91 protein-coding genes, 1 tRNA gene and 1 riboswitch are annotated in these 100,049 nt (G+C 41.3%); of the genes, 57 read left to right on the forward strand and 35 right to left on the reverse strand.

Annotated features, from left to right (window positions below; all coding sequences use genetic code 11):
- Positions 1 to 345: 345 nt before the first annotated feature.
- Both AAEZ22_RS07655 and AAEZ22_RS07660 read left to right on the forward strand, forming a co-directional pair.
- A complete protein-coding gene (locus AAEZ22_RS07655; protein ID WP_011326851.1) occupies positions 346 to 960 on the forward strand; it encodes a trimeric intracellular cation channel family protein in 615 nt (204 codons plus the stop codon).
- Positions 961 to 993: 33 nt separating this feature from the next.
- Positions 994 to 2,505 (forward strand): YifB family Mg chelatase-like AAA ATPase, encoded by a 1,512-nt coding sequence (locus AAEZ22_RS07660; RefSeq protein WP_089367560.1) that lies wholly within the window; start codon positions 994 to 996, stop codon positions 2,503 to 2,505.
- On the opposite strand, the gene AAEZ22_RS07665 is transcribed toward AAEZ22_RS07660, so the two are convergent.
- Together AAEZ22_RS07665 and AAEZ22_RS07670 are read right to left on the reverse strand one after the other, a co-directional pair.
- Complete coding sequence (locus AAEZ22_RS07665; protein ID WP_086993704.1) at positions 2,502 to 3,221, reverse strand: response regulator transcription factor; 720 nt, start codon at positions 3,219 to 3,221, stop codon at positions 2,502 to 2,504. The genes AAEZ22_RS07660 and AAEZ22_RS07665 overlap by 4 nt on opposite strands.
- A 229-nt stretch (positions 3,222 to 3,450) precedes the next feature.
- Positions 3,451 to 5,952, reverse strand: a complete 2,502-nt coding sequence (locus AAEZ22_RS07670) for an alpha/beta hydrolase family protein (RefSeq protein WP_352296752.1) — start codon at positions 5,950 to 5,952, stop codon at positions 3,451 to 3,453.
- 84 nt (positions 5,953 to 6,036) lie between these two features.
- Here AAEZ22_RS07670 and AAEZ22_RS07675 point away from each other — a divergent pair, with 84 nt between their 5' ends.
- Positions 6,037 to 7,113 (forward strand): hemolysin family protein, encoded by a 1,077-nt coding sequence (locus tag AAEZ22_RS07675; RefSeq protein WP_011326855.1) that lies wholly within the window; start codon positions 6,037 to 6,039, stop codon positions 7,111 to 7,113.
- Positions 7,114 to 7,126: 13 nt separating this feature from the next.
- Here AAEZ22_RS07675 and AAEZ22_RS07680 read toward each other — a convergent pair whose 3' ends face one another.
- Entirely contained in the window at positions 7,127 to 8,356 is a 1,230-nt protein-coding gene (locus AAEZ22_RS07680; RefSeq protein ID WP_192532638.1) for an EAL domain-containing response regulator, read from the reverse strand.
- A 176-nt stretch (positions 8,357 to 8,532) separates the two neighbouring features.
- Here AAEZ22_RS07680 and AAEZ22_RS07685 point away from each other — a divergent pair, with 176 nt between their 5' ends.
- The gene (locus AAEZ22_RS07685; RefSeq protein WP_011326857.1) at positions 8,533 to 9,549 is read left to right on the forward strand and encodes a metalloprotease; all 1,017 of its coding nucleotides are present in this window, start codon (positions 8,533 to 8,535) and stop codon (positions 9,547 to 9,549) included.
- 58 nt (positions 9,550 to 9,607) lie between these two features.
- Here AAEZ22_RS07685 and AAEZ22_RS07690 read toward each other — a convergent pair whose 3' ends face one another.
- A complete protein-coding gene (locus AAEZ22_RS07690; RefSeq protein ID WP_011326858.1) occupies positions 9,608 to 10,918 on the reverse strand; it encodes a short-chain fatty acid transporter in 1,311 nt (436 codons plus the stop codon).
- A 179-nt stretch (positions 10,919 to 11,097) separates the two neighbouring features.
- Here AAEZ22_RS07690 and AAEZ22_RS07695 point away from each other — a divergent pair, with 179 nt between their 5' ends.
- Both AAEZ22_RS07695 and AAEZ22_RS07700 read left to right on the forward strand, forming a co-directional pair.
- A complete protein-coding gene (locus AAEZ22_RS07695; RefSeq protein WP_011326859.1) occupies positions 11,098 to 12,168 on the forward strand; it encodes a potassium channel family protein in 1,071 nt (356 codons plus the stop codon).
- A complete protein-coding gene (locus AAEZ22_RS07700; protein WP_011326860.1) occupies positions 12,165 to 12,368 on the forward strand; it encodes a PLDc N-terminal domain-containing protein in 204 nt (67 codons plus the stop codon). Before AAEZ22_RS07695 ends, AAEZ22_RS07700 begins: the two co-directional genes overlap by 4 nt.
- Before the next feature lie 80 nt (positions 12,369 to 12,448).
- Here the strand turns inward: AAEZ22_RS07700 and AAEZ22_RS07705 are convergent, their stop codons facing one another.
- Both AAEZ22_RS07705 and AAEZ22_RS07710 read right to left on the reverse strand, forming a co-directional pair.
- Positions 12,449 to 13,480: a hypothetical protein gene (locus AAEZ22_RS07705; RefSeq protein WP_011326861.1), complete on the reverse strand. Its 1,032-nt coding sequence runs from the start codon at positions 13,478 to 13,480 to the stop codon at positions 12,449 to 12,451.
- A 186-nt stretch (positions 13,481 to 13,666) separates the two neighbouring features.
- Positions 13,667 to 14,128, reverse strand: a complete 462-nt coding sequence (locus tag AAEZ22_RS07710) for an EVE domain-containing protein (RefSeq protein WP_182684122.1) — start codon at positions 14,126 to 14,128, stop codon at positions 13,667 to 13,669.
- A 76-nt stretch (positions 14,129 to 14,204) separates the two neighbouring features.
- Here AAEZ22_RS07710 and tesB point away from each other — a divergent pair, with 76 nt between their 5' ends.
- Positions 14,205 to 15,062 carry an acyl-CoA thioesterase II gene (tesB, locus tag AAEZ22_RS07715; RefSeq protein ID WP_011326863.1) on the forward strand — a complete coding sequence of 286 codons (858 nt, stop codon included), beginning with the start codon at positions 14,205 to 14,207 and terminating at the stop codon, positions 15,060 to 15,062.
- 103 nt (positions 15,063 to 15,165) lie between these two features.
- Here the strand turns inward: tesB and plsB are convergent, their stop codons facing one another.
- Positions 15,166 to 17,604: a glycerol-3-phosphate 1-O-acyltransferase PlsB gene (gene plsB / locus AAEZ22_RS07720; protein ID WP_011326864.1), complete on the reverse strand. Its 2,439-nt coding sequence runs from the start codon at positions 17,602 to 17,604 to the stop codon at positions 15,166 to 15,168.
- 438 nt (positions 17,605 to 18,042) lie between these two features.
- On the opposite strand from plsB, the gene rpsJ reads away from it, so the two are divergent.
- From rpsJ to AAEZ22_RS07795, 15 genes are all read left to right on the forward strand, one after another.
- A complete protein-coding gene (rpsJ, locus tag AAEZ22_RS07725; protein WP_002957900.1) occupies positions 18,043 to 18,354 on the forward strand; it encodes a 30S ribosomal protein S10 in 312 nt (103 codons plus the stop codon).
- A 27-nt stretch (positions 18,355 to 18,381) separates the two neighbouring features.
- Positions 18,382 to 19,017 (forward strand): 50S ribosomal protein L3, encoded by a 636-nt coding sequence (gene rplC / locus AAEZ22_RS07730; RefSeq protein ID WP_011326865.1) that lies wholly within the window; start codon positions 18,382 to 18,384, stop codon positions 19,015 to 19,017.
- Between the two features lie 17 nt (positions 19,018 to 19,034).
- Positions 19,035 to 19,640 (forward strand): 50S ribosomal protein L4, encoded by a 606-nt coding sequence (gene rplD / locus AAEZ22_RS07735; protein WP_002957897.1) that lies wholly within the window; start codon positions 19,035 to 19,037, stop codon positions 19,638 to 19,640.
- On the forward strand, positions 19,637 to 19,939 hold the full coding sequence (rplW, locus tag AAEZ22_RS07740) for a 50S ribosomal protein L23 (protein WP_011326866.1): 303 nt from the start codon (positions 19,637 to 19,639) through the stop codon (positions 19,937 to 19,939). The genes rplD and rplW overlap by 4 nt, the downstream gene beginning before the upstream one ends.
- A gap of 15 nt (positions 19,940 to 19,954) precedes the next feature.
- Positions 19,955 to 20,779, forward strand: a complete 825-nt coding sequence (rplB, locus tag AAEZ22_RS07745) for a 50S ribosomal protein L2 (protein WP_011326867.1) — start codon at positions 19,955 to 19,957, stop codon at positions 20,777 to 20,779.
- Positions 20,780 to 20,795: 16 nt separating this feature from the next.
- Positions 20,796 to 21,074 carry a 30S ribosomal protein S19 gene (gene rpsS, locus AAEZ22_RS07750; RefSeq protein ID WP_010376377.1) on the forward strand — a complete coding sequence of 93 codons (279 nt, stop codon included), beginning with the start codon at positions 20,796 to 20,798 and terminating at the stop codon, positions 21,072 to 21,074.
- Between the two features lie 13 nt (positions 21,075 to 21,087).
- A complete protein-coding gene (gene rplV / locus AAEZ22_RS07755; protein ID WP_002957892.1) occupies positions 21,088 to 21,420 on the forward strand; it encodes a 50S ribosomal protein L22 in 333 nt (110 codons plus the stop codon).
- Between the two features lie 12 nt (positions 21,421 to 21,432).
- Entirely contained in the window at positions 21,433 to 22,134 is a 702-nt protein-coding gene (gene rpsC / locus AAEZ22_RS07760; RefSeq protein ID WP_011326869.1) for a 30S ribosomal protein S3, read from the forward strand.
- A gap of 12 nt (positions 22,135 to 22,146) precedes the next feature.
- On the forward strand, positions 22,147 to 22,560 hold the full coding sequence (rplP, locus tag AAEZ22_RS07765) for a 50S ribosomal protein L16 (protein ID WP_011326870.1): 414 nt from the start codon (positions 22,147 to 22,149) through the stop codon (positions 22,558 to 22,560).
- Positions 22,560 to 22,751, forward strand: coding sequence for a 50S ribosomal protein L29 (gene rpmC, locus AAEZ22_RS07770; protein WP_011326871.1), 192 nt, complete (start codon positions 22,560 to 22,562; stop codon positions 22,749 to 22,751). The genes rplP and rpmC overlap by 1 nt, the downstream gene beginning before the upstream one ends.
- Positions 22,751 to 23,008 (forward strand): 30S ribosomal protein S17, encoded by a 258-nt coding sequence (gene rpsQ, locus AAEZ22_RS07775; RefSeq protein ID WP_011326872.1) that lies wholly within the window; start codon positions 22,751 to 22,753, stop codon positions 23,006 to 23,008. The genes rpmC and rpsQ overlap by 1 nt, the downstream gene beginning before the upstream one ends.
- Before the next feature lie 421 nt (positions 23,009 to 23,429).
- A complete protein-coding gene (locus tag AAEZ22_RS07780) occupies positions 23,430 to 25,244 on the forward strand; it encodes an assimilatory sulfite reductase (NADPH) flavoprotein subunit (protein ID WP_011326873.1) in 1,815 nt (604 codons plus the stop codon).
- Positions 25,245 to 25,292: 48 nt separating this feature from the next.
- On the forward strand, positions 25,293 to 26,990 hold the full coding sequence (gene cysI, locus AAEZ22_RS07785) for an assimilatory sulfite reductase (NADPH) hemoprotein subunit (RefSeq protein WP_011326874.1): 1,698 nt from the start codon (positions 25,293 to 25,295) through the stop codon (positions 26,988 to 26,990).
- Positions 26,991 to 27,033: 43 nt separating this feature from the next.
- A complete protein-coding gene (locus AAEZ22_RS07790; protein ID WP_058372320.1) occupies positions 27,034 to 27,774 on the forward strand; it encodes a phosphoadenylyl-sulfate reductase in 741 nt (246 codons plus the stop codon).
- 136 nt (positions 27,775 to 27,910) lie between these two features.
- On the forward strand, positions 27,911 to 28,414 hold the full coding sequence (locus AAEZ22_RS07795; RefSeq protein WP_193038947.1) for a DUF4124 domain-containing protein: 504 nt from the start codon (positions 27,911 to 27,913) through the stop codon (positions 28,412 to 28,414).
- Positions 28,415 to 28,421: 7 nt separating this feature from the next.
- Here the strand turns inward: AAEZ22_RS07795 and AAEZ22_RS07800 are convergent, their stop codons facing one another.
- The 9 genes from AAEZ22_RS07800 to glnA form a co-directional block, all read right to left on the reverse strand.
- On the reverse strand, positions 28,422 to 28,673 hold the full coding sequence (locus AAEZ22_RS07800) for a hypothetical protein (RefSeq protein ID WP_352296759.1): 252 nt from the start codon (positions 28,671 to 28,673) through the stop codon (positions 28,422 to 28,424).
- A gap of 141 nt (positions 28,674 to 28,814) precedes the next feature.
- The gene (acnA, locus tag AAEZ22_RS07805) at positions 28,815 to 31,559 is read right to left on the reverse strand and encodes an aconitate hydratase AcnA (protein WP_193038945.1); all 2,745 of its coding nucleotides are present in this window, start codon (positions 31,557 to 31,559) and stop codon (positions 28,815 to 28,817) included.
- Between the two features lie 186 nt (positions 31,560 to 31,745).
- The gene (locus tag AAEZ22_RS07810) at positions 31,746 to 32,180 is read right to left on the reverse strand and encodes a hypothetical protein (protein WP_011326879.1); all 435 of its coding nucleotides are present in this window, start codon (positions 32,178 to 32,180) and stop codon (positions 31,746 to 31,748) included.
- Between the two features lie 107 nt (positions 32,181 to 32,287).
- A complete protein-coding gene (locus AAEZ22_RS07815) occupies positions 32,288 to 32,671 on the reverse strand; it encodes an RNA-binding S4 domain-containing protein (RefSeq protein WP_011326880.1) in 384 nt (127 codons plus the stop codon).
- A 79-nt stretch (positions 32,672 to 32,750) separates the two neighbouring features.
- Complete coding sequence (locus AAEZ22_RS07820) at positions 32,751 to 33,209, reverse strand: Crp/Fnr family transcriptional regulator (protein ID WP_011326881.1); 459 nt, start codon at positions 33,207 to 33,209, stop codon at positions 32,751 to 32,753.
- Positions 33,210 to 33,238: 29 nt separating this feature from the next.
- Positions 33,239 to 34,624 carry a nitrogen regulation protein NR(I) gene (gene ntrC / locus AAEZ22_RS07825; protein ID WP_011326882.1) on the reverse strand — a complete coding sequence of 462 codons (1,386 nt, stop codon included), beginning with the start codon at positions 34,622 to 34,624 and terminating at the stop codon, positions 33,239 to 33,241.
- A 15-nt stretch (positions 34,625 to 34,639) separates the two neighbouring features.
- A complete protein-coding gene (gene glnL / locus AAEZ22_RS07830; RefSeq protein WP_011326883.1) occupies positions 34,640 to 35,710 on the reverse strand; it encodes a nitrogen regulation protein NR(II) in 1,071 nt (356 codons plus the stop codon).
- 92 nt (positions 35,711 to 35,802) lie between these two features.
- Positions 35,803 to 36,324, reverse strand: coding sequence for a DUF4124 domain-containing protein (locus AAEZ22_RS07835; protein ID WP_352296763.1), 522 nt, complete (start codon positions 36,322 to 36,324; stop codon positions 35,803 to 35,805).
- A 115-nt stretch (positions 36,325 to 36,439) separates the two neighbouring features.
- The gene (gene glnA, locus AAEZ22_RS07840; RefSeq protein ID WP_086993786.1) at positions 36,440 to 37,846 is read right to left on the reverse strand and encodes a glutamate--ammonia ligase; all 1,407 of its coding nucleotides are present in this window, start codon (positions 37,844 to 37,846) and stop codon (positions 36,440 to 36,442) included.
- A gap of 509 nt (positions 37,847 to 38,355) precedes the next feature.
- On the opposite strand from glnA, the gene typA reads away from it, so the two are divergent.
- A complete protein-coding gene (typA, locus tag AAEZ22_RS07845) occupies positions 38,356 to 40,179 on the forward strand; it encodes a translational GTPase TypA (RefSeq protein WP_011326886.1) in 1,824 nt (607 codons plus the stop codon).
- Between the two features lie 333 nt (positions 40,180 to 40,512).
- Here the strand turns inward: typA and AAEZ22_RS07850 are convergent, their stop codons facing one another.
- Entirely contained in the window at positions 40,513 to 41,592 is a 1,080-nt protein-coding gene (locus AAEZ22_RS07850) for an MBL fold metallo-hydrolase (RefSeq protein ID WP_352296766.1), read from the reverse strand.
- 92 nt (positions 41,593 to 41,684) lie between these two features.
- Positions 41,685 to 42,341, reverse strand: a complete 657-nt coding sequence (locus tag AAEZ22_RS07855) for a DUF2959 domain-containing protein (RefSeq protein WP_011326888.1) — start codon at positions 42,339 to 42,341, stop codon at positions 41,685 to 41,687.
- A gap of 87 nt (positions 42,342 to 42,428) precedes the next feature.
- On the opposite strand from AAEZ22_RS07855, the gene AAEZ22_RS07860 reads away from it, so the two are divergent.
- Positions 42,429 to 43,331 carry a virulence factor BrkB family protein gene (locus AAEZ22_RS07860; protein WP_352296793.1) on the forward strand — a complete coding sequence of 301 codons (903 nt, stop codon included), beginning with the start codon at positions 42,429 to 42,431 and terminating at the stop codon, positions 43,329 to 43,331.
- Between the two features lies 1 nt (position 43,332).
- Positions 43,333 to 43,770 carry a D-aminoacyl-tRNA deacylase gene (gene dtd, locus AAEZ22_RS07865; protein ID WP_352296769.1) on the forward strand — a complete coding sequence of 146 codons (438 nt, stop codon included), beginning with the start codon at positions 43,333 to 43,335 and terminating at the stop codon, positions 43,768 to 43,770.
- On the opposite strand, the gene AAEZ22_RS07870 is transcribed toward dtd, so the two are convergent.
- A complete protein-coding gene (locus tag AAEZ22_RS07870) occupies positions 43,754 to 44,482 on the reverse strand; it encodes a spermidine synthase (protein ID WP_182684119.1) in 729 nt (242 codons plus the stop codon). The genes dtd and AAEZ22_RS07870 overlap by 17 nt on opposite strands.
- Positions 44,483 to 44,644: 162 nt before the next feature.
- Between AAEZ22_RS07870 and AAEZ22_RS07875 the strand changes: the two genes are divergently transcribed.
- Positions 44,645 to 45,538 (forward strand): bifunctional GNAT family N-acetyltransferase/hotdog fold thioesterase, encoded by an 894-nt coding sequence (locus AAEZ22_RS07875; protein WP_011326892.1) that lies wholly within the window; start codon positions 44,645 to 44,647, stop codon positions 45,536 to 45,538.
- Positions 45,539 to 45,626: 88 nt separating this feature from the next.
- On the opposite strand, the gene AAEZ22_RS07880 is transcribed toward AAEZ22_RS07875, so the two are convergent.
- The 5 genes from AAEZ22_RS07880 to dapA form a co-directional block, all read right to left on the reverse strand.
- Complete coding sequence (locus AAEZ22_RS07880; RefSeq protein ID WP_182677316.1) at positions 45,627 to 46,661, reverse strand: phospholipase A; 1,035 nt, start codon at positions 46,659 to 46,661, stop codon at positions 45,627 to 45,629.
- Between the two features lie 194 nt (positions 46,662 to 46,855).
- Positions 46,856 to 47,974: a succinylglutamate desuccinylase/aspartoacylase family protein gene (locus tag AAEZ22_RS07885; protein WP_182677318.1), complete on the reverse strand. Its 1,119-nt coding sequence runs from the start codon at positions 47,972 to 47,974 to the stop codon at positions 46,856 to 46,858.
- A gap of 63 nt (positions 47,975 to 48,037) precedes the next feature.
- Positions 48,038 to 49,243, reverse strand: a complete 1,206-nt coding sequence (locus AAEZ22_RS07890; RefSeq protein WP_182677320.1) for a PLP-dependent decarboxylase — start codon at positions 49,241 to 49,243, stop codon at positions 48,038 to 48,040.
- Positions 49,243 to 49,983 (reverse strand): 2,3,4,5-tetrahydropyridine-2,6-dicarboxylate N-succinyltransferase, encoded by a 741-nt coding sequence (locus tag AAEZ22_RS07895; protein WP_011326897.1) that lies wholly within the window; start codon positions 49,981 to 49,983, stop codon positions 49,243 to 49,245. The genes AAEZ22_RS07890 and AAEZ22_RS07895 overlap by 1 nt, the downstream gene beginning before the upstream one ends.
- 15 nt (positions 49,984 to 49,998) lie before the next feature.
- Entirely contained in the window at positions 49,999 to 50,883 is an 885-nt protein-coding gene (gene dapA / locus AAEZ22_RS07900; protein ID WP_011326898.1) for a 4-hydroxy-tetrahydrodipicolinate synthase, read from the reverse strand.
- A gap of 152 nt (positions 50,884 to 51,035) precedes the next feature.
- Positions 51,036 to 51,233, reverse strand: a riboswitch (Lysine riboswitch).
- Between the two features lie 203 nt (positions 51,234 to 51,436).
- On the opposite strand from dapA, the gene AAEZ22_RS07905 reads away from it, so the two are divergent.
- From AAEZ22_RS07905 to AAEZ22_RS07930, 6 genes are all read left to right on the forward strand, one after another.
- Positions 51,437 to 52,135, forward strand: a complete 699-nt coding sequence (locus AAEZ22_RS07905; protein ID WP_011326899.1) for a DNA-3-methyladenine glycosylase I — start codon at positions 51,437 to 51,439, stop codon at positions 52,133 to 52,135.
- A gap of 9 nt (positions 52,136 to 52,144) precedes the next feature.
- On the forward strand, positions 52,145 to 53,554 hold the full coding sequence (locus tag AAEZ22_RS07910) for a protein adenylyltransferase SelO (RefSeq protein ID WP_352296774.1): 1,410 nt from the start codon (positions 52,145 to 52,147) through the stop codon (positions 53,552 to 53,554).
- A 331-nt stretch (positions 53,555 to 53,885) separates the two neighbouring features.
- Positions 53,886 to 54,950 carry an OmpA family protein gene (locus tag AAEZ22_RS07915; protein WP_011326901.1) on the forward strand — a complete coding sequence of 355 codons (1,065 nt, stop codon included), beginning with the start codon at positions 53,886 to 53,888 and terminating at the stop codon, positions 54,948 to 54,950.
- A 296-nt stretch (positions 54,951 to 55,246) separates the two neighbouring features.
- Entirely contained in the window at positions 55,247 to 57,844 is a 2,598-nt protein-coding gene (acnB, locus tag AAEZ22_RS07920) for a bifunctional aconitate hydratase 2/2-methylisocitrate dehydratase (RefSeq protein ID WP_011326902.1), read from the forward strand.
- Between the two features lie 199 nt (positions 57,845 to 58,043).
- A complete protein-coding gene (locus tag AAEZ22_RS07925) occupies positions 58,044 to 58,676 on the forward strand; it encodes a 2OG-Fe dioxygenase family protein (RefSeq protein ID WP_011326903.1) in 633 nt (210 codons plus the stop codon).
- A gap of 9 nt (positions 58,677 to 58,685) precedes the next feature.
- Positions 58,686 to 59,921, forward strand: a complete 1,236-nt coding sequence (locus tag AAEZ22_RS07930) for a cysteine desulfurase-like protein (protein WP_089367584.1) — start codon at positions 58,686 to 58,688, stop codon at positions 59,919 to 59,921.
- 19 nt (positions 59,922 to 59,940) lie between these two features.
- Here AAEZ22_RS07930 and AAEZ22_RS07935 read toward each other — a convergent pair whose 3' ends face one another.
- On the reverse strand, positions 59,941 to 60,645 hold the full coding sequence (locus AAEZ22_RS07935; protein WP_011326905.1) for a 2OG-Fe(II) oxygenase: 705 nt from the start codon (positions 60,643 to 60,645) through the stop codon (positions 59,941 to 59,943).
- 33 nt (positions 60,646 to 60,678) lie between these two features.
- On the opposite strand from AAEZ22_RS07935, the gene AAEZ22_RS07940 reads away from it, so the two are divergent.
- Positions 60,679 to 61,077: an acyl-CoA thioesterase gene (locus AAEZ22_RS07940; RefSeq protein WP_011326906.1), complete on the forward strand. Its 399-nt coding sequence runs from the start codon at positions 60,679 to 60,681 to the stop codon at positions 61,075 to 61,077.
- Positions 61,078 to 61,089: 12 nt separating this feature from the next.
- On the opposite strand, the gene glpD is transcribed toward AAEZ22_RS07940, so the two are convergent.
- The 3 genes from glpD to AAEZ22_RS07955 all read right to left on the reverse strand — a co-directional run bounded on the left by glpD (position 61,090) and on the right by AAEZ22_RS07955 (position 64,604).
- On the reverse strand, positions 61,090 to 62,595 hold the full coding sequence (gene glpD / locus AAEZ22_RS07945; protein WP_197108628.1) for a glycerol-3-phosphate dehydrogenase: 1,506 nt from the start codon (positions 62,593 to 62,595) through the stop codon (positions 61,090 to 61,092).
- Positions 62,596 to 62,653: 58 nt separating this feature from the next.
- Positions 62,654 to 64,159, reverse strand: a complete 1,506-nt coding sequence (glpK, locus tag AAEZ22_RS07950) for a glycerol kinase GlpK (protein WP_352296778.1) — start codon at positions 64,157 to 64,159, stop codon at positions 62,654 to 62,656.
- A 202-nt stretch (positions 64,160 to 64,361) separates the two neighbouring features.
- Positions 64,362 to 64,604, reverse strand: coding sequence for an HP1242/YdcH family protein (locus tag AAEZ22_RS07955; protein WP_011326909.1), 243 nt, complete (start codon positions 64,602 to 64,604; stop codon positions 64,362 to 64,364).
- A gap of 271 nt (positions 64,605 to 64,875) precedes the next feature.
- Here AAEZ22_RS07955 and AAEZ22_RS07960 point away from each other — a divergent pair, with 271 nt between their 5' ends.
- From AAEZ22_RS07960 to speD, 8 genes are all read left to right on the forward strand, one after another.
- Entirely contained in the window at positions 64,876 to 65,457 is a 582-nt protein-coding gene (locus AAEZ22_RS07960) for an anthranilate synthase component II (protein WP_208834390.1), read from the forward strand.
- Positions 65,458 to 65,502: 45 nt separating this feature from the next.
- Positions 65,503 to 66,663 (forward strand): HDOD domain-containing protein, encoded by a 1,161-nt coding sequence (locus AAEZ22_RS07965; protein ID WP_011326911.1) that lies wholly within the window; start codon positions 65,503 to 65,505, stop codon positions 66,661 to 66,663.
- Between the two features lie 368 nt (positions 66,664 to 67,031).
- On the forward strand, positions 67,032 to 68,237 hold the full coding sequence (locus AAEZ22_RS07970) for an aspartate aminotransferase family protein (protein ID WP_352296781.1): 1,206 nt from the start codon (positions 67,032 to 67,034) through the stop codon (positions 68,235 to 68,237).
- An 87-nt stretch (positions 68,238 to 68,324) separates the two neighbouring features.
- Positions 68,325 to 69,341 carry an arginine N-succinyltransferase gene (gene astA, locus AAEZ22_RS07975; RefSeq protein WP_011326913.1) on the forward strand — a complete coding sequence of 339 codons (1,017 nt, stop codon included), beginning with the start codon at positions 68,325 to 68,327 and terminating at the stop codon, positions 69,339 to 69,341.
- 16 nt (positions 69,342 to 69,357) lie between these two features.
- Positions 69,358 to 70,827: a succinylglutamate-semialdehyde dehydrogenase gene (gene astD, locus AAEZ22_RS07980; RefSeq protein WP_011326914.1), complete on the forward strand. Its 1,470-nt coding sequence runs from the start codon at positions 69,358 to 69,360 to the stop codon at positions 70,825 to 70,827.
- A gap of 128 nt (positions 70,828 to 70,955) precedes the next feature.
- Positions 70,956 to 71,294, forward strand: coding sequence for a DUF3802 family protein (locus AAEZ22_RS07985; protein ID WP_011326915.1), 339 nt, complete (start codon positions 70,956 to 70,958; stop codon positions 71,292 to 71,294).
- Positions 71,295 to 71,463: 169 nt separating this feature from the next.
- Positions 71,464 to 71,877 (forward strand): OsmC family protein, encoded by a 414-nt coding sequence (locus AAEZ22_RS07990; protein ID WP_011326916.1) that lies wholly within the window; start codon positions 71,464 to 71,466, stop codon positions 71,875 to 71,877.
- Positions 71,878 to 71,964: 87 nt separating this feature from the next.
- The gene (speD, locus tag AAEZ22_RS07995) at positions 71,965 to 72,777 is read left to right on the forward strand and encodes an adenosylmethionine decarboxylase (protein WP_011326917.1); all 813 of its coding nucleotides are present in this window, start codon (positions 71,965 to 71,967) and stop codon (positions 72,775 to 72,777) included.
- A gap of 93 nt (positions 72,778 to 72,870) precedes the next feature.
- Here speD and AAEZ22_RS08000 read toward each other — a convergent pair whose 3' ends face one another.
- The gene (locus tag AAEZ22_RS08000; RefSeq protein ID WP_011326918.1) at positions 72,871 to 74,130 is read right to left on the reverse strand and encodes an aromatic amino acid transport family protein; all 1,260 of its coding nucleotides are present in this window, start codon (positions 74,128 to 74,130) and stop codon (positions 72,871 to 72,873) included.
- 331 nt (positions 74,131 to 74,461) lie between these two features.
- Here AAEZ22_RS08000 and AAEZ22_RS08005 point away from each other — a divergent pair, with 331 nt between their 5' ends.
- On the forward strand, positions 74,462 to 74,968 hold the full coding sequence (locus AAEZ22_RS08005; RefSeq protein WP_179808025.1) for a GNAT family N-acetyltransferase: 507 nt from the start codon (positions 74,462 to 74,464) through the stop codon (positions 74,966 to 74,968).
- A gap of 143 nt (positions 74,969 to 75,111) precedes the next feature.
- Here AAEZ22_RS08005 and cysQ read toward each other — a convergent pair whose 3' ends face one another.
- From cysQ to cysG, 6 genes are read right to left on the reverse strand one after another with little or no spacing between them, the layout of a single operon-like run.
- Positions 75,112 to 75,882: a 3'(2'),5'-bisphosphate nucleotidase CysQ gene (gene cysQ, locus AAEZ22_RS08010; protein ID WP_086995166.1), complete on the reverse strand. Its 771-nt coding sequence runs from the start codon at positions 75,880 to 75,882 to the stop codon at positions 75,112 to 75,114.
- Between the two features lie 10 nt (positions 75,883 to 75,892).
- A complete protein-coding gene (cysC, locus tag AAEZ22_RS08015) occupies positions 75,893 to 76,486 on the reverse strand; it encodes an adenylyl-sulfate kinase (RefSeq protein WP_011326927.1) in 594 nt (197 codons plus the stop codon).
- A gap of 34 nt (positions 76,487 to 76,520) precedes the next feature.
- Positions 76,521 to 78,245, reverse strand: a complete 1,725-nt coding sequence (locus tag AAEZ22_RS08020; protein WP_086995169.1) for an SLC13 family permease — start codon at positions 78,243 to 78,245, stop codon at positions 76,521 to 76,523.
- Between the two features lie 30 nt (positions 78,246 to 78,275).
- Complete coding sequence (cysN, locus tag AAEZ22_RS08025; protein WP_011326929.1) at positions 78,276 to 79,700, reverse strand: sulfate adenylyltransferase subunit CysN; 1,425 nt, start codon at positions 79,698 to 79,700, stop codon at positions 78,276 to 78,278.
- A complete protein-coding gene (cysD, locus tag AAEZ22_RS08030) occupies positions 79,700 to 80,599 on the reverse strand; it encodes a sulfate adenylyltransferase subunit CysD (protein WP_011326930.1) in 900 nt (299 codons plus the stop codon). The genes cysN and cysD overlap by 1 nt, the downstream gene beginning before the upstream one ends.
- Before the next feature lie 55 nt (positions 80,600 to 80,654).
- Positions 80,655 to 82,076, reverse strand: a complete 1,422-nt coding sequence (cysG, locus tag AAEZ22_RS08035) for a siroheme synthase CysG (protein WP_182677334.1) — start codon at positions 82,074 to 82,076, stop codon at positions 80,655 to 80,657.
- A 267-nt stretch (positions 82,077 to 82,343) separates the two neighbouring features.
- Between cysG and deoC the strand changes: the two genes are divergently transcribed.
- The 15 genes from deoC to AAEZ22_RS08110 all read left to right on the forward strand — a co-directional run.
- Positions 82,344 to 83,090: a deoxyribose-phosphate aldolase gene (gene deoC / locus AAEZ22_RS08040; protein WP_011326932.1), complete on the forward strand. Its 747-nt coding sequence runs from the start codon at positions 82,344 to 82,346 to the stop codon at positions 83,088 to 83,090.
- Positions 83,080 to 83,580: a hypothetical protein gene (locus AAEZ22_RS08045; RefSeq protein ID WP_089367604.1), complete on the forward strand. Its 501-nt coding sequence runs from the start codon at positions 83,080 to 83,082 to the stop codon at positions 83,578 to 83,580. Before deoC ends, AAEZ22_RS08045 begins: the two co-directional genes overlap by 11 nt.
- Before the next feature lie 175 nt (positions 83,581 to 83,755).
- Positions 83,756 to 83,832 (forward strand) — tRNA-Trp (locus tag AAEZ22_RS08050).
- 132 nt (positions 83,833 to 83,964) lie between these two features.
- On the forward strand, positions 83,965 to 84,342 hold the full coding sequence (gene secE / locus AAEZ22_RS08055) for a preprotein translocase subunit SecE (protein ID WP_086995177.1): 378 nt from the start codon (positions 83,965 to 83,967) through the stop codon (positions 84,340 to 84,342).
- Positions 84,343 to 84,346: 4 nt separating this feature from the next.
- The gene (gene nusG, locus AAEZ22_RS08060; protein ID WP_002958878.1) at positions 84,347 to 84,910 is read left to right on the forward strand and encodes a transcription termination/antitermination protein NusG; all 564 of its coding nucleotides are present in this window, start codon (positions 84,347 to 84,349) and stop codon (positions 84,908 to 84,910) included.
- Between the two features lie 210 nt (positions 84,911 to 85,120).
- On the forward strand, positions 85,121 to 85,549 hold the full coding sequence (rplK, locus tag AAEZ22_RS08065; RefSeq protein ID WP_058372361.1) for a 50S ribosomal protein L11: 429 nt from the start codon (positions 85,121 to 85,123) through the stop codon (positions 85,547 to 85,549).
- A gap of 4 nt (positions 85,550 to 85,553) precedes the next feature.
- On the forward strand, positions 85,554 to 86,258 hold the full coding sequence (gene rplA, locus AAEZ22_RS08070) for a 50S ribosomal protein L1 (protein ID WP_011326937.1): 705 nt from the start codon (positions 85,554 to 85,556) through the stop codon (positions 86,256 to 86,258).
- 322 nt (positions 86,259 to 86,580) lie between these two features.
- Entirely contained in the window at positions 86,581 to 87,075 is a 495-nt protein-coding gene (gene rplJ, locus AAEZ22_RS08075) for a 50S ribosomal protein L10 (RefSeq protein ID WP_011326938.1), read from the forward strand.
- A 74-nt stretch (positions 87,076 to 87,149) separates the two neighbouring features.
- Positions 87,150 to 87,512 (forward strand): 50S ribosomal protein L7/L12, encoded by a 363-nt coding sequence (rplL, locus tag AAEZ22_RS08080; protein WP_011326939.1) that lies wholly within the window; start codon positions 87,150 to 87,152, stop codon positions 87,510 to 87,512.
- A 270-nt stretch (positions 87,513 to 87,782) separates the two neighbouring features.
- The gene (gene rpoB, locus AAEZ22_RS08085) at positions 87,783 to 91,808 is read left to right on the forward strand and encodes a DNA-directed RNA polymerase subunit beta (protein ID WP_086995185.1); all 4,026 of its coding nucleotides are present in this window, start codon (positions 87,783 to 87,785) and stop codon (positions 91,806 to 91,808) included.
- Positions 91,809 to 91,912: 104 nt separating this feature from the next.
- Positions 91,913 to 96,085 (forward strand): DNA-directed RNA polymerase subunit beta', encoded by a 4,173-nt coding sequence (rpoC, locus tag AAEZ22_RS08090; protein WP_352296788.1) that lies wholly within the window; start codon positions 91,913 to 91,915, stop codon positions 96,083 to 96,085.
- Between the two features lie 193 nt (positions 96,086 to 96,278).
- On the forward strand, positions 96,279 to 96,653 hold the full coding sequence (gene rpsL, locus AAEZ22_RS08095) for a 30S ribosomal protein S12 (protein ID WP_008165517.1): 375 nt from the start codon (positions 96,279 to 96,281) through the stop codon (positions 96,651 to 96,653).
- Between the two features lie 98 nt (positions 96,654 to 96,751).
- Positions 96,752 to 97,222, forward strand: a complete 471-nt coding sequence (rpsG, locus tag AAEZ22_RS08100; RefSeq protein ID WP_011326942.1) for a 30S ribosomal protein S7 — start codon at positions 96,752 to 96,754, stop codon at positions 97,220 to 97,222.
- A 27-nt stretch (positions 97,223 to 97,249) separates the two neighbouring features.
- The gene (fusA, locus tag AAEZ22_RS08105; protein WP_011326943.1) at positions 97,250 to 99,364 is read left to right on the forward strand and encodes an elongation factor G; all 2,115 of its coding nucleotides are present in this window, start codon (positions 97,250 to 97,252) and stop codon (positions 99,362 to 99,364) included.
- Between the two features lie 62 nt (positions 99,365 to 99,426).
- A partial coding sequence (locus tag AAEZ22_RS08110; protein ID WP_352296791.1) for a GTP-binding protein occupies positions 99,427 to 100,049 on the forward strand: 623 nt, incomplete at its 3' end.

Here is a 100,049-nt window from a genome sequence, read left to right on the forward strand (position 1 = left end):
GGTCGTCGTCACTGCGTGATGCGTTCGCTCTTCATAAACCCTGGCTCCCGCAACCACTGAAATAAATAAGAATAAACAGACACTCTTAAAGAGTGTTTTTTTATGTCTAAAGTTTGGCGAATGACTTACAACCCAAAAGCCGTCGCTTTACTGTTTACCACGTTCAATTGGCTAATCAGGAAGGAGTAATAAACGGCTATAAAGGTTAATTTAACTCATAGGGTTTATAGACTAGTTTTGAATATAAAAGGAACTTAGTAGCTTAATTAGTGCTAAAAGTAGTTATTTTTTTAAACTTAGCGTAGCTTATGTAGCAATAACGTAAATATTTTAGCAAGAGTAGGCATGACAGAACTTTACCACTGGTTTGATTTAATAGGTGTTGCAGTATTTGCCATATCGGGCACCTTGGTAGCGTATGAAAAGAAGATGGATGGCTTTGGTGTTGTTGTACTTGCTACCGTAACTGCTATCGGCGGAGGAACTGTTCGCGATGTGATATTAAATGTTCCGGTATTTTGGCTGCACGACCAAAGTTATTTTGCTGCAATTTTAGCTGCAATACTACTAACAACGCGACTAATAAATAAGCAAAGAACCATACCCCACTATAACTTACAAATTGCCGATGCGTTTGGTTTAGCTTTTTTTGCCGTGATGGGCACACAAAAAGCATTGCTTGCCGGTATGCCAGATATGACAGCAGTGATTATGGGGGTTATTACTGGATGTTTTGGTGGCCTAATTCGTGATGTACTTGCCCGAGAGATCCCCATGCTGTTAAAGGGCGAGCTTTATGCAACCACCTGTATAGCAGGGGGAATAGTGTACACCTTGTGTATTAACTTTTCGCTTATCGTTGAAGTTGCGATGATTTTGAGTATGTTGATGACTCTATTACTGCGTTTTGCAGCCATAAAATGGGGTATTGTATTACACGTTTTTAAATATCCCGACTAAACTAAAGCTAAAGGGTATTTATTAGGATAGGGAATGTCGTTAGCTCGCATATATTCTCGTGCTCAGGTGGGCATAAATGCCCCCGAAGTGATTGTTGAGGTGCATTTAGGTAATGGTTTGCCTGCTTTTCATATTGTCGGTTTGCCCGAGGCTTCGGTTAAAGAATCTAAAGACAGAGTGCGTAGCGCACTTGAAAATTCTAAGTTTGGTTTTCCCGATCAACGTATTACTGTTAATTTAGCCCCTGCCGATTTACCAAAAGACGGTGGCCGATTCGATCTTGCTATTGCTGTAGGTATTTTAGTCGCCTCAGGGCAAATAGTGTGCTCTGACATTCATAAATATGAATTTTATGGGGAGCTGGCACTTAACGGTGAGATACGTGGCGTAAATGCTATTTTGCCCTCGGTGCTTGCTGCTAAAGAGCAGGACCGTTGCTGTTTTTTACCACTGGCAAATGATAGCTTAGCCAGTTTAGTTAACGGGGTTAAACGCAAAGCCGTAAGCTCTATTGCAGAAGTGTGGGGCGATTTACTTAATCAGCAACCACTGCCGTTAAATATACAATACCCAGATTGCACGCAAGCTCCTGATTTTTTGCTTGATTTAAGTGATGTGAAAGGCCAGCCTGGGGCAAAGCGAGTACTCGAAATTGCCGCTGCAGGAGGCCATAACTTACTATTTTTAGGACCCCCTGGTACGGGTAAGTCAATGCTGGCTCAACGTATGGCAACCATTATGCCAACCATGTCAGATGATGAAGCAATTGCTACTGCGGCGCTTTATTCTATTATTGGCCAGTCGATTGATTTAACTAATTGGCGACAACGGCCATTTCGCAATCCTCACCATACCTGCTCTGCCGTTGCATTAGTCGGTGGCTCGTCAAACCCTAAACCGGGTGAAATTTCATTGGCGCATAATGGCGTGCTTTTTTTAGATGAGTTGCCAGAGTTCGAACGTAAAGTGCTCGATTCGCTGCGTGAACCTATGGAAACTGGTACTGTCACTATTTCGCGTGCGGCAAGGCAAATGGAGTTTCCGGCGCAGTTTCAGCTTATTACGGCGCTAAACCCCAGCCCTACAGGTTGCCATAATGATAAGCGGGCAACGCCTGATCAAGTAATGCGTTATTTGTCGCGTGTTTCGGGGCCGTTTATTGACCGTATTGACTTACAAATTGAATTACCAAGGCTAACGAGTGTTGAGTTACAAAGTAGCAAACCCGAAGAAACCAGTGCAGTAGTAAGAGCGCGAGTAGAGGCTGCTTATTATTTGCAGCTAAAACGCCAAGGTAAAGTGAATGCGCGGTTAAACAATAAAGAAATGAGTATACATTGTGATCTCGCTTCCACTGAGTTGCAGTTTTTAGCCAGAGCGAGTGAAAAACTGGCATTATCGCCACGCTCATACCATAGAATAATTAAAGTAGCGCGTACTATTAGTGATTTAAAAGGGGCGGAGCGTATTAGCTTAAATGAGCTAAAAGAAGCACTTAACTACCGCGCCTTTGAGCGCTTACTAGCGCAATTAACTAAGTACTAAATAGAGAGCATATAACCTTTGCCGCGTACGGTAACAATGCGCTTTTGATCTTTTTCATCATTTAATTTTTTACGCAAACGGCCAATTAACACATCAACAGTACGATCGTTTGGGCTCCAATCAGGCTGGCCTATTTCTTCAGATATTTTTTCGCGAGAAGTTGCTTTACCTGCGTTACCAATTAAACAAATAAGTACTTTATGTTCCGCTTCGGTTAAGCGCGATTCAGCACCTGTAGCTGTAATTAGTGTGCGGTTGTCGGGGTGTAATTTAAAGTCGGCATATTCTATAAACTCTTCGCCGTTGTCATCGTTTTTATCATTTTCTGAATTTAAGTGTGCAATGCGTTTATATAAAGCACGCATGCGCAGCTCTAGTTCAAGTAAGTCTACGGGTTTGCATATGTAGTCGTCTGCGCCTTGGGCAAGGCCAGCAATGCGATCGGCCTGTGAATCACGGCTCGATAATAAAATTACGCCAATATCGGTAAGGGTATTTAGCTCTTTTGCAAGTTGTAAGCCGTCGCGCTTTGGTAAAACAATATCAATAATGGCTAATGAAAAAGCACCGCGCAAATTAACTCGCGACCTTATAGTGCTCAGTGCATCGGCGCCAGTAGGGTCAACTTCTATTGTAAACTCGGTATTTGTAAAATGATTTTGGATGCGTTTAACGAGTAATTCGTCGTCCTCAACCAATAAAACATGAATAGTCATAATACTTTATTGTTAATGCTTATAGTTTTCTATGGTAGCACCATTAAGTAAAGGCTGAGAAGGGCGTTTATTGTTTTTAAGTAAGCTAATGTTTCAAAAGTAGTTAATAAGTTTACAGTTTAGAAAATTTAGCACCTTTAGGGTTTTATTAAAGGTGCTATTTAGCCTGCTGTACTCAGAATAAATATCTTAATCTCAGTTCACTTAATTATTAAAAACAATTTAGCGACTAGTCGTTAGGGTAAAGATAATCCCACCATTGTGGCTCATTTTTAAGTTTTTTATCAAAATAAGCTAGCATGGTATTCCACCAATCAAAACGTTTGTCGCGGGCAATAATTTGATGGTTCGCACCTTTGTATTCTATTAACTCTACATCTTTATTAAGTAATTTAAGTGCAGTGTACATAGTTAAGCTTTCGCCAACGGGTACGTTAGTATCACTGTCACCATGAATGAGTAGCATAGGCGTGGTTACTTTATCGGCATTAAATACCGGGCTATGTTTACTATAAAGCTCGGGGTTATTCCACGGAAAGCTGTTTTTAGACGCTTCGCCAGAATATAAGTAGCCCCACCATCCTTCACCCCAGTAAGATGTGAGGTTAGAAATACCAGCATGAGAAATCGATGCGCTAAATAAGTCGGTTTTAGTTGCTAAATGCATAGTCATAAAGCCACCGTAAGAGGCACCTAAATTGCCTACCTTTTCGCTATCTACATAGTTGTATTTATTTAAAAATGCCTGCGTGCCTGCAATTATATCGTCGCTGGTGTAGTTGCCCCACGCATTAACGTGCTGCGCCGAAAACTTTTGCCCAAAGCCGGTAGCGCCTGTTGGCTGTATTACATAAACCACATATCCGTTTGCCGCCCATAAATTAAACGGATAACGTCCAGTAAAGCCTCGTGTCACTGGCGATGTGCCGCCATAGTAATAAACCAGCGCTGGGTGTTTTTTAGTTTTATCAAGGTTATTTGGGATATAAACACGCCCTGAAATTTCAACGCCATTTTTATTAGTGAAATTAAATTCTTCGAGAGTTGGAATTTGTGTATTTGCATAGCTAAGTGGCTTTGAATCCCAGATTATTTTAGCGGTGTTTTTACTTATATTAAATCGCTTTAATTGTTGTGGACTAGAAGCCGTGGTGCCACTGAGTAATATTTCAATGTTGCGCTCGTGTGAGTAGCTAAACTGCTCAACAATATCTAAACCGGTATTTAATTTTTTAAAGCGCTGCTTACTTAAATCAAATAGGTAGAGCGGTTGGGTGTCGTGCTCAGTAACCTTTAGCAATGCGTCGCCATTGTTTAATACACTCAGGCTTCCTATTGCCGGATCAAACTGTTTACTGAGTGCTTTAACGTTTTTTCCGCCGTCTGTAAGTAGGTAAAGTTGACCGTCGTAGTTATTCGCTAGCATTTCTTTTGGCAATGCTCTACCTGCCCCATTTTTAAAGTCGGGACCTGCAACAACATACACATCTTTATTGGCGTATTTGGCCTGATTAAAAGTTTTAAATTTACCCAAAGAAGTAAGCTTATTTGATTTTAAATCAAGCTCTACTAGTTCTGTTTCTGGATGAGTTGACGCTTGCATAGCGACTACAGGGCGGCTCATTAATAGTTTGCCGCGCTTATTGTTAAAGTCTTCAAAGCTATGCGAAAGCGGCCCTTGGCTGAGTGTTTTTATTAAACCACTTTGCGTATCAAGCATATAAACTTGGCTTACTGAACGTGCGTATGACCAGCGATCTTGTAACCCTTTATAATGCTTCGTGAGTTTGTCATTACCCTTGTCAGATGCAGGGTTAGACCAACTAAATATTACACTGTGCTCGTTATAAAAGGTAAAACCGCTAGCGCCTTCTAAGCGAGTAGAGAGGGTTTTTACTGATAAATTTTTACGGTTAAGTTGTTTTAATTCACCATTTAGTAAATACATTAAAAAGCGGTTGTCTGGGCTCCAAATAAGGTTGCTTGGTTGTTCTGCCTCAAAGCGATACAGTGTTTGATTGTCGGTGTTTTTAAGTTCAGTTACATTGTTTGCTTGATTTAGTGTTTTATCATTAAAGCGGCGCGTTGTCGTAATATAGTGCTCTGAGTTTGGCGCTAATGATAAGCCGCTAATAGTGGGAGCATCAAATAATTGTTTTGCCGATAAACGCTTAGTTTGTGAAGTATTAAGGGTAATATTATCGCTCGGTGTTTTTGGTGCAAAGTCGAGTATTACATCGTGCCAATTTGCAACTTGTTGCGCAACAATAATAGCAGTATGACTACCATTATTTAAGGCGAGTTTGTAGCTGCTGTTGTCTGCCTTTTGCAATTCGCCATTTATAAACAATTGCCCTTGTTCAATGCCTTTTAAGGTTAACGTACCTTGGCTAAAACGCGTGGTTTCTATATTAAACTTAAGTGCCTGTAAGCCGCCTAAAGTGAGTGCATTTATTTTATTAAATGGCTGCCAGCTGTGTTTTTTGTCAAACACCGAAAAGTTAGCTACGGGGAGTTGTAGCTGGGGTAATAAGTTACTAATTATGCTATCGCTTTGGGCCGTTTGAAAAGGCTTTAATTGCATGTTTTCAGCCAGTGGACCAATAAATTGAATTTTAGATTTATCAAGCGGCGCTGCAAACGCGGCAAAACTTAAGCTGCTAAGAGTAAAAAGGGCAAAGGAGTGTTTGAATAGTTTATTGCTATGACGCCAAAGTGCGTTAAGTTTCATTATTATACCTATTATTATTGAGTCTTTGGCCAAATATAGCATGTATTGTTATCATGCCCATATATTCAACTAAGCGGAGAGCAAATGACATTACTGATAGTTTATATGGTCGTTGCCATTGTTATTTCATTTTTATGCTCAGTAATGGAAGCCGTGCTGTTAAGCATTTCACCTAGTTATGTTGCATTACTGCGTAAAAAGCAGCCTGTATTAGCTAAGCAGCTCGAAAAACTAAAAAATAATATTGATCAGCCATTAGCGGCTATTTTAACGCTTAATACGGTGGCGCATACCGCCGGAGCCGCTGGAGTTGGCGCGCAAGCAGCTATTGTATTTTCGGATGCAGCAGTAGGGGTTGCCTCTGCAGTGATGACTTTATTTGTGCTGGTGTTTTCTGAAATCATACCTAAAACGTTAGGGGCAAACTATTGGCGAGTACTTACCCCAAGTGTGACTTACGGTTTACGTTTTTTAGTTATATTGCTTAAACCTTTTGTATGGCTTGCACAAAAGCTGACAAATTTAATGGGACCAAAGCATGACCAAGCCTATTATATTCGCCAAGAAATAGAAGCCATGGCCGATATAGGCACTGAGTCGGGGGCGCTGCACCAAGATGAGTCTGAAATAATTCGTAACTTATTACATTTTAGACATGCCAAATTATGCGATTTGATGACCCCACGTACAGTTATTTTTAAAGTTCATAAAGACTTAACCGTAAACGAATACTTGAACCTGCATGGTTCGTCGTCGTTTTCTCGCATATTGGTGTTTGATAAAGACACTGACGATATTATCGGCTTTGTGCATAAAAACGATATTATGTTGGCATGTCATCGCTTAGGTAGCGATTACAAAATTAGTAAACTAGTAAAGCCAATCTATACGGTTCCTAGTTCGCAAAATGCGTCGTCGTTGTTACAAACCTTATTAACAGACCGCACGCATATTTGTTTAGTGGTTGATGAGTATGGCGACGTACAGGGTATTGTTACGCTTGAGGACATGATTGAAGCACTAATGGGTTTAGAAATTGTAGATGAGCGTGATCAGTCCACTAATATGCGTGCGGTTGCGAAGCAGCGTTGGCATAAACGTTTGGCAAATAGTAAAAACTTAGTCACTGAAGAGGATAAACACCCTAGAGGAGACAACTAAAGAGGTCTCCTTATTAGCTTGGGGGTTTATAGTTAATGGTATTTCCTGTCACTTTAATCCAATATTGTGCCCAGTCTATAAATTCACTCTTAGATTTAGGACGACTAAATAAAAATCCCTGTATTGCTAAGCGAGTTTTGTAATGCCTTAAATAAGCAAGCTCTTCGGGGCGCTCAACCCCTTCTGCTACTAGTTCTAAATGCTCTTGATTGGTAATGTCGATGAGGGAGCTTACAACAACTTGAGAAAACTGATCTGTTTCTATATTACTAATAAGTGTGCGGTCTATTTTTATTTCGGTAAAGGGCAAGTTTTTAAGCTGGCTCATGTTAGTAAAGCCAACGCCAAAATCGTCAAGCGATAAACCAAAACCATGCATTCTTAAGCGGTTTAATGTTTCTAATTGGCTTAGGCTTGAAAGCGCATGTTGTTCGGTTATCTCAATAATAATATCACTAGGTTTAAGCTGGTTAAGTTTTAATATAAGTAATAGCTTATTTGGGCAGCTAAGATCGTTTAACTGCATGGGAGATAAGTTAAATGCCAGTTTTAAATTTTGTCCTAGCTGTTCTTTTATATTTTCGAAATCACTGGTGGCTTTTTCAAAGAGCGCAAATGTAATTTCATTAATTAGATCATGTTGCTCAGCAAGGCTAATAAAACGAGCTGGTAAAATTATACTACCGTCGGTATTTGACACAATACGCGCTAATACTTCAGCACTTTTTATTTTACTGGTATTAATACATATTTTAGGTTGATAAAACGGCGTTATTTCGTCATTTTTTAATGCGTTAATAAGCTCTGTTTTTGAAATAGCAGGTTCTTTTATTAAAGTGTGGCTATTTAAATAGGCAACTTTATTTAACAAGGAGCCTACTTGAGTTAATTGTACGGGCTTAGAAATATTACCGATAAGGTGAGCATTATGCTGCTTGGCTAAGTTGGCAGCTAAACTAATTACCTTATGCTCCATTTCAGAAATAATAATAATGGCGCCTTGGTAATTTAGCTCTCCTAAATGGCGTATTAGCTCCATGCCATCCATTTCAGGCATGTTTAAATCGGTAAAAATGGCATCAAAATAGTTTATGTCACGTTTAACTTTTTCTAGCGCTTTTGTAGCACTTAGGCAAGTGGTTATGGTATCTGACATATCTAACTCAGCGAGGATTGCTTCCATTACAATTAAAATAGCTTTTGAGTCATCAACGACCAGAATATTAGGCACTACTTTTTTCACTGTTATCCCTTTCAATGCATAGTGTGTATTACTATAAAAGTAGTAGATTCTCATGTGTTTGTCATTCTTTTAATGTGTATATTAGCCGGCTAATAAAAAGTTGTTATTAATCATGCTCGCTCGTGTTTTTTAGCTGAGTCGGTATACTAGCGCTATTGTTTTAAACGGTTTTAATTATGATAAGAATAGAACTTAAGTTAGCCGATCAGCCTTTTACACTAATGGTTTCTGGGCAAAAAGTTGTGCAGATATTTCATAGTCAACAAGCGATTACTTTTGATAACCCCCGCGACAACTATTATCAATTTACTTTTGATAACAAACTAATAGGTATTGATAGCTCATTGGTAAATGAGCAGAGTATTTCGTTGTTTGTAAACGATGAGTTTGCTACGCAACTTGCTTTACCTGCAGCTACTGGTGGTGAAACTAAAAAAGGCTGGCTTGGATTGGCCGCCCTTGGTTTTAAGCTATTTAAAAGTGCCAAAGTAATTAAGGTAGTGTTAGCGGGAGCGTCAGTTGCCGGTTATGCCTGGTTATTCAGTATTGAGTTTGCACTTATGCTTATTGCTTGCTTAGTGGTGCATGAATACGGCCATGTGCGTGCCATGCAATATTTTGGCATTAAAACCAAAGGCATTTATTTAATTCCGTTTGTAGGCGGGCTTGCAGTAAGTGATGATAAAATTACCACGCGTTGGCAAGATGTAGTGATTTCTTTAATGGGCCCCGCGTTTGGGCTTATAACGTCAGTATTAAGTTTAGTGTTGTACTACGCTACCGAAATGGAAATATTTGCTGGTGTTGCTGTGCTTAGCGCTTTACTTAACTTATTTAATTTACTGCCTATCTTACCGCTTGATGGTGGCCATGTATTAAAAAGTATTAGCTTTTCTATGCGCTCATGGGTCGGTTTAAGTGTGTGTTTATTGGGAGTGCTGTTTGGTTTATGGCTAAGTTACACCTTTGGTTTAATGTTGTTGGTGTTCTTTTTGTTTATTGGTGCGCTGGAAATTGTATTTGAATGGCGCGGCAGGCACACTTCACATTTAATGCCACTTGATAAGTATGGCCAAGGTTTTTCAGCGGTGATGTATGCGCTGGTGGTTGCCGGGCATATAGCCGTAATGATGCATTTTGCAGACTCAGAAAACCCCATTTTAAGCTTGCCAATGAAAATATTATCGAGCTAATCGTATTTAAAAGCAGGGCTGTAATTGCAGTCCTGCTTAATACATTATTTTTATACAGTTAATAAAAGCTCAACATTAAGGATATAAATACCCCAGTTACAAATAGCTGCACTACGCAAAAGCCCATAATGTCTTTGGCTTTTAGGCCTGCTATAGCAAGTACAGGTAATGCCCAAAAAGGTTGAATTAAGTTAGTCCACGCATCGCCCCAGGCTACTGCCATTGCAACTCGTGAGATGTCGGCGCCAAGCGCTTGCGCTGCGGGTATTACAATTGGCGCTTGTACCGCCCATTGTCCGCCGCCCGAAGGCACAAACATATTAACCAACCCGGCACTTATAAAACTAAAAAATGGCAAACTGTCTGCATCTGCTATGGCAATAAAACCGCTTGATATTTGCTGTGCTAGGCCACTATCAACCATTACCGCCATAATGCCGGCATAAAACGGAAATTGAATAACAATACCTGCGCCACTAGGAATTGCCTGCTGTAAGCTATTGAGTAAGTTATGCGGTGTTTGATGTAAGGTTATAGCTAAAAACAAAAACAACGCAATTACGCTATTTAAGTTTAAGCCGCCACCGGCAACTAAAAAGTAATAACCTAAATAAATTAACCCCAGTAAGCCAATTGTAATACCAAGCAACTTACTTTGCTCTAAGTGTTGGGCTGGCCTGGTAATATTAATTATTGCAGGGGAGGTACTTTTTAATAGTGCGGGGTCTATGTAAACACTTTCCTCGGCGCTTGGTAGCATGTAACGGTTAACTAGCGGCATAATAATAAATAACCCTACTAGTATGGCAATATTAAAGCCCGCAAATAGCGTTTGCTCAGTGCTAATAATCCCCATGCTTGATTGCAAAAAGTGCCCTTCGGTGGCTATCGTCAGTGGAATTGAGCCTGCTAACCCGCCATGCCACACTACAAAACCTGAGTAGGCGCTGGCAACTAATAAGCGGTAATCAACTCGGGTGTGTTTAGCAATGGCTTTGGCAAATAACGCGCCAATAACTAAGCCAAACCCCCAGTTAAGCCAACTAGCGAGTAGTGAAATAAGCGTTACTAATATAATTGCTTTTGGTGCAGTGTTAGCAAAGGTGGCGAGCTTTTCTAGTAACTTACTAATAGGTGGAGTGCTTGCCAACATATAGCCGGTAATTAACACCAGCAGCATTTGCATTGCAAAGCTAAGTAAGTTCCAAAAACCATCGCCCCACGCTTGCAGTACCTCAATACCGGTTGTTGGAGTAAACACGCTAGCGATAACTAAGGTAATAACACTTAGCAGTATTACAAATATAAAGGGATCAGGCAGGTAGCGCTCAACGAGCTTGGTAAAGGGAGTGGCTATTTTATTAAGCATAACTAGGGCTGTTGTTAGTATTATTTGCAGGGTAATTAATCACGAAAAACATTAATTGGCAAACCGCATTTAGTCTTATGGGCGTTATGTTTAAATGAGAATAGTGAAAATATTGCTTAAACCAATAGCATAAAGTAACGTGTTGTTTATAGATAATTTACTAACTAAGACTTTGTATTATGCCGGTGATATTTAAAAGGCTAGTGTTACTTGTACGGGCTCATATAGATCAGTTGAGTTGGCAAGCAGTGGCACTGGCTATTTTGACTCATATGCTTTTAACATGGGGATTGTTATATATAGCAAATGAGCAAGCACTCACCTCCCTAACAACCTTTTTTTATTATTACACGGTAACCACTTCAACCGTAGGGTATGGCGATTTTAGCCCAACCACAGATTTAGGGCGTTGGGTGGTGGCTTTAATACAAATACCTTTTGGTTTAGCTTTATTTGGCGTTCTGTTAGGCAAAACAGGGCAAACAATAACTTACTTAATTAGGCGCGCTATGACTGGTGATAAAAACTTTGCTCACAGTAGCAACCATATTATTATTTTTGGTTGGCACGATACCCGTACTAAAAAAATGATTGATTACATTCTGGCCGACACTAAACGTACCGAACGGCGTATTTTACTTGCAGTAACTGAGCAAATGGAGCACCCATTTTTAAGTAACGAAAGTGTCGACTTTGTGCGGTTAAGTAGCTTTACCGATTTAGAGGAGCTAAAACGTGTAGCTATAAGCTACGCCGATAAAGTGATTATTGACGGCCAAGACGACGATCAAACCTTTACTACCGCATTGCGCATTAGCCGTTTAGTTAAAGATGATTGCCATATAAGCGCGCATTTTTTAGATGAAACAAAAGTAGATATGCTATTAGAGCATTGCCAAAATGTAGAATGCAGCAGTGTTAAATCGGCAGAAATACTCGTACGTTCAATGCAAGATCCAGGTTCGAGCCGAGTGCACGAAGAGCTACTATCAATTTTACATGGCGATACGCAGTTTAGCTTAGCCATTCCAGAGCAAAGCAAAGAGATGGAGTTTGGTACTTTGTTTCATCATTTTAAACATCAGCATGATGCTATTTTACTTGGTGTGGCACACAATTTAAGTGCACAAAATATGGATTTAAATCCGCCACTTGATTATAAAATTAACGCCGGCGACATTTTGCACTACATAGCAGTAGAGCGAGTATTAAGTCGTGAGGTTGACTGGCCGGCTTTGGCAAAAGCATGAACGAAGTTATATTTTTAATCATTCTTTTAATTGCCTATATTTTACCTGTGGTTATTGTACTCAATAGTAAGCGTACTCAAGGCCACGAAAAAAATGCTTGGTTAATTGGCATTGTATTTTTTTCGTGGTTAGGGCTTATTATGTATTTAGCCATAGTGCCTAAACATGGGCGTAAAAAAAGGCAAAATAAAAAGCCTTAAATATAAGGCTTTTTGGCAATAGGAAGTAGTTGCCGCAGTGGTATTAATAGTATTGCAGGCCGCTAGTTTAAATTTTAGTACTATTCAAGCTCTTTCAGTTTGTGCTTCACAAGAGGGTCGTTTGGCGCTAATTGCTTGGCGACTTCGAGTAATTGGATGGCATCATCGGGGTGCTGCTCTTGATGTTTAAGCGCTACATCAATAAGTGGCTGAATATCAATGCTAGCTTGATGCTCCTGTACGTGAGCTGTTTTTTCGTCTATCAAAATATTATGTGCAGTACTTAGTAATTCTAGGCGATGCGCCGATTTTTTATTCGCTTTATTGAGCCTTTTGTAATAGTCCTCTTTAAAGCGTAAGGTTTTAGTTTGCAGGCGAAACTGCGCAATATCAATTTGTTGATGGCGCATAAAGTCCACAGCTACTTGCTTATAAAAACCAAACTTGTTTAAGTAAGTGGCGTGAGTGCCGTGACCCATACCAAATACCCGTAAATGGTTAAGTTGCTTATAGCGCTTGGCATGTAGTCGATCAATACGATTAGTGGGGTCGTAAATAATATAGCCTTGGGCGTTGCCTAAATCTAAATCGGCATAACTGCCTTCCCAATCATATTGCTGAGCTATATCTGTGCTAGAGCGGTCGTCCCATGGCACTAAGCTTTTGTTTTTAGTGCTAACGGGGTGAAAAAGCAATACCTGATCCAGCTTTAATAATTTTGCAAAAGCACCAACCGCAAAGCCGCCACGGCTTAAGCCATAACCTAATCGAGTCTTAAAAGATGTAAGCAGTGGGGATAATTGTTCCAGAAAAAAAATTAAATTGCGGTTACGAAACCAATTACTTTTCCCTAGGTGCTGAAAGGCAATCACATTTACGTTTTGTTTTTGTGCTAGGTGATAACCCCAGGGCGCGAAGTCTGCGTGAAGGTCTTGTTCCTGCACATCAGTACCAGCAGGCGAAAAGGTAAATAGTAGAGGCTTATTAATATCAATAAAGTCGTACTTAACATATACATCGCCAAGTAAATCCCCCCCAGACATTGGCAGTTTGGCTTGCTGCTCATCACACGAAAGGGTTAACCACTCATCTAACCAATACAGTAACTTCATTTTTCCTCCACAAAAACAAGCGGCGAATTATAGCAAATTACCATAGATAAGAAAAACAAACGTACTTTTGTATTAGTGTCAGAGAGTTATACCTGTTGCATAGAGGATTGCTTTACTTATAAATTAGCCGGTAACTAAATTTACCGATTTTTAAATAACTAGGCTCAGGTTAAATAGTAAAATATTTTACTCCTCAGCCATGTGGGTGATTATTTGCCAATCACTTTTGGTTACGGGCATTATTGACAATCGCCCGCCTTTTTTAAGCGCTATGTCGGTGATGCGAGGGTTAGCTTTTATTTCTTTTAAGCTAACCAGAGAGTCTAAATGAGATTGATAAGTTACTTCTACTACTACCCAGCGAGGATTGTCGCTGGTGGCTTTAGCATCATAATAATCACTACTTAAATCAAACTGAGTTGGATCTGGGTAAGCTGCTTTTGTTACTACAGCAATACCTACTACGCCTACGAGCTTGCAGCTAGAATGGTAAATCATTACGAGGTCACCTACTTTTACCTCGTCGCGCATAAAGTTACGTGCTTGGTAATTACGTACCCCTTCCCAAAGTGTGGTTTGATTTTGTGCATTTTTAAGATCGTCAATCGAAAATGCATCGGGTTCAGTTTTAAATAGCCAATACGCCATATCAGGACTCGTAGAATGATTTACATCCCTCTATTGTATAGTATCATTTGGGTATTAGAGAATTGAGGAAGTAATAATGAGCCAAGTATTAGATGATTTATTGTCGTTGTTAACACTTGAAGAAATTGAGCAAGGTTTGTATCGAGGGCAAAGCCAAGATTTAGGTTTTGGTGCTGTATTTGGCGGCCAAGTTATGGGCCAAGCGCTATCTGCTGCAAAAGAAACGCTACCAGAGGGGCGTATTGTACATTCACTCCACTCTTACTTTTTACGCCCAGGCGATGCCACTAAGCCTATTGTGTATGATGTAGAAGCTATTCGCGATGGTAAAAGCTTTAGCACTCGTCGGGTTAGTGCTATTCAGTACGGTAAGCCTATTTTTTACATGACAGCGTCTTTTCAAGGAGCTGAAGAAGGATTATCGCATCAGGCGACTATGCCTGACGTACCTTTACCCGAAGAGCTGCGTTCATCGTTAGAGTTTTATAAAGAAAACGCCGAGCAAATACCCGCAGCTATACGCAATCAATTTATTAGTGAAATGCCAATAGAAATACGTCCGGTGACCTTTCATAACCCATTTAAACCTGAAGCAATGGAGCCAGTTAAGCACATTTGGTTTAAAGCTAACGGTGAAATGCCAGACGATCAACGTATTCATAATTACTTATTAGCGTACGCGTCTGATTTTGAATTTTTACCAACTGCTTTGCAGCCGCATGGTGTGTCTTTTATGCAACCTAATATGCAAGTTGCCACGATTGACCATGCAATGTGGTTTCATCGACCATTTAGAATGGATGATTGGATTTTATACTCAGTTGACAGCCCAAGTGCAAGTTCTGGTCGAGGGTTAGTAAGAGGGCAATTTTTTGACCGCCAAGGCAACTTAATTGCCTCAACAATGCAAGAAGGGGTTATGCGTCAGCGCTAACTTACGCACTAGTAACAAAGGGTAGTAGGTGCCATATAAATTGTACGGCACCTACATTTAAACAAGTAAGTAAGCGGCGTAGCACTCACTCAAAACTAAGGCTTTATTTACACTGACCTTGTACTATATCGCTAATTGACTGCCAAACACGTGCTGGCAATAATGCTTTAAGATGCATATAAGTTTCACATAATTGCACGCTGCCTATTAAGCCCGCATCACCATCGGTAATTAAAGACTGTGCGCGTAAATTATCAATAAAGCTGACCAGCACCTTTTTATCAAAAAACTCTGGGGTTTTAATCCCATGCAAAGTACCTAAACGTTGTGCTAGCACTTGGCTTTCTCGCTCTAACTCTGCTTTTTCAATGCCGTTGCTAGTTTGTATAAAGCCAATCACAATGGCATAACGCTGCAACGTAAAGTTTAGTGCTTTACCTAACATATCCAATTTAGCCAAACAGTCGTTGGTATTGGTTATATGAATGTTATCGCCATCAAGTTCTATTAAGTTTTGATCTACAAAATTAGCTAAAATACGCGTAATGTAGTCCTCATCTAGCTCTCGTAAATACCATTCTTTAGCAAATAGCGGATAAAACGCAGCAACTAGCTGCTGACATTTTGAAACTGTTGTGGTTTTTTCTCTAAACAAATGCAGTGCAATTAAACTTGGTACGGCAAAAAGATGTAAAATATTATTACGATAATAATTAAAGAGTGTTTTTTCTTTATCGTTAATCGCGATAATTTCGCCAAATTCATCACTTATCACATCAAACTTATTAAGCTTTAATGCATGCGTTAACAGTTGCTCTGGTGTTTCCTCTGGAGCTGTTACTTTATTACTGTAGCTGGCATCGCGTTGTAAGCGTAAGTAAAAATCAAGTTGCGCTAAAAGTTTTGGCTTACTCAGTGCGTGCTTGTCGTTTACCAGTAAAATCATCGCTAATAAATTAACCGCATTAAGTGCCGCTGCATTGTTAATTTTAACCATAACTTGGTCGGCTAGGTTTGCCACTTGTGGGCCTAACCATTGTGGTTTTTGTACATCGGTAGGGTGTATGTCGTCACGCCAATTGGGTTGGTTGTCGTTTAAGTATTGGTTTATGGAAATAGGGTCACCAAAGTTTAAATAACCTCGACCATAGTTTTTAAGATTTTTAATCGCTTTAAAAATTCCAAAGATAGACTCACCTTTTTTATCATTTCCAGCGAGTTCTTTAAGGTACGTGTTAATTTCCATAACGTGCTCGTAACCAATATATACCGGCACAATAGAAATAGGGCGGTCAATACCACGCAGCATAGCTTGCATGGTCATTGCTAACATACCCGTTTTAGGTGGTAACAAACGCCCGGTGCGGCTACGCCCGCCCTCGGTATAAAATTTAACAGAATAACCTTTAATAAATAACTGGCTTAAATATTCTTTAAATACTGCAGAGTAGAGCTTATTACCGGCAAATGAACGGCGAATAAAAAACGCACCCGAGCGGCGAAAGATCCCGCCTGCCGGAAAAAAGTTAAGGTTAATACCCGCGGCTATATGTGGTGGTACTAAACCTTGATGATAAATAGCATAAGTAAGTAGTAAGTAATCCATATGGCTGCGATGGCACGGCATATAAATAATTTCGTGGCCTTTATTAGTCAGCTCATGAATTTGCTCTGTGTATTTTATATCTATACCGTTATATAGCTTATTCCACAGCCAAGTTAAAAAGCGCTCAGCTACGCGTATCATTGCCTCTGAATAGTTAGCCGCTATTTCATTAAGTAACTTAACCGCATTTTGACGTGCTTGCGCTTGGCTAATATTTTTAGCTTTTGCTTCGTCTTGTATGGCTTTTTTTATTGTTGGAGAGGCTAATAATGAGTTAAATAGCTGCTCGCGCGATGGCATTTTAGGGCCTGTTGCGGCAAGTTTTTGGCGGCGAAAGTGCACGCGGGCTACTCTTAATAGTTTTTGTGGAAGCTCGTTAACGTCCGCTTTTTCGTCTACTAAAAGTGATAAATCGAGTGGTTGGCTAAAGCGGATAAAGTTATCTCGGCCAGAAAACAACACCACAAATAACTTTCTAAACCAACTTGGTGTTAATGAGTGTGTTATGAGCGTGCTAAGTCCGGGCTTTTCTTTGCCGGGCGCTCGGCCCCATAAAATAGTAACAGGAATAACCTGTACATCTTTTTGACCACTACTTAATAAGTGATCAATAATTTGTTTGCCTTGCGCTAGTGCATTAGTTGGCTTTGCTATGTCACCAATTAATGGAGGTGGGTTTTCAATCCCTATAAAGCGGTCTAAGCGTTGTGTGCCTAATACTTGTTGTTCTCTAGGATCGGGTAATCCATGGCGTTTACATACCCGAGCAAGCGCCGCTAAGTCAAAGCGAGAGTTTAGGCGCACAATATAAAAGGTAGGGTTTTTAGAGTTTAATTCATATTGTTCAGTCGGCTTTTCTGGCAGTACCTTACTTCTTACAAGTAAGCGGCTTACTCCAGCTGATAAAACATTTAAGCAATAATTTACAATACGCATCGACTCACCATATAGAGAGTAATTACCCATATAATTTGGGTATATAAAAGCAAAATTGGCGCATATGATAACATAAGATCTAAAAAAGCCTTTAATTTGCGTTGCCGATTAGTCAGTACGTTATGGCTTAATATATATGCATTACACTTGATTGTAGCTGCTCTATAATAGGTTGCAGTATATTTGAGCAACCAGCAGGCTGTAATTATTTACTAATTAGCTGTTGCATTTATCACCAATGTAATTATAATACGCAGGCTTTCAAAATTCCCAAGGGAACTTGGAAGGATAAATTAAGCTAGGATTTCTAGCTAATAAACAGGAGTTCCGATTTGGAACTCAACGTAGATATAATCTAACAACCGACATCTTAATATTTAAGATTGTTTCGGTCGTTTTTTTATGCTCTTTTAAATGCTCTTTATATTGAGGTTAAGAATGTCAAATCAACGCATTCGTATTCGCCTAAAAGCTTTTGACCACCGTTTGATTGACCAATCAACGGCGGAAATCGTGGAAACTGCGAAACGCACTGGCGCACAAGTACGTGGACCAATTCCACTACCTACACGCTTTGAACGTTTTACTGTACTAACATCACCGCACGTTAATAAAGACGCGCGTGATCAGTACGAGATCCGCACCCATAAACGTCTGATCGACATCGTTGAACCAACTGACAAGACTGTTGACGCTCTTATGCGTTTAGATCTTGCTGCTGGTGTAGATGTTCAAATCAGCCTGGGTTAATCGGAAGATTAGAGAGGTTTTAGGAAAATGGCATTAGGTCTAGTCGGTCGTAAAGTGGGTATGACACGAATCTTCACTGAAGATGGTGTATCTATCCCTGTGACAGTTATTGAAGCGACACCTAACCGCATTGCTCAGATTAAATCTGAAGCAACAGACGGTTATAACGCGCTTCAAGTAACCGCAGGCACTAAAAAAGCAAGTCGTGTAAACAAAGCTTCAGCGGGTCATTTCGCTAAAGCTGGTGTTGAAGCGGGTCGCGGTCTGTGGGAATTCCGCCTAAATGGTGGTGAAGGCGATTTTGAAGTAGGCGCTGAGCTTACTGTTGAATTATTCAACGAAATCAACAAGGTTGACGTAACCGGTACTTCTAAAGGTAAAGGTTTCCAAGGTGGTGTTAAGCGCTGGAATTTCAGCATGCAAGACGCTACACATGGTAACTCTCTATCTCACCGTGCTCCTGGTTCAATCGGTCAAAACCAATCACCTGGTAAGGTGTTTAAAGGTAAGAAAATGGCCGGTCATATGGGTGCTGAGCGTGTAACGACTCAAAACTTAGAACTAGTTCGCGTTGACGCTGAGCGTAATTTGCTTTTAGTTAAAGGTGCAGTACCTGGCGCTATCGGCGGTGACGTTATCGTTAAACCAGCTGTTAAAGCATAAGTCCTGGAGATTTAGTGATGGAATTAGCAATTAAAGACGCTTCTGGCGGTCTTGAAGTTTCTGAAGCTACTTTTGGACGTGAGTTTAACGAAGCATTAGTACATCAAGTAGTTGTTGCATACGCAGCAGGTGCTCGTCAAGGTACTCGTGCTCAGAAGACACGTTCTGAAGTAAGCGGTGGTGGTAAAAAGCCATGGGCTCAAAAAGGTACTGGCCGAGCACGTGCTGGTACGATTCGTAGCCCAATTTGGCGTTCAGGTGGCGTTAGCTTTGCAGCTAAACCACAGGATCATAGCCAAAAAGTAAACCGTAAAATGTACCGCGGTGCGATTAAAAGCATCTTATCTGAATTAGTTCGTCAAGAGCGTTTAATCGTTGTTGAAAGTTTTGCTCTAGCAGCACCAAAAACTAAAGAACTAGTTGCTAAGCTTAAAGAACTTGAGCTTAAAGATGTTCTTATCGTGACTGAAGAAGTAGATGAAAATCTTTTCTTATCGGCACGTAACCTTTATAAGGTTGACACGCGTGATGTAGCTGGTATCGATCCTGTAAGCTTAATTGCTTTCGACAAGGTACTTATTACAGCCGCTGCTGTTAAGCAACTTGAGGAGGCGCTAGCATGATTCGCGAAGAACGTCTTTTAAAAGTGATCGTTGCTCCACATATCTCTGAAAAAAGCACTATTGCTGCTGAAGAAAACAATACTATTGTTTTTAAAGTAGCAAAAGATTCAACTAAAGCTGAAGTTAAAGCAGCAGTTGAGAAGCTTTTTGAAGTAGAAGTAACGGGTGTTCGCACACTTAACGTTAAGGGTAAAACAAAACGTACTGGCGCACGTTTCGGTCGTCGTAACGACTGGAAAAAAGCTTACGTTACTCTTAAAGAAGGTAGCGAGCTAGACTTTGTCGGCGGCGCCGAGTAATAAGGGGATAGAATTATGGCACTTCAAAAGTGTAAGCCTACTTCTGCGGGCCGTCGTCACTTAGTTAAAGTGGTTAACTCTGATTTACATAAGGGTAAGCCGTACGCACCACTATTAGAGAAAAACTCTAAATCAGGTGGTCGTAATAACAATGGTCGTATTACGGTTCGTCATATCGGTGGTGGTCATAAGCAACATTACCGTTTAATCGATTTTAAACGTACTAAAGATGGCATTCCAGCCACTGTTGAACGTTTAGAATACGATCCAAATCGTAGCGCAAACATCGCTCTTGTATTATATGCAGACGGTGAGCGTCGTTACATTATCGCACCAAAAGGCTTAAAAGCTGGCGATGCAATCCAGTCTGGTGTTGATGCACCAATCAAACCTGGTAATGCATTACCAATGCGTAATATGCCTGTAGGTTCGACTGTTCACAACGTAGAATTAAAACCAGGTAAAGGTGCTCAAATCGCACGTTCTGCTGGTGCATACGTTCAAATCCTTGCTCGTGATGGTCAGTATGTAACATTACGTCTTCGTTCAGGCGAAGTACGTAAAGTTGAAGCTGATTGTCGTGCGACTCTAGGTGAAGTAGGCAATGCTGAGCATATGCTTCGTTCACTTGGTAAAGCAGGTGCAAATCGCTGGCGTGGTATCCGTCCGACAGTTCGTGGTGTTGCCATGAACCCGGTAGATCACCCACACGGTGGTGGTGAAGGTCGTACATCTGGTGGTCGTCATCCTGTGTCTCCATGGGGTAAGCCGACTAAAGGTGCTAAGACACGTAAGAACAAGCGTACTGATAAGTTTATCGTACGTCGTCGTACTAAATAATAGTTGAGGAATAGCCATGCCACGTTCTCTCAAGAAGGGTCCTTTTATAGACCTACACTTGCTGAAGAAGGTAGAGAAAGCGTTGGAAAGCGGAGACAAGAAGCCAATTAAAACTTGGAGCCGTCGTTCAATGATCATACCTAACATGATCGGATTGACCATCGCTGTCCATAATGGTCGTCAGCACGTTCCTGTGTTTATCACAGACGAAATGATCGGTCACAAACTAGGTGAATTTGCACCAACTCGCACTTACCGTGGCCATGCTGCGGATAAGAAAGCGAAGAAACGATAAGAGGGGAAGATAAATGCAAGCATTAGCTAAACATAAATTCGCCTCTGGTTCGGCGCAAAAAGCACGTCTAGTTGCAGATCAGATCCGCGGACTACCGGTTGATCGCGCACTAGAAATCCTGGCGTACAGCCCGAAAAAAGCGGCTGTATTAGTAAAGAAAGTACTTGAGTCTGCTATTGCTAACGCAGAGCATAACGAAGGTGCTGACATTGATGAGCTTCGTATAACAACGATCTTTGTGGACGATGGTCCTACAATGAAACGTATTATGCCACGTGCTAAAGGACGCGCAGACCGCATCCTTAAGCGTACAAGCCATATCACTGTTATGGTTTCAGATAGCTAGGAGATATAAGTAATGGGACAAAAAGTTCATCCTACTGGTATTCGCCTAGGTATATCTAAACCTTGGGTTTCTACCTGGTACGCGAGTTCAAAAGATTTCTCTGCACAGCTTTTTGGCGATCACAAAGTACGTACATTCCTTACAAAGGAATTGAAAACGGCTTCTGTGTCTAAAATCGTTATTGAGCGTCCAGCAAAATCAATCCGCGTAACAATCCACACGGCTCGTCCGGGTGTTGTTATCGGTAAAAAAGGCGAAGACGTAGAAAAATTACGTCAAGCGGTAACTAAAATCGCTGGTGTACCTGCTCAGATTAATATTTCTGAAGTACGTAAACCAGAACTAGATGCACAACTAGTAGCAGACGGCATTGCCTCTCAACTAGAACGTCGTGTTATGTTCCGTCGCGCTATGAAGCGTTCGGTACAAAATGCAATGCGCATCGGTTCTAAAGGGATTAAAGTTGAAGTTAGCGGTCGTCTTGGCGGCGCAGAAATCGCACGTACAGAGTGGTATCGTGAAGGTCGTGTACCTCTACATACTCTTCGTGCTGATATCGACTACGCAACTTCTGAGGCCTTAACCACTTATGGTATCATTGGTGTTAAAGTTTGGATCTTCAAAGGCGAAGTTATTGGTGGTTTACCACTAGTACAAGAGCAAGAGAAGCCAGCTAAACGCGCACCAAAGAAAGCCAAAAAAAGTGCTAAGTAGAGGTAGCGAGTAATGTTACAGCCAAAACGTACAAAATTCCGTAAAACGCACAAAGGTCGCAACCGTGGTCTAGCGCAAAACGGTAACAAAGTAAGCTTCGGTACTTTCGGTTTGAAAGCTACTGGCCGTGGCCGCATGACTGCTCGTCAAATCGAAGCAGCTCGTCGTGCCATGACGCGTCACGTGAAACGTCAAGGTAAAATCTGGATCCGTGTTTTCCCAGACAAGCCAATCACGAACAAACCGCTTGAAGTTCGTATGGGTAAAGGTAAAGGTTCTGTTGAGTATTGGGTTGCTGAAATTCAGCCTGGTAAAGTACTTTACGAAATGGAAGGTGTTTCAGAAGAGCTTGCTCGTGAAGCGTTTGACCTTGCTGCTCGTAAATTGCCATTCAAAACAACTTTCGTAACTCGGACGGTAATGTGATGAAAGCTAGCGAACTAAAAGATAAAAGCGTAGAAGAGCTTAATACTGAACTTCTAGGACTTCTTCGTGAGCAATTTAATATGCGCATGCAAGCAAGCACTGGTCAGTTAGCTCAGACACACACGCTAAGAACAGTACGCCGCGATATCGCGCGTGTAAAAACAGTTATTAACCAGAAGGCAGGTCAATAATGAGCGATAAAATTCGTACTCTTCAAGGCCGTGTAATTAGCGACAAGATGGAAAAATCTTTCACTATTGCTATCGCACGTTATGTGAAGCACCCAATTTATGGGAAATTCATTCGACGCACGACTAAGCTACACGTACATGACGAAAATAATGAAGTTCAGGCTGGTGACGTAGTTACTATCCGTGAATGTGCTCCAATTTCTAAGAGTAAATCTTGGACATTCGTAGCAGTTATTGAACGTCCAAAACAAGCTTAATTTTTAATTAAGTCTGTTTTATAAAAAGCCCCGGCATTTATTTGCTGGGGCTTTTTGTTTTTACGAAGCTGCGAGTTTGAGCTGCAAGCAATCAGCAACTCAGAGTTAATTTAGCGCTCTTTTATGATTGTGGTATTTATACATAACAACAATATTTATCTACTCAATAAAGCTCAGGCACAAATAGCCCCTTTTATCCTTCGAAAATACATTTCTTAATCTGTTTTTAACTATATTTACTAAAGTTAATAACTAAATAGAATATCAAAGTTGATTCTGTTCTTTTTTTAACTCTGCATTGCCCGCTATCCTACAAGCTCAGTAAACCTCAACAGATAGTCTCTGGGTGAGGTAAAACTCATTTTGAACGACGTATAACAGTACGTTGTGTTTAACTTTTAGGGTTACGGGGAATTGATTCATGTTGCTAGGTCAACTAAACGCTGCGGCAAGTCCGCTATCGCAAGAGCAAGTACAAAAGCTGCAAGGTTTAGTGGCTGAGCTTAATCCAATTCAACAAGCATGGGTTAGTGGTTATCTTGCTGCAAATGCTAATACGGCGGCTTTAGGCGGTGCTGTGGGAGCAGCTCCAAGTGCTGGTGAGGCAGTTGCATTAACTATTTTATATGGCTCGCAAACAGGTAATGCAAAAGGTGTAGCTGCTAAGTTAAAAGCACAAGCAGAGTCACGCGGTTTAGCCGTAAAGCTAGTGAGCATGGCCGATTACAAACCAACTGCACTAAAAAAAGAAAAGTTTATAACTGTGGTTGTTGCAACTTACGGCGAAGGTGAACCACCAGAAGATGCAGAGGCTTTACACGAATTTTTAACCACTAAAAAAGCGCCTAAGTTAGATGGGGTGAAGGTAGCCGTGATTGGCTTGGGGGATTCGAGCTATGAATTTTTTTGCCAAACAGCAAAAGACTTTGAGCAGCGGTTAAATACACTCGGCGCAGAAACAATTTATCAACGCGCCGATTTAGATGTAGATTACGAAGACGAAGCGACAACTTGGATCACTGGCGCATTGGATGCCTTTGAACCGGATTTAAAAGCACAGCAAGGTAGTTCAGGTGGTCAAGTTATTGCAATGCCGTTTGCTGGGTCAACTACTGTGGCAAGCCAATATACTAAGCAAAACCCGTTTGCCGCAGAACTAGGTTTAGTGCAAAAAATTACAGGTCGCGATTCAACTAAAGATGTCCGCCACGTAGAAATTTCGCTTGAAGGCTCAGACATTAGTTATATACCAGGTGATTCATTAGGTGTGTATTTTTTAAATGACGAAGCCCGTGTTGATGAGTTGCTTACACACACGCAAATTGATGCAGCTAGTTTAGTAAAAGTTGCAGATGAACAGCTAAGTATTCGCGATGCACTGATTGAAAAACTTGAATTAACGCAGTCGTACCCTGGCTTTGTGGAAAAATATGCAATAGCGACAGGCACACCACAACTATTAAAATTGGTTGAAGATAAAGCGGCAATGCATCAATACATTGAGCCGCGCCAAATATTTGATGTAGTTGCACAAAACCCCGCTAAGCTCGACGCGCAAACACTCGTCGATTGCCTGCGTAAATTACAAGCACGTTTATATTCAATTGCCTCTAGCCAAAGCGAGGTTGAAGACGAGGTACATTTAACCGTAGCATTAGTTGAGTTTGATGCCTTTGGTCGTGAGCATTTAGGCGGTTGTTCGGGCTATTTAGCGCGCCGTGCTGAGGAAGGCTGTAAAGTTAAGGTATTTAGTGAGCATAACGATAATTTTCGTTTACCAACGAATGATGAAACACCAATCATTATGGTTGGCCCTGGTACGGGAATAGCACCGTTTCGAGCCTTTTTACAAGAGCGTGATGCGCGTGGCGCATCAGGTAAAAACTGGCTGTTTTTTGGCAATCCACATTTTACTCAAGACTTTTTATACCAAGTTGAAATTCAAGGTTACTTAAAGTCGGGTTTACTAAGCAAAGTAGATGTTGCATTTAGCCGCGATCAAGCCGAAAAAGTGTATGTGCAAGACAAGTTGCGTAGTAACAGCAAAGCTATTTTTGAGTGGCTTGAAGCTGGCGCACATTTTTATGTGTGTGGCGACGCTAACAATATGGCAAAAGATGTGCACCAAACATTACTCGAAATTATTAAAGAAAATACCGGCAAGAGCGATGAAGATGCTCAGCAGTATTTAAAAGATTTACGCAGCGCAAACCGCTATCAGAAAGACGTTTACTAAAATTAAATATTTAAAGCAGCCGTCACTGTCACTAATTTAGGATTAAACATGAGCGAACAAGATAAAAACGTAAAGCTTTCTGATAACGAGCGCATGAAACGAGAAAGTAATTTTTTACGTGGCACTATAGCAACAGATTTAAAAGATGAGATCACCGGTGGTTTTACCGCTGATAACTTCCAGTTAATTCGGTTTCACGGTATGTACCAGCAAGATGACCGCGATATTCGTGGTGAGCGCGCTAAGCAAAAGCTTGAACCATTACACAACGTAATGTTACGTGCGCGTATGCCTGGCGGTATTATTAAGCCTGAGCAATGGTTAGCCATAGATAAATTTGCAGAAGAAAAAACCAGCTATGGCAGTATCCGTTTAACTACGCGTCAAACGTTTCAGTTTCATGGTGTATTAAAGCCTAATATTAAAGGCATGCATCAATTACTGGATAGCGTTGGAATTGACTCTATTGCTACCGCAGGCGATGTTAATCGAAATGTGTTGTGTACTACTAATCCGGTTGAGTCAGAGCTGCATCAAGAAGCGTATGAATGGGCTGCAAAAATTTCAGAGCACCTATTACCAAAAACCAAGGCTTACGCCGAAATTTGGCTTAATGGTGAAAAAGCAGAAACCACAGAAGAGCCAATTTTAGGTTCTAATTACTTACCGCGTAAGTTTAAAACAACGGTAACAATTCCGCCGAATAATGAAGTGGATGTGCACGCCAATGATTTAAACTTTGTAGCTATTGCCGAAAATGGTAAATTAATTGGCTTTAACGTACTTGTCGGTGGTGGCCTTGCCATGACACATGGCGATACAGCAACCTACCCACGTAAAGCAGACGACTTTGGTTTTATTCCACTAGAACATACGTTAAAAATTGCCGAGCATGTGGTGTCGGTACAGCGCGATTGGGGTAATCGTTCAAATCGCAAAAATGCTAAAACAAAATACACATTAGATCGAGTAGGCGTTGATGTATTTAAAGCGGAAGTAGAGAAACGTGCGGGTGTTGAGTTTGCTTCAAGTCGTCCTTATAAATTTACTCACCGAGGCGATCGTATAGGTTGGGTTGAAGGTATAGATGGCAAACATCACTTAACATTATTTATTCAAAGTGGGCGTATTTTAGATTATCCAGACAAACCACTAAAAACAGGCTGTCGTAAAATAGCAGAAGTTCACCAAGGTGACATGCGCATGACGGCAAACCAAAACTTAATTATTGCTGGTGTAGCTGCAAATCAAAAAGCCGTGATTGAAGAAATTGCCCGTAACCATGGTTTAATTGACGATAAAGACACCGAACAACGTAAAAATTCTATGGCGTGTGTGGCACTGCCAACATGCCCATTAGCTATGGCTGAAGCTGAGCGTTATTTACCTAGTTTGGTTGAAAAAATAGAAGCACTGTTAGCCAAGCATGGTGTGCCGAATGACAGTATTATTATGCGCGTTGTGGGTTGCCCCAATGGCTGTGGGCGTGCCATGTTAGCCGAAGCGGGATTGGTTGGGAAAGGTCCGGGTAAATATAATGTGTATCTAGGCGGTAACCTTGAAGGCACACGTATTCCTAAATTATATTTAGAAAATGTGGGTGAAGACGTGTATTTAGCTGCTTTTGATGAATTAATTGGTCAATGGGTTAATGAGCGTAATGACGGTGAATGCTTTGGTGATTTTGTGATCCGCAAAGGCATTGTTGCTGAAGTTAAAGTATCAGTTACCGATTTTCACGCATAATAATAAGCCAGTGCAACACACTGGCTAAGGTTTGGAATTTGCCATGAGTGAATTTAAAAACATTTTACAGTTAGATAAACAAAGCCAAACTAGCATGCTAGCAGACGCCAATGGCATACTGAAAAACATGAGCGCCGAGCAGCGCGTGCAATGGGCACTTGAAAACTTACCTGAGACACATTTTTTATCATCGAGTTTTGGTATTCAAGCCGCCGTAATGTTGCACTTAATAACATCACAACAGCCAGATATTCCGGTGGTATTAACAGATACAGGTTATTTGTTTCCACAAACGTATCAATTTATTGAGCAAATGACGGCACGTTTATCACTCAATTTAAAAGTGTACAAATCAGAGCTTAGCCCTGCTTGGCAAGAAGCTAAATTTGGCAAGCTATGGGAGCAAGGAGAGGCCGGAATTAAGCAGTACAATCAGCTTAATAAAGTTGAGCCGATGACTCGCGCCTTAAAAGAAATTAATGCTGGTACGTGGTTTAGTGGCCTGCGTCGCGACCAAGCATCAAGCCGTGCTGATAAGCAAGTAATTGAAATTAGCCGTGGTACAGTAAAAGTTTACCCAATTATTGAGTGGACAAACCGCGATGTATATCAGTATTTAACTAAGCATAACTTGCCGTACCATCCTCTTTGGGAAGAAGGCTATGTCTCTATGGGAGACATACATACTACACGTAAGCTAGAGCCCGGTATGACCGAAGAGGAAACTCGCTTTTTTGGTTTAAACCGAGAGTGTGGTTTGCACATTGATGGTGATGGTATTTAATATTATTGATTATCTCGCTCAATATTTAATAAAACGCAGCCTTGGCTGCGTTTTTTACTTACACAAAAGGATTGCCTGATTGATTGCTTTTTATTAAACTTGGCCGAATAAAGGATTAATTTTAAGCAGGAAGGCTATGAAATACTTTACCTATTTAGCAGTGTCAGTAATGATTATTGCTGTTATTTCTCTATTTTATTTAAAAAAGCCAAACGGAGAAACATGGCTTAGTACATCTGTTGTGATCAACGAATCTCAGCAAATTAAAGATAAAATAATCTCGTTTACCAGCAATACGTTTGAGCAAGCCGTTAGTAGCGTGTCGAACACACCCTCAACAACCCGCAGTAAAATATTTAAGTGGCAAGATCGGCAAGGCCAATGGCATTTTTCAGATACGCCTCACCCTAATGGTAAAAGTGTTGAAGTAAAACTAGACCCTAAAGATATTAACGTGGTGGTTGCCCAAGATACGGCTATTTTATCGGGTAGTTCTAAATCCTCAGCAATAAGCAGCACTTCAGTTACACCTACAGTTTATGATCCAGTATCAATTAAAAAGGTGTTTGATGACGCTGAAAAAGCCAAACAAAAATTAGAGCAACGTACTAAACAATTAAATGATTTAAACGGTTTTTAATTATTCATTATTTGTGTTTATGGCTATGCGCTTTTAAATAACGTTTTTCTGCTTCCATAAGTAAAATAGTTAAATAAATTTTAGTGGGTAACGATAATAATACGCCAATAGCAATGCAAGCTGCCGCTGTAATTATGCCGCTAATACCATGCTGGCGAGTAAAGTAGCTTGATACAATTAACGCATGACCTGTCACAATTAGGCATAACCCAAGTACAATTGATATTTTAAGTAGCCTAATCATTATAATTTGTGACATAACGCCCTCACTAACAGTCATACTAGTGTAGAGTGTTTTTAAAGCATTACCTTGATTTATCGCAACTGACGCGCATAAAAAAGCCTAACAAAATTGTTAGGCTATGATTAAATTTTAGGCGTAAGTTTAAGCTGCTATTAGTTAATCGAGCATATTACGAAGTACATACTGTAAAATGCCACCGTGTTTGTAGTAATCCCACTCTTTTGGCGTATCAATACGTACATCGGCACTAAAGCTTACTTTTTTACCTTCACTATTAGTTGCAATAACGCTTACTTCCTTGGTTTTATCAAGCAAGCCTTCAATATCAAACTGCTCTTGGCCGGTTAAACCTAGCGACTCATGGCTTTCGCCATCTTTAAACTGTAGCGGTAAAACTCCCATACCAATAAGGTTAGAGCGATGAATACGCTCATAGCTTTGTGCTATTACAGCTTTAACACCTAAAAGTAGCGAGCCTTTAGCCGCCCAGTCGCGAGATGAGCCGGTACCATATTCTTTACCAGCTAAAATAACCAATGGCGTATCGTTCTTTTGATATTCCATGGCTGCATCATAAATACTGGCAAGCTCATCATCAGGTTGCGTGCGGGTAACACCGCCTTCAGTACCAGGTGCAAGGAGGTTTTTAAGCCTAATATTAGCAAATGTACCGCGCATCATTACTTCGTGGTTACCACGACGCGAACCATAGGAGTTAAACTGCGCTTGTCCTACTTTGTTATCTTGTAAATATAACCCTGCTGGTGAGTCTGCTTTAATCGCACCGGCTGGCGAAATATGATCCGTAGTAACCGAGTCACCTAGTTTTGCTAAACAACGTGCGCCGGTAATGGTTGGAATACCCGGAGGCTCAATACTCATACCATCAAAAAAGGGTGCTTTTTTAATATAAGTTGATGCATCATCCCAATCGTAAAGTTTACCATCAGGTATTTGAATTTTTTGCCAACGGCTATCGCCTTCGTATACGTTAGCATAACTTTTTTCGAACATTTCTCTGGTTACCGTTTCCTTAACTAAATCGCTTACTTCTTTAACACTTGGCCAAATGTTTTTAAGGTAAATATCGTTACCGTTAGCATCTTGTGCCAGTGGTTCGTTATATACGTCAATATCGGTTCTGCCCGCAATGGCGTAAGCTACAACAAGCGGAGGAGAAGCTAAAAAGTTCATTTTTACATCTTGGTGAATACGCCCTTCAAAGTTACGGTTACCCGATAAAATTGAGCTCACAACCAGTTTGTGCTTTTGAATAGCATCTGAAATTTCAGGAGCTAGTGGGCCTGAGTTACCAATACACGTGGTACAACCATAGCCAACTAAGTTAAAGCCTAGGCTTTCTAAATCGTCCATTAGCCCTGCTTTTTCTAAGTAGTCAGTAACGACCTTAGAGCCAGGAGCAAGCGATGTTTTAACCCAAGGTTTTACATTAATCCCTAATTGCTTGGCTTTTTTAGCAACTAAACCAGCCGCTAAAATAACACTGGGGTTAGAGGTATTTGTACAACTAGTAATTGCGGCAATAACACAGGCACCATCGTTTAGTTCAAACTCTTGGCCCTTAAAGTTTACTTTGGCTGCCCCTATAAACGGTGCTTCATTACTTGACTCGTCAGGGTTAGTTGCAGGGCCTTCGCTTTCGATACGTGCTTGCTGTGTATCACTGCTGCTAATTTTTGCTAAACGCTCTTCTTGAAACTCTTTTAAATGTTGGCTAATTGCTTCACCCGCTTTATCAAGTGATATTCTATCCTGTGGGCGTTTAGGGCCAGCAAGGCTTGGTACTACGTCATCTAATATCAGTTCAAGTTTATCGGTGTAATTAGCTTCATCGCCATCGTTACGCCATAAGCCTTGATGCTTAGCATAATCTTCAATAAGTTTAAGCTGTTTCTCATCGCGGTTGGTTAAACGCAGATAGTTAATGGTTTCGTCATCAATCGGGAAAATACCACATGTAGCACCATATTCTGGCGCCATGTTGGCAATTGTTGCTCTATCGGCAAGTGGTAAGTCGGCAAGGCCATCACCATAAAACTCTACAAATTTACCTACGACACCATGGTTACGTAGCATTTCGGTAACGGTAAGTACTAAGTCGGTAGCTGTGGTGCCCTCTGGTAAACGGCCGTTTAATTTAACCCCTACAACCTGAGGTATTAATAAGCTAATAGGTTGGCCAAGCATAGCGGCTTCGGCTTCAATGCCGCCTACGCCCCAGCCAAGTACGCCTAAGCCGTTAATCATAGTGGTGTGCGAATCGGTACCCACTAAGGTGTCTGGGTACGCGTACTTTTGGCCATTACGTTCATCATTAAAAACAACGCGCGCTAAATACTCTAAATTTACTTGGTGCACAATACCGGTTGCTGGAGGGACAACTTTTAAGTTATCGAAGGCAGTTTGGCCCCAACGTAAAAATTCATAACGCTCTTTATTACGGTCATATTCAAGCTTGGCGTTTAAGTCAAACGCACCCTCGTTACCATAGCCATCTACTTGCACAGAGTGGTCAATAACAAGTTCAGCAGGAGAAAGCGGGTTAATTTTTGCAGGATCGCCGCCTAGTTTTTCCATTGCGTCGCGCATTGCCGCTAAATCGACAATGGCAGGTACACCGGTAAAGTCTTGCATCACAACACGGGCAGGCGTAAACGCTACTTCAGCAGAGGGTTTAGCTTGAGGGTCCCAATCTAATAGGGCTTGAATGTCTTGTTCTTTAATGTTTTCGCCGTCTTCGTTACGAAGTAGGTTTTCGAGTAGTATTTTTAAAGAAAAAGGTAAGCGTTTGGCTTTGTCGCCAAGGCCTTTAAGAGAGTGAATATGAAACTGCTCACCATTAACGGTAAGTTGCTGCTGGGTTTTGAAACTATTATTCATTATTTGCCCCTTTTGTTATTAGATAAGTGTTGTGTAGAGTGACCTTTTATAGTTTGTGAATTGCAAAGTGTATACCAAGATAAAAAACAGTGTTTAAAGCGTGATTTTTAAACAGCCATTACAATAGAGATGATGCTGAAAGTTTTTAATTCAAGGGAGCCTGCTAGACTTACCCAAAAGATATTTTTAATTTGCATACAACCAGCCTTGCTGTTTGCCTTTAAAGCTAACGCAAAGTAGCAATATGGCAATTACTACCACAAACAGTGGCATAAATACCGCACTAGATCCCATTATTTCAACGCTGTTAATAACAATAAAATTGTAATACTGTTGGATTAAAATAGCCATTAACGACACGGTAAATACGGGCAGTGCAAATGACTTTTTAGCGAGCAATAAAGCACTGCCAAGCGTGCCGCCAAAGACTGCAATAGCAAATGCAATGGTTGACCAAACGGGAATGTTAGAATATGCAGCTTGCTGATCTATAGGCATTTTGCTAATTACTTCAGGTGTCATCAGCATTTGTAGTGCGAAGGCAATAACGCCGCATAAGTTCCATATAAGCGCTACCCATGCGAGTGGTTTTAACCACTTAGGAGGGGGGTGTGCAAGCATTTAATTACCTTACTTTTTTTATAGTTAGTGAGGTAATTAAAGATCAAAAAAGCCAACTATACAAGCTGGCTGGTTTTATAAATAAAAAATCAAAAAAAGACTATAATTTAACCGAATGAAATAGGGCGACGACCGGTTTTTTCATCTACTTTAGGTTTTTTAGTACGCTTACGTTTATTTTTTGCAGGCTGACTCGCTGGCTGCGGTGCTGCTTGGCTTGGCTCAGATTGCGGCTGCTCGGCAGGTCGCTCTACCGGTGTTGCATCTTCGGTTAATGCAAGTTGAAAAAGCTCACCATCAAATTCTAGTATGTCGCCACTGTATAGTTTTTTCCGTTTAATTGTACAAATTTCATGGTTAACACCCACATAACCTTCAGCAATTAAGTTTTTTGCTTGGCCGCCGCCTTCTACTAAATTTAGTACTTTTAATAATTTACACAGCTCAATCGGCTCTTCTTCTAATTCAATTTCTATATATTCTTCGTTCATGTTTGCTCTCGGTGGGGTAACGCATTAACGCTAGTATAAAGTGAAGTCACTATTTTTGCATCAAAGTGCGTATACAAATCTAACCATGGTTTTCTATGTGTTCGCTCAACTTGGCAATACGTAAGCTCATACCTTCAATTATTCTATCTTTAATTTTTTCGCGTATTACATTGGGTAAGCGAGTAAGGGCATCAGAGGTAATAGCAAGCACAATTGCATCCGTTTTAGCACGTGCGCTAATGCTGCGTGCGCGGTTATTAATAAAAGCGCCTTCACCAATAAACTCCCCAGGACGTATAGTACCGAGCTCTAATAAATGGTTGTGCTTAAACACTATTAATGCACCGCTAAGCACTATAAATAAGCGCTTATCGTTGTCGTGCTGTTTAAATAAAAATGAATTTTCGCGCACTAAATATAATAAACCAAACGACTCTAAAAGTATTTGGCGCTCGTTAAGGCTAAATTCTTTAAAAAATCCTAAACGGTTGATAATTTCCATCTGTTTAAATAGCGGAATGTTCTCTATTAACTTCATTAATTACCTAAGAGTTATTACGCGCAAAACTAATTAATGTTGCGCTCTTTTAATTTACGGGTCAATGTATTGCGTCCCCAGCCTATTTTTATAGCGGCTTCTTGTTTGTGGCCTGCGCAATTGGCGAGTGCTGTTTTTATTAAGCGGGTTTCGAGTTGCGCTTGAATATTAGGCCAAATATTTTCCTTACCTTGTTTAAGTTCCTGATTAAGCCATAACTGGAAGGCATCTAACCAATCGCCTTCTTCTTGAGTTAGTGAGGCATTAATAATTTCAGGTGGCAAGTCTTGCTCGCTAACAAGCTCACCAGGAGCCATAACCGTAAGCCAGCGGCAGGTGTTTTCTAATTGGCGTACGTTACCGGGCCAACTGAACAAGCGTAGCTGCTCAATTGCTTTAAGGCTAAGAATTTTGCTTTCTACTTGCAGATCTTTAGCGCTTTTATGTAAAAAGTGCAGTGCTAGACGCTCAATGTCTTCGGTACGCTCCCTGAGGGCTGGTAAGCGCAGGCGCACTACATTTAAGCGATGAAATAAGTCATCCCTAAACTTGCCTTGTTTTACTAGCTCTTCAAGGTTTTGATGGGTTGCAGCAATAATACGCACATCTACTTTTATGCTTTTATGCCCGCCAACACGGTAAAACTCTCCATCAGATAATACCCGCAGTAGTCGAGTTTGTACGTCGAGGGGCATATCGCCAATTTCATCTAAAAATAGGGTGCCGCCATTGGCTTGTTCAAAACGGCCTTTTCGCACGCTATCTGCACCAGTAAAAGCTCCTTTTTCATGGCCGAATAATTCTGACTCAACCAGCTCTTTAGGGATTGCGGCCATATTTAGCGCAATAAATTGGTTTTCTTTACGTGGACTATGGTTGTGCAGGGCGCTGGCAACAAGCTCTTTACCCGTTCCTGACTCACCATTAATAAGTACACTCATGCTTGAGGCTGCAAGCTTACCTATGGCCCTAAACACTTCTTGCATGGCAGGTGCTTCGCCAATTATATGTGCGCTTTTAGGGGGCGTGAGTTTACGTTTAACTTTTTTTGTAGAATTAGCTCTATAGGCGCTTTCAACTAGGGCAATCGCCTCGTTTAAATCAAAAGGTTTGGCTAAATATTCAAAAGCCCCTTTTTGAAAGGCATTTACGGCGGAATCGAGATCTGAATGCGCGGTAATAATAATAACCGGTAAGCCGGGCACTTGCTCTGCTATTAGCTCTAGCAGTGCCATGCCGTCCATACCGGGCATTCTTACATCGGAGATCAGCACACTAGGTTGGCTAAATTTTAATGCATTAAGCACACTTTGTGCTTCAGCAAAGCTTTGTACTGTAAAACCTGCGCGAGTAAGCGCTTTTTCTAATACAAAACGAATTGAGGCATCGTCATCTACAAGCCAAACTGTTTTCATGCATACTCCAAGGCGTTAATCTGCAAAAGGCAGATAAATATTAAATTCGGTGTGACCAGGCCAGCTATCGCACTCAATATACCCATTGTGTTGATCAATTAATGTTTGCGCTATAGAAAGCCCCAATCCAGAGCCACCATCTTTATTAGTGATCATAGGATAAAACAAAGTATCGCGTACACTAATATCAATCCCTGGGCCATTATCGAGCACTTGAATTAACAAGGCTTTTTTGGGTGCCTTACCGGGCCGGCGGTGCTGATAGTTAATTCGGGTTTTAATTTTTATTTCCCCACCATTAACTAATGCCTGCTGGGCATTACGCACAATATTAAGCACCACTTGCTGCACTTTACTTTGGTCAATATAAACATCGGGAATACTCGGATCGTAATCTTTTACCAAGCGAATATTGTCACTATTATCTAGGGTACTTAATTTGATCACCGACTCTAAGGTTTGATGTATATTGCCATAAGACTTTTGCGGCAATTGGTTAGGCCCAAGCAGTCTATCTACTAATTCACGCAATCGGTCGGCTTGCTCAATAATAAGTTCGGCACATTCATTTCTTTCTTGCTGGTCTACCTCGTATTGCAATAACTGCGCCGCTCCGCGAATTCCCCCTAAAGGGTTTTTAATTTCGTGCGCTAAACCTCGAATTAAATTACGTGCGGCTTGGTATTGGTGCATTTGATTTGATGCTTGATCGAATTTAATTTCATCATCGGTTTGCCGACATTCTAATAAAATATAAAGTGCACCTTGGTATTTTATCTGTTTTGAACTGACTGCTAATTTAGCATGACGAGAATCAACAAATACCACGTCAGCCCTATGCTGGTGGCAATCTACGCCATCAATTAAAGAGTATTGCGCTATGCGTTTTAAATCGATTGAATGGTAGTTAAATAAATCATCAAAAGACTGCCCTAATAAACGCTTAGTGCCTAAACCAAGTAGTTCACTGGTACTGGTATTGGCATAAATAAGCGTAAAGCTTTCGTTTAAAAGCATCACGGCGGTGGTTTGATTTTGCCATATGGCATTGAGTAGCTCAGGGCTAAAGTGTGTGTTATTAAGCATTGTTGCACCATTTTAGTGCGCCTGTGTTTTCAGGCAAGTAATTTAATGAAATTGCACTGCAATTGCTATTTTTAATGTGAATTAGGTGGGAGTTAATTACCTAAGCTTAAGCCTTTTCTGTGCATAAAAAACACACTTAATGGGCTTATCGCAATAACTTGGTTTTGTTTGTTGTACAGCTTAACTTGCAGAGTATGCTCACCACGCTCTACATCTCTTAAAGCAAAAGTTGAGGTATCACTTGCTGCGCCATAGGCTTTACCATCAAGAAATAGCTGTATTGTAAAGTCGTTTTCAAAGCGGGGGGTAATGCGAGTAGATACATACACAGAGCCGGTGTTTTCACGAATAGTTTGCTGATGCTCAGGCGATGCAATACCAATACTAAATGCAACCGGCTGCGCTTTAGTTTGATTATTTAATATATCAGTATTTGTTGCAGGCATGGTTAAATCTTGGCTGGTGAGTTTTATCTCTTTGGCGCCAATATGGGGGGTATCTGAAAACACCAGTACGCCATTTTTATCTTTCCATGCGTAAATTTTTTTTTCACCAGCGTAACTACAAACACTTAATAATGAAGTAATTAGTAGTAATAAAATCTTGCTACTCACTCTGCAACCCTGCATTTTTAACATTAACTTTACTTTAGTGGAGAAAGTACTAATTTACCATTAAAAAAGCCCGCAAAGCGGGCTTAAAGGTATATTTTATAACTGTTAATTAAAATTAACAGCTGTAATACATTTCAAACTCAATTGGGTGCGTTGTCATGTTAAGTCTTTCAACTTCTTGACTCTTAAGTTTAATGTAAGCATCAATTAAATCATTAGAGAACACGTCACCTTGATTTAAAAACTCACGGTCAGCATCAAGAGATGCCAGTGCTTCTTCTAATGAAGAGGCAACGGTTGGAATTTCTGCTGCTTCTTCTGCAGGTAGGTCGTATAAATCTTTATCCATTGCATCACCAGGATGGATTTTATTTTTAATTCCATCAAGGCCAGCCATAAGCATGGCAGCAAAAGCAAGATACGGGTTAGCCGTTGCATCAGGGAAGCGTACTTCAATACGACGACCTTTAGCTGATGGTACTACCGGAATACGAATTGATGCAGAACGGTTACGTGCAGAGTATGCAAGCATTACTGGTGCTTCGTAACCTGGTACTAAACGTTTGTACGAGTTAGTAGAGGCATTAGCAAACGCATTAATTGCTTTAGCATGTTTAATAATACCGCCAATGTAATAAAGCGCATCTTCAGAAAGACCGCCGTACTTATCACCTGCAAATAAGTTAACACCGTCTTTAGCTAACGACTGATGACAATGCATACCAGAGCCGTTATCGCCAACAATAGGTTTAGGCATAAAAGTGGCTGTTTTGCCGTATAAATGAGCCATGTTATGAATAACATACTTCATTTCTTGAATTTCATCGGCTTTAATCACCATAGTATTAAAGCGCGTAGCAATTTCGTTTTGTCCTGCAGTTGCTACTTCGTGATGGTGTGCTTCAACAACTTGTCCCATTTCTTCTAATACTAGACAAGTAGCAGAGCGCCAATCTTGAAAGTCATCAACAGGAGCAACTGGGAAGTAACCGCCTTTAACGCCAGGACGATGACCTGTATTGCCGTCTGCGTATTCTTTATCTGAGTTCCAAGCAGCTTGCTTAGAATCGATTTTGTACATAGAGCCAGACATGTCTGTTTTATATTTTACGTCATCAAATACGAAGAACTCTGGCTCTGGGCCAAATAAAACCGTATCAGCAATACCTGTAGAGCGCATATACTCTTCAGCACGCTTTGCTACAGAGCGTGGATCGCGCTCGTAACCTTGTAATGTAGAAGGCTCTACTACGTCACAACGTATAATTAATGTGGCTTCTTCAGTGAATGGGTCAAGCTTAGCTGATTCAGCAACAGGCATTAGCACCATGTCTGATTCGTTTATGCCTTTCCAGCCAGCAATTGAAGAACCATCGAACATTTTACCATCTTCAAAAAAGTCTTCATCAATTTGGTGATGAGGAATTGAAATATGCTGCTCTTTACCTTTGGTATCAGTAAAGCGTAAATCAATGAACTTAACGTCATTTTCTTTAATAAAATCTAAAACCGATTGCGACATGTGTCCTCCAACTATAAGGTTTTGTTATTGCTGCTTAAATGCTTTGTGTTTTATAAGCTGATTTTGTGCCACTATTGTAACTTAATGTTTATAAACATAAAAAATACAAAAGTAATAACGGCTGTTTCTAATGCGCACCATTGTGGTGCGTAAATGCTTCAATATAGTGCAACAGTTACAGAGTAAAAAGTTGCTCGCTATTTAATCGTGATAGACTAACATAAAGTAAATACAAAAGACTGACCAAAATAGCAATAAAGTCATTAAAGTGGAGGTTTTTATAAAAATATTAAAAATTTTATTTTTATAATTAGTTAATTTAAAACAGTAGGTTAAATAAAAAAACCAGAAAGTTTGCAAATTTATTTTGGATAAACTTTCATCCATTCCATTTATAAGGGATAATATGCGCCCTTTTAAATCCTATGCTGGGACATCTCGTGAAAACGCAGGTGAGTGCGTAAGCCCCTGCAGGATCAATGAGATTCAATTTCTCTGAGTGAATATTAATGAGTATCGAAAAGATAAGAAATATAGCAATTATCGCCCACGTTGACCACGGTAAAACTACACTGGTTGACAAACTGCTTGAGTTTTCAGGCACATTAGAAACACGCGGCGGTAATGAAGAGCGCGTGATGGATTCAAACGATATAGAAAGAGAACGTGGTATTACCATTTTAGCGAAAAACACCGCTATTTCATGGAACGGCTACCACATTAATATCGTAGATACTCCAGGACACGCCGATTTCGGTGGTGAAGTGGAACGCGTACTTTCAATGGCTGACTCAGTATTACTAATTGTTGACGCTCAAGAAGGCCCAATGCCACAAACGCGTTTTGTTACGCAAAAGGCATTTGCGCAAGGTTTAAAGCCAATCGTAGTAATTAACAAAATCGACAAGCCAAGTGCACGTCCTGATTGGGTTATGGATCAAATCTTTGATTTATTCGATAACTTAGGCGCCACTGACGAGCAGTTAGATTTTAAAGTAATCTATGCATCAGCAATCAACGGCTGGGCAACATTAGATTTAGACGAGCCATCTGATAACATGGATGCCATGTTCCAAATGATCGTTGACGAAGTATCACCACCAGATGCAGATCCTGAAGGTGACTTCCAAATGCAGATTTCTCAACTTGATTACAACTCATACGTGGGTGTAATTGGTGTTGGTCGTATCAAGCGTGGTTCTGTTGCTCCAAACCAACAAGTAACTATTATTAGTGCTGATGGTACTAAACGTAACGGTAAAATTGGTACAGTACAAAGCTACTTAGGCCTTGACCGTATCGAAACTGACCGTGGTTATGCAGGTAACATTGTTACTGTAACCGGTATTGGCGAGCTTAAGATTTCAGATACTGTTTGTTGTCCTACTAACGTTGAAGCATTACCACCACTAAGTGTTGATGAGCCAACAGTAACAATGACATTCTCTGTAAATAACTCACCGTTTTGTGGTAAAGAAGGTAAGTTTGTAACGTCACGTAATATTCGTGAGCGTTTAGACAAAGAATTAGTACACAACGTAGCACTTCGCGTTGAAGATACTGCTAGCCCAGATAGCTTCCGTGTTTCTGGCCGTGGTGAGTTACACCTAGGTATCTTAATCGAAAACATGCGTCGTGAAGGTTACGAGCTTGCAGTATCTCGTCCAGAGGTAATTTTGCGTACTGTTGACGGTGTATTAGAAGAACCGTTTGAAACAGTAACAATTGACTGTCAAGAAGAGCATCAGGGTTCTGTAATGGAGCAAGTTGGCCTACGTAAAGGTGAGCTTACTAACATGTCTCCAGATGGCAAAGGCCGTATGCGTTTAGACTTTATTATCCCAAGCCGTGGCTTAATTGGTTTCCAAACTGATTTCATGACACTTACTTCGGGTTCTGGTCTTATGTACCATACGTTCGATCATTACGGTCCTCATAAAGGCGGTTCAATCGGTGTTCGTAAAAACGGCGTAATCATTGCAAATGCTACAGGTAAAGCACTGACTAACGCATTGTTTAACTTACAAGAGCGCGGCCGTTTATTCATCGGCCACGGTGTTGAAGTTTACGAAGGTATGGTTATCGGTATTCATAACCGTGATAACGACCTTACAGTTAACGCCCTTAAAGGTAAGCAGTTAACTAACGTACGTGCATCTGGTACAGATGAAGCGCAAACGCTTTCTCCACCTTTAAACTATTCACTTGAGCAAGCGCTTGAGTTTATTGATGAAGATGAGTTAGTTGAAGTAACGCCACTAAACATTCGTATTCGTAAGCGTCATCTTACAGAAAACGAACGTAAACGTGCGGGTCGTGCGCCTAAGTCATAATCTATTAATTTAGAATAATGATTTTAAAAGCCGCTGTATTGCAAAATACAGCGGCTTTTTTGTGTTTGTGGGTTAGCTAAATAAAAGGTTAAAGAGGGTAGATTAAAGAAATTACCACCACCGTGATAATTGGTGTGCTGTGCACTTGTGCACTGCATTGAGTTTTTTCCTCTAAAAGCGCAGCGCCTCTTAACCTCTTTGTGAATAATTCACTTAAAGATCTTTTGTACGCAGAGTGAGCTTAAAACAGCCGATAAGGCTAAGTACTAGTGTTTGTTGGTAGGGTATTTTTCGTTGGGTTTCGCTGCGCTCAACCCAACCTACGTGCATTAGTTAAAGTTTAATTGTTTCGCCTTCATTTAAAATATACAGCGGTACTGGTGCATTCATTTGTTTATACATATGCAGTAAGCGCGATAGCGCTGAGTGGCTGCTGTGATCGCCCATTTGCCAACTTGAGTTGCCATATCCCCATGGTATCATTACTTTGCAATTAAGCTCTGTGGCCGCATTGAGGGCATCCTCTGGCGTAGTATGAACGTATCGATACCCTTTAGCGTTGGTTTTATGGTAATAAGAGGCAATTGGCATTAGGCATAGGTCTATATCACCGTATTTTTGTTGTATGTCTTTAAAGTGTTTTGAATAGCCAGTATCGCCGGCAAAAAATAAGGTGCTGCCATTTTGTTCAAGCAGCCAGCCATTCCAAGAATCTTTATTATCATCTTCGTAAATATAGGGAATAAGCACCCGATTACTAAAGTGATGTGCAGGCACTGCGTGTATGGTTAAGTCCTCAATGCTGGTTTTTGCATACCACGCCATTTCAGTAATATTAAAGCCACCCGTTGGGAAGTTATCTGCCATGCCTAGCGGGGCTAAATAACGTGGTTGATTACCCAGTTTTTTAATATCTGCTTTATTAAAGTGATCATAATGAATATGCGAATACATAACGGCGTTAATGTTTTCAAGTGTTTGCTTATTTGGCCATGCTCCGGGTTTGCGATAAAACCCACCTGCAAGCTTAAAGCCTAAATCAACCGGTGAATCAAACTGCTCACTAACCGGATCAAATAATACATTTTGCCCATTACGTGTGCTGACCACAAAGCTGGCATGCCCTAACCAACGAACCGTATAACCGGTATTGAGCGGCGGCTTAATTTGCTTACCTTGATACTGGCAGTTGCTGCTGGGTATTTCGCAAATCAAGTTCGGATGTGGCGGGTAGCAGTTTTGCTCGCAGGTGGTTGGGTAAACCTTTTTGCCTTGATATAAATTATGGTAACGACCTGTTTGGTTGTTAACAGCAATAACTGAGTTTTTATCAGCTATTTTTTGCACCTGGTTAGGTGTACTACACGCTGATAAAAAACAGCTTATAAAGATTATAAGGGTAATGTGTTTCATAATAAAATCCGTTTTAAATAGTGCTAAAGCAGCCATGCAGCCATAAAAAAGCCTGCAATAATGCAGGCAAATTTAAATATAATATCAGCTAATTAACCGGCACTATTCATTTGTTCAATAAATTTATTTGAGTCGGCAATCGATTTGTTCATGTCGTTCATAAGCAATTGTATATCGCGTTTAAGGTTAGTGAACTCGCCTTTAATAGCCGATACCGCTTGTGCGTTTAAGTTATGCTTTAAGTATAAAACGTTATCATGAAGCGATGTTAATACCGGCTCCATTTTGCTCTCTGCGCTGCGCATTGAGCGTAATAGCTGATCAAATTGACGCTTAGTCGCGGCTAGCTTTTTACTGCTTTCACGCTTAAGTGATGCGCTTTTATATTGCTCAAGCTCATCGCTCCACTCATCAAATAAGGCTTCTGCTACGTCTTCTACTTTATTGATGTTAGTTGACACTTCGTTAGCGGCATTTAAGCTCGACTCATAGTCATCGTTTAACTGATTGTAAGTGTCTTGCAGTTCGCCACCATTAAAATCAATAAGTGTAGTTAAGCGCTCAAGCGCTGACTTAAACTCTTCTTGAGACTCTTGTTGCGAGTCTTTGGTTTCTTCTACGCGGTCAATAAGAATATCGCGTTTGTGTACGCCTACCTTTTCCATGGCCGAGTAATAAGCCGACTGGCAACCCGATAATGTTAGTACAAGTGCAAGTACGGTAACACTCAGTAATGTTTGTTTTTTCATTTGGTTTCCTATTTACGTGTGTTAATGCTGTAAATTATGGTGCTGATTGTTATTATGGTCAAAATTATATTAGCACAAGTCAATGTTATGAACGATAAGCTCTCTTATTATAAACAGCAAGTTGGATCTTTTTTACGGCAGCAACCCAGCTGGTGGATGCAATATATTAACCGCTGTATTGATGACCAAATAACCGTTAACGCGGGCTATTTAGCTTATGTAACTTTGCTGTCTTTGGTGCCATTAATTGCCGTAGGTGTGGCGATATTTTCGGCTTTTCCGGGGTTTGAATCAACTCGATTAGCAATTGAAAGTTTTTTATTTACTAACTTTGTGCCTACTTCGTCAGATGTTATTAAAGAGCATATTAGCTCGTTTGCGGGCAATGCAAATCAAATGACCGCAGTGGGCATTGGCTTTTTAGCTGCTATTGCCTTGTTACTTATTCGTAATGTTGATGCCACGCTTAACCGTATTTGGCGAATTAAGAAAAAGCGTCCAATGATGATTTCGTTTGCCGTTTATTGGATGGTACTTAGTTTAGGGCCCGTATTTTTAGGCGGCAGTATTGCAGTTACTTCGTATATTGTATCGTTGGTGTCGTTTGCTGATCAGGGGATTCCGGGGTTTAGTGGCTTTTTATTAAAGTTATTGCCGTACGGCATTTCTATGGTGGGTTTTATAATGCTCTACACTTTGGTGCCCAACACTCGGGTTTCGTTTAAAGCGGCGATACCAGGTGCACTATTTGCTGCCATGTTGTTTGAGTTAACTAAAAAAGGTTTTGCGCTTTATATTAGCCACTTTCCATCTTATGAAGTTATTTATGGTGCAGTTGCTACCATTCCTATTTTGTTTGTGTGGATATATTTGTCGTGGATAGTGGTGTTGCTAGGCGCTGAGCTTACGGCGTGTATTAGCCCTGAAAATATTGAAGACACGCCCGAAATAGAGCTAGACGAGCAAGAAAATACAAAGGATACGCTATAAAATGCAAGGTTTAATACAACGTGTAAAACATGCCAAAGTAGAAATTAATAACCAAGTAGTTGGCGAAATTGGCCAAGGAGTTTTAGTGTTGTTGGGTGTTGAAAAACAAGATGACGAGCAAGCGGCCGATAAGTTGCTGCATAAGATTAGTAATTACCGCATTTTTACTGACGAAAACGACAAAATGAACTTAAGTTTAAAAGATATTGCTGGTGAGCTGTTGGTAGTATCGCAGTTTACTTTGGCGGCAAATACTAAAAAGGGCATGCGACCTAGCTTTTCATCGGCGGCAACTCCAAGCCAAGCTAATGAGTTATACGAATACTTTGTAGCGCAAGCCAAGGCGCTCAATTTAACGGTTGCTACCGGTGAGTTTGGTGCCGATATGCAAGTGAGCTTGTGTAACGATGGGCCAGTAACCTTTAATTTAGCTGTTTAGTGATCACCACAATATGATTTATATAGCCTGCTACCTTTTGCGGACTAACTTTATAACCAAATACATTAAGTAATACTTGCTGTAACTGTTTTAATTGCGACTCATGTTGCGATAAAAAATTAATAAATAGCGTGCCGTTGTTGTTAAGGGCTGCGTGTATTTTTTGATAAAAAGCGGGTGCGAATAAAAATCGTGGTGCGTCTATTTGGCTAAATAAATCTAAAATAATCCAATCTATGTTGCGGGCGCGACCCAGTACTTGTTGAGCATCCTCACAAAGTAACCGCTGTGTATTATTACTAGGCACTTGCTGCGTAGTAAAAAACTTTTTATAACAACTAATTATATCTGCATTTATTTCAGCTGAGGTGATTTTTGCGTGTGGATATTGGTGCAGCAAATAATTACGAATTGCGCCGCCGCCAAGCCCCAGTTCGAGTACTTTTTTAGGGGTACTTAATGTGTGCCAATGCTGTGCTAAGCACTGTAAGTGTGGAAGTAATAAATTGCTTGGTTGCTGCTGCGTTACCACAGATTGCAGAGTGTCATTTATTAGCAGCCAACGCAGTTGCTGATGTTGGCGTACTTGAATGTGATCGCCCCCATATTTATGCCAATAAAGTAACTGGCCAATACTGTGGCTATTTTCAATAAAATAGCTATTAATCAGGCCATTTACAGGGTTTATGTATTCGCTCATGTTGCCCAGCATAAACTAGCCGAAGCAAAGCGCAATGGCTTTTGTCATTAATTTTTTACACTTTGTATTTGCCATCACCAAAGTCGTATTGGCAGTTTTTTTTAGATGGAGTATGGTATTTGCCATAATTAAGTGACGTTGTATTTTATTTACGGCTTAACAGCAGGAGTATGTATGTTTCAGGTAAGTACACCGCAAAGTAGTGAAGATTGGCAAGCCTATTATCAATTACGTTGGGAAATTTTACGTGCCCCTTGGGGTGAGCCACGTGGTTCTGAACAGGATGATTTAGAACAAGATGCCGAGCATCGCTTTATTAAAAATAAAGCGGGTAAAGTATTAGGGGTGGCGCGGCTGCACTTTAATAACCAGCAACAAGCTCAGGTTCGCTATATGGCTGTAGCTGAAGAAAGTCGTAATCAGCATATTGGTAGTCGTTTATTACATGACCTAGAAAAAATAGCATGGTCACAAGACGCTGCAGAGTTGGTGTTATTTGCACGCGAGCGCGCACTCGAATTTTATAAGCGCCATGGTTATGAAACACAAGAAAAAGCGCATTTAGCGTACGGCGATGTACAACACTATAAAATGGTAAAACAAAAGCCATCAGAGCCTGGCTGGTTTCGCCACCCTAACTGGACTCAAGTGCTGCAAAATACCTGGCGTGAGTCAATTCCAATTAGTGATGCAATGGGCATTAAAGTAGAGAGCTATACCGACTGGCAATTTACGACTAGCGCAGATTTAGATGCTAATTTAAACCTGCATAACACTATGTTTGCTGGTTCTATTTATAGCTTAGCAACCCTTACGGGGTGGGGCGCAACCTACTTAGCACTAAAAGAAGCAGGGCTTGAAGGAAATATTGTATTAGCCGATGCCAATATTAAATATTTAAAACCGCTTAGCAGTGATCCACGCGGCTGTGTTGATATACAAAGCTGTAAGGGTAAGCTCAGCGAGTTAGAAACTGAAGGTAAAGCCAGCTATTTAGTACCTGTTATTATTTATGATGGTGATAAGGTAGTGGCTGAATTTGAAGGGCAGTTTGTAGTAAAAAAATAAGCTGTTAGCACTTTATAGTTAAATTAAAGTACGAAAAAAGCCAAGCGATGCTTGGCTTTTTAATTTGTTTAATTTAATCGCTAATTAATTAAAGTAAATCGGTAAGTAGTATACCTACGCCAATTCTTTCTATATCAGCGTTATAATCAATTAAGCTTTCGCCATAGCCATTAAAGTACTGTGCATAACCACGCACTCGGCCCCAAAGCGGAAATGACCAATCGAGCTGTAATGCACCGCGATTGTCTGAATTTAAGTTGTTACGGGTCATAAAGCTAAATTCATGTTCATTAAGGCGATACGCACCGCTAAACTCAAAGTAACCCATGTATTTGTAAATGTCAGGGTTGTCGTCGCCTCTTGGGTCTAAAGGTGTTTCTTTCTCGCTTTCTGAAATACGATACCAAGGCTTAAAGTTAAACACAAAGCCATTTTTTTCCCAAATAAAGTTAGCGTAAATACGGTTCCATGAACGCGAATTTGGCTGGCTATTACCGTTAGACTGATGCGAAATACCCAAAACAACAGCCATTTCATCGCCCCAAGGAACGTGTTCTGGATCTAAATAGTTAACCCAAAAAATTTCTGGCTCGTAGTTGGTCTCACGAAATGGTGATGAGCTTTCTTTGTTATAAAGCTGCCAATATGACTGTAGTGTAAAGGCAAAAAATATAGCTTGGTCTTCATCAGAAAAGTCATTGAATAGAGGCACCTTAATTGAAAGCTGATATTTGGCTTCTAAGTTATCGAGTGGCTCGTCATTTTTTTCGCCAGTTAGCTCGTCGAATGTTTCAAACGAGCTATTGTTCGGATGCGATACATACGAAATAGGTAAAATGTAGTTACGTTTATGTGGCGTAATCACATTACGGTTTTTTTGGCTTACCGCTTCACGTGCTTTGCGCTTATCGATGGCTGTAAGCTGCTTATCCTCTTCAAGAGCAGAGCATTTTTTACGAAGCTGGTCGAGTGTTTGTTTGCCGTCCCCACCAATCACTTCATTTAAAATACATTGTTTTACCAGCTCAATATTACTATTTTGCTCATTGCTTTTAGATTTTTCTTCAGCAAAAACAGTAGTACTAACTAATGTTGAAAGTATGATCAAGTATCGCCAGCTCATTGTAATTCCTTTGTGAGTGTGGAGGGTTTAATAGATTAACGTAATTATAACCTCTTTTTACATATGCAGCGGTGAACTTTTACTGAATTTACGTATATTTTGTATAATTAGATAAAAATAAAAGCGGCCTAAGCCGCTTTTATAATGCAAATTAACTATAGTTAACTTACTCTCACGCAATGAGAAGGGAGAGCTTAAAGCTCAAATACGTTAGTAAAAAATTTATACAGTTCAGTGCCTTGATTAACACTCGCCGAGGCAAAGTGCAGTATGGCAATGGCATCACACTCAAGAATAAGTGTTTGTAGTGGCTGTTCACTTAAATAACGTTCCATGCGCAGTATTTTAGCAATTGGCTCACCCGCTTTAATATGCCCGCCTAGGGGGGCAATATACTCAACCATTCCGCCCATGGGCGCGTAATAAGCAAAGTAATCGTTTAAATGACACGCGTAGCGAGTAATGTTAGCCGGCGTGTGGGGTGCATTTTCAAATACAGCTTTATAATTTAAGTAACTTAAAATACTGTTTGCATCGTTTAGTGCTTCGCTCAAGTCTATTTTTTCTTGGCTGCCTAGCTCTACAGTAAAAGCTTCTACAGGTATGCTGAGCTCGCGGCCTTGTTTGCTCAGTGCTTCGCTTAAATGCCACCAGGGGCAAAAGTTTGCTTCATCCATCGCACCATCAAAGTCACTTGGAATAAGCAGTACGTGCTCAATATTAAAATACCGAGCGCTATTAGTTGCATAGGTTGGGCAGTACAAGTGCTTGCTTGAAATAGGACCTGTGTGTAAATCCAGTACTATATCGGCTTGGTGAGCGAGCTTTTGTAAGTTAAGCGCAATGCGTTTACCTGTATTGAGTAAATAAGCAGGGCCATTGAGTTTGCTGTCAACTTCGTCAATAAGAGCCTGTTTAAACGTGCTTTTTAATGTGGCATCGTCGTATTGCGTATGGTTTTGTGTAAACTGAGTGACTAAATCAGTATTATAATGATACATCCGATTCCAATTAGTGCCGGTGATAGGGTCGAACCGACCTAGGGTAAACTCCCCCGACTTTTGATTACAACCAATAGGGTTGGCATAAGGCACTAAAGTAATATCACCTTTAAGATTGAGGTGTTTTAACTGTTCAAGTAGTTGAAAAATTACCGCATTACCTTGTACTTCAGCCCCGTGCATGTTGGCCTGAATATACACACTTGGCCCCGTGCCATCGCCTTTTAAACGATACACAGGAATAGTAAGTGGTAGGCCATTGGCAACTTCACCAACGACGATGTTTTCTTGACTAATTGGTGAGGCGATCATGAGTATCTCAACATTTTAATTTTATCTCGGGTACTTTATTTTAGGTACATTATCTTAGGTACATTATCTCAAGTAATAACTGGCATCTTCGGCTGCACGTAGGCAGCTAAGTTTGTTTTGTTCTAAAACATATTCGCCTGCAAGTTCGTGGCATAAAAAGTACGGCATACTTTCACTAAAACCATAGGCACCACATTGACTAAACACCAACCAGTCGTGTTCATTTAGATCGCTTGGTAATGCGTGCTCGCCCAAGCAATCGAGTGCGGTACAAAGTGGCCCATATAAGCTCATAGCTTGGGTTGGTGTGTTTGAATTTCGTAGTAATGCTGCTGGAAAGTCTTGACTAGTGACGGCTGGGCGCAATAAGTGGTTTATGCCGCCACTTAAAATAACTTGTTGTTGGCCATAGTTTTGTTTGCGCTCTACTACTGGGGTTGCGTAATGTCCGCATTCACCCACGGCATAGCGGCCAAGCTCCATCCATAACTCTTCAACGCCCGCCTGTTTTTTAATTTTAGCGAGGGCTGTTATTAAGTCATCCCAATTAAGCGTTATGTCGTTTTGCGTATACGGAATACCTAAGCCGCCACCTAAATCTAAAATTTTAAGGTTTATATTTAAATCGCGGGCAAGTTGGCTAAGTGGTGCAATCATTTGTGACCACAACTCACTGAGTTTTTGCGTGCTGAGCATATTTCCCCATTGAAAAATATGCAGGCCATCAAAGCTAAGTGCGTCATAGTCGGTAATATTAAGTGCCTGCCACTCTGTACAACCGAGTCCAAATGGCGTGAGGCTATCGCCACCTAGTGGATTTTTTTCGCCCTCGGGCCAACGTAACTGTACGCGCAGTAATACCTGTAGTTGACAGTTTTGTAGCTTGGCTTGCTCATTGAGCCAGCGAACTTGATTAAGACTTTCGGCAACAAAAGTACGTACGCCGCGCTCAATAAAGTGTTTAATTTGTTTTGGGCTTTTAGCTGGCCCGGTGTTGAGCACGCGATCGCTACTAACGCCTTGAGCAAGTACTTGCTCAAGCTCGCCTTTACTGGCTACGTCAAAATTAAACCCGGCGTTATCTAAGCATTGAATAATTTTAGACAGCGGATTCGCTTTAACCGCATACCAAAGTTTTACCTCGGTTTGTGCGACCAATTGTGCCAAGTGACTATTTAGCGTATCTAGGTCGTAAACAAAAAATGGGCTATCGAGTTGGCTTGATAATTCATTAATTGCCGTTTTAACGCCCGTGCTCAAAAAGCTCATTAACGTAAAACCTCTTCAAGTAGTAATGATGCATCACTTTGCTCATCGCGGTACTTAACAATTAACGCGCACGACATGCTTAAACCTTGTGCACGCGCCCATTCGTTTGAAGCAGGGCGAGAGCCTGGTATTACAATAGCGTACTCAGGAATTGGCTCGCCTTTGTCAAGTTGGCGCTCGTTTACACAGTCGTAAACCGGAATTGTGGCCGATAAACGCACACCAGGGGCAAGTACTGCGCCTTTTTTAATTACTACGCCTTCAACAATTACGCAGCCTGCGCCAATAAATGCATCATCTTCAACTACCACTGGGCTGGCACCAATTGGCTCTAACACACCGCCAAGTTGCACGGCTGCGCTAAGGTGGACATTTTTACCTACTTGCGCGCACGAGCCAACTAAAGCGTGACTATCTACCATAGTGCCTTCGTCAATGTATGCGCCAATATTTACATACGCTGGTGGCATAATAATAGTGCCTTTAGCTACATAAGCACCACGGCGAACGCTTGAGCCACCCGGGACCATACGTACGCCATCGGTGGCACTAAACTGTTGTGGCGCTAAGTTATGTTTATCAACAAAGCCACCGACAAATTCGGTGTTTGTACCATTTTTAAAGGCTTCTAAAATACCCTGTTTTACTGCAACGTTAGCCTGCCATTGGCCGCTTTCGTTTTGTGATGCTGCGCGTACTGCGCCCGACTCTAAATTATTTAATAGTTCTAACCAGCTCATTATAAAAACCTATGTTTAATGCCAAGATAAAATGGTGTTGTTTGCTTGTTCAATGCACGTTGTTTGCGTTAATTCGAGGTGAGTTAACGGTGGGCGTAAATACGAACTCGTTAATCGCCCTTGTAAATGCATGAGTACTTTAACGGGAATGGGGTTTGCTACAGTGAACAAGCTACTGATTGCGCTTGACCACTGAGTAAATAAATTGGGGTATTGGCCACTTAGGCTACGCTGTACGAATTCGTGAGTTTGTAGCGGCCAAGCATTAGCTGCTACCGATACCAGCCCTTTAGCGCCGGCTTGGGCAAAGTAGGGCATAAGCGCATCGTCGCCGCTAAAAATAGCTAAGTTAGGAGCCGCTTGACGGTAAGCTTCAAATTGCGCAATGTTGCCACTGGCTTCTTTAAGTGCCCATAGGTTTTTATGTTGTTGTAGGTTTTGAATGGTTGCCACTGGAATATCGACAGCGCTTCGCCCTGGTACGTTATAAAGCATACAAGGGTGTTTACTTATATTTAAAAGGCTTTCAAACCAATGGGTTTGCCCAATTACACCGGGCTTTGCATAAAGCGGCGAGCCAAGTAAAAAGCTATGAATAGGCAAGTGGTTACAGTATTCAACCCAGGCTAATTGCTGTTTGAGGTTCATACCACCTACAGCCACCATTAAGGGTACATTAGGCGATAATTGGCACACGTGTTCAACAATGGCTTGTTGCTCTTTAAGTGTTAAGGCTAAGCCTTCGCCTGTGCTGCCTAGTAATAAAATAGCATTATTGGCAGCGGCTTGCTCAGCAACCAAAGTGGTTAAGGTGCCATAGTCGATTGTACCGTTTTGATTAAACGGAGTAACGAGCGCCGTCCAGACTGAGTAGTCATCTAAATTAAAGTTTTTGATCATCTCTCGCGAACTTATAGAATGTTCGGTGAGTTAAGAAGCTATATAGGAAAGAGCCGCATTAACATCGTTCGAACAAATACCCACGTGTAGGGTATGTTATAATTCGAAGAGCGAATGGGCTTAAATAATAGGGCGCACGGCCTTATTATACTAAGACCAGAAGCTCTCCACCAAACTAATAAGCTACGTTTAAATAGCTATTGGTGACAGTCGCTAGGATTCAACCTAGTCGCCCGAAACAACAATGACACAAATATTGTTGTTTCTCGGCGTTGATTCCCCTTACGTATGCTCAATGGAGTTTGTGCTCCTAACATACGCTACCTGAATAACGCACCTCTTCCAGCCCTTTATATTTGTACTGCTAGCAATACAAATATAATTAAATAGGGTAAGTGCGATGATTAAATCATTTTAGCCATCTGGGTGTCAAGCAGCTAAGTGCAGATAGTGTCATCGATTTTGGTAACGGTTACGTATAAGGACGATTTCCCTTAAACTAGGGGGTAATCGCGGCGCGAAATTTGTAACTGCAAAATAAGGTTTCAAGCAGATGGAAAAATTTAATGATATTTATCAGCGAGCAGTAGAGCGAAAAGGCTCAACACAAATGCTACAGCAACTACTCGCTAAACCTGCATCTAAGCGACAATTAGTAGCTTTAAGTGATGATGATTGGCTGGAAGAGTTTACGCGCAAGGTTTTTCAAAGTGGCTTTTACTGGTCGGTTATTAACAGCAAGTGGGCAGGCTTTAGAGAGGTTTTTTGGCAGTTTAGCGTTGAAAAATTATTAATGATGCCACCCGATATGTTGGAGCAAAAAGCCAGCGACGAGCGTATTGTTCGCAATTATAAAAAAGTAAAAACGATCCCCGAAAATGCGTTCATGATCCATGAGGTTACCCAGCAACATGGTAGCTTTAGTCAGTTTATTGCAGACTGGCCAAGTGAAGATATTATTGGTTTGTGGGCGTACTTAAAAAAACACGGTGCACGCTTGGGTGGAAATACCGGCCCTTATACTTTGCGTGCATTGGGTAAAGACACCTTTTTATTATCGCGGGATGTTGAGAGTTATTTGCGCGCACACAAAATTATTGATGGTGGCTTACAAACTAAAAAGTCGTTAACTGCAGCGCAAGCGTTCTTTAATGAATTACAGCAACAAAGCGGTTTGAGCATGCAAGAGCTAAGCTTAATTATAGCCTACAGTGTAGGCGATAATCGTGTAGGTATAAGCCAACAACAGTAGAGGGTAGTTATGAATTTAATGCCAAGGTACAGACAAGTAGCCGACAATTTTGCAATTGAAGATCGCCCATCTAAGGTGGCCGCCCCACAGCTATTACTTTGGAATGACAGCTTAGCTAAAGCGTTTAATATTAATGTAGTTCCTGAGTTACGGGCCAGTACTTTTAGCGGCAACGAACAGCAAGCAATTGCAGCGGTTGCACTGGGATACTCAGGGCATCAATTTGGACATTTTTCACCACGTTTAGGCGACGGGCGTGCTCATTTTCTAGGTGCAGTAGAGGATGCGCAAAACCAGTTGTGGGACATTCAATTAAAAGGCTCTGGTGCCACTCCTTACTCTCGTGGTGGCGATGGCCGCTGTGCACTTGGCCCAGCAATTCGTGAATATATAATGAGCGAAGCAATGCAAGCGTTAGGTATTAAAACTACGCGCTGCTTAGCTGTGGTTGGTAGTGGCGAAACCGTGTACAGAAACCCACCTCAACCTGGCGCTATTGTAACGCGCTTAGCCAGTAGCCATATTCGTGTTGGCTCGTTTCAGTATTTAGCAACGCAAGGCGACGTTGCAGGGCTTAAAAACCTTGCCGACTTAGCTATTGAGCGTCATTACCCAAAAATTCAAGCAACAGGACCTGAGCGCTATTTAGCATTTTTAGCTGCAGTGATTAAAAACCAAGTTGAGCTGGTGGTTAGTTGGATGCGAGTAGGCTTTATACATGGGGTAATGAATACCGATAATACGCTGGTTAGCGGCGAAACTATCGACTATGGCCCATGTGCCATGATGAACAGCTTCGATTTTGATACCGTGTTTAGCTCTATTGATAAGCAAGGGCGTTATGCATTTGGTAATCAACCTAATATTGCTAACTGGAACTGCGCCCGCTTAGCTGAGAGTTTAATACCGCTTGTAAATGATGACGACGAACAAGCTGTGGCGTTAATGACCCCAATAATAGATGGTTTTGCTGAGCAATTTAATGTTGAATTTAGTGCAATGTGGGCAACAAAACTGGGCTTAGCTGGCACAGATACAGCCGATAAAGAGTTAATTGCAGAGCTATTACAGTTATTAAAAGAGCACCAACTCGACTATACCAACACGTTTGATGCACTAACCGAGTCTTTAACAGGTACAATGAGCATACCAGAGGCATTAGTTCAGTGGGCCGGTAAGTGGCAAAAACGCACCGATGATCGCAGCTATACCGTAATGCGGGCAGCTAATCCGCGAGTTATTCCTCGTAACCATGTGATCGAAAAAATACTTAGTGAGTATAATAAGGCTGGCTCAAGTGAATTACTGCATGAGTTTATGCAGGTTATGCACACACCTTATGAAAATACTGACAAATTGGCAAAATTTCAGGATGCACCTAGCAGTGATAAAGAGTATTATACTTTTTGTGGTACTTAATTATTAGATTGAAATTTAAGTTGCTGATCATAAAAGCTCATTTAGCGGCTGCAGTGATGATTTATTATTGAGAGAAATATAAACTCAGCTAGTGAAGTCGGTATGGTTATTTAATAAATTTAGATACCAGCGATAGTATTTATTATCTAGGGGTTGGGTAAAGTAATTAATATGTCCTAAACTTACTGATACTTGTATATAGAGTGTTGAAAACGAATTAATTTATCTTTTGTTAAGTATTGATTAATAAAGGATCAGGTAATATTAATAAAACTGGTTGAGCTAGAAAGAATTAGCTATATTTTTTAATTGTTAAAATGGGAAGAAAACAATGAAATTAAAATCACTTACAATCGCAATCGCGTTAGCTGCAACTAGCGCATCAGCATTTGCAGCAGAAAAAACTGAAGGTTTTTACATTGGTGTGTTCGGTGACTATTACGATGCATCTTGGAAAAACTTAAACATGCACCAAAACTTGGAAGTTAATGAATCTGCAAGTTGGGGTGCTGAAGTTGGCTACCGTTTCAGTGATTACTGGAGTGCACGTCTTGAGTATGCAGATATGGACTTTAATGCATTTCTTAAAAATCCGATTCCTAATGGTAATCGTAACGACGTAGACGGCGAGCGTTTTGGTGTTGATGCACTTTACCACTTTGGTGGCGGTCCTTTCTATGGTTTATTTGGTATTAAAGAAGTAAAAGTAGCAACAGATAATACTTTCTTAAACGCAGGTGTTGGTTACCAGCACTTCATTACAGACGGCTTATTTGTTAACGCAGAAACATCTGTTTATCAAGGTCTTGACCGTGGTTATACCGATGTGAACGCTAAACTAGGTATTAACTACTTATTTGGTCAAAGTTCAGTAGCAGAAGAGCCAGTTCAACCAGCTCCAGAGCCAGTAATTGTTGAAGTTGCACCAGTAGATAGCGACAACGATAACATTCCAGATGCAGATGATCAGTGTCCTAACACACCAATGACAGATGCAGTTGATGGCACAGGTTGTACATTATACGAAGATAAAGAAGTAACTGTAAGCTTATTAGTGACTTTCCCTAATAATACATCTGCAGTATCTACACAGTACTTAAACGATATCGATAAAGTAGCTGAGTTCTTAAAAGAGTACCCAGATACAACTGTTCTTTTAGAAGGTCATACTTCTTCTGTAGGTAAAGCATCTTACAACAAGTGGTTATCTAAAAAACGTGCTGACGCAGTAGCTAAAAAATTAGTAGCTGATGGCGTAGCAGAAGACCGTATTACTACAGTTGGTTTAGGTGAAGAGCGTCTTAAAAATGAAGCGAACACTAAAGCAGCACACGAAGAAAACCGTCGTGTAGAAGCGCATATCAAAACGATTAAAAACGTTAAAGTTTTACGTTAATAAAATCGATTGAATTACAAAAACCCAGCTTTATGCTGGGTTTTTTTATGCCTACTAAAAACTTAAATTAAAAATTAATACTAATGATTCTTACTTAATAAACATTCATAGAAATTGATTTTACTTTATCTACTATTCATAATACTTATAGTCGGTATAATCAGTTGCTGAACTGGATAGATTTTCATCTACCTACAAAAGCTTTATAATTAAGCGTTAGAATACTATAAGTATTGGGTAACATTGCGCTTATGAAGCGCTACCGAATACTTTCACGTCACCAAGAGGGCAATATTGTGCTACAAGAATATCGTAAACACGTAGAAGAACGTGCCGCGTTAGGTATCGTACCAGCGCCATTAGATGCTCAGCAAACGGCTGATCTTATTGAATTAATCAAAACTCCACCGGCTGGTGAAGAAGAGTTTATTCTCGACTTATTTGCTAATCGTGTACCGGCAGGTGTTGATGATGCAGCTTATATCAAAGCAGGGTTTTTAGCGGCAGTTGCTAAAGGTGAAACTAATTCTCCACTACTTTCTAAAGAAAAAGCGGCAGAATTATTAGGAACTATGCTAGGCGGTTACAATATCGCACCTATGATAGACCTACTTGATGACGACACACTTGCACCTATCGTAGTAAAAGGCCTTTCAAACACATTATTAATGTTTGATGCATTTTACGATGTAGAAGAAAAAGCAAAAGCGGGTAACACATTCGCTAAGCAAATTATTGAGTCTTGGGCAAATGCAGAATGGTTTACTAATAAACCAGCTGTTGCTGAAAAGATTTCAGTTACTGTATTTAAAGTAACTGGCGAAACAAATACGGATGACTTGTCACCTGCACCAGATGCATGGTCTCGTCCAGATATTCCACTACATGCTTTAGCTATGCTAAAAATTGAACGTGACGGTATCACTCCTGACAAACCAGGCGAAGTAGGCCCAATCACCCAACTAGAAGAATTAAAAACTAAAGGCTTACCACTAGCTTACGTTGGTGATGTTGTTGGTACGGGTTCTTCACGTAAATCTGCAACTAACTCAGTGCTTTGGTTTATGGGCGATGATATCCCGTTTGTACCAAATAAGCGTGTTGGCGGTGTATGTCTAGGTAATAAAATTGCACCAATCTTCTTTAACACTATGGAAGATTCTGGCGCTTTACCAATTGAGCTAAATGTTGATGAACTTAACATGGGCGAGCAAATTGACATCTACCCATACGAAGGTGTTGTTAAGCAGCATGGTACAGATAAAGTAATCTCTAAGTTTGAACTTAAATCTGAAGTGATTTTAGATGAAGTTCGTGCTGGTGGTCGTATTCCACTAATCATTGGTCGTGGTTTAACAGACAAAGCACGTACATCACTTGGTTTAGGTGCTACTGATATATTTAAAGTACCAACAGCAACTGAAGTATCAGATAAAGGCTTTACACTAGCGCAAAAAATGGTTGGTAAAGCATGTAACGTTGCAGGTATTCGCCCAGGTCAATACTGTGAGCCTAAAATGACAACTGTTGGCTCGCAAGATACAACAGGTCCTATGACACGTGATGAACTTAAAGATTTAGCTTGTTTAGGTTTCTCTGCAGACTTAACAATGCAGTCTTTCTGTCATACATCGGCATACCCAAAACCTATTGATGTAAACACGCATCACACGCTTCCTGATTTCATCATGAACCGTGGCGGCGTTTCACTTCGCCCAGGTGACGGTATTATTCACTCATGGTTAAACCGTATGTTATTACCAGATACCGTAGGTACTGGTGGTGATTCGCATACACGTTTCCCATTAGGTATTTCATTCCCAGCTGGTTCGGGTGCAGTAGCATTCGCAGCAGCAACAGGTGTTATGCCTCTTGATATGCCTGAGTCAATTTTGGTTCGTTTTAAAGGCGAAATGCAACCAGGTATCACATTACGTGACCTTGTACATGCAATCCCTTACTACGGTATCAAGCAAGGCTTATTAACAGTTGAGAAAAAAGGTAAAATCAACGAGTTCTCTGGTCGCGTACTAGAAATTGAAGGCGTTGAGCACCTAACTGTTGAGCAAGCGTTTGAATTATCAGATGCATCTGCTGAGCGTTCAGCTGCAGGTTGTACGGTTAAGCTTTCAAAAGAGTCTATTTCTGAATACCTAGAATCAAACATTGTTATGCTTAAGTGGATGATCTCTGAAGGTTATGGCGATGTACGTACGATTGAACGTCGTATTAATGCAATGCAAGACTGGTTAGCTAATCCTGAGCTTATGGAAGCAGATAAAGATGCTGAATACGCTCACGTAGTTGAAATCGACTTAGCTGAGATTAAAGAGCCAGTTCTTTGTGCTCCAAATGATCCAGATGACGCGCGTTTACTTTCTGATGTTGCTGGCGAGAAAATTGATGAAGTATTCATCGGTTCTTGTATGACTAACATTGGTCACTTCCGCGCGGCTGGTAAGTTACTAGATGGCTTTAAAGGTCAACTACCTACTCAGCTTTGGGTTGCTCCACCTACTAAGATGGACAAAGACCAACTAATTGAAGAAGGCTACTATGGCATCTTTGGTCGTGTTGGCGCACGTATAGAAACTCCAGGTTGTTCATTATGTATGGGTAACCAAGCACGTGTTGCAGATAAAGCAACGGTAGTGTCTACCTCTACACGTAACTTCCCTAACCGTTTAGGTAATGGTGCAAATGTATTTTTAGCATCATCTGAACTTGCTGCAGTTGCGGCAATTATCGGTCGATTGCCAACTGCTGCTGAGTATCAAGAATATGCAGCGAAGATCAATGCAACAGCGTCAGATACATATCGCTACTTGAACTTCCATCGCATGCCTGCTTACACTAAAAAAGCAGACAACGTGATCATTCAACAAGCAGTATAATTTTTACAGCTTATTTAAAAACCCGCTTTTGCGGGTTTTTTATTGGCAAAAATAAATTTTAGATAGTTAATGTTGTTTTTTTGCATTTATTGTATTAATTTTGGTGGTTAATTGTTTTGAAGTTAAATAATAAAGCAATAAATCCTCTTTGCATGCATTAAAATCCCTGCAATATTATAATTACTATAGCAGGATTTTTATGACCGCTTTAAACCCCCAGAATTTACTGCAGCTGCGTTTTATTAACCAAACAAATATTGATTTGGTTAAGCCTTCTTTTGATAACCTGCCGACTAATCCTTATGCAGATGGCGCCTTTCGTAAACGCCGTTACTCTGTAGTTAAACTACAAAATGGTGAGCTAAAGCTACAAGCAACAAAAGCATTTGTACAAGATGATGCAATTAATACCTTTCAGGGTAATGTTGAGCGTAGTTACGAAAATTTAGAGCAAAGCCTACTTGAGTCAGCGGGCATGAAAAGTATTGTGAATGAGTTTCGTCAAATTACCGGGATTGATGAAGAACGTGATATCGAAATTCACCAATTTCGTATGTTAGCCATTGATAGTGATACGCCTGCAGCGCCAGAAGGCGTGCACCAAGATGGTTTTGATCATGTGTGTGTATGTGGTGTATCGCATGAAAACTTAGAGGGCGGTGAATTGCTTGTATACGAAAACAAGCAAGCCGATCCCTGTTTTAAAATGGCCATAAAAGACGGTATGTTTGCAGTAATTAACGACCGTCAAGTGTGGCATAACGCTACTCCAATGAATAAACTTGATGCCAGTAAGCCAGGTTACCTGGATTGCTTTGTATTAACGTCTTAAGGAATGAGCATGAATATAACGCAATTACGTGAGCAATTTCCGGCATTAATGCAAAGCGTTAATGGTAAATCTCCCGTGTTTTTAGACGGCCCCGGTGGCTCGCAAGTACCGCAATCGGTACTTAACGCTATGACTGCTTATTTGGGTTATTACAACTCAAATTTAGGTGGAGCATTTTTCTCAAGCGATAAAACCGTTGAGCTAATGGCAAATGCTCGCCAAGCTGCTGCCGATTTACTCAATGCGCCCAGCTCACAACAAATTGTATTTGGTCCGAATATGACCAGCTTAACGTTTAGCTTTAGCCGCGCAATTTCACGCGACTGGCAAGCGGGTGATGAAATTATTGTCACTAACGCGGATCACTTTTCTAACGTTTCGTCGTGGCAGCAAGCCGCAGAAGATAAAGGTGTTAAAGTTAATACTGCGCTTATTAACGAAACCGACTGCACACTCAATATGGCCCAGTTCGAGAGTTTACTAAACAGTAATACTAAGCTGGTAGCGGTAACTTATGCTTCAAATACCACAGGTTCAATTAACAATATTAAACGTATTGTAGAGCTTGCCCACAACGTAGGCGCACTTGTTTATGTTGATGCCGTACATTATGCACCGCACGAACTTGTAGATGTACAAGCGCTTGATTGCGACTTTTTAGCCTGCTCTGCGTACAAGTTTTTTGGCCCGCATTTAGGTATGGTTTATGGCAAAAAAGAGCACCTTGAAGGATTTACCCCGTACAAAGTTGAGCCAGCTAAAGACGTAGCGCCTGGTCGCTGGGAAACCGGCACGCAAAGCTTTGAAGCCATGGCTGGTTTTATAGCGGCGGTTGATTACATTGCAGCAATTAGCGAGCTTGACGACAGCCATTCACGCCGCGAAAAGTTAAGTGTTGCCTTTGCTAAAACCAAGCAACACGAAATGGCGCTGAGTGAATACTTTTTAACGCGCTTAGTTAATTACCCGCGTATTAAATTGTTTGGTATAGATGATTTAGATCGTTTAAATGAGCGTACGCCTACTTTTGCGTTAACTTTTGAAGGTTTAGAGCCGCGCGCTGTATCTGAATGTTTAGGTAAGCAACATATTTGTGTATGGGATGGCAACTTTTACGCGCAAGGTTTGTGTGAGCAATTAGGCGTACTTGATAAAGGTGGCGTAGTGCGCATTGGTTGCATGCACTACAACACCACCGCAGAGCTTGATCAGTTATTTAATTTGTTTGATGAGCTACTAGGTTAATATACATAAAAAAGGTGCGCTAGCTCTTTGGCGCACCGTATATTTGCTCTGCGCGGTTAAACAGTACCCACGAGGTTAAAATATACTTATCGTTAGATACTGGCTTATTGCCACGGTGAGTGTGAGTAAAGTAGCCGGGCGCTATTACCATAGTGCCTTTTTTAGGCGCAATTTTACGCTTTTGATAATAAAACTCCGTTTCCCCACCTTGTTCAACATCGTTCAAATAAAACATAAACAGCAATACTCTATGTAGCGCCTCGTTATGATTTAACTGCGGATAAACTTCGCTGTGCCAATACGGGTAACCGCCTTTATTAACTTGGTATTTTTGCGCCTGAATATTTCCTAGCCTAAAAATTTGCTGCACTAATAAGGGCAGTTGTGGTTTACCCACTTCATCAAAGTTTGCGTGTGTTAAGTCAACAGGTTCGCCACTTTTAGGGTGATACACTTTTAGGCCAAAGGCACCAATCATAATAAAAATATGTTCTTCAATGTATTTAAAAACATACTGTGCAGTGGTTTGTTGAATGTGTTTTAATTGCTCAACGTATTCCGGATGATTGTTTAAGTGCAAGTCGTGGCTATCTTTTTTATTTAAATCGATACCGCCAGATGTCATCCCTTGTTTTATATGCGGGCTTTGAGAAAAGGTAGTGATAAAGTTATCACAAAAGTCATTGCTGAGCGCGTTATCGTATACGCGAATAAAGTCCGTCATAGTTTACCTTTATATAATTATTATTGGATTATTATGTTTATTGAAAAAGTGATGCCGCGCTTTAGTGAAACAGATGCGCTAGGACATATTAACAATACCGTACTCCCTGTATGGTTTGAAGCTTCGCGTGCGCCTATTTTTAGGTTTTTTACCCCAGATTTAAACCCACATGACTGGAAGCTAATTATTGCCAAAGTCGAAGTGTCGTTTGTTGGTGAGTTATTTTATGGCCATGAAGTAACCATTAAAACCTCAGTAGAGCATGTAGGTACCAGCTCATTTGTATTACGCCAAGAAGCTCACCAGCAAGGTAACTGCTGTGCAGTTGGTAAAACGGTATTGGTACGTTACGATTTTGCAGCAAAAGCAAAGCAATCGCTTTCAGTATCTGAAAAATCGTCACTTAATGAGCATTTAGCCCCGGCTAGCTAGTTTGGTAAATGTTTACAGCGGTATTGAGCCATTATAATTTTGAATATACTGGCTCAGCGCTGTTATTTGCTCAGTATTAAAACGCAAACCTAACTTACTACGACGCCACAATATATCCTCGGCGCTGCTAGCCCACTCGCTATTAACTAAATAATTTACTTCAGTGGCGTATAAACCATGGCCAAAATGCTGACCTAAATCAGCTACGCTTTGGGCATCTGTAAGTAGGGTATAAGTGCCAGTACCGTAACTGCGTATAAAGCGATTTAAAATAAACTCAGGCAACCATGCATACTTTACCTGTAGTTGTTGCTTTAATACTACCTTTGATGAAAAGTCGCCACCGGGTAATGGAGTGTTTTTTGTCCATGTTTGGCCCATATGCGGATAAAAGCTGGCGAGTTCGTTTACTGCGTTTTCAGCGAGCTTGCGATAAGTGGTAATTTTCCCACCAAATACACTTAGCAGTGGTGCCTGGTTATTATTGCTCGATAATATCAGTTTGTAGTCGCGAGTAACGGCTTGTGCGTCGCATGAGTTATCATCTAGTAAGGGGCGTACACCACTAAAGGTATGCACTATGTCGTTATGAGTAAGTTGTTTTTTAAAGTAATTATTAGTAATGCCAATTAAGTAATCGACTTCTTTATCGCTAATTTTTACATCTGCTATATTGTCGCTGTATTCTTCATCTGTAGTGCCAATCAGTGAATAGTCATCTTCAAATGGGGTAACAAAAATAATACGCTGATCTTTATTTTGTAAAATATAGGCCTGCGGCTCAGTGTGAATACGCGGCACAATAATATGGCTGCCTTTAACTAAGCGAATATTATGTGGCGACGGCCCAGTAATTACCTCATCAAAAAGTGATGCAACCCAAGGGCCCGCTGCATTAACAACTCCTTTAGCAACTATAGAACATTGCTTTTTGCTACCTTGTTGCTCTAAGGTCACACTCCAATTATTGTTATTGCGAACTGCTTTAATACAGCGCGTGCGGCTTAAAATGGTTGCACCTTTTTGCTGTGCTGCTAACGCATTTAAAATAACTAACCTCGAATCATCAACCCAGCCATCAGCGTATTCAAAACCGCGGGTAATAGTATTATTCAATATACTATCGCGGGTAAATTTAATTGATTTTGAGGCGGGTAAAGTAATGCGTTTGGCAAGATGGTCGTATATAAACAACCCAATTCTAATCATCCAGTAAGGGCGTAAATGCGCTTGATGTGGCAGCCTAAAAGATAGCGGCCACATAATATGTGGGGCATTTTTTAATAACACTTCACGCTCTTTAAGTGCCTCTTTTACTAGCCTAAATTGGTAATGCTCTAAATAGCGTAGTCCACCATGAATAAGTTTACTGCTACTTGATGATGTAGCAGAGGCTAAATCATTTTGCTCACACAGTAATACTTTTAAGCCTCTACCGGCGGCGTCAGCCGCAATACCAGTGCCATTAACGCCACCGCCAATAACCAGTAAATCATATTCATTATCGAGTAATTTCACTGAATACCTCTTTATTAATTTAAGCGATGGCATATCAATAGCCAATAACACTATCGTATTAGCAGTCGTCTTTTGTTGCGTTATTTGAAAGCGTGACTTGTGCTATACAGTGCTGCCATTTTGCGTATAAGTCGTTACGTTCATCTATGCTCATGGTTGGTTCAAAACGACGGTCGCATTGCCACATAGTAGCTAATTGCTCCGTTGACTTATAAATCCCAGTTTGCAGCCCCGCTAAATAGGCAACACCCAGAGAGGTTGTTTCTGTTAGCGCTGGGCGTTCCACACTTGCGCCTAAAATATTAGCTAAAAACTGCATGGCCCAATTATTTTTTGCCATGCCACCGTCCACGCGCAAAATACTTGGACGCAGGCCATCACCTTCCATGGCTTTTTGTAAATCTTTGGTTTGATAGCCAACAGACTGCAGCGCCGCTGCTACTATAGTGCTAATGCCAGAATCACGGGTTAAACCTAAAATAGCACCACGGGCATTGGCATCCCAGTATGGGGCGCCTAAACCGGTAAACGAAGGCACTAAAAATACGCCGTGATCCAGTGGCACGTCTTTGACCATAGCCTCGCTGTCGCCGGCATGTTCAAGTAGCTTTAAGCCCTCAACAATCCATTGCATAGTGGCACCCGCCATAAAAATACTGCCCTCTATAGCGTAGGTCACTCTACCATTGAGCCTGTAAGCCACAGTAGTTAATAAGCGGTTATTAGAGGTAAGGGCTTTATCGCCCGTATTAAGCATTAAAAAGCAGCCCGTTCCGTAGGTACTTTTAGCCATGCCTTCTTTAAAGCAAGCTTGGCCAATTAATGCGGCTTGCTGATCCCCCGCCATAGCGCAAATTTTAATCGGTGCACCAAAAATTTCACTGCTGGTACTGCCAAACTCGGCTGCGCTGTCCATCACTTCTGGAAGCATAGAGTGTGGAATATTAAACTGCGTTAGTAACTCTTCATCCCAACATTGCTGATGTATATTAAATAATAGTGTACGTGAGGCGTTGGTGGCATCAGTACGGTGTACTTTGCCAGCGGTTAAATGCCACAGTAAATAACTGTCAACCGTACCAAATGCTAGCTCGCCGGCTAGCGCTTGTTGCTGTGCATCGGTAACATTATCTAAAATCCAGCGAATTTTAGTGGCTGAAAAGTACGGATCTAATAATAGCCCGGTTTTATCGCTAATTTTTTTACTGAGTTTATCGCTACGTATTTGCTCGCAATACTCGCTGGTACGGCGATCTTGCCACACAATGGCATTATAAATTGGTTGGCCAGTCTTTTTATTCCATACTAAAGTGGTTTCGCGCTGATTAGTGATACCAATGGCAATGACCTGCTCGGCTGTAACCTGGTTATTAGCCAGTACTGTTTTACAGGTACTTAGTGCGGTTTGTAAAATATCGTTAGGGTCATGCTCAACCCAGCCATTATTGGGAAAGTGCTGCGGGAATGTTTGCTGAACAGTATCAACTACCTTGGCATCTTTGGTAAATAAAATAGCCCGAGAGCTGGTAGTTCCTTGATCAATCGAGAGTATGTATTTAGACATAAGCTTAACGTTATTTATCTTAGATACAGATAGCTTGTCTGCAAGTTAAATTAATAGCAATGCTTTTTAAATATTAGGAAGGGCTGTTATAGCTATAACGCTGTAATTTATACCAAGGGTGGTGGCAGTGTATATTAAGAAGCAAGAGTAATAAGAGCCCATAAGTCAGAGGGCTCTTAAATACAATGGGTATAAATTGCGCTTAGCTGGCTTTTAACAATTGTTGATGTAGCCAATCTTTTAACACCACACGGTCATGTTTTAATTGCAGCATTTCCTCGTCATCGATAGGCGCGTCTTGCAGCTCTAAGGTACGAATTTCTTTATCAAGCGCGTTGTATTTTTTGGCTTTATCTGCAAACTCTGGATCATTGCTATTGAGTTTTTTAATGGTATTTAGGTGCTCAGGAAAGTCTTGAGTTAATGAATGATCTTCGCCTAACATAGGTACTCCTTAACGGTGCGTGTAATAAATGTGTTTTAAAAATAACACGCTTAGGGTTTAGTTAAATTCAGATTGTATGGGTATTTATGTACGCCATAATATTAGAGCTGGGGGTTGCTTGAGTATAAATCAACACATAGCCGTTATTAATTATTATTACGGAAATACTTATATATCACTATACAAAGCACTGACACTCAAAGATGCTTAAGTTAGAATACAAAATGCAACAACTCCTCGCAAACAATAACTATTTTGAGTGCTTTATTACATGCTTTTAATGATCGACAATTACGACTCGTTTACCTATAACTTGGTACAGTACTTTCAGCGTTTAGATCAAGAGGTACTGGTTAAGCGCAACGACCAAATAACGCTTAGCCAAATTAAGCAGTTAAATCCTCAACATATTGTTATATCACCCGGTCCTAAAAGCCCAAGCGAAGCGGGTATTTCGTTAAGCATTGTTGAGCAATTAAAAGGGCAGTATCCTATTTTAGGAATTTGCTTAGGGCATCAAACTATTGCCCAAGCCATAGGAGCAAAGGTGGTGCGTGCTAAAAAAGTAATGCACGGTAAAACATCGCCAATTTACCATAGCGATCAAGGAGTATTTAAAGGTTTAGCTAAGCCCTTAACGGTCTGTCGGTATCATTCTTTAATTGTTGAGGCACAGTCGCTGCCTAAAGAGTTGCAAGTAACAGCCTGGACACAAACCCAGCAAGGTGAGTTTGACGAAATTATGGGATTATTACATACAGACTTAGCACTTGAAGGTGTACAATTTCATCCGGAAGCTATTTTAACTGAGCAAGGTTTAGCGTTACTTGATAACTTTTTAACTCGCTTCTAAGCTTATAGTATTAAGTAAATATCATTACATTAAAGACAGAGAGCCATGACCGAAATAGTGCAGCAACCGCGTATTGTTAAAATGCTTAATCAACGAGCACATGATTTGCTGCTTGGTCATAACTTTGCTCATCAACAAATTGGCTTTATTCATACGCTAGAAATGGACTATGGCGAACCACTAAAGCAACGCACATTACTTGAAGTAGAGGTTGCCGCTCAGCAAAAGCGCAAGTTAAAAAGCACCGCGCATCATAAATATCGTGCAGCAGCGAGCGAGCAACTGCATAAAGCAATAGAAAAAATGATGTCTGAGCAGCTTAGCGATATAGACAGTGTTATTCAAAACACCATAGGTGTAGAGGACAGCGTATGTGCCATGTTAGATATTTTAGCCACAAAAAGCGCATCGGTTGGGCGCTTAGAGCCCTTAGTTAACGACCTAAGCTGGCTTGGCAGAGAGTTAGTTACTTTAGTTAACTTGCCTTATTATCGTAATCAGCGCAGCAAAAATACCGCAGTGAAAGTAGATAGCCCCGCTTTAGCGCTGCGTTATATTGGTCTAGATAACTTACAGCTAGTAGTACCAACTTTTGCAGTGCGCCATTGGATGCCTTATAGCACAGAGCCTTTTTCGTTACTAAAAAGGCGCTTAAAAGAAAGCGCCATGGCGAATGCTATTGCTGCACAAAAAATTGCTGAAGTTAACGAGGTTAACCCAAGCCATGCTTTTACTTTAGGGATGTTATTAAACGTGGGGCAAATAGCCTTAGTGCGTTTATATTTAAAAGTGTTTGAGCAAATTTGGCAGCGAAAAGTACAATTTGCTCGCACTACAGCGAATAAAGGCTTGCATACTGCATTGCTAGAGCTAAAACCAGACCCTTTATTTTTAACCACCTTACTGAGCGAACAGTCGTTGGCTATTAGCGCTAAAATAATTGAAAAAATGGCCTTTAAGTATTTGCCGTTTAATAGCGTAATGCAGCAACTCGTTAATGGTGTAGAAAAAGGCGATACAGCGCTGCCTTTAACGCAGGTAATGCTAAAAGCACGATGTTACTCTCAGTACTTAACGCTAAAGCAGCATCAGCTAGTTGAACCGGATGAAACGCTTAGTTGGTTTTCGTACTTTAAGTTCACCAAAAAAGAGCTAAAAGCACTCCAAGCAAGCAATTTTAATAATCTTGCTATTCAAATTGATTAAATTTGTTAATTTTTTTGCGACTATCCATTCACTTTTTATTATCTCTTTTCAATACATTTCCCCGTTTAAAGTGAGGCGCGCTCGTTGTTCAGGCGCTTTATTGGCTAAAAACGAGCTGCATAAAGCAAGCAAATAGTTATTCACTATCTATGAAATTATATCTCAAGCCCTTTATTATCAAGGGTTACATGAAAGTTTTTGAAGAGACATAATCAATGTTTTCTGAAATAATAAGCGTCTGAAAATTGAACCACACAGCCCTTTTTATGCAAATATCGCTATACTGAGTTTGCTAAAAAACACATATGCTACAGGTTACCACACAGCTATTTACGGCTTTGTGATGTACACAATTAAGAGGAAATAAAATGACAGTCAATCGCGAATTATTTGATCACGTAATGGTTCCTAACTACGCACCTTCAAGCGTAATTCCAGTTCGAGGCGAAGGCTCTCGCGTATGGGATCAACAAGGTCGAGAGTTTATCGACTTTGCTGGTGGTATTGCCGTTAACTGTCTTGGCCATTGCCACCCTGCATTAGTAGGCGCATTAAAAGAGCAAGGCGAAAAGCTTTGGCATCTATCAAATGTAATGACCAACGAGCCAGCACTACGCTTAGCTAAAAAAATGGTTGATGCAACCTTTGCCGAAAAAGTTTACTTTGCCAACTCAGGCGCAGAAGCAAACGAAGCAGCACTTAAATTAGCGCGTCGTTTTGCCCTTGATCAATTTGGCGCAGAAAAATCACAAATCATCGCATTCAACAAAGGTTTCCACGGCCGTACATTCTTTACCGTAACTGTTGGTGGCCAAGCGGCATACTCAGATGGTTTTGGTCCTAAGCCAGGCGACATTGTACATTGTGATTACAACGACCTGGCAGTATTTGAAGCCCTTATTAGCGACAAAACATGTGCCGTAATGATGGAGCCACTACAAGGTGAAGGCGGTATTGTTTCGCCAACTGACGAATTTGCACAAGGCGTTCGTGATTTATGTACTAAACATAATGCACTGCTTATTTTTGATGAAGTGCAAACAGGTGTTGGCCGTACAGGTAACTTATACGCATACCAAGGTTTAAACGTTGTTCCTGACATTTTAACTACGGCTAAAGCATTGGGCGGCGGTTTTCCTATTGGTGCTATGATCACCACAACTGAAATTGCACAACACCTTAAAGTAGGTACACATGGTTCTACTTATGGTGGTAACCCATTAGCGTGCGCCGTTGCTGAAGCAGCATTCGATACTGTAAATACCCCAGAAGTACTTGCTGGTGTAACAGCAAAAGCAGCATTATTTAACCAACTACTTACTGAAATTAATAATAAATACCACGTGTTTAGCGAAATTCGCGGCCAAGGTTTATTAATTGGTGCAGTAGTAAGCGAGCAATACAAAGGTCGTGCAAAAGAGTTTTTAGTGGCAGGTACTGAGCACGGTCTTATGTCATTAGTTGCCGGTGCTGACGTGGTTCGTTTTACACCATCATTAGTTATCCCAGAAGCCGACATTCGTGAAGGTATGGCACGCTTTGAAAAAGCAGTAGCCAGTGTTGTAAGCGCTTAACATAGCCAAACAATATCTATTAAGGGCAGACCTAGTTTGCCCTCTAATTTTAATTTACCGTTATAATATAAGGGAGTAAGCGGGTTTATGATGATCCTTCGCCCAATCCAACAAAGTGACTACCCTGCATTAGTGAAAATAGCCCACGAATCGGGTCATGGCTTTACTTCTTTACCTAATAATGAAAAGTTATTGCAAAAGAAAATAGATCATTCGGTTAGCTCATTTGCAAAAGCTGCTACCGAGCCGGGCGACGAAGGTTATTTATTTGTACTAGAGGACACCGAAACCGGTGAAGTAGTTGGCACCTCAGGTATAGAAGCCGCTGTTGGCTTAGATGATGCATTTTATCACTATCATTTAAGTAAAGTGATTCATTCTTCACGCACTCTAAACGTATATAAAGCAGTTGATATTTTAACGCTTTGTAACGATTACACCGGCGCTACAGAGCTATGTACATTATTTTTGAAAGACGCATACCGCAAAAACAGTAACGGTAAATTACTTTCAAAATCGCGTTTTATGTTTATTAAGCAGCATCAAGAGCGTTTTGCACAAACCGTCATTGCAGAAATGCGTGGTGTGTCTGACGACAATGGCAGCAGCCCATTTTGGCAATGGCTAGAAGAGCACTTTTTTTCAATGGACTTTCCAACTGCCGACTATTTAACAGGCATAGGCCAAAAAGTATTTATTGCTGAATTAATGCCTAAGTACCCAATTTACGTTAATTTGCTCAGCAAAAATGCGCAAGCTGTTATTGGTAAAGTACACGACAACACACGCCCAGCAATTGAGCTATTAAAAAGTGAAGGTTTTACCTTTAATGGGTATGTTGATATTTTTGATGCCGGCCCCACAGTTGAAGCAAAAGTAGATAACATTGCCACCATTCGCAACGCTAAACACTTTAAAGTTGAAATAGGTGAACCAAGTGGCGACACCATGGTGTTATTAGCCAACGAAAAGCTTACAGATTTTAGAGCAACTGTAGTGCCTATGACGTTCGATGAGCGCATGAGCAGCATAGTAATAACGCAACAAGTAGCCGATGCACTGTATTTACAAGCGGGCGATAGCGTAAGCGCAACCACGATTTAATTTAGGAGAAAGTATAATGACTCATCCTGCACAATTTATTAATGGTCAATGGTCACAAGGCCAAGGAACCGAATTTAGTTCAGTAAACCCAGCCAATAACAATGTTATTTTCCAAGCAAACTCAGCAACAGCAGAGCAAGTAGACGCTGCAGTTAGCGCAGCGCGCGAAGCGTTTTATGCTTGGGCTGATAAAACATTTGCTGAACGTTTAGAAATAGTTAAAGCATTCGCAGCGCAATTAAAAGAAAACAGCGAAGAGCTAGCCATTACTATTGCACAAGAAACAGGTAAGCCACTGTGGGAAACTCGCACAGAAGCGGGTGCTATGGTTGGTAAAATTGCCATTTCTGAAAAAGCGTTTTTAGAGCGCACTGGCGACGTAGAAAATGCAATGCCACTAGGGCGCGCAATGATCCGCCACAAGCCACACGGTGTTGTAGCTGTATTTGGTCCGTATAACTTTCCGGGGCATTTACCTAATGGCCACATAGTGCCAGCGCTTTTAGCGGGTAACACGGTTATATTTAAACCGTCAGAACTTACGCCTAAAGTTGCCGAGCTTACGCTTAAGCTGTGGGAAAAAGCAGGTTTACCAGCGGGTGTAATTAACCTTGTACAAGGTGAAGTAGCAACGGGTAAAGCCCTTGCTGCTCACAAAGGTATTGATGGCTTGTTCTTTACGGGTTCTTCGCGCACAGGTCATATTTTACATGAACAGTTTGCGGGTCAACCTGGTAAAATTTTAGCGCTAGAAATGGGTGGTAATAACCCACTTATTATTACTGACGTTGAAGATACTAAAGCGGTTGTTCACGATATTATTCAATCAGCGTTTATTTCAAGTGGCCAGCGTTGTACCTGTGCACGTAAACTATTTTTACCAACGGGTAGCAAAGGTGATGTAATCCTGGAGCGTTTAATTACCGCAACTAAAGCGATTAAAGTAGGTAATTATGACGATGCAGATCAGCCATTTATGGGCTCAATGATCTCATCAGCCGCCGCTGCCGGTATGGTTAAAGCGCAAAACGAACTTGTTGAGCTTGGTGCTCAAGTATTGGTAGAGCTTGAGCATACAGTTAATACTGGCTTTGTAACACCAGGTATTATTGAGTGTACAAATATTAGCGACTTCCCAGATGAAGAGCATTTTGGACCACTTCTAAAAGTATTCCGCTTTGACGACTTTGACCAAGCAATTGATAAAGCCAACGACACAAGCTTTGGTTTATCAGCAGGTTTACTTAGCGACAGTGCTGCCGACTACGAGCACTTTTTACGCCGTATTCGCGCTGGTATTGTTAACTGGAACCGCCCAATTACTGGCGCATCAAGTGCTGCACCGTTTGGTGGTATTGGCGCATCGGGGAATCACAGAGCCAGCGCGTATTACGCTGCCGATTACTGTGCATACCCAGTAGCATCAGTAGAGCTTGAAAAAGTTGCTATGCCAGCTACATTAAGCCCAGGCTTAAAAATAGACTAAAATTACTACTAAATAATTATAAAAGCAGCTTCGGCTGCTTTTTTTGTATTAGCTATGTCGCTAAGCTAGTAATTATTAGTGCTTTCTGCTTAAATTACTGAATTAATTATTTTTAAGGTATACGTGTAATGGTTTTAAATAGGCAAGGGTACGACGACTTAATTATGTACCTAACTCAAAACTTAGCTTTATTTGAAAAGCCGGGTGAAATAAAACCAGGTGCACCTACGGTTATGGAATTAATCGAAGACGTGATTGCACAAAACGTAATGCTCATATGTCAGCAGCACACAGAGCTCACTACAGAGCAGCGTAGCCAAATTGTGCGTGAAGTTGATGGCATAGTTTACGATTTACAAGAAGTCCTCAGTAGCATCACCTCGCGGCCTGTTACGGTAGAGCAACACATGTTTATTGATGAGTTTGGTGGTTTGGTTAAAAACCTATTTGATAACGCCGTTTCTTAGCCCGCAACCCTTCTATATTTTCCGGTAGCACGCTTTAAATGCGCTGACGGTTTTACCACCCTTGCATAAATTTAAGTGCCTTGATCAAGCTAATTTATATTATTGCTGGGCGCTCACTTATTAAAGCTGATTGGTATACAATCAAGAAAATAATTTTTGAGGTATAACAATGCAAGCAAATGTAAAATGGGTTGAAGGTAATACCTTTATTGGTCGCTCTAATTCAAATCATAATGTTGTATTTGACGGTGGTAGCGACAGTGCTGCACCGAGCCCTATGGAAATGGTATTAATGTCAATCGGTTGTTGTTCATCGGTTGATGTAGTGAGCATTTTAAAAAAAGCCAAACAAGATTTTAGCAACGTAGAAGTACAGTTAACGGCAGAGCGCGCCGAAACTGCCCCACGAGTATTTACCAAAGTTAATTTACACTTTGTAGCAACGGGCAATAATGTGTCTGAAAAGCACCTTGCACGCGCTGTTTCACTCTCTGCTGAAAAGTATTGCTCGGTCGCATTAATGCTTGATAAAACAGTAAAAATTACACATAGCCACGAAGTTGTGCAAGATCAAGTAAAATAACGCTTTTTCCATGAGTAAAATTCGTATAAAATCCGCGAACTTTTATTCTGCTAGAGCAGATTTCACTAATTTATAGGTTGGTTTATTATGAACAAACCCTTCGATAAACTTAAACTTCATGGTTTTAATAATTTAACTAAAAGTTTAAGCTTTAGTATTTACGACATTTGCTATGCAAAGACCGAGCAACAACGTAAAGAATATATTGAATATATCGATGAGCAGTACAGTGCAGATAGACTAACCGACATTTTAGGTGAAGTTGTTGATATTATAGGTGCTAACATTTTAAATGTAGCGCGCCAAGACTACGAACCGCAAGGTGCAAGCGTAACTATTTTGGTTTCAGAAGAGCCGGTAGAAGAGCAGCAAAATTACGATGCTGACGAAGCTCCAGGCCCATTACCAGATTCAGTGGTTGCCCATTTAGATAAAAGCCATATTTGTGTACACACGTACCCAGAAGCTCACCCTGATGACGGTATTTGTACTTTTCGCGCCGATATTGAAGTGTCAACGTGTGGCATAATATCGCCACTTAAAGCGTTAAACTTCCTTATTCATAGCCTAGAGTCAGACGTAGTAACAATTGACTACCGCGTACGTGGTTTTACCCGCGATATAAACGGCGTTAAGCACTACATCGATCATGCAATTAGCTCAATTCAAAACTTCATGACAGAAGATACCAAAGAAGCGTACCAAATGATGGACGTAAACGTGTATCAAGAAAACCTGTTTCACACTAAAATGATGTTAAAAGAGACTGATTTAAATACCTATTTATTCGGCCTTTCTACGGATGATTTGTCAGATGAAGAAGAGGAAGAAATTCGCTCTAAACTGACCCGTGAAATGCAAGAAATATTCTATGGCCGTAACTTGCCAGACCTAGATTAAATAGCAAAATATAGTCAATAAAAATGGCGCTCAATGAGCGCCATTTTTTTGTGTTAAAAAGCTATAAAAAGCTTATAGCCAGTATATTTAGTATTATTTAAGCATGCTGTAAAGCAAAGCCATTACCGCCATTGAGCCAACCGCTAATATAAATAAGGTGCTTAAACGATTACGATGCTTGTGTAATGCCGGTACTTTATAAACAGCAATCATGGGCATAATAAATAAAATCATCGCAATAATAGGGCCAGATAACTGATCCATCATATCGAGTATGCTCGGGTTTTTAACCGCGCAAAACCAAATAGCAAAAAACATTAGTACAGCACCTACCTTATCGGCAACTTTAGCGCTTATGTTCGACTGCTTAGTTACTAAGCCAGTAAAGCTTTCGCGTGCACCCAAAAAGTGCCCTAAAAATGACGACATAATCGCAATAAACGCCACCAATGGGCCAAGCGTAGCAATAAACGAATTGTCAGTAATATTGGCAAGGTACGATAAAACCGACACATTTGCCGCTTTCGCCGCCGCCATTTGCTCGCCAGTTAAGGACAACACACACGAAAACACAAACAGCAATACAAAGGTAATTAACAGTAAACTGGTGCGCTTTAATATTGCCTCAGACTTAGCAACCGCTTTATTACCATAATGACCGCGTTGTACGTTTACAAAGCTCGAAATAGCCGCTGCGTGGCTAAACGAAAATACAATAATAGGAATCGACAACCACAGTGTTTTACCAAAGCTGCCCACTTCTGGCAGCGCCATATTCGGCATTTGCCAACTAGGGATCAAATACAAGGATAAAAAAAACAATATGCCCACAAGCGGATAAACTAAAATAGCAAAAGCACGAAGCATCAGCTTTTCGCCGCCCATCATTAAGCCAATCATACCTGCAACCAATACACCAGAAAGCAACACCCGCGAAGGCGACTCCATACCAAGCTGGTTCACCATAAAGCTGTCTACGGTATTGGTTAAACCGACACCATAAATAAGTAAAATCGGAAAAATAGATAAAAAGTACAGTAAAGAGATTAGCCGACCCGCGGTCACCCCAAAATGTTCCTCTACTACATCGGTAAAGTCAGCATCTTTATTTTTTGACGACAGCACAAACCGCGCTAAACCGCGGTGCGCTAAAAAGGTCATTGGAAAGGCCAAGCACGCCATAATAATTAACGGCCAAAAACCGCCAATACCAATATTAATAGGTAAAAATAAAATACCGGCACCAACGGCGGTACCAAATAGGCTTAACGTCCACTGTGTGTCGTGTAAAGTCCAAGAAGACTGTTTTGCTGTAGATGCATTAAAATGCGTAGCATCTTGAGATGGGGGCATAAGCTCACCAGGTTTTTTTAGAATAATAATGACGGCAAAGCATATAGTTTTTACTTAATGATTTCATTCGATAAACTAGCTTAATATTCGCTTATTTGTAGCGTACCAGTTACGCCTGTAATGAATTTGCAACAGCGTTATAAAAGTGAGCAGAGAATGGCAGTGGCTTTAGCTCAACGTTAAAAATAATAAGCAGGAAAGGTGCACTTAAAAAGGGGGTTAATAGCTTTTCCCCATAAAGTTTAAAGTTTACACACTGCAATCTAGAGTATAATTATTGTAAACTCTACTTTCCACCTAGGTTGTAAAGTGATTAAAAATAGGAGTTTTTGTGATATTTGAAACCTTGTCAGTTAAGCATTTAGCTATGTTATTGCAATTTGAATCAGAAAATAAAGCTTGGTTTGAATCAATGCTGCCGCCGAGAGAGGATTACTTTTATCGCGATTTAGGCATTAAAATGCATATTTATGATGCCATTATAAACATGCAATTAGGTACGCATTATTCGGGTGTGCTTATTGTTAAAGAGCAAATTGTTGCGCGCGCAAATTTAAAAGATATAACAGGGCAAACAAACACTGCCGCAGTGGGTTATCGAGTTGCTAAAAATAGCATAGGTAAAGGCTACGCCAGTTTTTGCCTTAACGAATTAATTAGCATAGCCGCTCAGCATTATGCAGTTAACCAGTTAGAAGCCTTAGTACTAGATAATAACCCCGCCTCAAAAGCCGTACTATTAAAGTGTGGCTTTAAAGTGCAATCCCATAAAGATAACTATATAGCAATAAACGGACTCACATTAGGCGTTACACACTTTTTACGCGCACCGATTTAAGTGTTTTTTGAGGTGAAATTGGAAGATTAAAATATTGTGGTTAACAGCGGTTATTCGTTGGGTTTCGCTTCACTCAACCCAACCTACGGTGTTTAAATTGACATAGAGCTGCTAGTAGCTAAAAGCCCGCAGCTCTAGGCGCTTTATTCTTCAATAGCTGAAACAATAAAATACGGATTTAAATACTCATCTTTGGTGTTATAAATTAGCGGGCTGCCATCAAGTTTAGTCACTTTAGCGCCGGCGATTGCGGCGATTGCATGGCCGGCGCCAGTATCCCATTCACAGGTTGGGCCTAAGCGGGGGTAAATATCAGCACTGCCTTCGGCCACTAAGCACAGCTTTAGTGAGCTGCCTTTTGAAACCATTTCTACCTCGTCAAAGCGTTTTACAAATTCGGCTAAATCGGGTGAGGGGTGTGAGCGGCTGCCAACTACGCGTATTAACCCTGTGTTTGGTTTGGTAGTTACTTTTAGCTCTATGCGCTCATCGCCTTTGTCTTTAAATGCGCCTATGGCTTCGCTTGCTAAGTAAGATACGCCAAGGGCTGGGGCGTCTACTACGGCTAAAACCGGAATGCCATTTTCGATAAGTGCGATATTTACGGTGAATTCACCATTTTTTTTAATAAACTCTTTGGTGCCATCGATAGGATCTACTAGCCAGTAACTTTTCCATGCTTTGCGAACTTCCCAGCTTATATCTGCGTTTTCTTCACTTAATATAGGAATGTCGGGAGTGAGCTGCTGTAGCCCTGCGACAATAATTTTATGAGCTGCTAAGTCGGCGTCGGTTACAGGGCTTTCATCGGCTTTGTATTCAACGTTAAAGTCCTTTTGATAAATTCCCATTATGGCGCTACCCGCTTTGCGGGCAAGGATCAGGGTTTCTTCTAGCAGTTCGGTTTGGTTCATTGGGGTTAACCTATATTATGTGCTGTTGTTTTAGATACGTTATCAGCTGAACAACCGATTGGTCTAGCGTGTTTTTACTGGTATCTAAAATTATTTCTGGATTGATGGGTATTTCGTAACTGGAATCAATGCCGGTAAAGTGTTTAATTTCGCCAGCGCGGGCTTTTTTGTATAAGCCTTTAGGATCGCGGCTTTCGCATACATCGAGTGGGGTGTCGATAAATACTTCAATAAACTCCTTGTCATCTACTAAGCTGCGTACCATGTCGCGCTCTGCTCTAAAAGGCGATATAAACGCAGTAAGCACTAACAAGCCAGCGTCAACCATTAGCTTTGCTGTTTCGCCTACGCGGCGAATATTTTCAACTCGGTCTGCGTCGCTAAAGCCTAGGTCTTTACATAAACCGTGGCGTACGTTGTCGCCATCGAGCAGGTAAGTATGAATACCTTGTTGATTAAGTGCGGCTTCTAGCGCGTTTGCTACAGTGCTTTTACCGGAGCCCGAAAATCCGGTAAACCATATAATAGCGCTCTGATGCTTTTTTTGCTCACTACGTTGTGCTTTAGTGGTTGCGTAGTTATGCCAAACAATATTTTCATCCATAGTGAGTTATCTCTTTATGCTGTGCGTGCCGGTATTAAAACGGAAATACTAGCGGGATCAAGGTTAATACTGTTATTGAATAAATAATAGAAAGGGGCAAGCCCATCACTACATAATCTTTTAAACGATAGTTACCCGCGCTGTAAACCATAAGGTTAGTTTGATACCCAAACGGCGATATAAAACTTGCTGATGCGCCAAACGCAACCGCCATAATAAATGGCAGTGGGTCTACGTTAAAGCCAACGGCAAGTGAATAGGCAACCGGAAACGACAATGCTGCAGCGGCGTTATTGGTTATCAGCTCGGTAAATAATACTGTCATTAAAAATATTGCGATAAAGGCGCTGTATGGGCCAAAGTCGCCAAGTACTACAAACATAGCCGCCGATATTTGCCCAGCAAGTCCGGTGCCTATCATTAGTTTTGCTAAGCCTATGGCGCTGCCTACTACGGCGAGTAACTCAATAGGAAAGCGACGTTTTACTTCGCTAAGCTTAATAGTACCGCAAAGCATAAAGCCAATCAGTAATACTAATAAGCCTTTAACTAGCGGCACTAAGCCAATAATACTTAAGCCCAGTACAGCGGCAAAGCTTAGCAGCACAATGTTTGACTGTTTAGGCGCTAGGTGAGTTTGTAAATCAAACCCCGATATATACACAAATTCGCGCTTTAAATTAGGCAAGCTGTAAAAGTTTTTACCCGGGGCGAGTATTAGTGAGTCGCCTGCTTGTAAGTGCACTTGCCCTAAACCACCTTGCAGGCGATCGTGGCCGCGGCGAATAGCAATAACGGCCGCATGAAACTGCTCTCTAAAGCGGGCTTCTTTTACGGTTTTACCAATAAATTTTGAAGACTGACTTACGACAACCTCTACTAAGTGTTCTATGTCTTTTTGATGATTGTCGTGCACTACTTTTAAACCATCGAAACGCGTAAGTAGGGGGACTGATTTTATATCGCCCACAAAAAGTAATATGTCGTTTTGTTTAATTATTTGCTGTGGCGTGACCGCACAAATACGTTGGTTATCGCGAATTATTTCGCCTAAAAATAAGTCTTTAAGTTCACGCAGGCCATTTTCTTCTACGGTGCGACCAATTAGCTTTGAACCGGCTTGTACTTTACCTTCAAGATAAAAAGGTACGACTTCTTGGTCGCTTTTACCGTTGTCGGGTAAGTATTTTAACATGACTAAAATGGTGATTAAGCCCACGCTTAATGCGCCCAAACCTACTAAGGTAAAGTCAAAAAATCCCAGTGGTGCCATACCCGCATCTACGGCAAAACCATTTACGATTAAGTTGGTAGATGTGCCAATAAGGGTAATAGTGCCGCCTAAAATAGCAGTGTACGATAGTGGTAATAGTAACTTTGATGGTGAGTGATTGGGGTTGTCTTTTATCGCGGTAATTAAGGAAGCAACCACGGCGGTGTTATTGGTAAACGACGATAAAAACGCGGTCGAAAGTCCCAATTTAGTCACTGATTTAACTAAACTACCACTCGATAGCGATTGCGCTAATTTTTGAATAAGGGTGGTTTTTTCAATCGCAATTGACACTAATATTAATAGCACCAAAGTAATTAGCGACGGGTTAGTATAATTAACTAACATGCTTTCTAAATCTATTAGCCCTGCTAAGTAGCTGCTACCAATGGCTCCCACAAATAGCCATGCAGGATTAAGCCGAGTGCCAAAAAGGCACCCGACTAAGGTAAGCATAATGCCTGTTAAAATGAGCTGATCTATCATGCTTTATATCCTATAACAGGCTAAAAAGTATTATAACTTTGATATATCAAGCGCTTGCCAATGCGGAAAGTGCTTGCGTACTAAAGTGTTAAATTCAACTTCAAAAGCACTAAAGTTACTTTGCTGCGCTTGGCTTTGCAGTACTTGCTCTATCATACCGGCTGCAATAGTTAAGTTAGATAAGCGATCGATAAGTATAAACGAGCCGGTTTCGTGATTACTGTGATACTCATCAGCCAAAATAGTTTCGCTAAGTTCTAGCGTTACAATAGCGATTTCGTTTAACTGTAGAGTGTCGCTGCTACCATGCTCTAAGGTATTTACATCGATAGTGTGATCAATCTTAGTAACTTGAGCAGAGGTGTTTTTGCTACCAAGTTTAAAGTTATAGCTTTTACCTAGTTGCAGCGGCGTTTCGTGCATCCATACTAATTTAGCTTGTAGCTGGTTGGTAACTATTGCCGTAGAACTTGCAGGTACAATGACATCGCCTCGGCTAATATCAATTTCGCTATTTAGCGTAACGGTAATTGCTTGGCCAGCTTGTGCACTGTCTAGGTTGCCATCAAAGGTAACAATTTCTTTAATGCTAGAAGTTTTGCCCGATGGTAGTACTTTTATTGCATCGCCCACTTGTAACTTGCCTGAGGCTAGTGTGCCCTGAAAACCGCGAAAGTTTAAGTTAGGACGCGCCACATACTGCACCGGTAAACGTGCTTCAAAGTCAGTGTCGATTTGCGCTGCTGGCGAGTCTTCTAATAACTCTAGCAATGGCTTGTCGGTGTAATAAGGCGTATGTACAGAGCGAGTAACTACGTTATCGCCTTTAAGCGCCGACATAGGTACAAATTTAATGTTACTTACATTAAGTTGCTCGGCAAACTTTAAGTAGTCGGCTTTAATTTTTTCATAAACAGTTTCGTCAAAATCAACGATATCCATTTTATTAATAGCCACAACAAATTGCTTAATACCAAGCGAGTCACAAATAAAGCTGTGGCGCTTAGTTTGTACTTGCACGCCGTAACGCGCATCCACCAAAATAATGGCCACATCGCTGGTTGATGCACCCGTTACCATGTTACGCGTGTATTGCTCGTGCCCTGGGGTGTCGGCAATGATAAACTTGCGCTTAGCGGTTGAAAAGTAACGATACGCTACGTCAATGGTTATGCCTTGCTCGCGCTCAGCTTGTAGGCCATCTACAAGCAATGCTAAATCAAGGTCATCACCTGCGTTACCTACTTTTTCGTTATCTTTATGCAGCGCTGCTAGCTGATCTTCATAAATTTGGTGGCTGTCGTGCAGTAGGCGGCCAATGAGTGTTGATTTACCGTCATCTACGCTGCCACAGGTAAGCATGCGTAATAAGCTTTTGTCTTGCTGACGTGCTAGGTAAGCGTCTATACCGATTGCTTTTACTTCGTTAAATGTGTCGTTATTTTGATTAGCCATTAGAAATACCCTTCACGTTTTTTCTTTTCCATTGAGCCTGCCGAGTCATGGTCAATAACTCGACCTTCACGTTCAGATGACGTAGATAGCAGCATTTCTTCAATAATTTCGGTTAATGAGCTGGCCGTTGATTCCACTGCACCGGTAAGTGGGTAGCAGCCTAAAGTACGAAAACGTACCGACTTCATCATTGGCACTTCACCCTCCAAAAGTGGCATACGCTCATCGTCAACCATAATTAAGGTGCCGTCGCGATCAACCACTGGGCGCTCTTTTGCTAGATACAAAGGCACCATGTCGATGTTTTCTTGATAAATATATTGCCAAATATCCAACTCGGTCCAGTTAGACAGTGGGAATACACGAATACTTTCACCTGGATTTACTTGGCTGTTGTACGTATTCCAAAGCTCTGGGCGTTGGTTTTTAGGATCCCAGCGGTGGTGCTTATCGCGAAATGAATAAACACGTTCTTTAGCGCGTGACTTTTCTTCGTCGCGGCGTGCGCCACCAAAGGCAGCATCAAAGCCATATTTGTCGAGTGCTTGCTTTAAACCTTGAGTTTTCATTATATCGGTATGTTTACCAGAGCCATGCTCGAATGGGCTTATACCAATTTCCATGCCTTCTGGGTTTTTATGCACTAGTAGCTCAAAGCCGTATTCTTTGGCAATACGGTCACGAAATTCAATCATTTCGCTAAACTTCCAATTAGTGTCTACGTGTAATAACGGAAACGGAATTTTTGCAGGGTAAAATGCTTTACGCGCTAAGTGCAAAAGTACCGACGAATCTTTACCAATTGAGTAAAGCATTACTGGGTTCTCAAACTCAGCGGCGACTTCGCGCATGATTTTGATACTTTCAGCTTCAAGCTGCTGAAGGTGAGTTAAAGCCATTGTTAGTCGTCCTACTAAAATAATTAAAAGTTAAAATCTAATAAATGTATAAAGCTTATGCCACATCGGTAAGTGGTTGCGCAAAACTGCTAGTCTGCGCTTTGGCACCAAACCAATGTAACTCTTGGTGCAAGGATGCTACTTCGCCAATAATAAGCAGCGCAGGAGAAACCACACTGTTACGCGTAATTAAATCGGCAAGCTCGCCCAGCTTTCCAGTAATTACGCGTTGATTTTTACGGGTGCCGTTTTCAATAATGGCAACGGGTGTGTTGGCGTTGCGGCCATGCTTTAAAAGCTCAGCTTGTATATGTGGCGACTTTATCACGCCCATATAAATAGCTAAGGTTTGATTTGGTTTAGCCAGCGATTGCCAATCGAGTTCTTGGCCGTCTTTTTTACAATGCCCGGTTACAAACTGAATCGCTTGTGCGTGGTCACGATGGGTAAGCGGAATACCCGCATAGGCACTGCATCCTGCAGCGGCAGTTATACCAGGTACAATTTGATAATTTACCTTGTTAGCCGCAAGTACTTGTACTTCTTCGCCACCACGACCATAAATAAACGGATCGCCACCTTTAATGCGGCATACTTTTTTACCTTGCTTGGCTAAATCGACCAGCATTTGGTTAGTGTCTTGCTGCGCTACGCTGTGATCGCCTAAACGCTTGCCTACACAAATAAGGTCGGCATCGCGGCGCACTAACTCCATGATCTCGTCAGACACTAAATAGTCATAAACCACTACATCGGCTTGTTGCATAAGTTGCAGTGCCTTAAGTGTCAGCAATTCAGGATCGCCAGGGCCTGCACCTACTACATAAACCTCGCCTTCGGGCTCGGCTTTAGCATTTAGCATGTGTTCTAACTGTTGCTCTGCGGCTTGGGTGTCGCCGGTTTGTACTTTACTAACAACAGATGAGTCGAATACGCCTTCCCAAAACTGGCGACGATCGGCAAAGTGCTTAAAGCGTTGTTTTACTTTGCTTCTAAAGCCACCCACAAGCGTTGCCAGCGGGCCAATATGTTGCGGTATTAGGGTTTCTAGTTTTTCGCGTAAACGGCGCGCTAATACCGGGGCAGTGCCTGCGCTGGATATAGCAATTGTGATTGGGTTGCGATCGACAATCGATGGAAATATAAAGGTGCACTTAGGCTGATCGTCAACTACATTAACAAAAATGTTATGAGCATTAGCCAGTTCAAACACTTGGCTATTTACATGTTCCAAATCAGTAGCAGCAATTACCAGCATCATATTTTTTAAATGTTGCTCGTTAAAGTACTCATGTATAAGCGTTACTTTATTTTCGCTAGCAAGTTCAATGAGCTGTTGGCAAAATTTGGGAGCGACTAAAGTAATACTGGCACGCGCTTTTAAAAGCGCGCTGCATTTGCGCAACGCAACATCTCCACCGCCAACAACCAATACAGGTTTGTTGTCGAGTTTGGTAAAGATAGGTAAATACTGCACGTTAATCACACCCCTAAAATAAATGGCTCGTTTAGCCTGATAGCCACAATATAGCGCCACATACTAAGTAAAAAATAATTAAAACCCACTCGTTATAACTAAAAGTTATAACGAGTGGGTTTTTAAGGCCGAAATCTTAATTAGTAAGGCTTTGCGGTCGGTTGCATGTAAAACTAAGGGCTTAGAGTGTTTGGTTATGAGCTATAGCAAGTTTAGGTTACTATAATTACAGGTATTAAATCACGGTATAAATATGATGAGGTTACTATGATTAAACAACAAAAAGAGGCTGCTTTGGCTGTCGCCTTAATGGATTTAACCAGCTTAAATAGCAACGATGATAGTGCCGCTATTAATACGTTAGTGAACAGCATTAACCCTAAATTAGGCACGCCCGCTGCAGTATGTGTTTACAGTGATTTTGTAGCAGAAGCAAAAATAGCCTTAGCTACCAGAGAGCTAAGCCATATAAAAGTAGCCACAGTAACTAACTTTCCAACGGGTGACGCACCTTTAAATACCGTAATAAACGAAACACTAATTGCCATAGAGCGCGGTGCAGATGAAATTGATTTAGTTATTCCATATAAAGCGCTAATAGCGGGTGATAAAAGCCGTGTGCTTGAGTATGTTACCGAGAGCAAAAAAGTCTGTGGGTCGCGCGCTCTACTTAAAGTGATTATAGAAAGCGGCGAGTTACAAACACCCGATTTAATCGCATCAGCCACATTATTAGCTATTAAAGGCGGTGCCGACTTTGTAAAAACCAGTACCGGTAAGGTCGCCGTTAATGCCACGCTTGATGCGACAAAAACTATACTCAATACCATTAAAGAATCGGGCAAGCTAGTTGGCTTTAAAGCGGCGGGAGGAGTTAAAACAGTTGCAGATGCGAGCGATTACTTAACCCTTGCAAGCACTATTATGGGTAATGACTACTTACAAGCAAATACCTTTAGATTTGGCGCATCAAGTTTATTAACTAATGTGTACGCGGTATTAAATGAAGCGTGATAGCGAACAAGAAAAACAACAGTTAGAGCACGAGGCAGCGAGGTTGTTTTTACGTTGTTATGAGCAGCAATATGGCATTCATATGCGCCATATTTGGCATAATGAGCCCAATAAGCCCGACGTTAGCTGCTACAAAGGCGATCAGCAACTTGATATTGAAGTTGCGCATTTATATGCCAGTGAAACCGAAGCAATGGCAGTGCTTGGCCGGCCACTGTCAATTCCAATGCAACGGGCATTGGCCGATATGGCGCAAGCCCCAAGTGAGCAAAGGTTACGCCTAGCGTTAGAGAGATTACTGGAGCAAAAAGCCACTAAATCTTATCATTCAGCGCGAACTTGGTTATTAATTCGCAATGCCAGCACTATTTGGCATAAAGCCGACTTTGATGCTCAGCTTAAAATGATTAGTGTGCCGCAAACGCATGCATTTGAGCAAATTTGGTTGTTATGCGATTTTTATCGTGGCGAGTTGGTACGTTTATTTTGATTTTTTTACGGTAACTCATTGCAGGAATGACTTTTTATTGCATAAATAAATATTAATTTAGCGGGTTAAGTGGTTAAATAATGCGGTGTGTAAATTAACGGTGAAGATTTTATCAGATGACAATCTTTACTCTTGTGTTAATGAACTGCGTAAGTATAATAGGCATCCACTTTGCAGGGGCGTAGTTCCAATTGGTAGAACAGCGGTCTCCAAAACCGACGGTTGGGAGTTCGAATCTCTCCGCCCCTGCCAATATTACTCGCGATGCGGGTAAGTCTGGGGTTAAAAATCGGTTTAAATAAGTCTGTTTTTAAGTTTGGATTTTAATGGATTAACCCTACCATAGCGTAGGGTTGTTGTGTCTGTAGTTAAGGTAATAATATTATGAGCACGAATGTAGAAACGCCATCAAGTGCGATGGAGTCAGTAAAGTGGTTAGTAGCAATAGTGCTACTTGCAGGCGCAGTTGTTGGTAATCACATGTTTGCAGATCAGTCTGTATTACTACGTGCGATTGGCGTTGTAGTTGCAATAGCAGCTGGTTTAGCAATTGCCTCGCAAACAGCTAAAGGACGTACTTTCCTTACTTTTGCTAAAGAAGCAAGAATTGAAGTGCGCAAAGTAATTTGGCCAACGCGTCAAGAAACTACCCACACGACATTAATTGTAATGGTTGCAACAGTGATAATGGCACTTATCCTTTGGGGATTAGATGGCATTTTATTCCGCGCTGTAGGCTTTTTAACTGGATTGGAGATCTGATCCCATGTCGGATGAGAACGAGAACAAAGAAATTAAGTTACGTTGGTATGTAGTACAGGCCTTTTCTGGTTACGAAAAGCGTGTAGCTCAAACGTTAATTGAACATATTAAAATCGAAGGTCTAGAATCGAGCTTTGGTGAGATACTAGTACCAACTGAAGAAGTTGTTGAGATGCGCGCTGGCCAAAAGCGTAAATCTGAGCGTAAATTCTTCCCAGGTTATGTATTAGTACAAATGGATATGAATGACGCAAGCTGGCACTTAGTGAACAGCACAGAACGCGTTATGGGCTTTATTGGCGGTACGTCTGATCGTCCTGCTCCTATCAGCCCTAAAGAAGCTGAGCGCATTCTTAATCGCCTACAAGAAAATGCTGAAGCACCTAAACCTGCTACCTTATTTGAACCAGGTGAAGTTGTTCGTGTTACTGACGGTCCATTTGCTGACTTTAGCGGTGTTGTTGAAGAAGTTGACTACGAAAAGAGCCGCGTTAAAGTGTCGGTACTTATTTTTGGTCGTTCTACACCGGTTGAACTTGAATTTGGTCAAGTTGAACAAGATAAGTAATTGATTAAAAAAGTGATGCTGATTTTTCTATAAAATTTGGCACGAAGCTTGAAAAAGGCCGCTGATTAACTTATAATCAGCGGCCTTTTTGTATTTGGGTAAATTAATTTACGCTACAAAAAGTACGAAACAATTTTTTAAATTGGGGAGCCGTTAGAGTACGCGTCCTCGCGCGCACAAGGCTGAGACCCACTTAATGAGGTATTTATAATGGCTAAAAAAGTTGAAGCTCTAATCAAGCTACAAGTTGCCGCTGGTATGGCTAATCCTAGTCCACCAGTAGGTCCTGCACTAGGTCAACACGGTGTAAACATCATGGAATTCTGTAAAGCGTTTAACGCACGTACAGAGTCTATCGAAAAAGGCGCTCCAGTTCCTGTAGTGATCTCTGTTTACGGTGACCGTTCTTTTACGTTCGACATGAAAACTCCACCTGCAGCATACTTGCTACTTAAAGCAGCTGGCGTTAAATCAGGCTCAGGCCGTCCTAACACTGAAAAAGTAGGCACAGTAACTCGTGCTCAACTTGAAGAGATTGTTGAGACTAAACGAGCTGACCTTACAGCTTCTGATTTAGAAGCTGCGGTTCGCACTATCGCAGGATCTGCTCGTGCGATGGGCTTGAGCGTAGAGGACTAAGAATATGGCTAAATTAACTAAACGTATGCGTACTATCCGCGAAAAAGTGGAAGTAACTAAAGATTACGAAATCAACGAAGCGATCGCGCTTTTAAAAGAGTTAGCGACAGCTAAATTCGTAGAAAGTGTTGACGTTGCTGTTAACCTTGGTATCGATGCTCGTAAATCTGATCAAAACGTTCGTGGTGCAACTGTACTACCTAACGGTACTGGTCGTGACGTTCGCGTTGCAGTATTCACACAAGGCGCTAACGCAGAAGCTGCGAAAGAAGCCGGTGCTGAATTAGTAGGTATGGAAGATCTTGCTGAGCTAGTTAAAAAAGGCGAGATGAACTTTGACGTTGTTGTTGCATCACCAGACGCTATGCGTGTTGTTGGTCAACTAGGTCAAATCTTAGGCCCACGTGGTCTAATGCCAAACCCTAAGACTGGTACAGTAACACCTAACGTTGCTGAAGCAGTTAAAAATGCAAAAGCGGGTCAAGTACGTTACCGTAATGACAAAAATGGTATCATCCATACTACTATTGGTAAGGTTGATTTCACTGCTGAGCAATTACAACAAAACCTTGAGTCACTAATTGTTGCGCTTAAGAAGGCTAAACCTTCTCAAGCTAAAGGTGTTTACGTGAAGAAAGTAAGCATCTCTACAACAATGGGCGCAGGCGTTGCTGTTGACCAAAACACGTTAAGCACTACTGTAGCTTAATCGGTGTTTACATGGCGTGAAATTTGTACTATAATTTCGCGCCATTTTGTTGATTAATTCGTTTTTCAGCAAAGTAAAGAATTCGGGTTGAAGTCCATAATTTCGTTGCACCTTAGGGTAAAGCGATAAATTGGACTTCCGTCCAAGACCGTAGGTGGCTTCGGCCTTAATACTCACCTACGTAGACGGTGTAGACCCCAGATAGATTTTTCCTAATCCTTCTGGCTCTCGCCGTAAAAAGCATCTCTATCTTGTTTGATAGGGAAGAGTAGAACAGGGGACACCGAGTGTCGGTAACCCCATTAAACCAGGAGTAACACCCATGGCTTTAAATCTTCAAGGCAAACAAGCAATAGTTGCTGAAGTCAACGAAGCAGCCAATGGTGCTCTATCTGCAGTTGTTGCAGATTCTCGTGGTGTAACAGTTGGCGCAATCACTGCCCTTCGTAAAGAAGCTCGTGCAAATGGTGTTTGGATGAAAGTTGTCCGTAACACTTTAGCAAAACGTGCTCTTGAAGGAACACAGTTTGAGTGCCTTTCTGATTCATTTGTTGGTCCAAGCTTAATCGCTTTCTCATCAGAGCACCCAGGTGCTGCTGCGCGTATCTTTTCTGCTTTTGCAAAAAAGAACGAGAAATTTGAGCTTAAAACGGCCGCTTTTGAAGGAAATGTTGTTGATGCAGCAATGCTTGCTACATTACCTACATACGACGAAGCTGTTGCACGCTTAATGAGCGCTATGAAAGAAGCGTCTGCTGGTAAATTGTGTAAAACAATTGAAGCAGTACGTGTACAGAAAGAAGAGCAAGCTGCTTAATTTTAAGCTGTTTAATCTCTTTCGGTGTAAAATTTATTTGGACTTAAAGTCCGTTAATTATTAGGAAATTTGAAATGTCTGTATCTAAAGACCAAATCCTTGACGCAATTGCTGAAATGTCAGTAATGGACGTTGTTGCTCTTATCGAAGCAATGGAAGAAAAATTCGGCGTAACTGCTGCTGCTGGTATGGTAGCTGGTCCAGCTGCTGAAGCAGTTGAAGAAAAGACTGAATTTGATGTAATCCTTACTGGCGCTGGCGCTAACAAGGTTTCTGCAATCAAAGCAGTTCGTAGCGCAACTGGCCTAGGCCTTAAAGAAGCGAAAGCTCTTGTTGAAGCTGCACCAACACCTGTTAAAGAAGGTATCTCTAAGGAAGAAGCTGAAGCTCTTGCTAAAGACCTTACTGAAGCTGGTGCTGAAGTTGAGGTTAAGTAATTTAGCTTTTGCTAAGTTCGCTGCCTGAGAAATCAGGCAAGGGCTGGTGATTATTTAATCACCGGCCTTTTTGCGCTATAGAGTGATGCACTCTTTTAGTTCAAATAAAATCTGGTTTTTTCTTTACTTTCAACGCTTTATAGTTTGCTAGTGTTAAAGTGGGACTAAATTAGAACAACAATCAAATGTTGTAAATCTTGGCATAGATGCCAGTTAAGTCTGTTCTTACAAGAACAGGTCGGGTCAAAGATCAGCAAGCTGAGGAACCCCATGGCTTACTCTTATTCTGAAAAGAAACGTATCCGTAAGGATTTTGGTAAACGTCCACAAGTTTTGGATATACCTTTCTTACTATCTACACAGTTAGAATCGTTTAAAAAATTCTTAGTGCCTGACGCTGATGGCGATCATGGTTTGGAAGCAGCCTTCCGTTCTGTGTTCCCAATTAAAAGCTACTCAGGAAATTCTGAGCTGCAATACGTAAGTTATCGTATTGGCGAGCCAGTTTTCGATGTAAAAGAATGTCAAATTCGCGGTGTGACTTATTCTGCTCCACTTCGCGTGAAATTGCGTCTTGTAGTTATGGACAAAGAAGCTCCAGGCACAGTTAAAGACATTAAAGAGCAAGAAGTTTACATGGGCGAAATTCCGCTCATGACCGATACCGGTACCTTTGTAATCAATGGTACAGAGCGTGTTATCGTTTCTCAGCTACACCGTAGCCCTGGTGTATTCTTTGATAACGACCGCGGTAAAACTCACTCATCGGGTAAAGTGTTATATAACGCACGTGTTATCCCATATCGTGGTTCATGGTTAGACTTTGAATTTGATGCAAAAGATAACTTATATGTACGTATTGACCGTCGTCGTAAATTACCGGCGTCTATTATCTTACGTGCACTTGAGTACTCGAGTGAAGACATTCTTGGTATTTTCTTCGACAACACTACGTTTGAAGTAACTGACGGTAAAGTTCTTATGGAACTGGTACCTTCACGTTTACGTGGTGAAACCGCCGCTTTTGATATTAAGAGCGAAGACGGTGAAGTGTTTGTTGAAAGTGGTCGTCGTGTTACGGCTCGCCATATCAAGAACATCGAGAAAAAAGGCATTAAGCAATTAGAAGTACCACATGAGTACATCATTGGTCGCGTATTAGCGAAAAACTATGTTGATGAGTCAACAGGTGAAGTTGTAGCTAATGCAAATGACGAGCTAACGCTTGAATTAATGGCTGAATTGGTTAAAGCCGGTCACACTAAAATTGATACGTTATATATCAATGAAGTGGACAGCGGTGCTTACATGTCAAATACCTTGAACATTGACTCTTCAAGCAGCCGTTTAGAAGCATTAGTAGAAATTTATCGCATGATGCGCCCAGGCGAGCCACCGACGAAAGACGCGGCTGAAGCCTTATTCCAGAACTTGTTCTTCTCAGAAGAGCGCTATGACCTATCAACTGTAGGTCGTATGAAGTTCAATAGCCGTGTTGGTTACGATACTGATACAGGCCCAGGCACATTAAGCAAAGAAGACATCGTGTCGGTTATGAAAGTATTGATTGCTATTCGTAACGGTGTTGGCGATGTAGATGATATTGACCACTTAGGCAACCGTCGTATACGTAGTGTTGGCGAAATGGCTGAGAACCAATTCCGTGTAGGTTTAGTACGTGTAGAACGTGCTGTACGTGAGCGTTTAAGCTTAGGTGACCTAGATGCGATAATGCCACAAGATCTTATTAACGCTAAGCCTATTTCGGCAGCGGTTAAAGAGTTCTTCGGCTCGTCTCAGTTATCACAGTTTATGGACCAAAATAACCCGCTATCAGAAGTAACGCATAAGCGTCGTATTTCTGCATTAGGACCGGGCGGTCTAACTCGTGAGCGCGCAGGCTTTGAAGTACGTGACGTTCACGTAACTCACTATGGTCGCGTATGTCCAATCGAGACTCCTGAGGGTCCAAACATCGGTCTAATTAACTCATTATCTACGTACGCACGTACTAATGATTATGGTTTCTTAGAAACACCTTACCGCAAAGTGGTAGACGGTGTTGTAACTGATGAAGTTGATTACCTATCAGCCATTGAAGAAGGTCAGTTTGTTATCGCACAGGCGAACTCAAACTTAACCGAAACCAATGAGTTTGTAGATGAACTTATTCCATGTCGTCACAAAGGTGAATCTACCTTTATGGGACGTATGGACCAGCAATATATGGATGTATCACCACAACAGGTGATCTCTGTAGCGGCAGCACTTATCCCGTTCCTAGAACACGATGATGCTAACCGTGCATTGATGGGTTCAAACATGCAACGTCAAGCAGTACCAACATTGAAAGCGGATAAGCCGTTAGTAGGTACTGGTATTGAGTTAACACTAGCGAAAGACTCTGGTGTTACTATCGTTGCAAAACGTGGTGGTGAAGTAATGTATTGTGACGCAAGTCGCATCGTTGTTAATGTACATGAAGAAGAACGCGTTCCAGGCGAAGCGGGCATCGACATTTACAACTTAACCAAATACACACGTTCTAACCAAAATACATGTATTAACCAAAAACCAACTTGTATGGTTGGCGAACCGGTTACTCGTGGCGATGTGTTAGCAGATGGTCCTTCGACTGACTTGGGCGACTTAGCTCTTGGTCAAAACTTGCGCGTGGCATTTATGCCATGGAATGGTTATAACTTCGAGGATTCAATCTTACTATCAGAGCGCGTAGTTGAAGAAGATCGTCTAACGACTATCCACATTCAAGAACTACAGTGTATTGCCCGTGATACTAAATTAGGTTCTGAAGAGATCACTGCAGATATCCCGAATGTGGGCGAATCTGCACTAGGCAAGCTTGATGAATCAGGCGTTGTTTATATTGGTGCTGAAGTTAAAAGCGGCGATATTCTAGTAGGTAAAGTGACTCCGAAAGGCGAAACGCAATTAACTCCTGAAGAGAAGCTACTACGAGCTATCTTCGGCGAAAAAGCGTCTGACGTTAAAGACAGCTCTTTACGTGTACCAAATTCTGTAACTGGTACTGTAATTGACGTGCAAGTTTTCACCCGTGATGGTGTTGAAAAAGATAAGCGTGCGTTAGAAGTTGAAGAAATGCAGCTTCGCGATGCGAAGAAAGACTTCAACGAAGAGTTCCGTATTCTAGAAGCTGGTGTATTAGACCGTGCGCGTAAGTTACTTATCGCAGCTGGCTTTGATGAAGACAAATTAGCGTTATTAAATGCTGAGAAGCTACTTACGCAAAGCCTTGCTGAAGAAGACAAGCAAGCTGAGCTTGAGCAATTAGCAGCCCAGTATGACGAGCTTAAAGCTGAATACGATAAGAAGTTTGAAAACAAACGTCGTAAAATCACTCAAGGCGATGACCTAGCACCTGGCGTACTTAAGATTGTTAAAGTATACCTAGCTGTTAAACGTTGTATCCAACCGGGTGATAAAATGGCGGGTCGTCATGGTAACAAAGGTGTTATCTCGACTATCGTACCAGTAGAAGATATGCCATACGATGATAAAGGTCGTACGGTAGATATCGTACTTAACCCACTGGGTGTACCATCACGTATGAACATCGGTCAGATCCTTGAAACACATATGGGTCTAGCTGCACGTGGTATTGGTGAACGCATTGAAGAAATGATGAAAGAGCAACGTGAGCTGCATGAGTTACGCGCCTTCATCAAGCAAGCCTACGAAATTGGCGAATCTCGTCAAGTAGTAGACATTGATAGCTTTACAGATGACGAAATTCGTCGTTTGGCTGAAAACTTAAAAGGTGGTTTACCAATAGCTACTCCAGCATTTGATGGCGCGAAAGAAAACGAAATCAAAGACATGCTAGAGCTTGCGGGCTACCCAAGAAGTGGTCAGGTTACACTTTATGATGGCCGTACTGGCGATCAGTTCGAACGTCAAGTAACCGTTGGTTACATGTACATGCTGAAACTGAATCACTTAGTTGATGACAAAATGCATGCGCGTTCTACTGGTTCTTATAGCCTTGTTACTCAGCAGCCGCTGGGTGGTAAAGCACAGTTCGGTGGCCAGCGTTTTGGTGAGATGGAAGTATGGGCACTTGAAGCTTACGGTGCTGCTTACACTCTACAAGAAATGCTAACAGTGAAATCGGATGACGTGAACGGTCGTACTAAGATGTATAAAAACATCGTTGATGGTAACCATAAAATGGAACCAGGTATGCCAGAATCGTTTAACGTATTGTTAAAAGAAATCCGCTCACTGGGTATCAACATCGAGTTGGAAGAAAATTAAGCCAATTAGATGCTGCAGTTAACGCTGCAGCATCTGTTACGGCCGAATAGAATGTAGGGACGAGACTACCCGTCCTCAAGATTAACTCCGACAGGAGAGCTAAGGTGAAAGACTTACTTAAGTTTCTGAAGCAACAAAATAAGACCGAAGAATTCGATGCAATTCGCATTGGTCTTGCTTCACCAGACATGGTTCGTTCGTGGTCATACGGTGAAGTAAAGAAACCTGAGACTATTAACTACCGTACTTTCAAGCCTGAGCGCGATGGCTTATTCTGTGCCCGTATTTTCGGCCCAGTGAAAGATTATGAATGCTTATGTGGTAAATATAAGCGTCTTAAACACCGCGGTGTGATCTGTGAGAAGTGTGGCGTTGAAGTTACACTCACTAAAGTGCGACGCGATCGTATGGGTCATATTGACCTTGCGAGCCCAGTTGCGCATATTTGGTTTTTAAAATCATTACCGTCACGTATCGGCTTAATGCTAGATATGACGCTTCGTGATATTGAACGTGTTCTTTACTTCGAATCATTCGTAGTAACTGAGCCTGGTATGACAACGCTTGAGCGTGGTCAGCTATTAGGTGAAGAAGAATACTTAGATGCACTTGAAGAGCATGGTGATGAATTTGAAGCTAAGATGGGTGCTGAAGCAGTTTTAGACTTGCTTCGTGAACTCGATCTTGCACAATTAATTGCTGAAATGCGTGAAGAGTTACCAACAATTAACTCTGAAACTAAGCGTAAAAAAATCACCAAACGTCTTAAGTTAATGGAATCGTTCCACCAATCAGGTAACAACCCTGAGTGGATGATCATGACAGTACTTCCAGTATTGCCACCTGATCTACGCCCATTAGTACCACTAGACGGTGGTCGTTTTGCGACGTCTGATCTAAATGACCTTTACCGTCGTGTTATTAACCGTAATAACCGTCTTAAGCGCCTATTAGATTTAGCAGCACCAGATATTATCGTACGCAACGAAAAACGTATGTTACAAGAAGCGGTAGATGCGCTACTTGATAACGGTCGTCGTGGTCGTGCAATTACAGGTTCTAACAAACGTCCTCTTAAATCTCTTGCCGATATGATCAAGGGTAAGCAAGGTCGTTTCCGTCAGAACTTACTTGGTAAGCGTGTGGATTATTCAGGCCGTTCTGTAATTACAGTGGGTCCTACACTTAAGCTTCACCAATGTGGTCTTCCTAAGAAGATGGCACTTGAGCTATTCAAACCATTCATCTATGGCAAATTAGAGCGTCGCGGCATGGCTACGACAATCAAAGCTGCGAAGAAGATGGTTGAACGTGAAATGCCGGAAGTATGGGATGTGCTTGACGAAGTAATTCGTGAACATCCAGTATTACTTAACCGTGCACCAACACTTCACCGTTTGGGTATCCAAGCGTTTGAACCTGTGCTTATCGAAGGTAAAGCGATTCATTTGCATCCATTAGTATGTGCGGCCTACAACGCCGATTTCGATGGTGACCAAATGGCGGTACACGTACCGCTAACAATTGAAGCGCAGCTTGAAGCTCGTGCCTTAATGATGTCTACAAACAACATTCTATCTCCTGCGAATGGTGAGCCAATCATCGTTCCTTCACAGGATGTTGTATTGGGTCTTTATTACATGACTCGTGACCGTATTAACGCTAAAGGCGAAGGCGCGATATTTAAAGATCCAAAAGAAGCAGAAAAAGCATACCGTAGTGGCAATGCAGACCTTCACGCAATTGTGAAAGTACGTATTAGTCAATCAGTTAAAAACGAAAATGGTGTAGTAGAAGATACTATCACTGTTATTGATACAACTGTTGGTCGTGCAATTCTGTCGCTAATTTTACCAAAAGGCATGCCGTATGAGTCAATCAATCAGCCGCTAGGTAAAAAGCAGATTTCTGGCTTAATTAATGAGTGTTACCGTCGTCTTGGTCTTAAAGACACCGTTATGTTTGCTGACCAAATTATGTACACCGGTTTCCATTATGCAATGAAGTCAGGTGTTTCAATCGGTATTGATGACTTAGTTATCCCACCGGTTAAAGCGCAGATCATTGAATCAGCTGAAGCTGAAGTTACTGAAATCAACCAACAATTCCAATCAGGTCTTGTAACGGCTGGTGAAAAGTACAATAAAGTTATCGATATTTGGTCACGTGTAAATGAAAACTTATCACGTGAGATGATGTCTAACTTGTCGAAAGACACAGTTATTAATGCACAAGGTGAAGAAGTAGAGCAAGCGTCATTTAACTCAGTGTTTATGATGGCCGACTCAGGTGCTCGTGGTAGTGCTGCTCAGATCCGTCAGTTGGCGGGTATGCGTGGTCTAATGGCACGTCCAGATGGTTCAATCATCGAGACGCCAATCACAGCTAACTTCCGTGAAGGTCTAAACGTACTTCAGTACTTCATCTCAACGCATGGTGCGCGTAAAGGTCTTGCCGATACAGCACTTAAAACAGCTAACTCGGGTTACCTAACGCGTCGTCTAGTAGACGTTGCACAAGATTTGGTAATCAATGAAGACGACTGTGGCACAGAAGATGGCTTAACAATGAAACCGCTTATTGAAGGTGGTGATGTTGTAGAAGCGCTTCGTGAACGTGTACTAGGTCGTGTTGTTGCTGAAGATATTGTTATTCCTGGTACTAATACAGTACTAGTTGAGCGTAACATTATGCTTGACGAAAAACTGTGTGACCTTTTAGAAGAGCACTCAGTAGATGAAGTTCGCGTACGTTCTGTTATCACGTGTGATAATGACTTTGGTGTTTGTGCTAACTGTTACGGTCGTGACCTAGCACGTGGCCATATCATCAACGCAGGTGAATCAGTAGGTGTTATCGCGGCACAATCAATTGGTGAGCCAGGTACACAGTTAACGATGCGTACATTCCACATCGGTGGTGCGGCATCTAGAGCGTCTGCTGAGAATAATGTACAAGTTAAAACTAACGGTACATTAAAGCTTCACAACGCTAAGTACGTATTAAATACAGACGGTAAGATTGCTATTATTTCGCGTTCTACGGAAATTACTATCATTGATAGTTATGGCCGTGAAAAAGAGCGTTATAAAGTACCTTACGGTGCAGTATTAACAGTACAAGACAATGCAGAAGTTCAAGGTAACGACATCGTTGCTACTTGGGACCCGCATAGTCACCCAATCGTACTTGAGCATAAGTCAAAAGTATCGTTCAGCGATATCGATGACTCGAATACTGAAACACAGACAGATGAACTAACCGGTTTAACCCGTATAGTTGTTAAAGATCTTTCTAAAGCGAATGCGAAAGAACCTAAGCTTATCATTGAAAGTGAAGAGCGCGGCTTACAAGAAACACGTCTACCTTCATTCACTACGATTGAAGTAGTTGACGGCACGACAGTAAACCCTGGTGACGTATTAGCACGTATTCCGCAAGAAGGTTCGAAAACTCGTGATATCACGGGTGGTCTACCACGCGTAGCCGATTTATTCGAAGCTCGTAAACCGAAAGAACCAGCTATTTTAGCTGAAGTTACCGGTACAATTAGCTTTGGTAAAGAGACTAAAGGTAAGAAGCGTTTAGTTATTACACCAGATGAAGGTGATCATTACGAAGAGATGATCCCTAAATGGCGTCAACTTAACGTGTTTGAAGGTGAACGAGTGTCTAAAGGTGAAGTTATCGCCGATGGACCAGAATCACCGCATGACATCTTACGCTTACGTGGTGTGACTCATGTTGCTAACTACATTGTTAACGAAGTGCAAGAGGTTTACCGTTTGCAAGGCGTTAAGATCAATGACAAGCACATTGAAACTATTATTCGTCAAATGTTACGTAAATGTACCATTATGCACGGTGGTGATACTGACTTCTTAGCCGGTGAGCAAATTGAAGTGGCACGCGTTAATATCGCAAACCGCGACCTTGAAGCTCAAGGTAAGATCCCAGCTAAGTTTGAAATCCAGTTAATGGGTATCACAAAAGCATCACTAGCAACAGAATCTTTCATCTCTGCAGCCTCTTTCCAAGAGACAACACGTGTTTTAACCGACGCAGCAGTGAATGGTAAGAGCGATGAGTTACGCGGTCTGAAAGAAAACGTAATAGTGGGTCGTTTGATCCCAGCCGGTACCGGCTTTTCGTATCATCAAGAACGTATGGCTCGCCGTAAACAAAGCAAAGTAGTAGAAGAGCAGACTGTAAGTGCAGAAGAGGCAACTCAAGCGCTAACTGATGCTTTAAATGCGGATTTATCTGGAAATCAATAAACTAAACCAAATCAATAGATTAGGTTTTCGCAAGGTAGATATCTTCTACCTTGCGAGCGGTTTAGGTTGACAGGTCAATCTTTGCTCATTAAAATTCCGCCACCCATTTACCTGTGCGTTTAAAACAAACTTGTAAAAACGGGCGGATTTTTTTATTTTTTCAGTAGTAATTCTAATTTCAGGAGCTATTTAAATGGCAACTATTAACCAGCTAGTGCGTAAGCCACGCCGTAGCAAGGTTACGAAAAGTAACTCAGCTGCGCTTAAAGCGTGTCCGCAAAAGCGCGGTGTATGTACTCGCGTATATACAACTACACCTAAGAAACCAAACTCGGCGTTACGTAAAGTAGCTCGTGTACGTTTAACTAACGGTTTCGAAGTAACTTCATACATTGGTGGTGAAGGTCATAACCTTCAAGAGCACAGTGTAATCCTAATCCGTGGTGGTCGTGTTAAAGATTTACCAGGTGTGCGTTTTCACACCGTTCGTGGTGCACTTGACTGTGCAGGCGTTAGCGATCGTCGCCAAGCTCGTTCTAAATACGGTACTAAACGCCCTAAAGGCTAATAGTTCTCCGTTAGTAAGGCCAAGCACTAAATATTTTTAATTATTGTTTTGGGTTATTGACTCGATAAGAGCAAACCTGAATAAACCGGAGATACAAAATGCCTAGAAGACGCGTAATAGGTCAACGTAAAATTCTTCCAGATCCTAAGTTCGGATCGGAGCTTCTTGCGAAATTCGTAAACATCGTAATGTTAGATGGCAAGAAATCTACTGCTGAAAAAATCGTTTATGGTGCGCTAAATGTGGCTGCTGAGAAATCAGGCAAGTCGCACCTAGAAATCTTTGAAACGGCACTTGATAATATCCGCCCACAGGTAGAAGTTAAATCTCGCCGTGTTGGTGGTTCAACTTACCAAGTACCAGTTGAAGTACGTCCAGTTCGTCGTAACGCATTAGGTATGCGTTGGTTAGTAGACGCTGCTCGTAAGCGTGGCGAAAAATCTATGGGCTTACGTTTAGCTCAAGAAATCGTTGACGCTGCTGACAACAAAGGCACTGCGGTTAAGAAACGTGAAGACGTTCACCGTATGGCTGAAGCGAATAAAGCATTCGCTCATTACCGTTGGTAATCTGCCCTTAACCTTTAAGAGGATTTTATGGCACGTACAACTCCACTTGAGCGCTATCGTAATATCGGTATTTGTGCTCACGTAGATGCAGGCAAAACCACCACAACAGAACGTATTCTGTTTTACACGGGTCTTTCTCATAAGATCGGTGAAACGCATGATGGTGCTGCAACTATGGACTGGATGGAGCAGGAACAAGAGCGTGGTATCACAATCACTTCTGCTGCAACTACGTGTTTCTGGAAAGGGATGGACGCTCAATTTGACGCTCATCGTATCAATATTATTGATACTCCAGGACACGTTGATTTCACTATCGAAGTAGAGCGTTCTTTACGCGTATTAGATGGTGCGGTAGTTGTTCTTTGTGCTTCATCTGGTGTACAGCCGCAAACTGAGACAGTTTGGCGTCAAGCGAACAAATACGAAGTTCCAAGAATGATCTTCGTAAACAAAATGGATCGCACAGGCGCTGACTTCTTTGCAGTTGTTGACCAGGTGAAATCTCGTCTTGGAGCAACGCCTGTTCCAATTCAGTTGCCAATAGGCGCTGAAGACGGCTTTAAAGGTGTTATTGACCTAATCAAGATGAAAGCTATTAACTGGAACGAAGCGGACCAGGGAATGACTTTCACTTATGAGGCAATACCGGCAGAACTTCAGGAATTAGCCGATGAATGGCGCTCTCATTTAGTTGAAAGTGCTGCAGAAGCTACTGAAGAACTAATGGATAAATACTTAGAGGGTGAAGAGTTAAGTGAAGCCGAAATAAAAGAAGCTTTACGCCAACGTACATTAGCAAACGACATTGTTCCTATGACGTGTGGTAGCGCATTTAAAAACAAAGGTGTTCAAGCGGTGCTTGATTGCGTTGTTGAATACATGCCTGCCCCAACGCAAGTGAAACAAATTCAAGGTATCCTAGAAGATGGTACCGAAGAAGAGCGTCCTGCTGATGATAAAGCGCCGTTTGCTGCACTTGCATTTAAAATTGCAACGGACCCGTTTGTTGGCACCTTAACTTTTTTCCGTGTTTACTCTGGTACAGTTAAACAGGGTGACGCGGTATACAACCCAGTTAAAAGTAAGCGTGAGCGTCTTGGTCGTATCGTACAGATGCATTCAAACTCACGTGAAGAGATCAAAGAAGTCTTCGCAGGCGACATCGCGGCGGCTATTGGTCTCAAAGACGTAACAACAGGTGAAACACTGTGTGATCCGAAATCCATTATTACGCTTGAGCGTATGGAATTTCCTGAACCAGTAATCTCTGTTGCGGTTGAGCCTCGCACAATCGCTGACCAAGATAAGATGGGGATCGCGCTGGGTAAACTAGCGGCTGAAGATCCATCTTTTCGTGTACAAACCGACGAAGAATCGGGTCAGATTATAATATCTGGCATGGGTGAACTTCACCTCGATATCCTCGTCGAACGTATGAAACGTGAATTCAGTGTTGAATGTAACGTTGGTAAGCCGCAGGTTGCATACCGAGAAGCTATCCGTTCAACTGTTAAGGTTGAAGGTAAGTTTATACGTCAATCAGGTGGTCGTGGTCAATATGGTCACGTCTGGCTTAAACTTGAACCGATGGATATTACGGATGACGAAGCACCAATTTACGAGTTCGTTAACGAAACTGTAGGTGGTTCTATTCCCAAAGAATACGTCCCTGCGGTAGACAAAGGCATCCAAGAGCAAATGTCTCAAGGTGTGCTGGCAGGCTACCCATTACTTGGCGTTAAAGCGACTTTATATGATGGTTCATTCCATGATGTAGACTCGAATGAAATGGCATTTAAAATAGCAGGTTCATTGGCAATGAAGCAAGGCGCGCTGCAAGCGAGCCCGGTACTTTTAGAGCCAGTAATGAAGGTTGAAGTACTCACTCCTGAAGCAAACATGGGTGATGTAGTTGGTGACTTAAACCGTCGCCGCGGCATGATCGAAGGCATGGAAGATGCATTAGGTGGACTGAAGCAAATTAATGCACAGGTTCCCCTTTCTGAAATGTTTGGTTATGCTACTGACTTACGATCTGCAACACAGGGTCGTGCTTCATACTCTATGGAGTTTTTGAAGTACGCCGAAGCATCGAAACATGTTGCAGAGACAATAATTTCAGCTCGCGCTGTAATATGATTTTTAGCTTGTTTAACTCAATAGTGAGTTAGACTTTAATTTCTTTATAGGAATTTTTTAAGATGGCAAAAGCAAAGTTTGAACGCGTAAAACCGCATGTAAACGTAGGTACAATCGGCCACGTTGACCACGGTAAAACTACACTAACTGCAGCAATCACTAACGTACTTGCAAAAGTATACGGCGGTGTTGCTAAAGATTTCGCATCAATCGATAACGCTCCAGAAGAGCGCGAACGTGGTATCACTATTTCAACGTCTCACGTTGAATACGATACACCTACACGTCACTACGCACACGTAGATTGTCCTGGTCACGCCGATTATGTTAAAAACATGATCACTGGTGCTGCTCAAATGGATGGCGCTATCTTAGTAGTTGCTGCGACTGATGGCCCTATGCCACAAACGCGTGAGCACATCCTACTTTCTCGCCAAGTTGGCGTTCCTTACATCATCGTGTTCATGAACAAATGTGACATGGTTGATGACGAAGAGCTACTTGAGCTAGTAGAAATGGAAGTTCGTGAACTTCTTTCAGAATACGATTTCCCAGGTGATGACTTACCACTAATTCAAGGTTCAGCACTTAAAGCGCTTGAAGGCGAGAAAGAGTGGGAAGATAAGATTGTTGAGCTTGCAAACGCACTTGATTCTTACATTCCAGAGCCAGAGCGTGACATCGA

It is taken from the genome of Pseudoalteromonas sp. 20-MNA-CIBAN-0454 (genome assembly GCF_040308685.1).
Taxonomy (GTDB): Bacteria; Pseudomonadota; Gammaproteobacteria; order Enterobacterales; family Alteromonadaceae; genus Pseudoalteromonas; species Pseudoalteromonas nigrifaciens.

Excerpts from the sequence above, each read along its gene's own strand:
- glnL (WP_011326883.1), bottom strand. The coding sequence starts at position 35,710 with ATGCTTAATAACACACACTTTAGCCCTGAGCTACTCAATGCCATATGG.
- AAEZ22_RS07790 (WP_058372320.1), top strand. The coding sequence starts at position 27,034 with ATGAGTGAATTTAAAAACATTTTACAGTTAGATAAACAAAGCCAAACT.
- rpsJ (WP_002957900.1), top strand. The coding sequence starts at position 18,043 with ATGTCAAATCAACGCATTCGTATTCGCCTAAAAGCTTTTGACCACCGT.
- AAEZ22_RS07850 (WP_352296766.1), bottom strand. The coding sequence starts at position 41,592 with ATGAAACACATTACCCTTATAATCTTTATAAGCTGTTTTTTATCAGCG.
- rplB (WP_011326867.1), top strand. The coding sequence starts at position 19,955 with ATGGCACTTCAAAAGTGTAAGCCTACTTCTGCGGGCCGTCGTCACTTA.
- AAEZ22_RS07810 (WP_011326879.1), bottom strand. The coding sequence starts at position 32,180 with ATGCTTGCACACCCCCCTCCTAAGTGGTTAAAACCACTCGCATGGGTA.
- rplW (WP_011326866.1), top strand. The coding sequence starts at position 19,637 with ATGATTCGCGAAGAACGTCTTTTAAAAGTGATCGTTGCTCCACATATC.
- rpmC (WP_011326871.1), top strand. The coding sequence starts at position 22,560 with ATGAAAGCTAGCGAACTAAAAGATAAAAGCGTAGAAGAGCTTAATACT.
- AAEZ22_RS07910 (WP_352296774.1), top strand. The coding sequence starts at position 52,145 with ATGAATTTAATGCCAAGGTACAGACAAGTAGCCGACAATTTTGCAATT.
- AAEZ22_RS08045 (WP_089367604.1), top strand. The coding sequence starts at position 83,080 with ATGAAGCGTGATAGCGAACAAGAAAAACAACAGTTAGAGCACGAGGCA.
- AAEZ22_RS07915 (WP_011326901.1), top strand. The coding sequence starts at position 53,886 with ATGAAATTAAAATCACTTACAATCGCAATCGCGTTAGCTGCAACTAGC.
- rplP (WP_011326870.1), top strand. The coding sequence starts at position 22,147 with ATGTTACAGCCAAAACGTACAAAATTCCGTAAAACGCACAAAGGTCGC.
- ntrC (WP_011326882.1), bottom strand. The coding sequence starts at position 34,624 with ATGAAAACAGTTTGGCTTGTAGATGACGATGCCTCAATTCGTTTTGTA.
- AAEZ22_RS07660 (WP_089367560.1), top strand. The coding sequence starts at position 994 with ATGTCGTTAGCTCGCATATATTCTCGTGCTCAGGTGGGCATAAATGCC.
- astD (WP_011326914.1), top strand. The coding sequence starts at position 69,358 with ATGACTCATCCTGCACAATTTATTAATGGTCAATGGTCACAAGGCCAA.
- AAEZ22_RS07885 (WP_182677318.1), bottom strand. The coding sequence starts at position 47,974 with ATGATCGCCTCACCAATTAGTCAAGAAAACATCGTCGTTGGTGAAGTT.
- AAEZ22_RS07665 (WP_086993704.1), bottom strand. The coding sequence starts at position 3,221 with ATGACTATTCATGTTTTATTGGTTGAGGACGACGAATTACTCGTTAAA.
- rplA (WP_011326937.1), top strand. The coding sequence starts at position 85,554 with ATGGCTAAATTAACTAAACGTATGCGTACTATCCGCGAAAAAGTGGAA.
- dtd (WP_352296769.1), top strand. The coding sequence starts at position 43,333 with ATGCAAGGTTTAATACAACGTGTAAAACATGCCAAAGTAGAAATTAAT.
- AAEZ22_RS08020 (WP_086995169.1), bottom strand. The coding sequence starts at position 78,245 with ATGATAGATCAGCTCATTTTAACAGGCATTATGCTTACCTTAGTCGGG.
- cysQ (WP_086995166.1), bottom strand. The coding sequence starts at position 75,882 with ATGAACCAAACCGAACTGCTAGAAGAAACCCTGATCCTTGCCCGCAAA.
- cysI (WP_011326874.1), top strand. The coding sequence starts at position 25,293 with ATGAGCGAACAAGATAAAAACGTAAAGCTTTCTGATAACGAGCGCATG.
- AAEZ22_RS07870 (WP_182684119.1), bottom strand. The coding sequence starts at position 44,482 with ATGCTGGGCAACATGAGCGAATACATAAACCCTGTAAATGGCCTGATT.
- rplL (WP_011326939.1), top strand. The coding sequence starts at position 87,150 with ATGTCTGTATCTAAAGACCAAATCCTTGACGCAATTGCTGAAATGTCA.
- rpsG (WP_011326942.1), top strand. The coding sequence starts at position 96,752 with ATGCCTAGAAGACGCGTAATAGGTCAACGTAAAATTCTTCCAGATCCT.
- rpoB (WP_086995185.1), top strand. The coding sequence starts at position 87,783 with ATGGCTTACTCTTATTCTGAAAAGAAACGTATCCGTAAGGATTTTGGT.
- rplD (WP_002957897.1), top strand. The coding sequence starts at position 19,035 with ATGGAATTAGCAATTAAAGACGCTTCTGGCGGTCTTGAAGTTTCTGAA.
- AAEZ22_RS07960 (WP_208834390.1), top strand. The coding sequence starts at position 64,876 with ATGCTTTTAATGATCGACAATTACGACTCGTTTACCTATAACTTGGTA.
- AAEZ22_RS07895 (WP_011326897.1), bottom strand. The coding sequence starts at position 49,983 with ATGAGCTGGTTAGAACTATTAAATAATTTAGAGTCGGGCGCAGTACGC.
- AAEZ22_RS07675 (WP_011326855.1), top strand. The coding sequence starts at position 6,037 with ATGACATTACTGATAGTTTATATGGTCGTTGCCATTGTTATTTCATTT.
- AAEZ22_RS07820 (WP_011326881.1), bottom strand. The coding sequence starts at position 33,209 with ATGAAGTTAATAGAGAACATTCCGCTATTTAAACAGATGGAAATTATC.
- AAEZ22_RS07800 (WP_352296759.1), bottom strand. The coding sequence starts at position 28,673 with ATGTCACAAATTATAATGATTAGGCTACTTAAAATATCAATTGTACTT.
- AAEZ22_RS07860 (WP_352296793.1), top strand. The coding sequence starts at position 42,429 with ATGAACGATAAGCTCTCTTATTATAAACAGCAAGTTGGATCTTTTTTA.
- AAEZ22_RS07700 (WP_011326860.1), top strand. The coding sequence starts at position 12,165 with ATGAACGAAGTTATATTTTTAATCATTCTTTTAATTGCCTATATTTTA.
- rpsQ (WP_011326872.1), top strand. The coding sequence starts at position 22,751 with ATGAGCGATAAAATTCGTACTCTTCAAGGCCGTGTAATTAGCGACAAG.
- AAEZ22_RS07695 (WP_011326859.1), top strand. The coding sequence starts at position 11,098 with ATGCCGGTGATATTTAAAAGGCTAGTGTTACTTGTACGGGCTCATATA.
- AAEZ22_RS07880 (WP_182677316.1), bottom strand. The coding sequence starts at position 46,661 with ATGAGCTGGCGATACTTGATCATACTTTCAACATTAGTTAGTACTACT.
- rplC (WP_011326865.1), top strand. The coding sequence starts at position 18,382 with ATGGCATTAGGTCTAGTCGGTCGTAAAGTGGGTATGACACGAATCTTC.
- speD (WP_011326917.1), top strand. The coding sequence starts at position 71,965 with ATGAACAAACCCTTCGATAAACTTAAACTTCATGGTTTTAATAATTTA.
- fusA (WP_011326943.1), top strand. The coding sequence starts at position 97,250 with ATGGCACGTACAACTCCACTTGAGCGCTATCGTAATATCGGTATTTGT.
- rpsL (WP_008165517.1), top strand. The coding sequence starts at position 96,279 with ATGGCAACTATTAACCAGCTAGTGCGTAAGCCACGCCGTAGCAAGGTT.
- AAEZ22_RS07940 (WP_011326906.1), top strand. The coding sequence starts at position 60,679 with ATGTTTATTGAAAAAGTGATGCCGCGCTTTAGTGAAACAGATGCGCTA.
- glnA (WP_086993786.1), bottom strand. The coding sequence starts at position 37,846 with ATGTCGCAATCGGTTTTAGATTTTATTAAAGAAAATGACGTTAAGTTC.
- AAEZ22_RS07815 (WP_011326880.1), bottom strand. The coding sequence starts at position 32,671 with ATGAACGAAGAATATATAGAAATTGAATTAGAAGAAGAGCCGATTGAG.
- astA (WP_011326913.1), top strand. The coding sequence starts at position 68,325 with ATGATGATCCTTCGCCCAATCCAACAAAGTGACTACCCTGCATTAGTG.
- plsB (WP_011326864.1), bottom strand. The coding sequence starts at position 17,604 with ATGCGTATTGTAAATTATTGCTTAAATGTTTTATCAGCTGGAGTAAGC.
- AAEZ22_RS07990 (WP_011326916.1), top strand. The coding sequence starts at position 71,464 with ATGCAAGCAAATGTAAAATGGGTTGAAGGTAATACCTTTATTGGTCGC.
- rplV (WP_002957892.1), top strand. The coding sequence starts at position 21,088 with ATGCAAGCATTAGCTAAACATAAATTCGCCTCTGGTTCGGCGCAAAAA.
- rplJ (WP_011326938.1), top strand. The coding sequence starts at position 86,581 with ATGGCTTTAAATCTTCAAGGCAAACAAGCAATAGTTGCTGAAGTCAAC.
- rplK (WP_058372361.1), top strand. The coding sequence starts at position 85,121 with ATGGCTAAAAAAGTTGAAGCTCTAATCAAGCTACAAGTTGCCGCTGGT.
- AAEZ22_RS07955 (WP_011326909.1), bottom strand. The coding sequence starts at position 64,604 with ATGTTAGGCGAAGATCATTCATTAACTCAAGACTTTCCTGAGCACCTA.
- acnA (WP_193038945.1), bottom strand. The coding sequence starts at position 31,559 with ATGAATAATAGTTTCAAAACCCAGCAGCAACTTACCGTTAATGGTGAG.
- nusG (WP_002958878.1), top strand. The coding sequence starts at position 84,347 with ATGTCGGATGAGAACGAGAACAAAGAAATTAAGTTACGTTGGTATGTA.
- AAEZ22_RS07970 (WP_352296781.1), top strand. The coding sequence starts at position 67,032 with ATGACAGTCAATCGCGAATTATTTGATCACGTAATGGTTCCTAACTAC.
- rpsS (WP_010376377.1), top strand. The coding sequence starts at position 20,796 with ATGCCACGTTCTCTCAAGAAGGGTCCTTTTATAGACCTACACTTGCTG.
- AAEZ22_RS07930 (WP_089367584.1), top strand. The coding sequence starts at position 58,686 with ATGAATATAACGCAATTACGTGAGCAATTTCCGGCATTAATGCAAAGC.
- AAEZ22_RS07690 (WP_011326858.1), bottom strand. The coding sequence starts at position 10,918 with ATGCTTAATAAAATAGCCACTCCCTTTACCAAGCTCGTTGAGCGCTAC.
- AAEZ22_RS07890 (WP_182677320.1), bottom strand. The coding sequence starts at position 49,243 with ATGAGCTTTTTGAGCACGGGCGTTAAAACGGCAATTAATGAATTATCA.
- AAEZ22_RS08000 (WP_011326918.1), bottom strand. The coding sequence starts at position 74,130 with ATGCCCCCATCTCAAGATGCTACGCATTTTAATGCATCTACAGCAAAA.
- AAEZ22_RS07855 (WP_011326888.1), bottom strand. The coding sequence starts at position 42,341 with ATGAAAAAACAAACATTACTGAGTGTTACCGTACTTGCACTTGTACTA.
- AAEZ22_RS07925 (WP_011326903.1), top strand. The coding sequence starts at position 58,044 with ATGACCGCTTTAAACCCCCAGAATTTACTGCAGCTGCGTTTTATTAAC.
- secE (WP_086995177.1), top strand. The coding sequence starts at position 83,965 with ATGAGCACGAATGTAGAAACGCCATCAAGTGCGATGGAGTCAGTAAAG.
- AAEZ22_RS07685 (WP_011326857.1), top strand. The coding sequence starts at position 8,533 with ATGATAAGAATAGAACTTAAGTTAGCCGATCAGCCTTTTACACTAATG.
- AAEZ22_RS07875 (WP_011326892.1), top strand. The coding sequence starts at position 44,645 with ATGTTTCAGGTAAGTACACCGCAAAGTAGTGAAGATTGGCAAGCCTAT.
- dapA (WP_011326898.1), bottom strand. The coding sequence starts at position 50,883 with ATGATCAAAAACTTTAATTTAGATGACTACTCAGTCTGGACGGCGCTC.
- AAEZ22_RS07655 (WP_011326851.1), top strand. The coding sequence starts at position 346 with ATGACAGAACTTTACCACTGGTTTGATTTAATAGGTGTTGCAGTATTT.
- AAEZ22_RS07705 (WP_011326861.1), bottom strand. The coding sequence starts at position 13,480 with ATGAAGTTACTGTATTGGTTAGATGAGTGGTTAACCCTTTCGTGTGAT.
- AAEZ22_RS07670 (WP_352296752.1), bottom strand. The coding sequence starts at position 5,952 with ATGAAACTTAACGCACTTTGGCGTCATAGCAATAAACTATTCAAACAC.
- rpsC (WP_011326869.1), top strand. The coding sequence starts at position 21,433 with ATGGGACAAAAAGTTCATCCTACTGGTATTCGCCTAGGTATATCTAAA.
- tesB (WP_011326863.1), top strand. The coding sequence starts at position 14,205 with ATGAGCCAAGTATTAGATGATTTATTGTCGTTGTTAACACTTGAAGAA.
- glpK (WP_352296778.1), bottom strand. The coding sequence starts at position 64,159 with ATGTCTAAATACATACTCTCGATTGATCAAGGAACTACCAGCTCTCGG.
- typA (WP_011326886.1), top strand. The coding sequence starts at position 38,356 with ATGAGTATCGAAAAGATAAGAAATATAGCAATTATCGCCCACGTTGAC.
- cysC (WP_011326927.1), bottom strand. The coding sequence starts at position 76,486 with ATGGATGAAAATATTGTTTGGCATAACTACGCAACCACTAAAGCACAA.
- AAEZ22_RS07795 (WP_193038947.1), top strand. The coding sequence starts at position 27,911 with ATGAAATACTTTACCTATTTAGCAGTGTCAGTAATGATTATTGCTGTT.
- AAEZ22_RS07985 (WP_011326915.1), top strand. The coding sequence starts at position 70,956 with ATGGTTTTAAATAGGCAAGGGTACGACGACTTAATTATGTACCTAACT.
- deoC (WP_011326932.1), top strand. The coding sequence starts at position 82,344 with ATGATTAAACAACAAAAAGAGGCTGCTTTGGCTGTCGCCTTAATGGAT.
- AAEZ22_RS07710 (WP_182684122.1), bottom strand. The coding sequence starts at position 14,128 with ATGGCGTATTGGCTATTTAAAACTGAACCCGATGCATTTTCGATTGAC.
- AAEZ22_RS07905 (WP_011326899.1), top strand. The coding sequence starts at position 51,437 with ATGGAAAAATTTAATGATATTTATCAGCGAGCAGTAGAGCGAAAAGGC.
- AAEZ22_RS07965 (WP_011326911.1), top strand. The coding sequence starts at position 65,503 with ATGACCGAAATAGTGCAGCAACCGCGTATTGTTAAAATGCTTAATCAA.
- AAEZ22_RS07935 (WP_011326905.1), bottom strand. The coding sequence starts at position 60,645 with ATGACGGACTTTATTCGCGTATACGATAACGCGCTCAGCAATGACTTT.
- AAEZ22_RS07780 (WP_011326873.1), top strand. The coding sequence starts at position 23,430 with ATGTTGCTAGGTCAACTAAACGCTGCGGCAAGTCCGCTATCGCAAGAG.
- cysD (WP_011326930.1), bottom strand. The coding sequence starts at position 80,599 with ATGGCTTTAACTCACCTTCAGCAGCTTGAAGCTGAAAGTATCAAAATC.
- cysN (WP_011326929.1), bottom strand. The coding sequence starts at position 79,700 with ATGGCTAATCAAAATAACGACACATTTAACGAAGTAAAAGCAATCGGT.